This window comes from Sphingomonas sp. J344, assembly GCF_024700005.1.
In the GTDB taxonomy this organism is placed as follows: domain Bacteria; phylum Pseudomonadota; class Alphaproteobacteria; order Sphingomonadales; family Sphingomonadaceae; genus Sphingomonas.
In genome coordinates this window covers 113354-223490 of record NZ_JAJONB010000002.1, presented here as the reverse complement: position 1 = coordinate 223490, position 110137 = coordinate 113354, and the positions used below count along the sequence as shown (strand labels likewise).

The following is a 110137-nucleotide window of genomic DNA, read 5'->3' as shown; positions in this document are numbered from 1 at the left end:
GCCCATAGCGCTGCTGTGAAGGTCTGGCGCTCAGCCTCGGTGTTCAACGCGCAGCCCTGCAAAATGCAGCCAACCGCCCGCCATTGTCCCAGTCAGCGCGGTAGATCGCCTGTCGCGATCGAAGTTGATGGCACGACAGGTCGCCGGCCCTTCCCGCCACCAGCCCGATTGTTCGACCGTATCGATCCTGAGAAACCCGCCTGATCGTCAGCGGACCTTGCGCCGCGCGCGCCAGACTCGCCTCGCTGGCGTGCGGATCGCCTCGCGCGCAACGCCGGCCAGGCTGACAGCGGCCTTTCTCAGGCGCGTCGATGCCAAGCAGTCGCACCCGTTCTCCACCGCAACGCAGGGTATCGCCATCCACGACCCGACAGGGACCGATGGGCACTTGGCCGGCCGCCGCTAACAGAACGGCGCTCAAGATCGAGATCATCACCCTTTCGTCCTAGCGACGCGCCAATCGGGGTCAACGACGGGCCGCATCTATCGCCGGACCCAGACGTTCATCCGGCAAGGAGACCAATCATGATCACCAATCCTGAAGAGACCGAGCGCGGCGATCAGAAAGACACCGAGCTCGTCGAGGCGGAGGAAGATGCCGCGGAGAAGCGCGAGGAAGAGGGCGGCTATCAGTGAACCGTCACGAGCGTCGGGCAGCCGCCGCACGTGACAGGCGCCCGAAAGCGCGGTCTTGCGCCTGCTGTGCCGACTCTCACCACGAAAATGCGGCAGCTTCAGTTCACGAGGGTGTCACCTCGCCGCCCAAGGCAACCGCCCCATCCGCATCGTAGGCATCGCCCCCAATGTCCATCGCCTTGCGGTGGCCGGCCGGGGGCGGGGAGCCGACCCCGCCAAGTGCCGGCAGGTCGAGCAGCACCACATCAGCAAGTGCTGCTATGAACACCGTCGCCCCCCTCGCCGGTAATGACTTCAATCCCGCCTTCGGTCCGCCGGAGTTTGAACCCATCGAACTGACCGGACCATCGTTCAAGCCGCGTCACGTTTTCGTCGGAGAAGAAGCCTGGCGCGCGGCGCGCCATGGCGATCGCCTGCTGCGCCTGCTGGAGCTGTTCCTCACATCGCTGCACGGTCTTCTGAAGTTGGGAGGTGCTGATCGAGTCGGTGCCACTCGTGTGTAGCTTTCGCGCCTCTCCGACGGCTTGGCGCAACGCGATCAGGTGATCCCGGCAGTCGCCGTGTTCGATGAGGACGCTGGCACCCAGCAACGGTCCTATCCGCTGATTTTCGAAGGTGTAGATCGGCGCTTCGTTCTTTCCATTGGCTGGACGAAGCGCTTCCGCCGCGTAATCACGGACGCGAACGGACTCTGTCAGCACGGCCCCGCCAAGCGCGATAGGTTGCAGGCGGAAGAAAATGTCCCCCGCTGACTTCTTCATCTGGCTGCGCGTGATGTCGAGCCGGCGCAACCCATCCGACTGGAGGACTGACGTGATACGCTTCAACAGTTCGTCCTCGGCCGCCAATATGGCAGCAAGCCGCAGGAACAGCCCCTGACGCTGCTTCAGTTCATTGTGCTGGCGACGCGCCGCAGCGAAACTCAGTTCATAATGTTTGGGGCCACAATGGCTGCCGATCATGTAGCGATTGCCGGTTTCGTTCTCGACGACGAAGCCGTTCCAATGTCGGTGGCCTTGGCAATGACAGCACCACAGCGCATCTTCGCTTACGGGACGGTGATACTCCCCAACGATCGATGGCTGCAAATTAGCATCCGGGCGCGAGCGCGACAGCCTTTCCACTGCCATTGGATCCTCAATGTCGAGAACCGCTGAGGCCAGCTCTGCGTCCGTCAAGCGGCGTCCATGTCCCATGGAACATGGTTAGAACACCGCTAAGCCTGCGACAAGACGGGCCGTTTCAGCTGGGCCAGCGGCGCGCATAGACAGTTTGAAGGGCGAGCTTCAGGTTACTCAACGCGCGGCATAGATTGACGCTTACCTCGTCTGCGTCGGCGCCCCAACCCCACAGGTTGAGCTGAATAACTGCGCCCTCGGCCTGCTCCTCGCCGAGGTGTTCGAGATCGAGGAAGAAGTGAGGCCATAGGCACCAACCCCAACATGCATCGCGGAAGGTCGGGTCGATCGCTTTCAACTCAACTTCGAGTTCCTGGCCAAAAGAACCGATGTTCGGCACCGACGTGTTCTGCACGAGATCACGAAAGAAGATCGTGAGCCGTAACATCTGCTCGAGCGGCTTAGGCGAGACCCCTGATTCATTTGCCTTCAACGGGCGGAGGCCGAAGTCATTCGTCTCGAACTGCGCCTCAGAGGAGTTGGCCCAGCGCAGGAACTCCACAATGGCGCTTTCAATCTCCGCTGTTCCCGCATGTTTCAGGTCTTCAAGGGTGGCGCGGATCGCGTCTGGCCTGCTCTTGAAGTCGACATAGCGACCCTCAGGCGTGTGAACTGTCTCAGTCCAGGGATGCATGCGCCCCATGTCTGCGGCAATGGTATGCTGATCGGATCGAAATATGCGAGCATCGTGCGCTTCTACATGGGGCCCCCCGGACGCGGAAGGTCCCGAAGCCGGTGGCTCCATCATCCATATAACCCTGCGGCCCAGGTCGTTGATCTAACTTGATCTGGCACATGATCCGGTGCCGTGATCCCTCAATTCTTCCCACGTTGCATGTGATCATTACTGGAATCGGGTAGTGATTTCGGCCTTGCCAGCCCCCGGATCTAGGTAGACGGTAGCCAGCCGGGGGGGACATCGGAATGAAGGAACTGCTTGGATGCGTCTGGCAGCTTGGCGCATTGGCAACAATGGTCAAGCTCACCTTCCTCGACGGCTACGTCTACACGTGGGTGAACTGGATATGGGCGATCCCGATCAACCTATTCCTGTCGGAGATCTGGCCGATCTATTGGCTGATCCTCCGGCCGATATTCAGCTGATCTCGCCGCGAGAACGGGCAGGGGGAGCGCGCCGATGGTAACTTCGATATTCGACTTCATGGGAGCCCTTGGGGCCAGCATTCTGCTGACCGTGCTCGGTATCGGATTGTTCGGCGCTGTTTACGTGAGCGGGCATTGGGTAGCCGAACGCCAAAATTCACGCGTGATGGGCGTCATGGCTGGCCTAATGGTGTTCGCCCTGCTGATATTGCTGTTAGCACGGCCGCACGACGCGCTGAGGGAAACGTCTTGCATTACTGCCGATGACCGCCAAGCCTGCATCGAGGGCGATGATGAATAGCACCAAGCCAGCGCACCCCCAGCCGCCGTATTTGCGGTTCCTGCGGTCATGATGCTGGTCGCCCTGCTGGAGATGCCATACGGCTATTATCAGCTGCTTCGACTCGTCACAGCGGTAGCCGGCGCGTGGATCGCCTACAGCGCATGGCAGGCTGATCGAATCGGCTGGGCCATCGCGATCGGCATCGTTGCGCTGCTGTTCAACCCCGTGGTGCCCGTGCATTTCGAGCGGGAAACCTGGGCCATCCTCAACGTGATCGCCGCTGCCATCCTGGGTCTCGCTGGCTGGGCGCTGACGAGGGAACCGAAGGCGAGCGAGCGGTGATTAGTCAGCGCTGGTCGTCGCGCCGCCCTTTGGCGATCCCCGCGACAACATCCTGGGCGTTCTCGGGCTGCTGCTCGTCATTCGCGACGGCGTAGAGGTAATCAGCGGTGGCGGCTGCCTGACCTGTCGGCAGACCAAGGAAATAGCCGGGGGTTTCGACTGCCGAGCGGATCCAACGCTCCGACGGTTCCTTGCCCTCAGCCTTGCGGACAGCGTCCTCGCCGATCCGCATCAATCCCTCGAACGACCGGTAGATCGGCGCCGTGCCGAATTCGCTGAACTGACCCGACACCTTCCGCTCGGTGACGCTGGCGACGTCACGAACGCCGGGAATGCCAGCCCACATCCCGAAGAACACCTTCCTGATCGCCCAGGCGGCCCAGCTTTCTTCATCTTGGGGCCAGTCGCCTACAAGTAGCGACGACAGGAGGGGGCCGGCAATCATCACCCACCATGCGGTCATGGCAGCCTTCTGATAGTTGCCCTTCTGGGCGTCCCGGATCATCTCGCGCTGCTGATTGTAGAGCACGCTGAAGAAGCTGTAGAACATGGTGAGGACGCGATAGCCTTCGCTGGCGTTCTGGATCGCCGCCAAGTCCTTGGGCCGCCCCGAACCCTGCGACTTCCGCACGGCCTTATCGGCGAAGGCAGCAGCGTCGGCTTCCGTCATGCCTTCTTCGATCGCCCGCCGATAACCGCCGAGCCATGTCGGCATGGCGACCAGATACACGTCGATCATGCCGATGCCCCAGAACGCCCAAGCACGCACTCGGTCGAGCGGCGAGGAAGATCCCTCCATGTCACGGAAAGCGGCGGCGATGTCGCGATCGAAGTCGTGAGCGCGGCGAGCCAATTCCGGCGAGCGGGCGAATACGAAATCTCGCGCAGCGCCGCCACCGGAGGCCGCTTCCCCCATGCCGCGGGCGAGCCACTTCGCTCCGACCTGATTAGCCGAGTTCGGCAATCCGCCGACCTGCGCCACCATCGTTGTCATGCGGAATCCCAGGCCCACCAGCGTGGCATTGACGCGAAACTTCCGCAGAACCTGATCGAGGGCACGGATCGACGATGTGTCCATGGCTGCCTCGTTCACCTGACCCCGCAGCCAGTGCTTAATCTGGGCGTGGTATTCCGGGCCGAGCTTGCGATCGATCATGGCTCGGACGCGGCGATCGTCCGTGAACTTGAGGACGTCGCGGATCCAGGCACCGTATGCGATGCGGGTCGTCACTCGCCTGACGTGATTGAACAGCACCGGCTCAAGGGCGAGCATGAGCGGGGCCGCATATTCAGTCCGCTCGATCGTGTGCCCCTTTGGCGTGGAAACCGCCCGGCCCATCTGCCCGAGCAACTTGGCGGCATCGTCTTGGTAGTTGTCGGCAGCCCGGCTGGAGCGAGCGGGGTCGTAGACGATGGGGTAATAGGCACCCTCGATCTCGCCGAACGGCGTCTGGACGCGGCGCGGCTCGACCCGCTCGGGCACGACCCCGGTGATAGCGCGCTCTGCCCGCTCGATCTCTGGCCAGAGCGAGCCGATCTGGCGCCAGACAGCCTGCACGAACTGCCAATCTTCGGCGTTGAGCTCGCGGGCCAGCACAGCCTCAACCTTCTCGCGGCTCCATTGCAGGTCCGGCATCTGCCTGAAGGCGAGGCTTTCACCCCGCACCATCTTATCGAAGTTGGAGTCCGTCCCCGTATTCAGGGCTACGGCGAGCAGGTCCGACCGGGAATAGATGCCAGGCAAAATCTCCATGGTCTCCGGGTTGATCTCCACGAATTCGGGCACCGTCACGCGCTCCGCCATGCGGCGCTGCTGCTCGGGTGGCATATCGTTGTAAAGGCGGGCGAGGGGGGCGAGCACGTCCTCGCTTAGCTGCGCCTGGTGGTTGGCGGCTTCGGTCGAGCCCTGCACCAACAGGCGGTTCATCACGCCATTGGGGTCACCGTTGTCGAGATCGTCGGCCAGGAACTCCATCTTGACCATCATCGCACCGAAATCGCGTGCGAACGCCTTGGCACGTCCCAACTTCGTGCGGCGCTCATTGCGGTGGGCGGTGAACTGGCGCTCGGGCAGGGCTTCAGCTGTCGCCAAGAAGTCCTCGACCGTCTCGTCGAAGTCACGCTCTTCCTGCGCAAGGATCAGCTTCTTCTTCACCCGGCCCAGGTGCGCGATCGACGCGATTGTGTCGTCAAGCGCCATCAGGTCATCGACGGTCAGCTTGGTGAAGTTGACGGTGTTGGCATCGCGCAAGCGGGCAGGGACGTGGACTTCCTCGCCAGCAGCTTCTTTGGCCGCCACCCAAGCGCTGAACGACTCGCGCTCGGCAAGCTCACGTGCCGTGCGAGGTCGCATGTCATAGGCTTCGAGCAGATCGTGAATGTGGTCCAGATATTCCTGATCCATCGATGGCTGCGACTTGGCGCTGGCCAACCGGCCGAGACGCTTCACGATGCGGTCGACACTGTCCTTCGCGTCCTTCGCGGCGCGGAACAGCGCATTGCTAAGCATCTGCTGCTGCTTGGCGCGAAACGCCGCCTCGGCATCGCCGGCAAGGATCGCCTTCTCGGCCTCACGCCCGGCTTTCGCTTCGGCGCGCTGGTGGCGGGCGATGGCAGCGCCGGTCGCCTGCTCGCCGATCATCCCTTCGCGAACGGTTCGCTCCGCCCATTCTCGAGCTAACTTCCACGGCGTCGGTGCTTGTCCGACCTTGCGGCCCAACGCGCCGAGTTCGGATGCGATGACGGTTGCCCGGGTGTCATTGTGGATCGCGGCGAGAGCCTCTTCCTCAATCGATCCATCGGTCAGCGCATCCCCATGGCGCTCGCGCATAATGCTGTCTGCTTCAGCATCGACCGCCTCGTTGAAGGCCGACCGCTTGTCGCCAACGGCGCGCAGCTCGTTCTCGCGCTGCTGAAGGCCGATCAACGTGGTGACCAACTCGCGGCCTGAAGCGAACCCGACCTGCTCGGCGAGTATGTCGGGATGGACGCCACCGGTCGTCGCGACCGTCGGGGGCACGCCCTTGGGGATCATCGCCAGCGCGTCTTCGCCGAACTCTTCGACCAGCGCTGTGCGGTCGAGGGCAACGCGGGTGTCGTCGCGGGCTCGAAGGAAGGCAAGCGCGCGGAACTCGGGTCGCTGCGATATGCGGGTCGCGACATCGGCGCGGACGTTGGCGCGCTGCTCTTTCCATTCCTTGGTCCGCGAGCGACGCACGGTTTCCATCGTGCGGTAGAGCAGGGCATCGAATGCATCCGTGCGCGTCTGGGCAGCCGTTCGCGAGTATGCCTCGAACTCCGCGTCGGTCATCCCGGCTTCATCGGCAGTGGTGAACAGGGCCTTCGCCTCCGCATCCTCTGCCGCTGCGGCGATTGCCTCGTCGGTCACGAGCATGCGAGCCATGACATCGCGGACATCATCCGTCAGGGGGCGTTCAGGCGCTGGACGACCTGATAGATCCGCAACAACCAGGCGCGGAAGGACTGGAACGCGCTCGCCAGCGCGGAGGAGGGAGACTTCCCCTCCATGAAGTAGCGCTCCATGCCGCGCGCCCAGAGTTCGTGCGCCTCGGTCGGGATAGGCCCGCCCAGTTCCATTTCATACCCGTTGACAGCAAACCACTCGCGAACTGCCTGCCACTGGGCCTTCAGGTCGTCGGGTGCGTCAGCGCGTTCAGCATCCTCCTTCAGTTCCTCGACCCACAGGTGGCCGGTCTCATGCAGCAGCGTCGACAGGTCACGGCCCTCGAATAGCCGGATGATCCTCTGCCCGTCCGCATATAGCTCTAGGCGACCCCGAGCCTCACCTTGGTCGAGCGCGCGCGTGGCGGTTTCCTGTGCCGCACCCACCACGGCGTCGATTTCCTCGCGAGTGGCGGCGTCTGGATCCACGCCCGATGTATCCAGCAGCGCACGAAGTTCGTCGGCTGCGCGAGCGGTTGCATCCTGCGTTTCACTGGCAGCTGAGCCGGACGCGTCAGCATAGACTGGCGTGCCTCGAAGTTCGCGACTGATCGCGTCCAACAGCTGTGCCGCATCTACCACGTCCGCCGACGCAGCGAGGAAGCCCGCCTCACGCGCGAGCGGTGCAAGTCTCTCCAGCGAGCCGGCCGCAGCATCATCTCGCCGCACCAACTTGCGCCGACCAGGACGCCCGCGATGCCACTTGTCGCCGCCCATGGAAGTGACATCGCCGCCCCGATCGCTGAGGCCGCCCTGCGAGGCGATCCATTCCAGAAGAGAGGGGCCGCTCGGCTTCGACGGGCGCGCGCCCCGACGCATGGCGTTGATGACGAGGTCGAGGTTGTCCGCTTTCCGGTAAGCGGCCAGAGTTTCGGGCAGCTCCTGCCGGATGGTGACGTTCGAACGGCGAAACGCATCCCATGCATCGATACCGAGGCGAGCGGCGCGCGTCGCATAACGCTGCGCCCAAAGTTCAGCATAGGCTTGTGATGCCCGCAGGTTGAAGCCGGCAGTTCGCGCCTGGCTGAGAACCTCATCATAGACTCGCCGCTCGGGCGCAGCTGCGGCGCGCTCGGCTTCGATCTGACCGGCCGCGACGCGACCCTGCTGCTCCATGATCGCGGCATACGCCTCGGCAAAGTCGTTCGCTTCCCGCTCCGACATGCCCCCTGGCGTCAGCCGAACATCAGCCTTTATGGCCTGCCACGTCTCGGTGCCTGCAAGATGGGCGGCGACGCCCGCGAGTGGCAGCACCACGTCCCCTCCGGCCGCGCCAGCCTGCGCCAGCTGCTCGGAAAGATCAGGAGCCCAGGTCCAGTCGGCAGGCTCATACCCGTCTGACTGCATGAGCTCGCGCAGCTTCTCCGCAGGCAGGTAGACATGCTCGATCGGCCCGCCTTCGGTATGCTGCTCGACGAACTGACGGAATGCATCGGGGTCGCGATCGCGCAGCTTGGAAGCCTCGGCCTGAGCGACCGCGGCATCCATGATGTTCGCGCCGGCGATTCCATCGGTGGCCTGTTCGATGTCGCGTTCCACCGGGCGCAGGGCCCTGACGACGGCGCTACCGCCGCCGATGGCACCGGTCTGGATGATCACCGCAACAGCAGTGTCGATCGCCGCCTGCGGCCTGTCGGCGAGATATTGGCTCCAGGTCGCCTTGGGATTGGCGATAGCCGTGTCGACGGCATCTTGCCCCAGCGTCGCAAGCTGCTCGCCGCCCATCTCTTTCAAGGTGAACTCGCCGATAAAGCGGCCAAGTCCCTTCTTGCCGAAGCCGCCGACGAGAGTGCCGAGCGGGATTTTCTCGGTCACGGCTTCGATGCCGCCTTCAAGCACACCACCGAGCAACGCTTCGTCCGAGGTGCCGCCCCGCGTCCGATACTTGCCGTATGCACCCAGGCCGGACTGCCCACCTGCAACAGCGAGGCCGCCCCAGCCGCCTGCGGGAAGAGTCGCCAGTGTGGCCGCTAGGGCAGGGATGGCCTGGCCGGTAGAGACGAGGCCACCGTAAACTGATTGTCCGAACGAGGTGAGGTCGCGCGGCGTCGTCCCGCGAATGACATCCTGGACTTCCTCGTATTCCGCCTGAAATTTCGGAACCAGGTTCTCAAGCCCGAGCATGTCGGACAGATACAGCTTGGCGCCGATCCGCGCCTGCTGGAAGCCACCAATCGTTGCGATACCGATGCCCCGCCACCAGGTTCGTCCGGTCGTCTCGGGGCGGGCCTGCTCGACGGTTTCGCGGCGGCCGAACTCGCGGGCGCGGATGCGCTGAACCCTTTCCGCTATCGGCACATCAGCCGGGCGCCTGAGCTCGACCGGGGCCACATAGCGGGGCTTTAGATTGAGCGCGGCGTCGCCAACGCTATTCGGCCCGATCAGCGTCGAAAGGGTGCCAAGCGCCTCAAGGTCATCCTTCGATGCGGCAGCTCGACGCGGTTCACCGAACCACTCAGACAGGCGAGAATTGCCGATGATGGTCGCCGCGCCCCCGCCGTCCGAAGGCGTCGGCCTCGACAGTGCCGAGGTTTCGTTCAACGACATCGCTCGGCAGCCCGGTCTCTCGCGCGAGTCGGTTCGCACGTGCTGCCTTGTCGGCGTCAGCCTGCCGAACGGCGAAGTAGACGCGCGCCGCGCGGTTACGTGAGTCGGTCTCGAGCGCGCCATCCAGCGGGTCACCGCTTGGGGGCGTGCTCGTCCGGGGCGCAAGATACTGGTCGAGGAGGTCGCGACGGTCGGTCATTGCCAGAACCCCGGCTGACCGCGGTGGTTGAGGTAAATCTGACCGATTTCGTCATCGCTAGGCGTTCGCCCGCGCTGCGTGCGTCGGACCGATGCGATGATCCGCTCGCGCACGCCATTCGGCATCGCCAAACCCATTCGCTGGCCCGGTGCCACGTCGTATCGGCGCGTCTGGACTGGCGTTTCGCCATATAGCCAGCCAGGTCGGTAGGTGGTGACCGATAGGGTGGCGCTGTCGAAGGCGCGCTTGATTTCGTCGTCGGTTGGCTGGCGCTTGCCGCCCGTCACCGCCATTAGATCACGCTGCATCATGCTGAAGATGCGCATCGACGTTTCGCGGTCCTTGGGGGTGCGGGCTTTCCCACCGGTGGTGCCGAGGTCCAGGTTCAAGTCTGGCGCGTGCCGGTTGATGACGCCCCACACTCGGCTGTGGTCCAATGCTTCCGGCGAGTTGGGGTTGGCGCGGGCCTTGGCCTGCAGTGTTGCAAGCGACGCGAACTCGCCCGGCGTCATCCTCCCGCGATACATGCGCAGGTCCGTGCCCTGAAAGCGCTCGGGCTCGTTGATGGCCATGAGGTTCAGCGTAAGCGCCGTGTCGCCATCGGCCCTGACCGGCTCGGGCTGGCTATTTCTGCGAGCCATATCTTCGAGGCTCATCCGATCGTCGGTCGAGAGCCGGGCCCTCAATTTCGAAGGAATCTGCTCGATCGAGGTGAGCCGATTGTCCGGCAGTCGATCGATGATGTCGAGCGCCTCTCGCTTGGCCTGCTCCTCGCCGCGATGGACCAGATCATCCTCTTCCCGGACCATCTGCCGCAGCTTATCCTCTGCTCGCTCAGTGCGTTCGAACGACCAGCCTTCCGCCTTGGCTCGGGCGCGAGTGGCCGCAAGCAGACCATTGAGGTCGCGGCGCTGTGGGCCTTGCCCCTGCTGACCCGTGCCCAGGATCGTGTCTGGATCCACAGGCTTTCCGTTCTTCAGCACTTCCCAATGCAGATGAGGACCGGTCGACCGCCCGGTCATGCCGACAGTGCCAATGATCGTGTCGGGCCCGACCTGCGCGCCATCTCGAACATTCACATCGCCCAGGTGCATGTAGCGCGACACCGTTCCGTCATGATGATCGACGGTCACGATGTTCCCGCCCTTGGGACTGCGGCTCACTTTCGCTGTGCCTGGGGCCGTCGAATAGATCGACGTGCCTTTGGGGGCCGGGATGTCGACACCGTGGTGGCTACCGTAATCTCGGCTCGCCCCATATTTTCCGCCCGCGACCGGTGAGCGGCCTACACCGCGTAGCGGATCGCTGTAGTTGGCGATCGCCCGCGATCCCGGTGCGGCGCTGCCCCAGATGCCGGCCACATCAGTCGCGGTCTCGCGAGCTTCCAGCGGCGCACGCATTCGGTTTCGAAGGGCGTTTTCTTCTTTCCACCCGATCTCGTCCTTGTGCGTGTCCAGATAGCCGATCGCCTTATCGAGCTGGCCACGATCGATGTATCCGTCGACTACACCGGTGTGGATCCCGGTCAGATAGCGGGTGCGCGCTGCAGTATAGTTTTCGGCCGACCAGCCCTTCCGCTTGGCAACCTCGCTCAGTTCGGTCAGGCCGGTCGCGATGAAGGCATGCTGGACGTCGGGATCGTCGGCATTGTTGATGGCCCCATCGCTCTGGATCGTCAGCCGATCTGTCGACGTTTCGTCTCGGGCCTTCTCGGATTCGACGGCGATGTGGCGTGACGCAAGGCTGCGAAAAGCCAGCATACGCTCGTCTGCCGCCTGTCCGAACATCTTCTGGGCCATCGGGCTGAGACCAGACGCGATCTCCTTCCGTCGCTTCTCCATCGCGCTCATGGTGGGTTCGAACGCGTCAGCCGCAGCTTGGCCACGGCGAACGCGCAACCCCGATTCGGGATTGTCGAGCCCTTCACTCAAATCCAGCGCAAGGGTAGACTCGGCTTTCTTCGCTTCGTCCTCGGCACGGTCAACAGCAACGAGCTGGGTCGCCTTGGCGACATCACCGATGCCTTTGCCGAGTTCTTGCAGTCCTTGCGCTATGGCACCCGCGACACCGCCACCGTTATCGGCAGCACGGTAGCGCTGGCTTGGCAGCGGCTGGAGGGCAACCCCACCGCCCTGATAAGTCGGAACGCGCGCCATTACCGGGGTCGTGCCCGGAATTGCGCGTATTGCGTCGCGCCACCCAAGAGGGTGGTTCCAACCCCGAACGCGCCAGCGACTTGCTGCCCCATGGCTTGCTGCCGGTAACCGGCCGCCTGCGCCCTGAAGTTCGCCCCCGACACCGAGAAGCCGCGCGCTTCACGATAGCTGTTCTCGTATATCGTTTCGACGTCCTCGCGCCCCAAGGCAGCCGTGTCTTCCTGAAGGCGCGCGGCACTACCGAAATCGGGATCGATGTTGTTGGCAGCCATCGCCGCGCGCTGCGCACCCTGAACCTGACCGATCTTGCGATACTGGCGTTGCGCCTCGATCTCTCCCCGTTTGAGCGCGTCCTGTGCCGCCTCTTGCTCAAGGGCGTCGTTGCGCTCGGCGATCTGGGATTGATACCTGGAATAGGCCGCGCCCTGCATGGCGGCCACGCCCGTGCCGATCGCAGAAACTGCCGTGGACGCAAGCATCAATGGACCAACGGCTGCGGCAGGAAGGCACATTCGCAAATAACTCGCGTGGTGTTCAGCAGGCCTGAACCGAGCATGTTATCGGTCGCGGAAGAGACAGCCGCACCCCACAATAGGCGCGCGTAAAAGCGCCGAGCGGATGGTGGGTGGAGCGATGCTCCGCATAACTCTGCACCATAATGGCGCTGCTACATCGATTGCTCCCTCAATCCTTCCCACAGCGCGAAGGCGGGCAGGGCTTCGGCTCGGCAATCCGCTTGTCGCGCTGGGCGCCGGCGGGCAGTTTCCACGCGCACGTGGTGAGTCCGGGCAGCTGGCATGGGAGATTGAGGCGTGAAGATGCCGGCGTGGCTGAAAGGCTTGTTTGGTCAGGACGGTGAAGCCCGGAGGGCACCTGGCCGTGACGACGGCATCGGGGCCGACGTGCCGATTCGCACCGCGAACGAGGATCGGCTGCGCCGGGCCGATTTCGCGGGCCGGATCGCCAACGTTCTATCTGAACTGAGTCTCGATGAGGGGCGGGTGTTCGCAATTCGTGGCCCCTGGGGACACGGGAAATCCTCGCTGAAGAACCTCGTCATTGAAAAGCTACGGGCTCGGAACGACGGGGCCGACTGGCTGGAATTCAACCCTTGGCAATGGGGCGATGCCGACGCGATCGCGCGCGCATTGTTCCGGCAGGTCGCTGATAAACTAGGTGGCGGCTACTCTTCGAAGTCCGCAGCGAGAGGGGCCGCGCTCAGGCGATATGGTTCGATCCTCACCGGTAGCGGTGAACCGCTGAAGAAGGCCAGCGGCGGCAGCGCCACCATCTCATCGCTTCTTGCGAATGCCTCGATCGTCACGCTGGCAGCCGCGATCGGCCTGACGCTGCCGACCGTTGCTTTCGTCGCCGCGGCGCTGGCCGGGGCTGCAATTGTCGTTCCCTTGCTTGGCAAGGGTTTGACAGCCCTGGGTCGCGACCGCTGGTCCGAGCCACTCGATCAGATCAGGCGGTCGCTTGAGGACAGCTTGCGCTCGCTGAACAAACCACTCGTCGTCTTCGTGGATGATATTGATCGGCTCGAGCCAGATCAGATCCGACTGCTCTTCCGGCAGATCAAGGTCAACGCGAACCTGCCCAACATCATCTTCGTGCTCCTGTTCCAGCCCGACATTGTCGAGGCAGCGCTCGATCCCGTCGCGAACGGGCAGGGGAGGGACTTCTTGGCCAAGATCGTTCAGGCCAATTTCGACCTGCCAGCTGTTCCAACCGCGACTGTCCACGCAGCCGTGACCCAGGAGCTGTCGCTGTTAGCCGGGGAGCACGCGACGGAAGCGAATGGCTTCGAGCAGGTCAGGTGGGGCAATGTGCTAATCGGCTGTATACAGCCGTATGTTCGGAACCTTCGGGAAGGCCGGCGCTACCTGTCGTCTGTGGCGATCCACCTGCCGCTTCACACCAGCGGCACGACATCCGAGGTGAACATCATCGACTTCTTGGCGCTTGAGGCGCTGCGCGTTTTCGAGCCGGATCTGCATGATGCGCTGTTCCACAATCGCGAGTTGCTGCTCCAAACTTCTCGGTTCGGTCGAGATGGACGCGATGCCGAGCACCGATCACGCGTGGAAAGCCTGCTTTCGATCGTGCCTGTGGCGCGCCGCGAAACAGCGGAAGAAGCAGTGAAGCAACTTTTCCCGACGGTCGAGTGGGCGCTGGGGGGTTCGCATTATGGAGACAGCTGGCACGTCAGATGGATCGCAGAGAAGCGGGTGTGCACCTCAAGGTTCTTCCCCCGCTATTTCGAACTTCAGACACCCGAAGCCGAGATCTCGGAGAGCGAGTTCGTGGACTTCATGGCGGCAAGCGGCAATGCGTCACGGCTTGCTGAGGTCATTGCTAGGATAGAGGGGAGGGGGTTGACCCACTCGCTCGCGGCGCGGCTTGACGAGTCCGTTGAGCGTTTGCCGGTCGACACTGCTGACGTGCTGCTGCCGGCCATGTTCCGGCTTGGCCAAGGGCTGGTTGGATCCCGCCGGTCAGGCGAGCCGTTCAGTTCGCCTTGGGTGTCGGCATGGAGGGCGATTAGCTGGTTCATCCGCCGGCTGGCTCAGGAGAAGCGCGGTCCGCTCGTGTTGGAGGCTTTGCGCGCAACCGGCGCACTGTCAGTCGCTGCGATACTTATCCACCTCAACGATCCCAACGACCGCAAGGAGGATGAGCGCGACACCTTCGAGCCCGATCTGGACCAAGCGACCCTCGACGCGCTTAAGCGGGAATGGCTCGTGCAGATTGAGCAACTCGCACGATCGCCCGACGAGATGTTGGCGCACCCTGACATCGCCTCGCTCATCTATCGCTGGCGCGACTATAGCGGCGGCATGGACGCACCAGGCGGGTGGTTGGCCGAAGTGATCGAGACCGACGCTGGCTTCGGCGGCATAGCTGCCGCGTTTATGACGGTCGGGACATCGCAGGGATGGGGCGATCGGGTCGCCGCTCGATATGAAACCTTCGACAAAGAGAGCATCGACCGACTAATCGGCGTTGATGTCGTCGAGCGCAGGCTAGGTGAGATTGATGCCACCACCCTCGCGCCTGATCGTGCTCACGCCGTCGAGGTGCTGCGCACGCATCTGGAGAAATGGAAAAGCGGGCGCGCTGAGTAGCTCGGCCTGCTGTATGCCCGCCGACTCTATGCGGTCCGGCTAAATGGGCGAAAGTGGACGCCGCCGATGATGGTGATGTTTTCGCCGATATGAAAGCCCCAATGGCGGAGCAATCTGATGGCCGCCCTGTTTTCGCATGCCACTCGGTTTTCAAGCGTCGAACAGGTCGCATGCATCCGGGCCAGAATGCCGGGCCCCAGTTCAACTAGAGCACGGCCGCAGCGGGTAACAACGTCAGTCCCGAGGAACCAGGGGCTGCCGCGCCCCTCGATCATGCTGATGGCAGACAACCCGAACATCGCTTCAGGGCGCCCGTCCAGCTTGGCCGTGACGGCATAGATCGAGCGCCGCCACGACGAACGCAGCGCTTCCTTCGGACTCATGCCGAACGCCTCGCATTCGAGACGATCAGCTGCGCGCATCCTCGTGGCAATGCGCCCGAAGTGGGCAGGGCTGGCGGGCACGAGGTGGATCGCGCTACCAGTCGATAGCCCCGAGAAAATCGCGACGTTCACGCAGAAGTTGCCGAAGCTGACGACGTTCCTCGATCGCCCGCGCCGTCTTCATGCCGTGCTTCAACGCGTTCTGGTTGCCGCGCGGTGCGCCGGGATCCGTCCCGCCGTGCATTCTGCAGCGGCGCCGGCCCTTCACGGCAGGGGATTGGCACGCCGTTCCCCGCCGGGTCTTGGCTAAACATCTGGGGGCCGAAAGCAGCGTCTGCGATCGTTGTTTCGGATTGTTCGGCGACTTTTCCATGTCCGGCACCCCCGGTGTTGACGGTTTCTGCGATGATTGCTTGCCCGCCGCGGTTGTCGACGTGAATGTGCCTCACGACCTGTTCGCCACCGCGCCGCAGCTTCGTCAGCGCCTCGATCTGGGCCGTGTAGGTGCGCAGGAGCTTCACTGCTAAGTTGCCGACGCCGCCTTCTGTGGCCAATCGCAGATCTCCCGCCGCGGTGCGCATGCATTGCATGGCCGCTGCGTGCGTGCTCGCCATCTGCACGAGAAGAGACGCTTCGATTTCATTCTGGGGCTCACCGCCGTCGACGAAAGCCAAGGCGGCGTTGATCGCCTGTTCCGATGGCGCTCTGCCCTGTCCGCGCAAGACACTGGCCAGGTCGCTGATCGAACTCGCGATAAAATCAGTCGACGTGGTGCCGAACGCGGCGGCTTGGGCCAGGTAATAGCCGTCGTCATCATGCGGCGGCTGGATCTGCGCCTGCTCGGGGTTATAGCGCACTTGATACCGCCCGCGCGCCGACGCGACGAACTTCTTGGCGCGGTCGATCCCAGCCTTCTCCAGGCAATTGGCTTCCCGGGACGGCGGCCGGGTAGCGACAGCCTTCCCGCCGCTGCCGGCGCGGGGTTTGCGTGGCTTCGTCATCAGTTGTCCCATCCTGGAATTACGTCTTCGCCGGTTTCGCCTGGCGCGAGGATCATGCCATTCGCCTTCGGTTCCCATTGGTTGGAGTCGCGCGGCGTTCGGTCTAGCGGCCCCAACGCAGGGTTGCCGGCAGTGAAGTGCGAAACCTGCCCAGCATCCCGAGCAGCTCCTGCTACACCCGCACCCCTAAAGGGGGCGGGGTGTAGCGTAGCACTTTCTTGCGACACCGCGACGGTGTGCGACGCTACACCTATTGCAGGTGTAGCAGACACCTGATCTGCCGGCTTTCCGACCACCATGAACTTCTTCATCTGGCGGTTCTGATCGCGTCGTTCTTCGACCCGCAAGGCGTCGTTCGCTTCCCATGTGCCGAGCAGCTTCAGGATCCTGCCGCGATCGTTCTTCACGTCTAGTCCGAGCGCGTCCGCGACGGCGTTGCCGACCCAGTCAGACGCGCTGTGGTGGGCCTTGAACTCGCCGGCTGAAACTGCCGCCTGCACCCGACGCAGGTGATCAACGGTGATGCCCTCGAACGCGTCCGGCGGACACCAACGGGTCACCACACCAACGCTGTCGCCTTCCTGACCGAAAGGGTCTTCGGGGCCGGTCGAGTTCTCGACATCCTGCGAAGCCAACCGAAACCATTGCGCGTCCTCGGCTGGCGCCCGATTGGCCTTATCGTCCTGCACCGTGAAGAGCCGGCGGCGCTCACGATCCTCGGAAATGCCGAACTTCTGCGCCTCTTCTTTGTCCATCCGGTTGAGCACGAGGGTAACGCGGGCGGCAGCGATGAGCGCCACCGCACCGCGGGAAGCCTCAGCGGTCACCTTCTCGCCACCCAGCTTCTTCGTATGATGGACGAGCACAATGGAACAGTTCGCGCGCTTGGCGACGCTAGTCCATGTCTTCACCACCGCGTCGATTGCACCGTTATCGTTTTCACTGACACCATGTGACGACACGAATGGATCGACCACCAGCACATCAATCTTGCGCTCGATCAGCTCGGCAACCAGCGCTTCCACCACGGGCACGGCGATCTGAAAGCCATCCCGGTCCTCGATCGCGATCCGCAGCTCCGAACCCTCCGGCCCGCTGTCGAGAAAGATGCGGTCACCGCATGCGTCCTGCCCGACACGGTGGAACATCGACGCCGCGACCAGCTGCATTTCCAGTTCGTCGAGGCTGTCTTCCAGGTTCCAATACCAGACCCGCTTCGGCCCATCCCATACGGTCTTGCCGAGCATCTCTTGCCGCCCGCTCGCCAACGACAGCAGCATCGACGCCACGAACGACGACTTGCCGACACCCCCGGCGCGACAATTGCCGACACTGTGCTGCGGAGTAACCATCGTCCCCAGACCCAAGGCCGCCGCGGTAAGGTGCGATGATCAGGCCAGCGGAAAGGGGACGCGGTGATCTTCACCGGTTCCGCAGACGGAGAGGCCGCGAACGGTTCGGCGGTTTCGAACCGCGCCTGTAGCGACGGGGCCGTCATTGTCCCGTTCCCAGCAGCTCGGCGTTGAAGTCCTTGTAGCCGGCTGCGGGCCGCATGATCCGCACCTTCCGTCCGGCAGCGGCAAAGGCATGAGCTGCCTTATTCGCCGCGGTCTCGCCAGGCGCGTCGCCATCAGCGCCAATCACGACCGCACGGGTGACGTCCGCCAATTCCATCCGGGGCAGCATCGCAGTCCCGGCGGATACCCAGACGGAACGGCCTAGGGCTTGGGCCAGCGTCAACCCATCCTCGAGCCCTTCGGTAACGACGAGGCTGGCGGCTGGCGGGCCAATCTGGATCGCACCGCCTGCGACGCGGCCCAGCGACAGCTTCACCTCGGGCACGTCGGCCTTACGCCCATCGTTGGTCAGGAATGTGCGCTGGATGCCGGTTAGATCGCCATCGGGCGAGCAGACGGCGGCGACCAGGGCGGGTCGTCTACCCTGTTCCTGCGGATACCGAAGCCGTGCGAACCGCAGCGTGTGCGGCAACGGCATCGTGATCCCGCGCCGGCGCAGATATGCCTCCGCCACCGTCCCTTCGATTGCTGCTGCCTCGCCCCAAATCTGCCGCGCCGCTTTCGACCAGTCGGCTTTCGGCGTAGCGACCACCCGCTGCTGTTCGAGTTCGCGCAATGCACCGCCATCCAGCATGTCGATGGCGCCTTTCAACTTCACGCCATATGCCCGCTGCACGAAGTCCAGCACATCACCCTCGGCACCGCAGCCGAAGCACTGGAACCTGCGGTCGTCGGCATAGATCGTGAAGCTGGGGGGTGCGGTCAGGATGAAAGGGGCAACAGCCCTTTAGTTCACGCCCAGCCCGGATCAGCTTGACGCCAGCTTGGCTTGCGACCCCGGAGACGGGAAATCGCGAGCGAAGGTCGGCGCAGATCCGCGAAAGCTCATCCATTTCGAGTCGTTCTGCCCCGCGCGCCATCATCGCGCATCCCCCTGCGCCGCTGGCAGCGCATGCTCGGGCAGCGTCCAGACGATGGCGCGCTTGCCGTTCGAATTGCGACGGCGCAGCCCGCTGTCGGCGATCAGACGTTTCGACCTGAGTTCCGATGTGCGTGGTTGCACCGACCCCCGATCAATATCGAGGATCGCCGCCAGCTCTTCGGTCGTAGCGCCGCTCCTGCCTGCCGCACGAACGGCATGGAGGACGGTGCGTTGCAGTCGGCCGAGATCAGGCGCGATCGCTTCAGCAGCGAAGACCGATGTGTCGATCCCGCGGTGTCCCGGGCGATCGGGATAGGTCGCCTGGATCATGCTCATGCGACACCGCCCTTCGCGGCATCGTTCATGCCGTAGCGCTCGAGCAAGATGGACAGCCAGTTCGCCTGCTTCTCAGTCAGGGCGTTGGCGTCGAACGCGATGCCGCCGAGAAACTGCCCCTCCTTGGGTCGCAGCGGCGCACCGCTCGTGAGCAGGTTCATCGCGATCGAGCGATGATCAGCAATCGGGTGAGTTGTCATGCCGCATCTCCCGGTTCGGTGGGCTCGGGCGTGACGGTGAAGAAGCCGGTCCCGAACTCAGGAGCGAGGATCCCGGCGCCGTCCCAGATCGGAATGGCACCATGGCGGTGAGACGCAGACAGCGCGACATCGACCGCCTCAGCCGCATCGAACCAGCCAAGACTGTCCCACGGCAGCCGACCCGCTTCTCGACTTGCTCGGGGTCCGGCCAGGGCGACCAGGTATTGCACAGGTGGCATGATCCCGGGGGTGATTTCGACAATCTCGTATGGCGAAGCGCCGGCGACTTTCGGCCGCTCGAACGGGATGATGGTGGCAGTCATGCGGCACCGCCTTCGGCTTCTGCGCCGGCGTCAGTGAAATCGACGGCCTGAATGCCAAGTGCCGCTGCGCGCCAGCGGGCCACGTCCAGTGCGTGCGCATAGTCGTGATAGACACCCGCGAGGACATATTCGCCCGTCTCGTATTCGATGCCCACGACGAACTCGACGGGGTCGCGCTCGACGAGGTTGACCAGCGACACGCGCGCCTTCGGTGCGGCGACCGCTGGCTGGCGTGACTTGCTGCGGATCGGGACAATATCAGCACTCATGCGATCTCTCCCAGCTCAGGCCGCAGCCAGTGGGTCGCAATTATGCGAGGGACTAGTTCGAGATATTGCGCGGGTCGTCCGCTGCCGCTATCTCCGACGTCGCCGTTGTAAAGGATTGCAGAGGGTCGGACTGTGGCGGTCCGGCCCTTTCGCGTCTCTAGGGGCGACGCTGCCCTTGCCGTTGCCATTGTCGCTCACGCCGCTTCGACGAGCTTGCGAACGCTAGCGACCTTGATGAGCCTGCGGCCGCCGACGCGGATGCTGTCGACCTTGCCTTGGCCCATCAGCTTGTAAAGCGTGCCCCTGCTGAGGCCGATGGCCCTCGCCGCATCGTTCACGCTGCACGTGACTGGTTCCATTTTCACCTCCGACACGGCGACCTGTTCGACCGTGTTCGAGGTTGTTCTCGGCAATTCGAGGAGCGGCGGCACACCACATTGGAAGTGCGACTTTCTGACTGCCTATTAGTGGGACCGTGCCTTGCTAAGTCGCCTCTTCAGCCGCTCATATCGGTTGGGAAGGGGGGGGCGGCGAGAGCGCAGTCTTCACCATTGAAAGCGACGGGGAGGGAAGGGCGGCTAGGGCACAAAGGGAGCGGAGGAAGATGATAAAGTCGGGTGCGCCGTCCCCGTCATCGTCCTTCCGAACCACCCGCTCGGCCGTTGCCTTGCGGCCTGTTGCCCCGGTCCACACTGGCGCGCACAGCGAGATGAATTGCCCAAGGCCCGGCAAGCGTTGCCCTGTGCCGGAGCTGGCTGAGTCGTCGTGGCCCAGCATGCGCGCCTGATCTTCCGATGTCCGAGCAATCTCCCACAGCGGAATAGTCCAAGCTCTAAAATTCGCATGTCCGTCCGGATCGAGATCGCCACTCGCGCGATAACTTGCGTCATCGAACACGCTGACGATTGCTCGGTGCGCCTTGGCAAAAGCGAGGAACTTAGGCCGATTGCCGTTCGCGAGCGCTCCACCCGCTGCGCCGCCGAGCTCCCTCAACGCCGCGTCTAATCCGTCAGCATGCCGCGCGATCTCGCCAAGCAGCGCCATCGCACGCGCCGGGGTGATGTCGCGCGTATCCTTGCCTCGTTCATGCTGCTTGCGATAACTTTGCAGCGCGAACGCCACCCAGGGCCAATGCTGCTCCGCGGCCTGTTGGCTGGTGGCGTATGGCGACAGAATAGGTTCGATCACGTCGAAAGGGTACTCGCGACACGCCTCTTCGATCGGATCCTTGAACCATTCGGCGGGCATCTGAGGCCCAATGTCTGCAATCGCGAGTTTCACGCAACAGCCGCCAATTTCGTCACCGCCTGATGACCGGTGACATAGCGAGCCCACGCATCCATCAGCTTTTTCCGCTTTTCGAAGAAGTCAGTGCGACGATACGCGGCTTCGACGCGATCGGGCAGCTTGTGCGCCAGCGCCTTGTCGACGATCTCCTTCCGGAAGTTGGTTTCTTCGGCCGCCCAGTCCGTGAAAGAACTGCGGAACCCATGCACGGTGAAGCCAACGACCTTATCCTCGCGCAGCACCTTGGTCATCGTCATGTCACTGATGGGGCGCTCCTCGCCCCCGGGCTTCTTCAGGGTCGAAGGGAAAATCAGGCCGGCGTCGTGGGTCCTCGCTTCCCAACGGCGGTTGATGATCGCCATCGCGTCAGTCGAAAGCGGCACCACGTGCGGCTGCTTCATCTTCATTCGGCTAGCCGGGATGCTCCAAGTGGCTTTCTCGCGGTCGATCTCAGCCCAGTTCGCAAAGCGCGTTTCGTTCGACCGGACGGCGGTTAGGATTGTGAAGCGCAGGGCATCACGCCCCACCGTCTCAACCGCGCCAGCGAGCTTCGCCATATAGTCGGGCACATCGGCGTAGGGCATCGCTTCGAAATGGTTCTCGACATTCGGTTGCCGCGGCAGTCCCTTGCGGACTGAACGAAGCGACGTCTCATCCGGTCGCCAGCCCTTGATATGGGCAAAGTCCAGCACCACGCCAATCCGCTGTAAAATGCGCTGCGCTGTCTCGGGCATCTCCATCCAGATCGGCGCAATCGCGTCGCGAACCATGATGCTCGTGACGGCGTCGACAGGTTTGTCCCCAATCGCTGGAACGATGTGATTGATCATGCTCGCAAGCCAGGAGTCGATGTGCTTCTGGTTCTTCCAACCCTTCTTCAGCTCCGCATGACAATCTCGCGTCGCCTGCTCGAAGGTCGGGATCGCGACAGGCTTCTTCTTCCGCTCGGCGACAGGGTCTACGCCGGATTTAGCCAGCTTGCGCATCTCTGCAGCCTTGTCCCGCGCATCCGCGAGACCCAGAACACTGGCTGATCCGAGCCCTATGTCACGCCGCTTGCCGTCGACCTGCACGCGCAGCATCCACGATCGCGAGCCGCTCTCCTTAACCAGCAGATACAGGCCATCGCCATCCGCATGACGGCCAGGCTTTGCCGATTTCACCCGCAATGCAGATAGCTTGCCCACGTTTCGATCCCTCACTGGTTCCCACACGATAGCGTGGCTTTGCCTGAACAGCAATGAACAGTGTCGAACAATGTGGCGCGGAAAACTAAGGAAAATCTAGCGAGTCGTGCTCAGCGTCGAACCAGCGTGGACAGATGTTAGATGGCCCTCGGCTCCACCATCCCTTCGAAGAATGAGGCCGGAGCGCGTTGCGCATCCGGCCGTTTCTTTGCCTGTCGCAAAAGGATGCATGCGCTCGCCGTCCCGCATCGGAACAGCCGTTAACGATCCTTTAGGGATGGCCGAAAGTGTAAACGGCGCGTTAACCTCCGGCCATGCGACGCGAACTTATCCTGACCGGCGCCAGCCGCAGCCACCCGTTCCGGGCCAATCTTCCACAGGTGCGGGCCGAAATTCGCCGCCGGGAGGACGAGGGCGATCTCAAGCTCTTTGCGCTGAGCTTCACCGCGTTCTTCGTGTGCATCTACACGTTCATTTTCTGAAGGCCGGGCCCGCGCTCAATCGCAGGCGCGGTGCAGCTTCTGGGCGATCCAGGCCGAGACAATGGCCATGCCCGCCACGAACAACAGCTGATTCGACGGGCCGACGCCCAGCGCGGTGATGCCGATCACCATAAGCGCACCCAGCACCATCCCGAACGCGTTGACGATATTGTTCGCCGCCACGGTGCGCGCGGTCTGATCCTTCGTCACAGTCGTGGTGAGGAATGCGTAGAGCGGCACCACGAACATGCCGCCAGCGATGGCGATTGCCATCAGCGTTGCCAGCACCAGCCATGCCTGAGGCATCGCGATGAAACCGAGCATGTCGTAGAGCTGGCCGGGCGCGGCAGGGATCCAGAATTTCGATTCGAACGAGAAGGCGACGACGAACCCCGCCATCGCAATGACCGAGATCGGCGAGTATTTCGCCGAAATCTCCCCCTTCAGCATCGCGTTGATGATCACCGACCCGATCGCCACGCCGACCGAGAAGGTCGCGATCATCAGGCTCGCCACGCGCTCGTCGGAGGTCAGCACATTCTTCGCCAGCGGGGTGAAGATGACGATCAGTACCGATCCCATCGTCCAGAAGAAGCTGATCGCACAGATCGCCCAGAACAGGCGGGGGATGTGCATCGTGTTTGAGATCAGCCGCCACGACGCGGTGAACGGGTTGAAATTGAGCTTGAGCTTCGCCCCCTGGCGCGGGGCAGCGGGGACCATGCGGCCGGTGAACCAGCCGATGAATGCGACGATCAGCGTCAGCCAGCCCGCAGTCTCGATCGACACCCAGCCGGCGATGACGGTGCCGAGCAGGATCGACAGATAGGTCGCGGCCTCGACCATACCCGTGCCGCCAAGCACCTCGTCCTCCTTCAGATGCTGGGGCAGAATCGCGTATTTGATCGGACCGAAAAAGGTGGAGTGCGTACCGAGCATCAACACCGCGCCCAGCATCATGCCGACCCCGACCATCGGATAGCCGAGCTTGGCGACGATGATGCCGCACCCGCCGAAGATCATGATGCCGATCTCCGCCGTTTTTACGATGCGGATGATCTGCGCCTTGTCATAGGTATCCGCGAGCTGGCCCGATAGCGCGGAAAGCAGGACGAAGGGGAGCAGCGCTACGCCGGTGGCGAGCGCGTTGAACACGAACTCCGTCTCCGGGTCGTTCAGCACCTGATAGGTGGCGAACAACACCATCGCAGTCTTGAACAGATTGTCGTTGAAGGCCCCCAGGAACTGCGTGACGAACAGGGGGAGAAACCGGCGCTCCTTGAGCAGTCCGAGCGCGTTGTTCATATGCGTGGCGGGCCTTCGTCCGTCAAAACTGGCGCTGACATAGCCGGGGCGTGCGGGGCGCGGCAACCGGATATCGCGTGACGATCGGGGGATGATCGCGGCGGCGCACAGTGCTAGGGCAGGAGCTATGCTGACGCTGCCAAACGTCCTGACGCTGTCGCGAATCGTCACCGTACCGCTGCTGGTGTTCTTCCTGTGGTGGCCGGAATGGCAGGCCGGATATGCGCTTGGATTCGCCACCTACTGCCTGATGGGATTCACCGATTATTTCGACGGCTATCTCGCGCGGTCGCGGGGGACGGTGTCGAAGCTGGGCGTGTTCCTCGATCCGATCGCCGACAAGATTATGGTCGCCGCGGTGATCCTGATTCTCTGCGCCAAGGAACTGATCCCCGGCATCCACATGATCGCCGCGCTGATCATCCTGCTGCGCGAGATCGCGGTGTCGGGGCTGCGCGAGTTTCTGGGCGGCATCCAGGTATCGGTGCCGGTGTCGGCGCTCGCGAAGTGGAAGACAGCATTGCAGCTGACGTCGCTGGGCGGGCTGATTCTTGCGGGCGCGCTGCCAGGATGGGCGTGGGTGCATGATACCAGCCTCACGATGCTTTGGGCAGCGGCGGCGCTGACGCTGATCACCGGCTGGGACTATCTGCGCGTCGGCCTCAAGCATATGGATAGTTGATGCGGCTGCTCTATTTCGCCTGGGTCCGCGAGACGATCGGGGTGGGCGAGGAGGACGTGCACCCGCCCGAAGCGGTGCGAACCGTCGCCGATCTGATCGACTGGCTGGGCGGACGCAGCGACAGGCACGCGCAGGCGTTCGCCGACCCGGCACGGCTGCGCGCTGCAGTAGATCAGAAGTTCGTGGCGCTCGACGCCCTGCTGGGATCGCCGCGTGAAGTTGCGATCTTCCCTCCGGTGACTGGCGGATGATCCGCATCTCGGTCGATCTCGCGCCGATCGACGTCGGCGTCGAACTTGCCGGAATTGAAGAGTGCGGGGCTGGAGGGATTGCCAGCTTCATCGGCGTGGTGCGCGGCGAGGATGGCGTCACTTGCCTGGAGCTGGAACATTATCCCGGCATGACCGAAGCCGTGCTGTGCGACCTCGCCGAACAGGCGATGGCGCGCTGGAGGCTGGTGTCGGCAGTGATCGTCCACCGCGTCGGGTCGATGGAGCCGGGCGAGCGGATCGTGCTGGTCGCGACCGCAGCGGCACATCGCGGTGCGGCGCTGGAGGCGTGTGCGTTCCTGATCGACCGACTCAAGACCGAGGCGCCGTTCTGGAAGCGGGAGCGCCGCGGGGAGCATAGCGCATGGGTTGATGCACGAGTCAGTGATGCGGAGACGGCGGCTCGCTGGCTCGACTAGTCGGCGTCGGTTCCAGCCTGGGCCAATACGTCCGCCAGCAACCTGAAATCGCGCTCCCGCGGGCTCGCCCTACGCCACACCAGTGCGATGCGGCGTGACGGATTGTCCGCCTGAAGCGGGCGGGCGGTGATATGGGTGTGGTCGAGGATGCCGGCAGCGATCGCCATCTCGGGCAGCATCGTCACCCCCAAGCCGTTGTCGACCATCTGGACCATCGTGTGCAGCGAGGTGCCGAGCATCGTCGCCTCGGCGCGCAATTCGGGGCGGTTGCACGCGGCGAGAGCATGATCCTTGAGGCAGTGGCCATCCTCGAGCAGCAGCAGCCGTGTCTCGTCGATCTCGCTCGCGGTGACGCTGGCGTGGTCGGGCTCATACTCGCCCTCGGGAAAGGCGACGAACAGCGGGTCGTCGAACAGCGGCGCGGTTTCGACGTCGCCGCAGGCATAGGGCAGGGCGAGGAGCACGCAGTCGGTACGCCCCGTGTGCAGGCTCTCGCACGCCGCGCCGCTCGGCTCCTCGCGCAGGAACAGCTTGAGGTCGGGATAGTCGCGTCGCAGCCTGGGGAGGATGCGGGGGAGCAGAAATGGTGCAATCGTCGGGATGACGCTCATCCGCATCTCGCCCGACAGCGGGCGCCCGGCGGCGCGGGCGAGATCGGCGAGTTCGTCGGCTTCGCGCAGCACGCGCCGCGCCTTGTCGACGATCCGCTCACCCAGCGGCGTGAAGCGGACGACGCGGCGCGTGCGCTCGACCAGCACGACGCCGATCAGCGTCTCCAGCTCGCGCAGGCCGGCGGACAGGGTCGATTGCGTGACGAAACACGCCTCCGCCGCGCGCCCGAAATGGCCATGGTCCTTGAGCGCAACCAGATATTGCAGCTGCTTGAGCGTGGGGAGGTAGGTCTGCGCCATTGATCGATCCAATCGATTGATGGCGACGATATAAGTGGGAAGCGCGATATTACCAAGGTATGGCGGCGGCGCTCCGCGCGATTGGCACCGCCGCCGTTGACCTCAGCGCGCGCCAGCCAGCGCTACCGCGTCCGGACCTGCGGGAAAGCTGAGTTGCCCGGTTTCGTCATGGACCGCGCGCCACACGCCGTCAGCCACATCCGCTTCGGTCGTGAACTGCGCCGGGGTGGCGAAGGCGGTTAGCACCGGCTCGGCGAAGGGCATGTAAGCCGCAGGTATCGCATCCTCGATCCGCGTGCCCGAATTTTGGATGAAGCGCGTGGTCGGACCATAGCCGGGTTGGACCAGCTTGGCGCGGATGCCGAAAGCGGCGAGTTCGTGCGCGAGCGCACCGGTGAACCCCTCGATCGCGGTCTTGCTGGCCGTATAGACCGACACCAGGGGCATCGGGCCCAGCACTGCGCTCGACGTGACATTGACGACCACGCCCGATCGCTGCGCGCGGAAACCGGGGATGACTGCCTGGGTCATTGCCATCACGCCAAAGGTGTTGGTTTCGAAGATTTCGCGCACCTTGTGCATCGCCATCGCTTCAGCCACGCCGATCGCGCCGATGCCGGCATTGTTGACTAGCGCGTCGATCGGCCCGGCAGCTTCGATCGCGGCGGAGATGCTCTCCGGCCGTGTGACGTCGAGTCCGATCACGCGAATGCGCTCGCAACGGGGCAGGATGTCGAGCCGCGGCGTGCGCATCGTCGCAATGACGCGCCAGCCCCGGGCGTGGAAGTGGCGGGCGGTTTCGAGGCCATAGCCCGAGGAACTGCCGGTTATCAGAATAGTCTTCATTGGGGGCTCCATGCGTTGTTCTGCACGGAGGTGATGCCCCGGACGAGGGCGGACGATCTACGATTGAAAATCCAGATTTAGTTTGCGATGGTCCAAAAATGGCCGACCCACTCAGTGAGATTATCGCCCTTCTCAAGCCTCGGGCGGTGTTTTCCAAGCTCATCAGCGGTGCGGGGCGATGGGGCGTGCGCTATGGCGACTATGGCGCGCCCAGCTTTTGCACCGTGATCGACGGGCGCTGCCGTCTGGCGGTTGACGGACAGGATCCGTTGACGATTGAGGCGGGCGATTTCGTGCTGATGCCCGCGACGCCGGGTTTTGTGCTGTCCGGGTTCGAGCCGGTAGTCCCGAACTTCATCGATCCGCATGCGGCACCGTTGCCGGTCGGCGAATTGCGCCACGGCGATTCCGACGCCATGCCCGATGTGCGATTGCTCGGCGGCTATTTCAGTTTCGCGTCGCCCGATACGGGGCTGCTGGTGTCGCTCCTGCCCCAGTTGATCCATGTGCGTGGTGTGAATCGGCTGTCGGCGCTGGTGGCACTGGTGGGGGAAGAAACGCACGATGCGCGGCCCGGGCGTGATCTGGTGCTCGAACGCCTCGTCGAGATCCTGCTGGTCGAAGCGCTGCGGGCGACGCAGGAGGAGGCCCCGCCGGGGCTGTTGCGCGGCCTGGGTGACCGACGGCTAGCGGCGGCGATGCGCGCGATGCATGCCGACCCGGCCCGGGCGTGGACGATGGGCGAGTTGGGGCGCAGTGCCGGAATGTCGCGCTCCGCCTTTTTCAATCATTTCAGCCGAGCGGTCGGGGTGCCGCCGATGGAATATCTACTCGGCTGGCGAATGGCACTCGCGAAGGACCTGTTGCGCGCCGGGCAACTTGCGTTGGCCGAGGTCGCGGAGCGCGTCGGCTATGGCTCGGCCAGCACCTTTAGCACTGCGTTCAGCCGACATGTTGGTCAGCCGCCGGGGCGGTTCGCGCGCGGCGTGGCGGCGTAAGCAACGCGATAACGCCACCCCTGCATTCTACGGGGGTGGCGCTCTGCCGGGTCAGGCGGCGGCCGCGGTCTCGATCTCTTCGGCGGGGAGCCGGATGAGATAATCGAAAGCCGAGAGGCCGGCGGTTGCGCCTGCACCCATCGCGATCACAATTTGCTTGTAGGGGACGGTCGTCACGTCGCCCGCAGCGAAGACGCCCGGTAGGCTCGTCTTGCCGTTTGCGTCAACCTCAATTTCGCCGCGCTGCGACAGAGCGAGCGTGCCCTTGAGCCATTCGGTGTTGGGGACGAGGCCGATCTGGACGAAAATGCCCTCCAGCGCGATTTCATGTTCCGCGCCCGTGGTGCGGTCCTGATAGGTCAGGCCCGTGACCTTCTCCGCGCCGTTGACACGGGTTGTGAGCGCCGAAGTAATCACCTGAACATTGGACAGGCTGGCGAGCTTGCGCTGAAGCACGGCGTCGGCGCGCAGCTGGTCGTCATATTCGATCAGCGTGACGTGGCCGACGATGCCGGCGAGGTCGATCGCTGCCTCGACACCAGAATTGCCGCCGCCGATCACCGCGACCCGCTTGCCCTTGAACAGCGGGCCGTCGCAGTGCGGGCAATAGGCCACGCCCTTGTTGCGATATTCGTCCTCGCCGGGGACGCCCATCTGGCGCCAGCGGGCGCCGGTCGACAGGATGATCGTCTTGGCCTTCAGGCTCGCGCCATTGGCCAGCACCACCTCATGCGAGCCGCCTTCACGCGCCGCCGGAATCAGCTTCTCGGCGCGCTGCAGGTTCATGATGTCGACGCCATTTTCCTTGACGTGACCTTCGAGCTGGGCGGCGAGCTTGGGGCCTTCGGTGTAGGGGACGGAGATGAAATTCTCGATGCCCATCGTGTCGAGCACCTGCCCGCCGAAGCGTTCGGCGGCGATTCCGACGCGCAGCCCCTTGCGCGCGGTGTAGATCGCCGACGCCGCACCGGCAGGGCCGCCGCCGACGATCAGGACGTCGAACGGCTCCTTGGCTGCGAGCTTCTCGGCCGCCTTGGCCTCCGCGCCGCTGTCGAGCTTCGCGACGATCTGCTCCAGCTCCATCCGGCCCGATCCGAACAATTCGCCGTTCAGATAGACGGTGGGGACGGCGAGCACCTGGCGTGCATCGACCTCTTCCTTGAACAGCGCGCCGTCGATCGCGACGTGGCTGATCCGTGGGTTGAGCACCGCCATCAGGTTGAGCGCCTGCACCACGTCGGGGCAGTTCTGGCAGCTGAGCGAGAAATAGGTTTCGAAGTGGAGGTCGCCGTCGAGGCCCTTGACCGTTTCGATCACGTCCTGCGCCGCCTTGGACGGGTGGCCGCCGACCTGAAGCAGGGCCAGCACCAGGCTGGTGAATTCATGCCCCATCGGGATGCCGGCGAAGCGCACGCCGATATCGGTACCCGCGCGGCGGATCATGAAGCTGGGCGTGCGCTTGTCGTCGTTCGTGCGGACCAGCGTGATCTTGCCGGAGAGGTCGGCAATTTCGGCGAGCAGGGTCTCCAGCTCGCGCGACTTGGCATCGTCGCCAAGGCTCGCAACCAGTTCCACCGATTCGCGGATATGGACGAGATAGGCTTCCAGCTGCTGCTTGAGGTGCGCGTCGAGCATGGTGAAACTCCTGTATCTGAAAACGAAACGGCCCGGGGGTGAGGGGAGGCTCACCCCGGGTCGCATAGGGCACCCGACGAGGGGGGGAGGTGGGTGCCCCAGGTTGCGTCAGATCTTGCCGACCAGATCGAGCGACGGGGCGAGGGTGGTTTCGCCTTCTTCCCACTTGGCCGGGCAGACTTCGCCCGGATGCGCCGCGATATACTGAGCCGCCTTGATCTTGCGGAGCAGCTCGGCCGCGTTACGGCCGACGCCTTCGCTGGTGATCTCGACCAGCTGGATCACGCCTTCCGGGTCGATCACGAAGGTGCCGCGGTCCGCCAGACCCTGGCCCTCACGCAGAACGTCGAAGTTCTTCGACAGATTGTGGTTCTGGTCGCCCAGCATGTAATAGTTGATCTTGCCGATCGCGGGCGAGGTGTCGTGCCACGCCTTGTGGCTGAAATGCGTGTCGGTCGACACCGAATAGACCTCGACGCCCATCTTCTGCAGGGTCGGGTAGATGTCAGCGAGATCCTCCAGCTCGGTCGGGCAGACAAAGGTGAAGTCGGCCGGGTAGAAGAAGAACACCGCCCACTTGCCGCGCACGTCGGCGTCGGTGACCTCGACGAACTTGCCTTGCTTGAACGCGGTTGCCGTGAACGGCTTCAGCTCGCTACCGATGAGCGCCATGTTTCTGTTCTCCTGTGGATTGTGCAGTGCAGCTTGTGCGATGCGGCATATAGGGTGCGCCGCAGCACTTCCAAATTGGAAGTGTCGCTGTCCGTGATCGAACAAATCACTCAATCGAGCGGAATTGATCGAAGCTCAAGTGAGCGCGCGATAGACGCTATAGCTGCTCGTCACGGTCAGAACGACGCCGACCAGAATCAGCAGCGTCTTGGTCGGCACGCGCTTGGCCAGGATCGCGCCGAAGGGCGCCGCGATCACGCCGCCAATCAGCAGGCCGATAACCGCTTCGGTGAAGGCGGAAAAGCCGAGATGGAAGATGAAGGTGATCGAGACGGACAGGGTAAGGAAGAACTCGACGCTGTTGACCGTGCCGATCGTGTAGCGCGGCTGCGTCCCCTGGATCAGCAAGTTGCTGGTCACTACGGGCCCCCAGCCGCCGCCGCCCGCCGCGTCAAGAAAGCCCCCGGCAAGTCCCAATGGCTCAACGATCTTCGGTTCGCGATGATGGCGTGTGGGAAAGCTGATGCCGCGCCACAGCAGATACACGCCGATCAGCGCGAGGTAGGCCATCACATAGGGCCTCGTCACAGATGCATCGAGCGTGCTGAGCAGGTAAGCGCCCGTCACTCCACCGATCACACCGGGGATCAACAAACGGAAGAACAGCTTCCAGTTCACATTCTTGTGGATCGCATGGCTGATGCCCGACACGCCGGTCGTGAAGCATTCGGCAAGGTGGACACCGGCGGATGCGGTCGCCGGCGGGACGCCGAGAACGCTGACCAGCAGGGTGCTCGAGATCACCCCGAATGCCATACCCAGCGCGCCATCGACGATCTGCGCGGCGAAGCCGACGGCGATGAACGGGAGCAGGGCCTGGAAGTCGATCCCTTCAAACATTCACGCACCTCTCGCAGTCCATCTGGTCGCCCGGTTTGGCCATGCGGGCCAATTCCCACAAGATACATAGTGTTTAGACGCCTCAAGCCATAAACGTCGCGCGCTGGAAATGGGAGCCGCGACCGCCTAAATATCTGTCCGAAGATAAAGGGGCGTAGCGATGTTCGGCGGTCTGACAGCCTATCTGGATTCGATTCGAGCACGCGACCCCGCGCCGCGTAGCCGTGCCGAAATACTGCTTTACCCGGGCGTCTGGGCGGTATTCTGGCATCGTGTTGCGCATCGCCTGTTCCGCGGCCGGCTGTTCTTCCTGGCGCGGGTGGTGAATCATCTGTCGCGCTGGATGACCGCGATCGACATTCATCCCGGCGCGACGATCGGACGCAACTTCTTCATCGACCACGGCTTCGTCGTGATCGGCGAGACGGCGGAAATCGGCGACGATGTAACCATCTACCAATGTGTTACGCTGGGCGGGACCAGTCCGGACAATGGCGTCGCGGGCAAGCGCCACCCGACATTGTCGGACGGGGTCATCATCGGATCGGGCGCGCAGGTGCTGGGACCGATCACCGTCGGCGCGCGCGCGCGCGTCGGCGCGAACGCTGTGGTGACGAAGGATGTGCCGGAGGGCGCGGTAATGGTCGGCATCCCCGCCAAGCCGACATTGGTCGAGGCGGAGGCGTGGAAGAAGGACTTCGTTCCTTACGGCACACCGTGCAGCGAGCTGTACGATCCGTCGACCCAGAAGCTGGAGATCATGCGTTGCGAGCTGGAGACGCTGCGCAAACGGCTCGACGACCTGCTGGCCGAGCGCGCCACCGAGGGCAAGCCGGAGCAGCGCGACCGGGCGTGAGCGCGAACGTCACCCCATTTCCGTCGCGCGGCACGCCGACCCAAGTCGGGTTCGATCGCGCGGAGCTGGCACGCATCCTTGACCTTTATGGTCGCATGGTCGCGGCTGGACACTGGAAGGACTATGCGATCGACCTGGGCCGTGAGGCAGCGGTGTTCGCCGCCTTTCGCCGCACCGCCGAGCGCCCCGAATTTCGCGTCGAGAAGCGCCCCGCGTTGCGCAACCGGCAAGGCATGTGGGCATTGGTGAATGAGGCCGGCGCGGTGCTCAAGCGCGGGCATGAGCTTGGCCCGGTGCTGGCCCCAGTCGAACGCCGGCTCATGAAGCTGGTCGAGGACTGAGGCTGCGCCTTCAGGCGGTAAACCGCTTGGTGAATCCTTTCACATTGCCCAGTTCTGCCGGGTGCGCATCGACGCGCTCGACTGCGGCCATGTTCGGTCCTTCGCGGCAGCGGTCGACGAACGTGTCGAGCGCGACATCCTCGCCATCCGCCAGAATCTCCACTCGACCGTCCTGAAGGTTACGGACCCATCCTGTTACCCCCAATTGGCGGGCGGTGCGCACCGCCCAGTCGCGATAGCCGACGCGCTGGACGCGTCCCTCGATCAGCAAACGCTGTGCCGTCATTCCTGGTAATCCCCGCTTACACATGCGCCTCCGCTGCGCACGATGAAGTCATAGTCCGGACAAGGCAGTCGCAGACAGTCCTCCCCGGCGCAATCGCAGGGCGGTTCGGCGCGGAATGCCCTTCTCAGGCCGCCGATATCCGCGGTGGGTTCGTGTGCCCTGCCTGACGCCCCCGCGCGCGGCGATCAAGCGCAACGGGCAAATCGCGCTTACGGCGTTCAAACTCGAACGCGCGCGCATGTCGATTCAGCGTCAGGACTTCATCGGAAAGCGTGTCGGCTGCGGCAGAGGCCTGCTCGACCATCGCCGCATTCTGTTGCGTCGCACCGTCGAGCGTCACCATCGCGGACGCGATCTCGCTCACGGCGCGGGATTGCTGTTCGCTGTCCTCGTGCAGGTGGACGAGCAGGCTGTGAACTGCATCAACATCACTGGCGATGGCGATCAGCGACGCGTCCATGCGCTGAACCGCTTCGGCAGCAACCTGCACTTCGCTCCGCGTTTCGGTGATAAGCTCGCGCACGCGCTTCGCCTCTTCCTCGGCGCGCACTGCCAGCGCCGAAACCAGGTCGGCGACGACCGCAAAGCCACGGCCGGCTTCGCCAGCATTACCCGCCTCGACAGCGGCGTTCATCGCAAGAACGCGGGTCTGGAACGCGATCTTGTCGAGCCCTTCGATTACCGATCCGATGTCTTCGGCACGCTGCGACACCCAATCCATCGTCGCAGCCGCATGGTTCGCCGGTCGCGCGCCCTTCGCAGACCGCGCGGGTCGCATCGTCAGCGCGCGCGCGTCTGGCTGGTAGAATCTCTTGCTACTTGCAGCCGAGCGCTGACCTGCTGGAGTGCGGCGTTGGTCTGTTCCAGATTGGCGGCGCTCGCCTCCGTGCGGCGCGCGAGATCCTCGGTCGCCCTGGCAATTTCGGTCGCACCGTTTCCGATCGAGTCCGCACTGGCGTGGACCGCATGGACCATGCCGCGCAGTGCACAAATGGCGGCGTTGAAATTGTCGCGCAGCCCAGCATAGGCAGCGGGGAAATCGGCATCAATCGTCTGGGTCAGGTCGCCGCTCCGCAGGGCCTCCAACCGCTCGCCCAGATGCCGATTGACGATCTGCTGCTCACGCAGCCGACCGGCATCCTCGGCCCGCCGCTCCTGCGCGGCGGAGGCGAAGCGCTCCAGTGCGTGGGCGATGTCGCCCAGTTCATCGCTCCGGTCGGTATGCGGGATGGTAACAGTTGCCCCTTCGGCCATTTCAGAGGTGGTTGTGGACAATTCAGCCATGGGCGTGATGATGCGGCGGATCAGGAACCAGATTGATCCGGCGACGGCACCCAGCAGAGTGAGCGCCAGAAGCGATAGCATGACGACCATCGTCACTTCCATCGTCGCCGCGCTGGACTCAACCTTGGCCTGATGGTCGGTCGCATCGACGACCAGGGCATCGATCGCCGCGCGATGCTGGGCATAGACACCCCGAAGGTCGCGATAAGCCACCTCCATCGCAGGACGATTGCCTGAGCGCGCTGCGGGCAGGAAGCGCGTTTCGAGAATGGTCCAGAATTGCTGTGCCGGTGGATCCGACTTTTCGAGAATGTCGGCCTTGATCCGGTCGGGCAGTGTCGACGATTGCCAATAGGCGCGCCGTTGCTCGTACACGGTGCGAAGCTTTTGCAGTCGCGCGCTGGCCGCAGCGACACTGGTTGGGTCGATCACGATCAGCGACGCCTCAAGATAGGGCTCGATGATATATTCGGGGGGCGGGAGGATATCGGCGATCAAATCCGACATCTGACGCGATTCCAGATGCATTGCGCCGCCCATGCGAACAGCGTTGATCTGCCATCCGATTATGGCACCACCTACGAACAGCAGCACAAGCAAGCCCGCTGCGCCGCGCTTGACCAGCTTTGTAATCGTCATCTCGTTCAACCCCGTCCACCTTCTCTCATGCCTGAACATGGTAGAAGAAGCGGACGAGCGGCGGGCGCGGCGGCGCCCTTTTCCAACACGAATGGTCGTTTTATTTCGTCGACTAAGTATTAGGTTCTAAGGGGATTTCCTTATTGACCTGTAGCTGGCGCGAACCTCACGCGGCCTGGAACTCGCCGTCCTCGTCCATCAGGTGCAGCACCCCGTCGCTGATCGCGAAATAAGCGCCGTGGATCGTCAGCTTGCCCGCCGCCTCGCGGGTGGGGATGAAGGGGAAGGTGCGCAGATTCGCGATCGAGGTGCGGACCGTTTCCAGCTCCATTTCGCGCGAAGCTTCCGGGCCGCTGCCATATTTTGCCTTCACCCGCTCACGCGCTTCATCGAGCAGGCTGACCCATGCGTGGACGAAGCCGCCGTCACCCGGGGGACTGTCCTGGAACATCTCGGTCAGTGCAGCATGCGCGCCGCCGCACATGCCGTGACCCATTACCACGATCTCCTCGACCTCCAGCTTAGTCACCGCAAACTCCAGCGCGGCAGAAACGCCGTGGCGGCCGCCGTCATTCTCGAACGGGGGGACGAGGTTGGCAACGTTGCGTACGACGAAGATTTCGCCTGGCAGCGAGTCGAAAATCTGGGCGGGTTCTACGCGGCTGTCGGAACAGGCGATCACCATCACCTTTGGGCTCTGCCCTTCGGCCAGCTGCGCCCAACGCTCGCGCTGTCGGCGATAGTCGGCGGAACGGAAGCGATGATAGCCATCGACGAGATCGGTGAAGTGAGTCATGCGGCCTCCCAATTTGGGCCTCCATTGGCGCAGGCCGTAAGGGCTGGCAAGCGGGGCGCTGGATCGCTATCTGCGCCGCATGAACGATCCGACTCCCGTCGCGCGCCCGGAGCGCCAGCGCAAGCCTGACTGGATCCGCGTCAAGGCACCGACCTCCGCCGGCTTTGCCGCGACCCGTGCGCTGATGCGCTCGAAAAGCCTGACCACGGTCTGCGAAGAGGCGGCGTGCCCGAATATCGGCGAGTGCTGGAGCAAGAAGCACGCGACGGTGATGATTCTGGGTGACACCTGCACCCGCGCCTGTGCCTTCTGCAACGTCAAGACCGGCATGCCGCGTGCGGTCGATCCGATGGAGCCGAACAACGTCGCCGATGCGGCGGTGCAGATGGGGCTGGAGCATATCGTCATCACCTCGGTCGACCGCGACGACCTGCCCGATGGCGGGGCGAAGCAGTTCGTCAAGGTGATCGAGGCGATCCGCAAGGCGTCGCCGACCACGACGATCGAAATCCTGACGCCGGACTTTCGCAACAAGCATGAGGCAGCGGTCGAGATGATCGTCGCGGCGCGGCCGGACGTCTATAACCACAATCTCGAGACCGTTCCGCGGCTTTATCCGACGATCCGCCCGGGCGCGCGTTACTACGCGTCGATCCGGCTGCTGGAGCAGGTCAAGAAGCTCGATCCGTCGATCTTCACCAAGTCGGGCATCATGCTGGGGCTGGGCGAAGAGCGGCTGGAGGTCCATCAGGTGATGGACGACATGCGCAGCGCGGACATCGATTTCCTGACGATGGGACAGTATCTCCAGCCGACCCCGCGCCACGCCAAGGTGCAGGATTTCATCACCCCCGCGGCGTTCGACGCCTATGCGGCGATCGCGCGGGCCAAGGGGTTCCTGCTGGTCGCATCCTCGCCGCTGACGCGGTCGAGCTATCATGCTGGCGACGATTTCGCGAAAATGAAAGCGGCGCGCGATGCCAAGCTGGCGAAGGCGGTGGTGACCGCCTGATGCCGCGCCATGCCGAGACCCGGCGCCTGCCCTATACGCCGGAGCAGATGTTCGACCTGGTTGCCGATGTCGGGCGCTATGGCGAGTTCCTGCCATGGGTCAGCGCGGTGCGGGTCCGGTCGGACAGCGAGACCGAGATGGTGGCGGATCTGATGGTCGGGTTCAAGAGCCTGCGGGAAACCTTTACCAGCCGGGTCGAGAAGCAGCGCCCGGGACATATCCGGGTCGATTATCTCGAAGGTCCGCTGAAGCATCTGCATAACGACTGGAAATTCCGGCCGGATGGCGAAGGCGGGGTGCTGGTCGACTTCGAGGTGGATTTTGCGTTCAAGAACCGGGTGTTCGAGATGCTGGCGGGGCAGGTATTCGATCGTGCGCTGAGGATGATGATCGGCGCCTTCGAGACGCGCGCCGCCGCGCTTTATGGCGATTCGACTTCGGGCGCAGCGGGCTCTCCCGGCAGCAGCAGTTCGAGCGCGCACAACGCGGCCTGAAGACGCACGCCGCCGCGGCCGATATCGCCGAATTCGCGAGTGTCGGCGACAACCACGTCAGGATCGGCATCCTTCTCGGCCCGGGCAAAGACGACATGGCCTACGGGCTTCTTTTTCGCTCCCGCCGCCGGGACCGGCGATACCGGTGATCGCGACTGCAACATCCGCCCCGCTTTCCTCCAGAGCGCCCTGGGCCATGCTCCAGGCGGTGGCGATCGACACGGCACCGAAGGTTTCAAGGACGTCACCGCTGACCTTCAGTTCCTTGACCTTGGCTTCGTTGGAATAGGTGACGAAACCGGCGACGAGCACTTCGGACGAGCCGGGAATTTCGGTGATCGCCGCGCTGACCAGGCCGCCGGTGCAGCTTTCCGCGACCGCGACGGTGCGGCCGGCAGCGCGGTTGGTGTCGACGACGCGGCGTGCGGCAGCGACAAGATCAGCGGGAAGAATCGTGTCCATCATTTGGGCCGGGCCATAGGGCAAAGCGGCAGCTTTGGCCCGTTTTTTCGACGGTCGGCGTCGAGCTGTGCCATGCCAACGAACACGCCCGCCAGATTCTTCGGGGGCAGGGGTGCGAGATTGGCGACGATCTTGTCGAGCTTCGGGCAATCAGCCGGTTCGATCATCTGTCCGGCGAGCGGCACCATGATCACCTTGATCGCGGGGAGGACGAACATCGACCCGGCGATCGCCTGCATGTCCGGACCGAGCAGCTTGGCGATGCCGCCGCGCGCGGCGGGCAGGGCGGGGGCGACGCCCGACTGAAGGCGGGCGGCGAAGGCGGGGTTGGGGCGGCGGAGGAAAGCGGAGGCGGGGAGGGCGGTGCAGACGCGGCCCATTTCCGCCACCATGTCGGGCAACAGCACCTGAAACAGCGCCTCCGCCTCGCCATCGGTGAGGCAGGGGCGCGGCTGGGCCTGAACGCTGGACGCGGCGAGGCCGGTCCAGAGCAGGGTGGTGGCGGCAAGGCGGCGGATACGCATGAACTTACTCCGTCAGCGGCCGCGACGCGGCGGCATCATCAGGGTGTTGTAGATACGCGGACCGTAGCTGAGCCTGAACCGGGGCACTTTATTCGATCCGATCGGGGATACGGATCGTTGCGATAGCCTGTGCCGCGATCCCCTCGCCGCGACCGGTAAAGCCGAGGCGTTCCGTGGTGGTGGCCTTGAGGCTGACCTTGGCGACGGGCAGGTTCAGGATTTGGGCGATGCGGGCGCGGATCGTGTCACGATGGGGGCCGATCTTGGGGGCTTCACAGATCAGCGTCAGGTCGATGAAGTCGATGATGCCCCCCTGTGCCCGGACGAGGGTTGCAGCGTGGTCGAGGAAGCGGTCGGACGCCGCGCCGCGCCACTGCGGGTCGCTGGGGGAAGTGCATCCCGATATCCCCTGCGCCGATCGTGCCGAGCAAGGCGTCGGTGATCGCGTGGAGCGCGACATCGGCGTCGCTGTGCCCCGCCAGCCCCTTGTCATGCGGGATCAGCATGCCACCGAGCCACAGTTCCTCGCCCGCCTGGAGCCGGTGGACGTCGTACCCCATCGCCGACCGGGAGATCAGGCCGGCGGCATGGCGCGCCTCAGCCGCGGCGAAATCCGCGGGGTGGGTGATCTTTTCGAGCATTGCGTCTCCGGGAACGAGAGCGACGTCATGGCCCGCGCGGCGGAGCATCTGGGCGTCGTCGGTGGCTTCTTCGTCCGTTGGCCAGGCGCGGTGGGCGGCGAGGATGGCGTCGAAGTGGAAGGCTTGCGGCGTCTGGATGCGGTTGAGTCCGGCGCGGGGGACATTGTCGCCGAGGATTTCGGTGCCCCTTGCGAGTGTGTCGGCGACGGGGAGGACGGGGACGGCGCCCGGGTCTTGATCGAGCGCCGCGAGCAGGGCGTCGATCACTGCGGTCGGGATGAAGGGGCGGGCGGCGTCGTGGATCAGGACGCGGGTGACGCCCTGGCCGTCGAGTGCCTCCAGCCCGGCGCGGACCGAGTCGCGGCGCTCGGCCCCGCCTTCGACGAAGCTGACGTTTTCGAGCGATATATCGCGGACGTGGTCGTGCTGTCCTTCGCCGAAGACGATGATGGCTTGGGTTATCATCGGGTGGCAGGATAGTGCGGTAACACTATGTTCAAGCATGGGTTTTCCGCAGAGAATCGCGAACTGTTTGGGAACAGTTCCGCCCGCGCGGATACCTTTTCCGGCGGCGACGATGATGACTGCGGTGGTCATGATGCGACGGTCGCGCGACTGCTGCGCGTCACAGACGCGACGGGTTTGGACGGGTCGGCGACGCTTGTCCGACATTGGCGCGACAGGTGCGCAACCGCGTTGCGCCACGAAGCGACGGCGGCGCGACCGCCGCGTGACGGAAACGCGCCTGCTGTGCCGATTTGCTGGGTGGATCGTGCGGTCTGCATTCGGCCTGCCTAGCGATTGGGGCGCTTGTAGGAAAGCGGGGCAGCGACGGCTTGGCCGGGAACGATCTCCTGCACTGAGGCGTCCTTCATGCAACCCACCAACCAGAGAGGTATGCATGGATTTCCAGTTCAACAGCGACAACCGGATCGACGGCACCGACGCCATGGCTGAACAGAGCGAAGCGCGAGTGCGCGAGCGGCTGGCGCGGTTTGAGGGGCGGCTGACACGCGTCGAGGTGCATGTTCGGGATATCGACGGGACGACCAATGGTGCCGAGGGTGTCGAGGCGGCGATCGAGGCGCGGCCGGCGGGAGGTCAGCCGGTTGCGGTGACCGACCGCGGTGCCAAGCCGGAGGCGGCGATCAATGGCGCGTTGAAGAAACTGGTGATGCGACTGGATAGCGATTTCGGGAAGGCTGATCGGGTTCGCTGAGCAGGTGCGCTTCGGTCAGACAAAGACCTCCGCCCCCCGTAAGTGGGAGGGCTTAAAGAGAGGGGCTCATGCGGTCCCGCTTGCATCCCCGCCCTTGCCCCTGTATCGGCCCGTGCCTAAATTTCAGGCACAGATGACAATGCTCAAACCCATCCAGGTCGGGCCGGTGACGGTCGAGACGCCGGTGATTCTGGCGCCGATGACGGGCGTCACCGATCTGCCGTTCCGACGACTGGTGCGGCGCTATGGGTCGGGGCTGAACGTCACCGAGATGATCGCGAGCCAGGCGGCGATCCGCGAGACGCGGCAATCGGTGCAGAAGGCGGCGTGGGATCCGATCGAGGAGCCGGTGTCGATGCAGCTGGTCGGCTGTACCCCCTATGAGATGGGCGAGGCGGCGAAGCTGAACGAGGATCGCGGGGCGGCGATCATCGACATCAATATGGGCTGTCCGGTGCGCAAGGTGACCAATGGCGATGCCGGATCGGCGCTGATGCGGGTGCCGGATCTTGCCGCCAAGCTGATCGAGGCGTGTGTCAAGGCCGTCAGCGTGCCGGTGACGGTGAAGATGCGCATGGGCTGGTGCCATGATAGCCTGAATGCGCCCGAACTGGCGCGCGTTGCCCAAGAACTGGGCGCGAAGATGGTAACGGTCCACGGCCGCACCCGCAACCAGATGTACAAGGGCAGCGCCGACTGGGCGTTCGTGCGCAAGGTCAAGGACGCGGTGTCGATCCCGGTGATCGTCAATGGCGACATCTGCACGATCGAGGATGCGCGCACCGCGCTGGCGCAATCGGGCGCGGACGGCGTGATGATCGGGCGCGGGGCCTATGGCAAGCCGTGGGTGCTGCGGCAGGTGATGGACGCGCTGTCCGGCGCGGGCGATCGGCCGGACCCGGATATCGACGAACAATATGCCCTGATTGCAGAGCATTACGCGATGATGCTGGATCATTATGGTGAGATGACCGGCGTCAATCTGATGCGCAAGCATATCGGGTGGTACACCAAGGGGCTGCCCGGTTCGGCCGAGTTCCGCAACAAGGTGAACCAGGAACCCAAGGCGGCGACGGTGCTGGGCATGCTCGACGACTTCTACGCGCCGTTCCGCGGCATGCCTGCGCTGGGATCATGGCCGTCACGCGAAGCGGCCTGAGGCCGCCACCGCAGCCGGGCGAGCCCGACCTGGCCGAAATTTTCGGCGGGTTGCCCGTCGCCGCCCTGGTGCTCGACCCGCAGGACCGCGTGGTGCGCGCCAATATGGCGTGCGAGCATCTGCTCAATCACAGCGAGAAGGCGATGCTGGGGCAGCGCCTCGATCGCATCTTCGCACTGCCCGAGGGGTATGGCGGGCGGCGCGACGGGCATGGCTTTGCCGCGTTCGATGTCGAGATCGAGCCGACCCGGTCGCCACGCACCCGCGTCGACTTCGTCGAACAGCCGATTGCCGAGCATCCCGGCTGGCGAATCGTGACGTTGCATCAGGCACCGACATCGCGCCGGCTGTCGGTGGGGGCGGATCGCAGCGCGGGCGCGCGCGCGGCGGTGGGCGCGGCGGCGATGCTGGCGCATGAAATCAAGAACCCGCTGTCGGGGATTCGCGGCGCGGCACAGCTGATGGCGGGGGACGACGATCCCGAGACCCGCGCCGAGCTGACCCAGCTGATTACGACCGAAGTCGATCGCATCGCCGCGCTGATCGACCGGATGCAGGATTTCACCGATACGCGGCCGCCCAAGCTGGCGCCGCACAATATCTATCCGTTGCTCGACCATGCCCGCCGCGTGGCGCTGGCCGGGTTTGCGCGCGGGATGGTGATCGAGGAGCGGTTCGATCCGTCGCTGCCCCCGGTGATGATGGACAAGGACGCGTTCCTTCAGATCGCGATGAATTTGCTGAAGAATGCTGCCGAAGCGCTGCGCGATACGCCCGATCCGAAGATCGTGCTGTCCACCCAATACCGTCATGGCGTCGCGATGCGGCCGGGGCCGGATCAGCCGCGCCGCTGGTTGCCGATCGAATTTTCCGTCACCGACAATGGCCCGGGTGCGCCGGCGGATATCGCGAGCCATTTGTTCGAGCCGTTCGTGTCGGGCAAGCCGGAGGGCAAGGGGCTGGGTCTGCCCCTAGTGGAAAAGCTGGTGCGCGATATGGGCGGGGTGGTCGAATATGCCCGCGCCGGCGATCCGGAAATGACGGTGTTTCGGGTCAACTTGCCGCGGGCGGACGGTTGATGGGGGTGCATCACTTATCCTCCCCCCCGGGGGAGGTGGCAGCCGCGGGCTGACGGAGGGGGAGGACAGCTTCGCGCTATCGCCTCTTGCCGTCGTGCTTCCACCCCCTCCGTCGCGCTGCGCGCGCCACCTCCCCCTGGCGGGGGAGGATTATTTGATGCGCGCTTCCTCTGCGGGCTGGTCGCATGACCCTCGACTGGGTCGATGTCGTCGGCTGGGCGGGCGCGGGGCTGGTGCTGGTCGCCTATGGCCTATTGTCTGCGGGCAAGCTTGCGGCGCGGGGAGTGCCCTATCAGCTGATGAACGTGTTCGGCGCGGTGGGGATGCTGATCAACGGCTATGTGCGCGGGGCACTGCCGTCGGCGGCGCTCAACCTGATCTGGATGGGCATCGGCCTTTACGTATTGGCGAAATATCGGGGGCGGAGTGCATGAGCGTGTCGGCATCGATCCTGATCTGTGACGACGACGCCGCGATCCGCACCGTGGTGACTCAGGCGCTGCGCCGCGCCGGGCATCGCGTGACGGCGGCGGGATCGCTGGGCGAGCTGCGGCGCGAGCTAGCGGCGGCACGGCCCGATGTGCTGGTGACCGACGTGGTGCTGCCCGATGGCAATGGGCTGGATTTCGTCGCGACCTTTACCGGGGAGACGCCCGACGTGCCGGTGATCGTGCTGTCGGCGCAGAATACCCTGTCGACCGCAGTGCGCGCGACCGAGGCGGGGGCGTTCGACTATCTGCCCAAGCCGTTCGACCTGGATGCGCTGACCGCGACGGTGGCGAGCGCGCTGGCGCGGGGGCGGCGGCTGGTAGACGACCTGCCTGCGTCGGAAGAGCAGGCGGTCGCGCTGATCGGGCGGTCGCCGGCGATGCAGGATGTGTATCGCGTGATCGCACGGGTGGTGTCGAACGAGCTGACCGTACTGATCACCGGCGAGAGCGGAACCGGCAAGGAGCTGGTGGCGCAGGCGATCCATGACCTCGGGCCACGGCGGCGCGCGCCGTTCGTCGCGATCAACATGGCGGCGATCCCGCGCGAGCTGATCGAGGCCGAGTTGTTCGGGCATGAAAAGGGCGCGTTCACCGGCGCTGCGGCGCGGGTGGCGGGGAAGTTCGAGCAGGCGAGCGGGGGGACGCTGTTCCTCGACGAGATCGGCGACATGCCAATGGAGGCGCAGACGCGGCTGTTGCGCGTGCTGCAGTCGGGCGAGTTCACCACGGTCGGCGGGGCGCGGGCGATCCGGGCGGACGTGCGCATCGTCGCGGCAACCAACAAGGATCTGATGGGCCAGGTGGTGACCGGGCAGTTCCGCGAGGATCTGTTCTACCGCCTCAACGTCGTCCCGATCGCGCTGCCGGCGTTGCGCGAGCGGCGGCAGGATGTGCGGCTGCTGGCGAGGCATTTCCTGGATCGTGCGGTCGAGGACGGGTTGCCGCGCAAGCATGTCGGCGACGATGCGATCGCGGTGCTCGAGGCGCATGACTGGCCGGGCAATGTCCGCGAGCTGGAGAATTTGATGCGGCGCATGGCCGCGCTGCACCGCGACGAGTGGATCGATGGCGATGCGGTGCGGGCGATGCTGGGCGAGGGGAGTGGCTTCGCCGCGCCGACGCGCGATGCGGGGATCGAGGCGGCGGTGATCGCGCGGCTGACCCGGCTGGCGGCGGAGGAGCCGGCGGTGCTGGAGGACGGCACGCTGTACGACCGTATCATCGGCGAGGTCGAACGCCCGCTGATCGAGGCAATGCTGGCGCGTCACGGGCATAACCAGCTGCGCGCGGCGCGGGCGCTGGGGATCAACCGGAATACGCTGCGCAAGCGGCTGGATACGCTGGGGATCGATGTCGGCGGGCGGATCGACGATCCCGCCTAGCGGCGGATTTGGCCCGATTAGCGACAAGTCGAGCGACAAGTGTGTTTTCATGGCAACAATGTTGTTGTAGCCATGTCACGATGGATGTTGCCGCCAAGCCACAGATTGACGCCGATCTGCGCCGCTGGCGGCTGAGCATTACCCCCTTTGTCGAGCTGCTGGTGCTGGGCATCGCGCTTGCGGTGCTCGTGACCAGCTATTTCGTGGTGAGCGGGAATAGCGGGACGCAGCGGTTGCTGACCCCGCCGCTCGTGGCGCTGCTGCTGGTCGGCAACCTCATTCCGCTGGTGGCGCTGATCGTGCTGGTCGGGCGGCGCGTGGCGATGCGGCGCGCGGCGCGGTCGCCATTGGGCGGGCGGGCGCGGCTGCACGTGCGGCTGGTGGCGATTTTTTCGATCCTGGCGAGTGTGCCGACGATCTTCGTTTCGATCGTCGCGTCGCTGTTGTTCCAGTATAATGTCGAGTTCTGGTTTTCCGACCGGGCGCGCTCGATGCTGGAAAATGCATCGGCAGTTGCAGTGGGCGGGTTCAGCGACCTCCAGCAGCGCGTGGGTGCCAATACAGAGGCAATGGCGATCGATCTCGCAGGCGCACTTGCGGAAGGCGTTCCGATCGATAGCCGGACCTTCTTCAACTATTTCCTGGTCCAGACTACCCAGCGCGAGCTTTCCGAGGCGGCGATCGTTCGGCAGACTCAAACCGGCGAGATTATCGTGCTGGCGATCCTCAATCCCTATGAGCGGTTGCTCGAAGAGCAGATCAACCCGGCAGCGATCAAGCAACTGAACCGTGGCGAGCGGCCAGTCGTGGTGGAGGACGCAGGCGGCCGCATCCGTGCGCTGACCCGCTTCGCAAATGCGAGCGACACCTATCTTTATGCCGCGCGCGTCGTGGACCCGGCCCTGCTGGAACGTAGAACACGGGCTGAATCGGTCGTTGCCGATTACAAGACGCTGACCGAGCGATCACGCGCGCTCCAGCTTCAGTTCAACGTCGCATTGTTGCTGCTCTCGTTGCTCATCGTCAGCGTGGCGGTATGGGTAGCGCTTCAGATTGCCGACCGTCTCGTCCGCCCTGTGGGAGATCTGGTGAAGGCAGCACGCGATGTCGCTGCGGGCGATCTGGCGACGCGGGTGCCAACGCCCAAGGCGGATGACGAGATCGGCACGCTGGCCACCGCGTTCAACCGGATGACCGACAGGTTGCAGGAACAGACCAATGCGCTGGTCGACGCCAATGCCGAATCCGAAAGCCGCCGCGCGCTGATCGAGGCGGTGATGTCGGGGGGTGACGGCGGGGGTGCTGTCGATCGACGACGAGCGCCGCATCCGGCTGATCAACAGTTCCGCCATGGCGTTGCTGCGCCCCGGTGACGCACCGGTGGGCAAGCTGCTCTCCGAGGTGGCGCCCGAGCTGGACGCGGTGCTGGGCGGGGAGACGCGCGAGGATATCGTGCAGCTGACCAGCGGCGGCGAGGCGCGGACGCTGGCGGTGAAGATCACCCGCGACGAGGCGGGGCAAGTTCTGACGTTCGACGACATCACCCAGCAACTGCTCGACCAGCGCCGCGCCGCCTGGTCCGACGTCGCGCGGCGCATTGCGCACGAGATCAAGAACCCGCTCACTCCGATCCAGCTCGCCGCGGAACGGCTCCAGCGCCGCTATGGCAAGAAGATCGAGAGCGATGACGGCACCTTTGCCAAGCTGACCGACACGATCGTGCGGCAGGTCGGCGACCTGCGCCGGATGGTAGACGAATTCTCGTCCTTCGCGCGGATGCCCAAGCCGATCTTCCGCGAGGAATCGGTGATCGACATCGCGCGCCAGACATTGTTCCTGCACGAGGTCGCCAAGCCCGAGATCCGCTTCAAGCTGGAAGCGCCGGCGATGCTGCCGCCGCTAGTCTGCGACCGCCGCCAGCTGGGGCAGGCGCTGACCAATCTGGTCAAGAACGCGGTCGAGGCGGTGGAGGCAGTGGAAACGCGCGAGGAGGGGGAGCAGGGCGAGATCGAGATGACGATCCGCAGCGCCGCCGACGCGCAATTGCTGGTCGAGATCAGCGACAATGGCATCGGTCTGCCCGCCGAGCGCGAGCGGATCGTCGAGCCCTATATGACGACGCGCGCACGCGGCACGGGTCTCGGCCTCGCGATCGTCAAGAAGATCGTCGAGGAGCATTTCGGCACGATGGCGTTCGCCGACCGGCCCGGCGGCGGGACGGTGGTGACATTGTGCTTCGACACCAAGACGCTGGAGCGGCTGGCGGGCACGGGGGGCCGGAAGAGAATGAGCCGGGGGTAGCGGGTATGGCCGCGCTGACCCGGACCAAGGACGGAACCAACTGATGAAACTCGATATCCTGGTCGTCGACGACGAAGCCGACATCCGCGAACTGGTCGCGGGCGTGCTGGAGGACGAGGGGTACGAAACCCGGAGCGCCGCCGACAGTGACGCGGCGCTTGAGGCGATTGCCGAACGACGGCCGAGCCTGGTACTGCTGGATGTATGGCTTCAGGGGTCGCGGCTCGACGGGCTGGACCTGCTCGACGAGATCAAGAAGCGCGATCGGTCGATCCCGGTGCTGGTATTCTCCGGCCATGGGAATCTCGACACTGCGGTCGCCGCGATCCGGCGCGGCGCATCGGACTTTATCGAAAAGCCGTTCGAGGCCGAGCGGCTGATGCTGCTGGTCGAGCGCGCGACCGAGACCGAGCAATTGCGACGCGAGGTGGCGTCGCTGCGCGCATCGGTGGGGCGCGGCACCGACCTGCATGGCACGTCGGGAGCGATCAACACGGTGCGCGCGACACTGAAGCGGGTGGCAGCGACGGGTAGCCGGGTGATGATCACCGGCGGGCCGGGGACGGGCAAGGAAGTTGCAGCTCGCCTGTTGCACGAATGGAGCAACCGCGCCGACGGACCGTTCGTGATCGTCAGCGCGGCGCGGATGACCCCCGAGCGAGTCGAGGAGGAATTGTTTGGCGTCGAGGACGGCAATCTGGTCCATCCCGGATTGCTGGAGCAGGCGCATGGAGGCACGCTGTTCCTGGACGAGATCGCGGACATGCCGATCGCGACGCAGGGCCGCATCCTGCGCGTGCTGACCGAACAGAAGTTCAACCGCGTCGGCGGCCAACGTCAGGTGAAGGTCGATGTCCGCGTCGTCTCCGCGACGGGCCGCGATCTGACGACCGAAATCGCCGAGGGCCGGTTCCGTGAGGACCTGTTCTACCGCCTCAACGTCGTGCCGGTGCAGATTCCGCCACTGACCGAACGGCGTGAGGATATTCCCGCGCTGGTCGAGCATTTCGTGGCGCATTATGCGACTGAGCGGCGCGTGCCGACGCCGGAAATCTCGGGCGAGGCACTGGTCGCGCTGCAAAGCTATGAATGGCCCGGCAACGTTCGCCAGCTGCGTAACGTGGTCGAGGCGACCGTAATTCTAGCTCCGGGCGACCGGATCGGGCGGATCGACATCGACATGCTGCCGACCGAAATTCTCGGCCGCCGCGAGGATGGCGGGATGGGGGCCGCAACGATCATGGGTGCCCCGCTGAAGGAAGCGCGCGAGAGTTTCGAGCGCGAATATCTGCGAATCCAGATCAAGCGGTTTTCGGGCAATATTTCCCGCACCGCGCATTTCATCGGGATGGAGCGGTCGGCGCTTCACCGGAAGCTGAAGCTGCTCGGCATCCATGAGGAGCGCGAGGAGTAGGCACCGATTCCTCTGCTGAGCGTGCTCATGGGAGGAAGGGGCGGGGCGCTACGACGTCAGCTTCATCAGCACGATTCCGCCGACGATCAGCCCGGCGGCGAGCAGGCGGGCGGGGGTGATCGCCTCACCCAGGAACGCGATGCCGACGACGAACGCGCCGACTGCGCCGATGCCGGTCCAGATCGTATAGGCGGTGCCGAGCGGAAGCTGACGCATTGCCGTTGCGAGCAGCGCGAAGCTGGCGATCATCGCGACGATCGTGATCGCGGCGGGGAAGGGGCGGGTGAAGCCGTCCGACAGCTTCATGGCGCTCGCCCAGACGATTTCGAGCAATCCGGCGGCGAGCAACGCAATCCAGGCCATCTGGCCCTCCTTTGCAAGAGAGCCGGGCCGTCCCGGGCTTGAGGCCCGCAGCGTGCGCGGGGGAGGACGTGGCCTCGCTTGGGGGCGATATGGGACGGGCGCAGAGGGGAGGCAAGGGGCACCTCTGGACCTTGGCCAGGCCAGTCCCTACATTGCCGTCAACCGCGCCGCTGGGTGGCGCGCATCCGACGCCGGGAAACGGCGCGATTGCGGGAAAATCCCGCCAAGAACAGCGAGCTGATCATGGCCGACAAGCAGACATCTCTTCAGGACCTGTTCCTCAACGCGCTTCGCAAGTCCAAGACCCCGGTGACCATGTTTCTGGTCAAGGGCGTGAAGCTGCAAGGCATCGTCACCTGGTTCGACAATTTTTCAGTGCTGCTCCGCCGCGACGGCCAGTCGCAGCTGATCTACAAGCACGCGATCTCGACCATCATGCCGTCGGGTGCGGTGGACGTCGCGTCGATCGTGGACGCCATTCCGGACAGCCAGTCCAAAAACCCGGTTTTGCAGGAAATTTTCCTCGGTGCGGTCAAGCGCCAGCAGGAGAATGTCACCATGTTCCTGGTCAATGGCGTGATGCTGCAGGGCGGGATCGCGGCGTTCGACCTGTTCTGCATGCTGTTGCATCGCGATGGAGTGTATCAGCTTGTCTACAAGCACGCGGTGTCGACGATTCAGCCGGCACATCCGCTGGATTTGACGGATCATGGCGAGGACGCCTGAGCCTTTTGAAAGCTGAGCGATGAGTACCGGATTTGACCGCGACCCCGATGAATTCGCACGGGGCGCGCGGGCGATCGTCGTCTATCCTGACCTTGGCGGATCGAGCCGCGATGCCGACGCGCGTCTGGAGGAGACCGCTGGCCTTGCGCTCGCGATCGGCGTCGAGGTGGTCGAGCGCGTCGCGCTGCGCATCCGCGCGGCCAAGCCGGGCACGCTGATCGGATCGGGGCAGGTCGACGCGCTGGCCGCGACGGTGCGCGATCGCGAACTCACCCTGGCGGTGTTCGACGCGGCGCTGACTCCTGTGCAGCAGCGCAATCTGGAGACCGCGCTTGGCTGCAAGGTCATCGACCGCACCGGCCTGATCCTCGAGATCTTTGGCGAGCGTGCGCGCACCGCCGAGGGGCGGTTGCAGGTCGAGCTCGCGCATCTGGACTATCAGGCGGGGCGACTGGTGCGCAGCTGGACCCATCTTGAGCGCCAGCGCGGCGGCTTCGGCTTCCTTGGTGGTCCCGGCGAAACCCAGATCGAGGCTGACCGCCGCCTGATCCGCGACCGCATGGCGCGGTTGAAGCGCGAGCTCGATTCGGTGAGCCGCACGCGCGGGCTGCATCGCGAGCGGCGGCAGCGTGCGCCATGGCCGGTGATCGCGCTGGTCGGCTATACCAATGCCGGAAAATCCACGCTGTTCAATCGCTTGACCGGCGCTGACGTCATGGCGGAAAATCTGCTGTTCGCGACGCTCGATCCGACGTTGCGGCAGATCTCGCTGCCAGGCATCGACAAGGCCATCCTGTCGGACACGGTCGGATTCGTCTCCGAACTGCCGACCCAGCTGGTCGCGGCGTTCAAAGCGACGCTGGAGGAAGTGGTGTCGGCGGACCTGCTGATCCATGTCCGCGACATCGCGCATCCCGACAGCGAGGCGCAGCGCGACGATGTCGAATCGGTGCTCAAGGATATCGGCGTCGCGCCGGAGACGCCGCGGTTCGAGGCGTGGAACAAGCTCGACCTGCTCGACGAGGAGCGGCGCGCGGAGGTGCTGGCAGAGGCGGCCAAGCGCGACGATGTGCTGGCGGTGTCGGCGCTGAGCGAGGAAGGGGTCGATTCGCTGATTGACCGCGTCGCCGCGCGGCTGACGCTGGGGCATCGCCGCTATCGCGTGACGCTGGCTGCCGGAGATGGGGCAGGCGCGGCGTGGCTGCACCAGCATGGCGAGGTAGTCGATCACTGGATCGACGGCGAAACCGCGATCTACGAAGTCCGCATGGCACCCAAGGACCATGAACGGTTCGAGGTCCGCAACGGATGAGTTTACGGCGTGGGGTGTTGCTGGGTTTCGCGGCCATGCTGCTCGTCTCTGCCGGGCCGGCGGCGAACGAGCCGCCGATCGTGCGGGTGCGGCTGGTGACCAGTGCGGGCAGCATCGTCGTGGCGCTCGATGCGAAGCGCGCGCCGCTGACGGTCGCCAACTTCCTGCGCTACGTCGATGACGGGCGGCTGGAAGGCACGCATTTCTATCGCGCGGCGCGGCGCAAGGGCGACCCGAAGCAGGGCTTCGTCCAGGGCGGGATCGGCACCGACGCGCGGCGCATCCTGCCATCTGTGCCGCTGGAGCCGACCAGCAGGACCGGCATCAAGCATCTGAGCGGCACGATTTCCATGGCGCGATCGGTGGATCCCAATTCGGCGCACGGCAATTTTTCGATCATGGTGGGCGACAATCCGACGCTCGACGCGCGGCCGGGCAAGCTCGGCTATGCCGCGTTCGGGCGGGTGATCGGCGGAATGGATGTGGTTCGCAAGATGCTGGCGATGCCGACCGGGGGCGGGCGAGAGGAGATGCGGGGGCAGATGATCGTGGAGCGGGTGCGTATCCAGCGCGCCGAGCGGTTGGACGGAAAGGCCAAGCCGACCGGACGCCCCAAGCCGTGGCTGATTCAGCTGCCCTGGCGCAAGGATTAGAGTCCGGGACGAACCGTCCGTAATTTCACCTAAAGATCGTGCGGCGACTTGCTGCGATGCAGCATCGTTGCCATATTGTCGCAATGGAAACCGAGAAGGGGGCGGAGTCGCCGCCCAACCCAACGCCCATCGTGCTGGAGGGGATCGTCAGGCAGAAATGCATGAACGCGATCTACAATCGCACGCGCATGGTGCTCGCGCCGCACATTCTCTATACACGCGGCGGATTGCTTTACGTGGACGCACAGGTGATTTCGCGCGATTTCGTGATCCCGCGCGAAGAGAAATTCGGAACGTTCAAGGTGGACGGACTCAGGAACCTGGCGCTGACCGAGCGCGATTTCGCAATCAGCCGGTTATTCCTGCCCGAATCCGAGAAATATGCCGGCACCACGTTGATGGTGGTGGAGCCGCAGGCCGCTTCGGCGATCTGACCGACACCCGTTGGACCTGAGCTTGTCGAAGGGGGGTACGCTCAGCGCAACCGGACATTCGGGCCGTTCACTCGGCGGATTTGACCGCGACCCAGAGGTCTTCCTGTTCATCCAGCGACAGGCCGGCGAACGCGTCGCCCGCCTTTGCCTCCATCGCGCGGAAGCGGCGTTCGAACTTGGCGTTGGCGGCGCGCAGGGCGGCTTCGGGATCGATGCCCAGCTTGCGCGACCAGTTGACCATGGCGAATAGCAGGTCGCCGATCTCCTCTGCGCGGTGATCGTCGCTCGTCGCGGTTTCAACCTCGGCCAGTTCCTCGTCGATCTTGGCGCGGGCATCGGCCGGGTCGGTCCAGTCGAAACCGGTCCGCGCGGCGCGCTTTTGCAGCTTTTCGGCGCGGGTGAGGGCGGGGAGGCCGATCGCGACTCCGTCGAGCGTACCGCGCGTCCCCTTGCTCCCCGCTCTTCGGCCTTGATTTGTTCCCAGAGGTGATGGCCACCGCTTTCCGCACCGCGGAAAATGTGCGGGTGGCGACGCTCCATCTTGTCGCAGATGCCCGCGATGACATCGGACAGGTCGAACGCCCCAGCTTCCTGCGCGATGCGGCTGTGAAAGATGACCTGGAGCAGCAGGTCGCCCAGTTCGTCCTTGAGTTCGGTCAGGTCGTTGCGGGCGATGGCGTCGGCGACCTCATAAGCTTCCTCGATCGTGTACGGCGCGATGGTGGCGAAGGTCTGGACCGTGTCCCATTCGCAGCCGGTGACCGGATCGCGCAGGCGCGCCATGATCGCCATCAGCCGCTCGATGCCGGGTGGCGTGATTTCACGGTGATCCGGCGCGGGGGAGACCGCCTGCTCGCTCATGACATAAGTCCGATAATATACATTATGTTAAATTCAAGTCGCGTTGGGTTCGAGGATCAGGACGTTCCCTTCCACCCTCCAGGATTTGAGACGCGAGAGGAAGTTCATCCCCAACACGTCAAGATCGCCGAAGCTGGGCGCGACGAATACCGTGAGGTCTTCGGTGCTGAGCGCACCCACATCAACGCGCTCCGCGCGGGCGCGGCGGGCATCGACCACCCCGTTCGCGGTCGAGACCTGCACCGGCGTCCCGCGCGCATAGTCGATGCCCGCGGCCTGAGCGGTGCTTTCGCTGATCGCGCTGACGGTCGCCCCGCTGTCGATCAGCATGCGGCGTTCGACTCCGTTGATCGTCGCACGTGCCCAGAAATGTCCGTCCGGTGACAGGCGGATGCGGACCGAGCCGGTGCCGGTGACCGGCGCAGGGTCGGTCAGGCCGCTGCTCGCACCGATCGCCTGGAGTTGATCGAGGATGCGGTCCTTGTTGATCACGACAAGCGTGATGACGCCCGCGATCGCTGCCCAACCGATCACCGTCTTGACGATGAAACCGAACTGCATGTTGCGGATGCTGAGCGAGCCCAGCACCAGCGCCAGGAATCCGACCAGCGCGACCAGCTGAATGATCTGGGACTCGGTCAAACGAACAACTCCATGCCGTCATGGCCCGGCTCCACCCCGGCGGGCAGATCGGCCTTCAGAGTCATATAGTCCATCGTCTGGTCCATATGCACAAGGACCGTGTGCCGTACGCGACATTGGCGCGCCCAGGCGAGTGTTTGCGAGAGATGTGGGTGCGTCGGGTGCGGTTCGCGGCGCAGCGCATCGGCAACCCACAGGTCCAGGTCGCTGTAGAGCGTGGCCATTTCGTCAGTAAATATATTGAAATCAGTGGCATATCCAATTATTTTGCCATCATGTTCGAAGCGCAAACCAGCCGAGGTGATGCCGCCATGCGGCTGGTCCACGGTGCGAACGGTGATGTCGCCGATCATCATGCCGTCCCGAAGCGGTTCGATGGTTGCGGTGGGGCGATAGGGCCCTCCCCCTTCGAACACATAGCGGAAACGGTCGCTGAGCCGGTCGAGCGTCTTCCAGTCGGCCAGCCCGCGCACCGGAGCGCCGCGCAAATGCATCAACTGGCGCAAATCGTCGATGCCGTGGCAGTGATCGGCATGGTCGTGCGTCCAGATCACCGCGTCGATATCCGCGACATTTGCGGCAATCAGCTGCTCGCGCAGGTCGGGGCTGGTATCGACAAGAATACGAGTCGCTCCCGCCTCGATCAGGATCGAGGCGCGGGTGCGGCGGTTGCGCGGGTCGGTGGGGTCACAGCTGCCCCAGTCGTTGCCGATGCGCGGAACGCCGGAGGATGTCCCCGATCCGAGGATGCGGACCTTCACGCGGCGGCCAGCGTCTTTGCGAACAGGCGATGGAAGTTGGCGCGGGTCGTCTCGGCCAGTTCCTCCGCATCCATGCCGCGCAGCTGCGCCAGGAAGCGGCAGGTGTCGGCGACGAAGGCCGGCTCGCCGGTCTTGCCGCGATGCGGGACGGGGGCGAGGAACGGGGCGTCAGTCTCGATCAGCAGCCGGTCGAGCGGGAGCCGCGCGGCAGTTGCCTGAAGATCGCGGGCGTTCTTGAACGTCACGATCCCGGATATGGAGATATAAAAGCCCAATTCCAGTGCCTTGTCGGCGAAATCTCCACTGGCTGTGAAGCAGTGGATCACGCCCGGATAGGCCCCCTTCCCCATTTCCTCGGCGAGGATGTTCGCCGTGTCCTCTTCCGCGTCGCGGGTGTGGACGATCAACGGCAGGCCAGTCTCGCGGCTCGCTACGATGTGCGAACGGAAGCTCTTCTGCTGCTGTGCGCGGTCGCTATGGTCGTAATAATAGTCGAGCCCGGTCTCCCCGATGCCGACGACGCGCGGGTGCGCGGCACGGGCGACCAGTTTGGCGGTGTCGATATGCGGATGCTCGTCCGCCTCGTGCGGGTGGATGCCGACCGTGGCCCAGACATCGGCCTCGCGCTCGGCAGTGGCGAGCACCTCATCCCATTCGCGCTCGCGGGTCGCAATGTTGAGCATTGCGACCACACCGCTCTCGCGGGCGCGCGCCAGCACTTCGGGCTGCTGTTCGCCAAGGCCCTTGTAGTTGAGATGGCAATGGCTGTCGGCGAGCTTCATTCCGCAGCTTCCTCTGCCAGCACGAGACGCGGGAACACGCCGGTCGGCGGGTCGAGGCGGAAGCCTGACGCCACGGCGGCATCGTACCAGCCCTTGTCGTCCAGCGCCGCATGGTCGCGCGCATCCTGACCCAGCTGATCGAGGATCTTGCCCGCCGATCCGGGGATCACCGGCACGACGAGGATCGCGAGATCGCGGATCGCGCGCACCAGCGTGCCGAGCACTGCATGCATCCGCTCCGGATCGGTCTTGCGCAGCGCCCAGGGGGCCTGCACGTCGATATACTGGTTGCACGCGAAGACGGCGCGCATCCACGCCTCGAGCCCCTGATTGAGCGCGAGGCTGTCGAACGCGGCGCGGAATTCGCGGCCCGCCTCGTCGATCGTCGCGAGCAGTTCGGCATCGGCGGGGTCGCTACGACCGGCTTCGGGGAGCGCGCCTTCGAGGTTCTTGGCGATGAACGAGAGCGTCCGCTGCGCGAGATTGCCGAAGCTGTTCGCCAGATCGGCGTTGGCGCGGGTCACGATCGCCTCGTCGCTGAAGCTGCCGTCATTGCCGAACGCGACTTCGCGCAGCAGGAAATAGCGCAGCGCATCGACGCCATAGAGCCGCGTCAGCTCCATCGGATCGGCGACATTGCCCGTGGACTTCGACATCTTCTCGCCGCGGTTGAGGATGAAGCCGTGGGCGAAGACCTGTTTCGGAAGCGGGATGTCGGCCGACATCAGGAAGGCGGGCCAGTAGACCGCGTGGAAGCGGGTAATGTCCTTGCCGATCAGGTGCAGATTGGCGGGCCAGTAATGCGCCAGATCACTCTTCGCATCGGGATACCCGGTGCCGGTGAGGTAGTTGGTCAGTGCATCGACCCAGACATACATTACATGTCCCGGCGATCCCGGCACCGGCACGCCCCAGTCGAAGCTGGTGCGCGAAACCGACAGGTCGACCAGACCGCCCTCGACGAACTTCATCACCTCGTTGCGCGAGCGTTCCGGTCGGATGAAGTCGGGCTGCGACGCATAGAGGTCGAGTAAGGGCTGCTGATACTTCGACAGGCGGAAGAACCAGGTTTCCTCGGCGGTCCACTCGACCGGGGTACCCTGCGGCGACAGCTTGACGCCGCCCTCCCCCTCGGTCAGTTCCTTTTCCTCGTAAAAGGCTTCGTCGCGGACCGAATACCAGCCCTCGTAGCGGTCGAGATACAGGTCGTCCTTGGCCTCCATCGCGGCCCAGATCGCCTGGCTGGCAGCATAGTGATCGGGGTCCACCGTGCGGATGAAACGATCATATGAAATGTTCAGATCGTTCGCCATATCGCTGAAATATGCTGACATTTCGTCGGCAAGTTGGCGCGGGGTGAGGTCGCGGGCACGCGCGGTCTGGGCGATCTTCAGGCCATGTTCGTCGGTGCCGGTCTGGAAGCGCACGTCGCGCCCCGCCTGACGCTGGAACCGCGCGATCGCGTCGGCGGCGATCATCTCATAGGCGTGGCCGATATGCGGCTTGCCGTTGGGGTAATGGATCGCGGTGGTGATGTAATAGGGTTCGGACATGGGGGCGCTCTAGAACAATGCGGGCGGCTAGAGAAGTATCACCCTCACCCTTCCCACTCGCTGCGCTCGCGGGATGATCGGGTCGGCCATGCCCCGCATGGCCTGGACAGCGCGGGGCGCTGTCCACCCGATCATTCCCTCTCCCAATGGGAGAGGGAGGGAGGCGCGAAGCGCCGGAAGGGTGAGGGTGACTAGCGCTTCGCCAATCGCGCGAGGATGCCGCCCATTTCGAACACCGTCGCCTGGGCATCGAGCGACTGGGCGAGCGCGACGGGGCCGAGTTGTGACGCGGCTTCATAGACCGCAATCGCCTCGGCCAGCGCGGCACCCTGTCGCCCGCGTGCTTCGGCGAGGGCGAAGGCGGGTACGCGGGCGAGGAATGCTTCGTAGCGTGGCTGCGCGGCTTTGGCACCCAACGTGCGGGCGAGGCGCGCGCGGATGGCGTTGTCCGGGTCGCCGCGCGCTGCAATCGCGGCCATTTCGCTGTCGATCGAGGCAAGGTCGAGCCCGGCGAAGCTGAGCGCCCGACCGGGCGAGCCCTGCCCCGCGCGGACTAGCGCATCGACCTCGGCCGCGCTTGCCTCGGGCATCGCCGCGCGCACGGCCGCCGCGACATCGCTATCGGGCAGCGGGTCGAAGCGCAGCACGCGGCAGCGCGAGCGGATCGTCGGGAGCAGGCGCCCCGGCGAGTGACTGACCAGCAGGAAGATCGTCCCCGCCGGGGGCTCCTCCAGATTCTTGAGCAGTGCGTTGGCAGCGCCCGGGCGTTCGACATCGTCGATCGCGTCGATCACGATAACGCGGCGGCTCGACATGCTCGGTTTGGTCGCGAACATCGGGTTGAGCGCGCGGACCTGGGCGATGGTGATCGACCGCGCGATATTCTCGCCCGGCTTGTCGGCGTCCTTGGGCAGGCGCACCAGCGCGCGATAATCGGGGTGCGCGCCCGACTCGATCAGCTTGCGGGTGGGGTTATCCTCAGGGAGATCGAAGTCCTCCGATGGCGGGACCTGTCCCGCCCCTTCGGCCAGCAGCCGCGCGGCGGCGGCGCGGGCGAAGCTGGCCTTGCCCAGCCCTTCGGCGCCCGCGATCAGCCAGGCATGATGCAACTGCCCGCTCGACATCGCGGCGCGAAACGCGGCCTTTGCCGCGGCATTGGGGCCGGGTGACGTCATGGCAGCAGGTCGGACAGCGCGTCCATCAGTGACGTCGTGACGTCATCCATGCTGCCCGAGGCATCGACCAGCCGCACGCGATCCGGCTCGGCGGCGGCGATACGGCGGAACTGCGCGGCGACCGCCATGTGAAAGTCCGGCCCGCGCGCGCCAAAGCGGTCGGCCGCCCCTCCGTCGCGCTCCAGCGACCGGGCATGGCCCGCCCCATCGGGCAGGTCGAGCACGAGCGTGCGGTCGGGCAACAGCCCCTTCGACCCGAAGCCGTGCAGCGCCAGGATCGCGGAGTCGTCGATATCCTGCGCGCCCTGATAGGCGCGGGTCGAATCGACATAGCGGTCGCACACCACCCAGCTGCCCGCCTCCACCGCCGGGCGGATCAGCTTTTCGACATGATCCGCGCGCGCGGCGGCGAACAGCAGCGTTTCGGTATGCGCGCTCCAGCGGGTGACCGCACCCTGCATCAACAGGCCACGGATCGCCTCCGCCCCCTCGGTCCCGCCGGGTTCGCGGGTGAGCACGACATGCACCCCGCGCGCCTCCAGCGCGGCGGCGAGCCGCTTCGCCTGGGTCGACTTGCCCGCGCCCTCCCCGCCTTCGAGGCTGAGGAAGCGGCCCCTCACGCGCCGAACAGCGACATGAGGCCCGCCCAGATGCGACCGAAGAAGCCGGCTTCACCGACATCGGCGGCGGCGACCAGTGGCAGGCGCTGTTCGGGCAGGCCGGGCGAAGTGACGACCAGGTCGGCGATATGCTGCCCCGCCTTGATCGGTGCCTTGATCGGACCCTGATAGACGACGGTGGCGCGCAGGTCGGGGTTGGCACCCGAGGGGATCGCGATGGCAAGATCGCGCGGGGCGACCAGGCCGACGGTCGAGGAGTCGCCGAGCTGGACCTGTGCTTGCTCGACCGTGCGCCCCTTCGTCACCAGCTTGCGCGACGACCAGGCGCGGAAGCCCCAGTCCATGAACTTGACCGATTCGTCGGCGCGCTGGTTGAAGCTGGTGAGACCCGCGACGACCATCACCAGACGGCGGCCATTCTGTTCCGCGGACCCGGTGAAGCCATAGCCGGCCTCTTCGGTATGGCCGGTCTTCAGGCCATCGGCACCCTGAACCCGGCCGAGCAGCGGATCGCGGTTCGCCTGAGTGATCGGCGCGCCGCCCATGGTGGTACCGAAGGTGAAGCTCGGCTTGGGGTAAAAGCGCTTGTAGAGATCGGGATGGTTGCTGATCGTCGCCTTGGCGAGCTTGGCCAGATCGCGTGCGGTGACCACCGTCCGCCCCTGATCGGGCCAGCCCATCGAGGTGCCGAAGCGGCTGGCGGTGAGGCCGATTTCCTTGGCCTTCTGGTTCATCAGGTTGACGAACGCTTCCTCGGTCCCCGCGATATGTTCTGCCAGCACGACGCACGCATCATTGCCGGACACGACGATGATGCCGTTGAGCAGATTTTCGACGCTGACCTTCTGACCCGGTGACAGGAACATGGTCGAACCCGCTGAAGGACCGTGCCATTTCCGCCACGTTTCCGGGCGGACATCGGCCATATCGCTCAGCTTCAGCTTGCCCTGCTTGATCAGGTCGAACGCGACATAGGCGGTCATCATCTTCGCCATCGACGCAGGAGGCATCGGGCGGTCGGCGTCCTTGGAATAGAGCACCGCGCCCGACGACAGATCCTCAAGATAGGCGACCGGCGCGGCGGTCTCGAACGGCGGCGTCTGCGCGGTGGCGGGCGCGAAGGCGAGCGAGACGGCGGTGGCGGCGAGGAGGAACTTCTTCATGGGTGATGCACGGTCCAGGGCTTGAGGGTCAGGGAATCGAGATGATGCGCGCATCGCCATAGCCGCGCCGCGCGACATCCGCACGCGCGCGTTCGGCGGCGCTGCTGTTGGGATAGGGACCGAGCTGAACGCGATACACGCCACCGCCGGGGCGGACGATGCCGCCCAGCTCATCGGCGAGCGCGCGGGCGCGGGCCGCGCTGGAGAGAGCGGCGACCTGCACGAACAGGCCGCGGGTGGCGGCTTGCGTGGGGCGCGGCGTCGGGCGGGTTGCGGGACGGGTCGGACGCTCGGTGGGCGTCGCCACCGGCTCGCGCGGCGTGTCGCCCAAGCGGCGGCGCAGACCGGCGAGCAGGGCTTGCGGCGCATCGGCGCGCATCGGCGCGGCCTGTCCCGCAGCGAGCAGTGTCGCATCCTGTCCGGTCACGCTGACGCGGCGAACGCGGACCGGCGGGTTGCCGGTGACGCCCAGCTGGCGCGCGGCACCGGCCGACAGGTCGATCAGCCCGCTGCCCTGCCCACGGATCAGGATCAGGATCGTCTTGCCGCTGTCGAGCGCGGTCACTTCGGCGTGGCTGCCCTGCGGCAGGACCGAACTGAGCGCGAACACCCCCTCCCCCTGCGCCGGCATAACCAGCATAGCCGACGCGGTCATAGCGTTCCTCGCCGGGGCGCAGGCGCGAGCTGCCCTGAGGGCCTTGACCGGTGTCGGGGCTGCCCTCCGGGGCGGCATAGCCCGCACCGGGCGCAGCCGGAGCCTCGACCTGCGGCGCGGCGGGTGCCGGCGGCAGCTCCTCCAGATCGTCGCCCCCGCCGAAGCCGCACGCACCAAGCAGGGCGCAGGCGGCGACGACACTAATGTTCGACTTCATCGGCCAGCAGCCCCACCGAAAGCGCATAGAAATTCGAGCAGTTGTAATCGAGGATCACGCGGTAATTGCCGGTGAGCAGATAGGCGGTCTTGCCCGGCCCGTCCGGCTCGAGCAGCGTCGCCTGAACATGATCGGCGGGCCAGCGCCCCGATTGAGGAACCACGCCCAGCGCGCGCCATTCGGCCATTGTCCGCCATTGCGAATGCCGCTCGAACACGCGCGTGCAGCGCGTCGGGACCGTGCGGTTGACAAGTGCCGCGCGGTTGAGGCCCGACGGCACATTGACCGCGACGCCCCAGGGCTGACCAGGACGCCAGCCTGATGCAACGAAGTAGTTGGCGATCGACGCCAGCGTATCCGCCTCGTTCGACCAGATGTTCGCGACGCCATCGCCATCGCCATCGCGCGCCAGACGCAGATAGACCGAGGGGAGGAATTGCGGATAGCCGAATGCCCCCGCCCAGCTGCCCTTGAGCTGCTCACGCGGGACGCCACGGTCGACCATCTTCATCGTCGCGATGAACTCGCCCGCGAACAGCGTGCGTCGGCGGCCTTCATAGGCGAGAGTCGCGAGGCTGCGCGGCAGATCGAAATTGCCGGTGTAGCTGCCATAATTGGTCTCATGCCCGAAGATCGCGACCATGATCGATTCTGGCACCCCGGTCTCACGCTCGACCCGTTCCAGCTTCGCACGGAGGCGACGATAGGTCTCGCGACCGCGATTGATCCGCGCGGCATCGACATGGCGCGCCTTGTACGGCGCGAAATTGGGGATCGGTCCGGTCGAGGTGCCACCCGGCTGGTCGCGATCGAGCTCGACCACGCGCGGATTATAGGTGAGCGACGGCAGCACCGCGTCGAGCGTCCGCGCACTCACCCCTTCGCGCAGCGCCTGTTCGCGCAGCGGGCCATTGATATAGGCCTGAAACCCCGCCTCGTCCTGAGCCACCGCAGGCGCGCCGCCGACGCCGAGCGCCAAGACTGCCGTTCCGACCAAGATGAAGCGCCGTACATGGCCTGTGAAATCCCGCATGGACATTCTCTGCCACAGGGCGCGGCGGGCATGAACCCCCTTGGCGCGGGAATTTGTGGCCTCTTGCGGAAAACGCGCCGAACAGCCTAAGGCGCAAGCCGCGCGGAGAGATGGCCGAGTGGTTTAAGGCAGCGGTCTTGAAAACCGCCGTAGGTGCAAGCCTACCGTGGGTTCGAATCCCACTCTCTCCGCCATTTTTTCCGCCAGTCTAGTCGTCGCTTATATCGAGATAGGGAACGACGTCGTTCTCGGTCGCAAGCCACAAGCCGGCCTGGACGTCCTCCGATTGCTGGCTCGCAATTGCGAGTGCCTCGCTGAGCGGGCCATAGAACAGCGTCTCAGCTGCGGCATCCTGCTCACTCAGGTAATAGAGACGCACACTGGCATCGCCGAAGACGGTGCGCATGCTGGACCCTAGCCCCGCCCGATCAGCCGCATCGCGATACGGTCGGCGACCTCGCTCGCCGGGTCGCCGGTGCGGGCGCTTTCGTCCCACACTTCGTTGAGGCGATCGGGGATTTTCGCGATGCGCGCTTCCACTTCGGCGCGGTCGCCATGGCCGAGATATTCGAGGCCGACATTGATGATGCCACCCGCGTTGATGACGTAATCGGGCGCGTAGAGGATGCCGCGGGCGTGGATGCGTGCGCCGTCGCCTTGCTTTGCCAACTGGTTGTTTGCGCCGCCCGCGACGACCTTGCACTGGAGTGCGGCGATGCTGTCCTCGGTCAGGATCGCGCCGAGGGCATTGGGGCTGAACACCTCTGCCTCGACCGTAGCGATCGCGTCCGCCGCGACGACGTCCGCCCCCAGTTCGGCGGCGAGCGCCCGTGCCTTGTCGGTGTTGACATCGGCCAGCGTCAGCTTGGCGCCATCGGCGGCGAGACGGCGGGCGAGGCCGCCGCCGACGCTGCCCACGCCCTGCACCGCGACATGCACGCCGACCATCGATTCGGCACTCAGCGCGCGCTTCGCCGCCGCCTTGACGCCGAGATAGATGCCGAGCGCGGTGAACGGGCCGGGATCGCCGCCCGCATCCCCGCCCGCAACAGGCAGACCGGAGACATGGCGGGTGCGGGTCGCGATGACCTTCATCCGCTCCTCGGACATGCCGACATCCTCGGCCGTGACGTAGCGACCGCCGAGCGACTCGACCGCTTCACCAAAGGCGATGAGCTGCGCCTCGCTGATCGTCGCACCGGGTTCGGGGGCAAGCACGACGCCCTTCCCGCCACCCAAGGGCAAGCTGGCCATGGCATTCTTGAAGCTCATGCCCCGCGACAGGCGGAGCGCATCGGTGATCGCGGCACTGCCATCGGCATAGTGCCAGAAGCGCACGCCGCCCGCCGCCGGGCCCAGATTGGTCGAGTGGACCGCGATCACCGCGCGCAGGCCGCTGGCCGGGTCGGTGATCAGGTGAACGCCCTCATGGGCGTCGAAATCGGGCAGATCCCACACGGCAGTCATGGCGCTTCCAGTCGGCTAAGAATATTTCGAGCGCGCGTAATATTCTTCCGCATGGCAGAGCGCCAGCCCAAAATGTCAGCCAGGGGAAAATGGGGCGACCGACGGGACTTGAACCCGCAACCCCCGGCATCACAAGCCGGTGCGCTAACCAATTGCGCCACGATCGCCGCGAAGTGGCGCGCTTACCCGCGCGCCCGATCAGCGTCAAGCGCCCGTGGTCACGCCATCAGCAGGTGCGGATGCGCGGACGCGATGGATGGTGCAGCCCCCGCCGCGCGTGCGACGCGAATAGCTGCATCGGCGGTGATCTTTCCCTCTCGCGCCAGTGCGCGCGCCGATCCGGCCAGTGTCGCAGAGCGCATGAATGCATGGCGCGCCAGGATCGCTATATCGCCGCCCTCGGCGAGGAGACGACGCAGACCCGGATCGACCGCAACGGTCTCGAACAGCGTCACCGGACCGGAAAAGCCCGTGCCGTCGCACGCACCGCACCCGGCGGCGCGGTAGATCACCGTGCCCGGGTCGACGCCGAGCAAGGCCGATTCGGAACCCGCAGCCTGAGCCGGATGACGACAGGTTGCGCACAGCCCCGGCTCCGTCCGCACCGCGATCGCGACACGCAGGGCAAAGGCAAGCAGATGCCGCTCCATCCGCGCTGCGCGCAGATGTGCGATGGCCGCCATGACGTTGGGAGCATCGATGCCGAGGACGATACGCACGCCGCGCTGGGCATGGTCAAAGGCGGCGGAGAGCAGCGTGCGATCGTCCCCCCGCGCGGATCAGGATCGCGTCGCAGTCCATGTGTGCGGCGGCATCCAGATCGGCGCGGTCCCCGCTGATCTCGACAATATGCCGCTCGCCCGGAGCATGAACGGAGGCGGCCATGCTCGCGGCCATCGCGGAGGTATCCTCTGCCGCGATCAGGATCACCCCGCCCGGAGCTGCTGTTTCACGCTCGAACGCGGCGCGCATCGATCCGGGCATGCCGAGCTGGGCGAAGCCGCCCCCGCCCGATCCGTGCCTGGCAAGATCGATCACCACCCGGTCACCGCGCCGCGTTGCGTGCGGAAGCGCCTGAGCGGAATCGAGCCAGTCCGGGCTCGCGACCAGACTGTGGACAGGGGCGAGCCCGGACACCGTGCGGACGAGGATGCGGACGCCGTCGCCTTCGCGGATCAGATGGATCGCCGGGATTCCGGCATCGATCGCGGCGTGGACGAGTTGATCGAGCGTGTCGGCGGCGCGCATGTTGCCGCGCTATGGCTTGTCTGTGACATTATGCCTGCGTTTCGGTGACGATTTTAAGTCACCCACGCACTATGGATGCGGTGTTTTTCTTCTGGCAGAAGCGCCGCATGATCGCCGTCTCTTCCGCCGCCGGGTTTCCGATCGAGCCCGTGATCGACCGCCTGACCGCGCGCCCGGGCGTGCAAAGGGTACCGACACCCAAGCTTACCTTGTTCATTCGCAAGGAGTTTATCGATCGCGATTTCTGTACCGAGTTGATGGAGATGATCGATCGCGACCGGCGGCCTTCACTCGTCTCCGACTATAATGGCGACGACGTCTTCCGGACCAGCGAGACGTGCGACCTGCCGGCGGACAGCGTTGCGGCGCAGCGGCTCGACGCGTTGATCTGCAACTTTATCGGCCTCGATCCCGCGCATGGCGAGCCGCTGCAGGGACAGCGCTACGCCGTCGGGCAGGAGTTCAAGGCGCATACCGACTATTTCGAGCCGACCGGCGTCGACTTCGAGAAATTCTGCGCGGTATCGGGGCAGCGGACCTGGACGGTGATGATCTACCTGAATGCTGTCGATGCGGGCGGCGCGACGCGGTTCAAGGCGATCGACAAGCTGGTCCAGCCGGAGCCGGGCAAGCTGCTCGCGTGGAGCAACTTGCGGTCCGATGGTACGCCAAATCCCTCGACGCTTCACCACGCGATGAAGGTGCGCGCGGGGACAAAATACGTCATCACCAAATGGTTTCGCGAGCGGCCCTGGGGGTGAGGCTATTCCAAGCCCCTCCCCTTTAGGAGAGGGGTTGGGGGTGGGGCCTATCCTCTGGGCGGTCGGTCTCGATGAGATTTCACCGCCCCACTCCCAACCCCTCCCCTGAAGGGGAGGGGCTTGAAGGCGCGATCAGAACTTCGCGCTGAGGCTCAGCGAGAATTTCCGGCCGACGTCATAGGTGTTGGTGTCGACGCGGACATCATCCGGGAAGGTCTGATATTCCTGATAGCGCGTCTTGGTCAGATTGCGGCCCTCGAACTTCAGTTCGAACTCCGCGCCCGCAAGCTCAAAGCCCTGACGCGCGACCAGGTCGATGGTCAGGCCCGGCTTTTCGACAATGTCGGGCAGGCGCACACCCTCGACCACCGGACCGCGGTTGGTGACGCGCTCGCTGGCATAGTTGAACAGGACCGTCAGCTGCGACAGCGAAGCGGTGTCCTCGAACCCGATCTGAAAATTGACCAGATGGTCCGACTGACCGACCAGCGGCGCGCCGTCATCGAACAACAATGATGACTGGACCGCCGGGGCACCGAGGATCGGGCTGGGCACCAGCTGGTTGCCCGATTCGATCTGCGACTTGGTGTATGTATAGTTGCCGATCAGCACGAGCCGCTTCGTCGCGAAGAAGTCGCCGCCGAGCGTGTCGAGCGCGATATGCTTCTGCGCCTCGATCTCTCCACCCCACAGCTTGGCGCTGGGTGCGTTCGAGAAGCCGGTCTGGAGCGAGGTCGACCCGCCCGCGACAAATGCAACCGCCTCGATCGGGTTGTCGATCTTTTTGAAGAAGCCGGCCAGCGTGATCCGCTGGTCACGCGCGAAGAACCACTCGTAGCGTGCCTCGGCATTGTAGAGCTGCGAGTCGATCAGCAGCGGGTTGCCCAGGAACTGGCGGCTGCTTTCGAAATCCTGATAGAGCTGCGGCGCGAGCTCGCGAAACTGCGGGCGGGCGATCGTCTTCGAGCCGTGGACGCGCAGCTGCATGTCCGGGGCGAAATTCCAGGTGACCGTAGCTGCAGGGAGCCAATAGTCATTGTCGAGGCTGGTCCCGGCCACTGCCCCGGTTGAAAGCACGCGCTGCTTCGCAGTCTCGTACCGGACACCTACCGATGCGCGCAGCCCGTCGAGCAGCTCCGCCTCGCCCTGTACATAGCCGGCATGGACTTCGAGCGACGCATCATAGGCCGCCGCGCCGGTGCCCGTGGACTCGTTGCGCAGCGTGATGCCATAGGTCTGGAGATTATAGTCCGAGAGCAGATAGTCGGGCCGCTGCTGTGCCACCGTCTGGTTCACCGGGCCGTTGTTCGGACCGACGAAGCGGAAGAAATAGCGATAGGACTGGCGAGTGGTGTCCGAATAGGCATAGCCCGCCGAAAGCGTGATCGGCCGCGCGGCATCGAACTCATAGGCAATATCCGCCGCACCGGTCCACAGATCCTCGTTCAGGTCGCTGAACGCGATCGTCGCCGAGCTGGGCGCGCTGAGCGCGTTGGTATAGTCGGCGACAACCGGATCCCACACATAGCGGAAGGCGCGCTCATATGGAGCCTTGCGCTTGGTATTGGCATAGGCGCCGCGCAGGTCGAGATCGACGGCGCCGAAATCCAGCTCGGCGACGACCTGGCTGGTGAACAGCTGGCGCTCAAACCAGTTGGTGTTCTGGGTCGCGAAGGACGGCACGCCGAACTGACCGGGGATTCGAAATTCTCTTCATCGCCCAGGCCGATGATCGCCTGTTTCAGCGTGTCATGGATATAGACATTCGTGAAGCGGAGCAGATGCTCGCCGCTCTCGACACCAATGCCCAACAGGCCGTTGGCGATGATGCGATTGTCGGTGGTCACCTGATTATAGTCGCTGGCAAGGCCGCCGTCGGCACCGATCGCGACCTGCTGCTTCTGCGCGCGGGTCTGCCAGCTGTTCGACAGACCAGCCGACCCGATCAGTCCAATGCGGAAATTGCCGGTGTCGAACGTCTTGGCAAAGCTGGTGCCGACCGACCAGTTGGCCGGGATGTGGTTGTTCTCGAACACCACCGTCGTCGGCGCGTTCGACAATTGCATCAACTGGGCGGCGTCGGTGACCGACGTGCCGTTTTCGCCTGCCGCACGGATAAAGGCCGGGACGCTGCGCTCGCCATCGTCATAGCCGAAGACGTCATGGCTGCCACCGTCATAGGTATAGCCAAGCTCGCTGGTGGTTGCGGTGTCGAACCCGATCGACCCCTCGATCTCGAAGAATCCGTCGCGCGGCGCGGCGCGGGTGGTGATGTTGATCGCACCGCCACCGAATTCGCCCGGATAATTCGCCGAGTAGCTTTTCTGGACCAGCGCCGACCCCACGATATTGGTCGGGAACAGGTCGAGCGGCACGACGCGGCGCAGCGGCTCAGGGCTGGGCAAAGGCAGGCCGTTGAGCAGCGAGGAGGAGTAGCGATCGCCCAGGCCACGCACAAACACGAAGCCATTACCGACGACGCTGAGGCCCGTCACGCGGGTTAGCGCGCCGGCAATGTCGCCCTCACCCGATCGTGCGATATCCGCACTCGACAGCACGGACACGACCTGCGGGGTCGCCCTGATGACATTGGGGATGTTGCGCCCGATCACCACGATCTCATCACTGGTGTCGCCGGCACCGGGGGCAGAGATCTCGACCTCTTCCTCGGTCGCCTGCGGAGCCTCGGCCTCCTGCGAAGAGGCCTCTGCGGTCGCATCCTGTGCCGCCTGAGCCAGCGCGTGCGGCGCGACGAGTTGCGAGGTCAGAAGCAGCAGACTTCCGAATGCGGTGCTCTTTTTCATCTGTGGACGTCCGTTTTCTGAGGCTGGCGTTCGCAGAGATCCCGCCAAGGAAAGCCGGAACCGGCGGCCCCTTTTCCGCCGGTTCCGGTGATCGGTCACGCGGGGGTCAGGTGACCGGGACGGTGGTGCAGGCGCTGCCCGCCGCGCCGAAATTCGCGCGGTTCGAGTTGCAGGTCCAACCCTGGTACCAGGTGTCGCTCGGCCCGCTGATCGCGCCGATATAGCTGGTGGTGACCAGGAAGGACGTGCCCGCCGGGTTGAGCAGCGCGGCGTTGTAGGCGGTGACGCCGGCAGCGCCGGTGCCGGGCAGATAGCCCGAGGTCAGCGCGTTGGCGGCAGTACCTGCCTTCACATTATTGGTGCCCGCGTCGACCAGCGCTTCCTGCTCCGCGTTCGTCACCGTGACGCTATTCTGCGCGGTTTCGGTGGAGAGCCCGCCGGTGCAGGCGAAGTAGTTGGAACGGAACACGGGGGGACCGGCCTCGTCGAGCGCCGCATTGGCCGCGCGGATCGTCGACTTGCCGCCATTGTCGGTGGTCCCGGCCACCACGTTGAGGCAGGGGCGACCCGATACGAAGATGCCGTTGACGAAGGTGAAGTCGGCACCGCCGCGCAGACGCAGGCCGGCGTTCGTGCCGGTGCTGGTGTGCACAAAGGTGAAGTTCGCGATGCGGCCATTCTGGCGCGGCAGCGCGTCTTCGTTGTTGTTGGAGTCGATCTCCATCACATAATTGTCGGACTGGGTGTTGCTGGGCTTCTGGATCGCGATCGCGAACTGGATGAATCCCTTCCAGCCCACATCCGTGTCGATGCTGTCATCATCGGCACCGGTCACCACGAGGTAACGTGCGTTGTGCGTGCCGCCAAAAATTTCGATGCCGTCGTCCGAGCTGTTGTGGATCTGGACATATTCGATGCGGGTGCCGCTGCCGACGCCGCCGGTGGTGATGCCCTGCAGCTCGTTGTTCGGGCTGATAACCGTCCCCGAGTAGCGCACCTGAACGTAGCGGAGCACGCCAGAATTGTCGCCTGCGGTCGCGCCGCCATACAGCGCATTGCCGGTGCCCTCGACAACGTTCTCGCAGTTCACTGCACCGCCGGTCACGCCGGCGAGGTTGCAGTTCGAGATCGGCGCGCGACCGGCGAGGATGATGCCGCCCCACAGGCCCTGCGATTCGTCGGTGACGCCGCCGGTCAAATTCTGCTGCGCGGTGAAGATGATCGGCTGGCTCGCGGTGCCTTCGGCGTTGATCGTCGAGCCGCGATTGACGACCAGGAAGTCGTTGTCCGCATTTGTCGTGTTGGCATAGACGATCACGCCCGGCTGGATCGTCAGGCTGGCGGCGGTGCCGCCGGTGCCCGCGCCGCCACGGTCGACGCCAACATCGACGCGGCCGTTCATTTCATAGGCCACGCCCGGAAGCTTCTGGAGCGTCACGGCGGTGGTGATGAGCGACGGGATGCGGCATCCACGGAAGCTGCCGACGATGCCGGCATCGGTGGTGCCGGTGGGGCAGCTGGCCGCCGGGGTTCCGGGGGTCGGGGTTGGCGACGGGGTCGGCGACGGGGCGGGCGCAGGAGCCGGTGCCGGGACGACGATCACGCCTTCGCCGGGCGAGGCAACGCTGGATGCACCGTCGCAAGCGGCGAGCGTGGCGCCCGCAACGCTGGTCATCAGGATGAGGCTGATACGCTTGAAGTCGGCCATGAAATTCTCCGTTCCGGTCGATCCCGGTTTGCAGGATGTGGGCGAGCGCCCTGGATCGACTCGGAACAGTCCCCCTGCCGATCACGAGTGTCGCGCTAGGCGGCGTCCGTGACGGTGGGATGGGATTCGGGAGAAACTTCGGTGACGGTGCGATGACGCTTTTGTGAATCGCGTTACAGACGTGTGACGGACGCGCCGGGCGATGCAATCTAGGCATATGATAAATAACGATAGTTCCGACGGTCGTAACATCGTGCCGGAAGCATTGCCGTGACGTCGGGGCCAGACAGGAGTGCGATGGCATTCCGAATGTTGCTGCTACGCAACAGCGTAGGAAGCGCCCAAAGCAAAAGGCCCGCCGGCAGTGCCGACGGGCCTTTGGTTATGGTGGGCGCGGCTGGGATTGAACCAGCGACCCCTGCGGTGTGAACACAGTGCTCTACCACTGAGCTACGCGCCCGATGCCGGATTGCCCCGTTTAGGGTCTCGCCAGCGGCTCCGACGGATCGGAACTCCCCGAACTGGTCCGGGGAGCGGAGCCTCTAAGGTGACGGAGCCAGCTTGTCCAGCCCCGTACCCCCTTTTAGTTGACCGCGTCCTTGAGGCCCTTTCCGGCCTTGAACTTGGGCTGCGACGACGCCTTGATCGTCATCGGTTCGCCGGTGCGCGGGTTGCGACCGGTCGATGCCTTGCGCTTCGAAACCGAGAAGGTTCCGAACCCGACGAGGCGGACTTCGTCGCCCTTCTTGAGCGCCGCGGTGACCGCGTCGAACACGGCCTCAACCGCCTTGCTGGAATCCCCCTTGCTGAGACCCGCGGTGTCGGCAACCGTGGCGATCAGTTCCTGTTTGTTCATGCCCTTTGAACCCCTGCTTTTCTTGATAGGCGTGTACCAGAATGCGTTCGGCGTCGAGACGCCGGTGGAACAGCAAAACGTGTCCGTGCCCCGCTGTAAAGCGGAAAGCGGCGCAATGAACGGGAAAGCGCAGGAAAAAGTAGCTTTACCAGCGCTCAACCATCAATGGCGGAGCGCGTCGGGGGTCGCAGCGGGCGGCTGAACCGCCAGTTCGTCCGCCTCGCTCCATTCGATCGCCGCCAAAGGCTCGGTCAACGCGAGCTTCAGCACCTCCTCGACATGAGCGACGGGAATGATCTTGAGCCCTTCGCGGATATTCGCCGGAATCTCCGCCAGATCCTTTTCATTCTCCTGCGGGATTAGCACCGTTTCGATGCCACCGCGAAGCGCGGCGAGCAGCTTTTCCTTCAGGCCGCCGATCGGCAGCACGCGGCCGCGCAGCGTCACTTCGCCGGTCATCGCGACATCCTTGCGCACGGGCACCCCTGTCAGGGTCGACACGATCGAGGTGACCAGACCGATGCCGGCCGATGGCCCGTCCTTGGGCACCGCCCCTTCGGGCAGATGGACATGGATGTCCTTGCGCGCAAAGATGCTCGGCTTGATCCCATAGCTGGGGCTGCGCGCACGAATGAAGCTGAACGCCGCCTCGACGCTTTCCTTCATCACGTCGCCAATCTTGCCGGTCGTCTTGATCGCGCCCTTGCCGGGCACGGTGACGCTCTCGATCGTCAGCAGCTCACCACCAACCTCGGTCCAGGCAAGCCCGGTGACTGCGCCGATCTGATGTTCTTCCTCGCCGATGCCGAAGCGGAACTTCCGCACGCCGGCGAACTCGTGAAGATTTTCGGGGGTTACGCGGACCCGCTCGACCTTGCCCTCGAGAATGCGGCGCAGCGCCTTGCGCGCGAGCTTGGCAATCTCACGCTCCAGCGTGCGGACACCCGCCTCGCGGGTATAATAACGGATCAGATCGCGCAGCCCGTCCTCGGTCAGTTCGAACTCGTCATCCTTCAGCCCGTGCGCCTCGATCTGCTTCGCCAGCAGATGGCCCTTGGCGATCTCGACCTTCTCGTCCTCGGTATAGCCTTCGAGCCGGATGATCTCCATGCGGTCGAGCAGCGGCTGGGGCAAATTCAACGAGTTGGCGGTGGTCACGAACATGATGTCCGAAAGATCGACGTCGATCTCCAGATAATGGTCGTTGAACTTGCTGTTCTGTTCAGGGTCGAGCACCTCGAGCAGAGCCGAGGCCGGATCGCCGCGGAAATCCTGGCCCAGCTTGTCGATCTCGTCGAGCAGGAACAGCGGATTGCTGGTGCCCGCCTTTTTCAGGTTGGTGACGATCTTGCCCGGCAGCGAGCCGATATAGGTGCGGCGGTGGCCGCAAATCTCGGCCTCGTCGCGCACGCCACCCAGCGACTGACGGATGAATTCACGCCCGGTCGCCTTTGCTATCGACTTCCCAAGGCTGGTCTTGCCGACGCCGGGAGGACCGACGAGGCACAGGATCGGCCCCTTGAGCTTGTTGGTGCGCGCCTGCACCGCGAGATATTCGACGATGCGGTCCTTGACCTTCTCCAGCCCGTAATGGTCCGCGTCGAGCACCGCTTCGGCCTCGACCAGATCCTTCTTCAGCTTGGACTTCTTGCCCCAGGGCAGGCCGAGCAGCACATCGAGATAGTTGCGCACGACGGTCGCCTCGGCGCTCATCGGGGCCATGGTCTTGAGCTTCTTGAGCTCGCCCTGCGCCTTCGCGCGCGCTTCCTTGCTGAGCTTGAGCGTCGCGATTTTCTGGGTCAGCTCGGCGATCTCGTCGCCCTCGCCCTCCTCGCCCTCATTGCCCAACTCGCGCTGGATCGCCTTCAGCTGCTCGTTGAGGTAATATTCGCGCTGGGTCTTCTCCATCTGGCGCTTCACGCGCGAGCGGATCTTCTTCTCGACCTGCAGCACGCCCAGCTCACCCTCCATGAAGGCGAACACCATTTCGAGGCGCTTCTGGGGATCGTCCTCGACCAGCAGGCTCTGCTTGTCGGCGACCTTGACCGCGATATTGCCCGCGACCGCGTCGGCGAGGCGCGAGGCTTCGTCGATCTCGCCCAGCTGGACTGCCGTCTCGGCGGGCAGCTTGCGGTTGAGCTTGGCATAATTCTCGAACTGCTCGACCACCGACCGCATCAGCGCCTGGGTCTCGGTTCCCGCTGCCGGCTTGTCTTCGACCGGCGAAACGGTCGCGGTCAGGTAACCGTCCTTCTCGGCCATCGTCTCCAGTCGACCGCGCTCCTTCCCCGCGACCAGCACGCGCACGGTGCCGTCGGGCAGCTTGAGCAGCTGCATCACCTCGGCCGACACGCCGATATCGTACAGGTCGTCGCGACCGGGATCGTCATTGGCGGGATCAAGCTGGGCGACGAGGAAAATTTCCTTGTCGTCCGCCATCGCGGCCTCAAGCGCGGCGACCGACTTGTCGCGACCGACGAACAGCGGCACGATCATGTGCGGGAACACGACGATGTCGCGCAGCGCCAGGACTGGATAGGAAGACTTCATGGATACTCCGGTGCCGCCATCACGGGGCGGATTCGTCCAACTATATGGGGATCGTGGGCATCGCATCAATGCAGTGTTTGCCGCGCTCGCGCTCAGCGCCTTTCCCGCCCCCGCGCTGGCGCAAAAGGGCGAGCCGCCGATCACCGCGCTGACCGAGCGATCGGGCGGGGAGATCGAGCCCGAGCGGGCGGCGTTGCGGCTGGAGCATGTCGATCTTCAGTTGCGCATCTCGCCTGAGCGAAAATATCTGTCAGGCACGGCCACGCTGCGGTTAACCACCAGCGCGCGCCAGACGCGTCTTCTGATCGACCTCGACAAGAATTTTCACGTTTCCGAGATCCAGATCGATGGTTTGAAGCTCCGCCCTGATAGCTGGCGCAATCCGGAGGGGCGGCTGATCATCGACCTTCCGAGGCCCGTGGCAGCCGGTGGCAGGGTCACAGCCAAGATCGAATATGCGGGTCGCCCCCACGAAGCGGTGAATGCGCCGTGGGATGACGGATTCGTCTGGTCGAGCTGGCAGGGCAAGCCATGGGTCGCCACGACGGCACAGGGCTATGGCTGCGACCTGTTCTGGCCGTGTCTCGATTTCCCGGCAGGCGAGATTCCGGAAATCCGCATCTCGATCGGCGTGAGGAGTGGACTGGCGGCGATCGCCAACGGCAAGCTCGAGACCGCGACGCCTGCGCTCCACGGCTATTCGGAATGGCGGTGGGTCGCGAAGAACATCAATCCCTATCTCGTCGCGATCAACATCGGCCCGTATCGCGAGATCAAGGGCAGCTATGCCAGCAGGTTCGGGAACAAGGTGCCGCTGCATTTCTGGCACCTGGCGGGCAAGGACAAGCAGGCAGCCGGCCTGTTCGCGGAGTTTGCCCCCCACGCTCGACTTCTTCGAGACCATGATTGGCCCCTTCCCCTTCGCGCACGAGAAGCTGGGGGTAGTCGAGACGCCGCATCTCGGCATGGAGCATCAGACGGTCAACGCGTACGGCAATAACTATAAGAAGGACGAGACCGGGTTCGACTGGCTGTTCCACCACGAGCTGGCGCATGAATGGTTCGGCAACCAGATGACCGCCGCCGACTGGGACGATTTCTGGCTGCATGAGGGCTATGGCCAATATATGCAGCCGCTCTACGGTCAGTGGCGCGAGGGTGAAGCGCGCTATGCCGCGATGATGGCGGAGCAGCGCAAGAACATCATCAACCGCCAGCCTTTGGTGTCCGGACGCTCGCGCACCTCGGACGAGGTCTACCAGCTCGAAAAGGGCGGGCCGGGGCAGGATATCTATTATAAGGGCGCGTGGGTGCTCCACACGCTGCGCTATCTGATCGGGGACAAGGCGTTTTTCGATGCGACGACCCGGCTGGTCTATGGCCGCCCGGACCCGAAACCGGGTAATTTCAAGCCGCGCTTTACGACAACTGGCGAGTTTGAGGCGGTGATGAGCGCGGCGGCCGGGCAGGATCTGGAGTGGTTCTACGCGGTCTATCTACGCTCGGCCGCGCTGCCTCATCTCGTCGAAACCCGCGAGGGCGACCGGCTGACGCTCGAATGGAAAACGCCCCGGGGAGTCCCGTTCCCTCTTCCCGTCGATGTTCAGGTCGATGGCGTCGTACGAAAGGTCGCGATGGATGAAGGACGCGCGACGCTTACGGTCCCTGCAGGCGCACATGTCGTAGTCGATCCGATGGCGCGCATCCTGCGCCGCAGTCCCGCGATCGAGGCAATGCAGGCGCGGCCCTAGGCGCTATTCCACCAACGCATGCGCGTCGCCGACACGGAGCTGGTTGCGGCCCGATCGCTTTGCTGCGTAGAGCGCCGCGTCGGCGCGGGCCATGGCAAGCGGCATCGGTTCTCCCTCGATGGCGACCACACCGCCCGAGCAGGTGACGGGTATGCCATCCGGGCGTTCGATCAGTCCGTTGGCCAGCCTGCGCGCCAGGCGGCGGAGCACCGCTGCGGCCTCGCCTTCATCCGTATCGGGGAACAGGACCGCAAATTCCTCGCCGCCCCAGCGCCCGACGCAGTCGGTGCGGCGCACGCCGCGCGCCAAGAATGCGGCGAAGTCCTGGAGAATCTCGTCGCCCGCGTCGTGCCCGAACTGGTCATTGATCGACTTGAACCGGTCGAGGTCGAGCAACGCGATCGACCCGTCGCCCGCCGCCTCGGCACGGACAAGGAACCCGCGACGGTTGAGCAGTCCGGTCAGGGGATCGCGATGCGCCGCCATGTCGAGCGCCGCGATGCGGACCTTGGTCGCCTCGCTCGCGCGGGTCACGCCGATCAACAATTCGGCCAGCATGTCGCCGTCCTTGACCGACTCCAGCGCCTCAGCCTGTTCGCGTTCGAGCGATTGGACCGCCCGCGTCGCCGCGCGCACCGGAGCGAGCAGCGCGTCGATGCCGAGCAGGGTGAACACAGTGCCGATCAACGTCGCGCCGAGCACGATGCCGAGATCCGACCAGTCGGTCTTGTCCCTCACGAACTGCCACCCGGCAAAGCTCAGCAGCGGGATGTGCGTACCGATGAAGCAGATGGCGAACATGCGCAGCCGCAAGCTGGAAGGGAACAGGAAGCGCGTCGCCTGATAGAACCGCAAATAAGCCTCCCGTAGATTCCCGATATCGCGCGGAAGAAATCGTTAGGACGGGTTAAGCAGCGGAAAACGACCATGGTTAAACCTGTGGACGGTTGCGGGCGGGCGATGGGGCGTGTCCCGCAAAGCGAAACGGGCGCCGGTTGCCCGACGCCCGTCCGATTATCTGGCCGTCCCGCGGTCAGGCGGCGTCGCCGGCCTTTTTCTTCTCGGTGGCATAGACGCGGATCGGATCCTTCGATCCGGCGACCACGTCCTTGTCGATCATTACCTCGTCCACCCCGTCCATGCCGGGCAGGTCGAACATGGTGTCGAGCAAGATGCCCTCCAGGATCGAGCGCAGACCGCGCGCGCCGGTCTTGCGTTCGATCGCCTTCTTGGAAATCGAGACCAGCGCATCGTCAGTGAAGGACAGCTTCCTGTTCTCCATCTCAAACAGCTTCTGATACTGTTTCACCAGAGCGTTCTTGGGCTCGGTCAGGATCTTGATCAACGCATCGACGTCGAGATCCTCAAGCGTCGCGACGACGGGCAAGCGGCCGACGAATTCGGGGATCAGGCCAAATTTGAGCAGATCCTCCGGCTCGGTCTGGCGCAGCGTCTCACCGGTGCGGCGTTCTTCCGGCGCGGCGACATAGGCGCCGAAGCCGATCGACTTGCCCTGAAGGCGATCGCCGATGATCTTTTCGAGGCCGCTGAACGCGCCGCCGCAAATGAACAGGATGTTGGTCGTGTCGACCTGCAAGGAACTCCTGCTGCGGGTGCTTGCGCCCGCCCTGCGGCGGAACGCTCGCGGTGGTGCCTTCCATCAGTTTGAGCAGCGCCTGCTGCACGCCCTCGCCCGACACGTCGCGCGTGATCGACGGGTTCTCGGCCTTGCGGCTGATCTTGTCGATCTCGTCGATGTACACGATGCCGCGCTGCGCCCGCTCGACATTGTAGTCCGACGCCTGGAGCAGCTTGAGGATGATGTTCTCGACATCCTCGCCCACATAACCGGCTTCGGTCAGCGTGGTCGCATCGGCCATCGTGAACGGCACGTCGAGAATGCGCGCCAGCGTCTGCGCGAGCAGCGTCTTGCCGCAGCCGGTGGGACCAACGAGCAGGATGTTCGACTTGGCGAGCTCGACATCGGCGCCCTTGGCACCGTGGTTGAGCCGCTTGTAATGGTTGTGCACAGCGACCGACAGGACGCGCTTCGCCTGCTTCTGACCGATGACATAATCGTCCAGCACGTCGCAGATTTCCTGCGGCGTCGGGACGCCACCGTCCTTCTTGCTGACCAGCGCCGACTTGGTTTCTTCGCGAATGATGTCGTTGCACAGTTCGACGCATTCGTCGCAGATGAACACGGTCGGTCCGGCGATCAGCTTGCGCACCTCATGCTGCGACTTGCCGCAGAACGAGCAGTAAAGCGTGCTTTTGGAATCGCCGCCGCTTAGCTTCGTCATTCAGTCTTCCTTTGCGTGCCGGACCGATTACGCAGCCCGGCATCCTACAGCCGGGAAAACGCCCGGCAAATCAAATTCGCCCTATAAACCGGCAAGGGTGAGCGTCAGATTAAGACGCCGCGCCGTCGGTGTCAGTCGGCTGCGGGCGCTTTTCATACACTTCGTCGACCAAACCGAACGCCTTGGCCTCATCGGCTTCAAGGAAGGTGTCGCGATCCATTGCCGATTCGATCCGTTCAAGCGGCTGGCCGGTGTACTTGACGTACAGCGCGTTCATCCGATCCTTGATGCGCTGGATTTCCTTGGCCTGGATCTGGATGTCCGACGCCATGCCCTGCGCCCCGCCCGAGGGCTGGTGGATCATGATGCGTGCGTTGGTCAGCGCGACGCGCAGCCCCGGTTCACCTGCGGCGAGCAGGAAGCTGCCCATCGACGCGGCCTGGCCGATGCACACCGTGCCGACGCGCGGACGGATATACTGCATCGTGTCGTGGATCGCCATGCCGGCGGTCACCACGCCACCCGGGGAGTTGATGTACATCCAGATGTCCTTCTTCGGGTTCTCGGACTCGAGGAAGAGCAGCTGGGCGGTAATCAGCGAGGCCATGTGATCCTCGACACCGCCGGTGATGAACACGATCCGCTCGCGCAACAGGCGCGAGTAGATATCGAAGCTGCGCTCGCCGCGGCTCGACTGTTCGATGACGATCGGAACCAGCGCGTTGGTGACGGGATCGCGCGTAAAACCGTCAGGAGTCATGTTACCGGCAAGAGGATGCATGTGGGATGTTCTCGTCAAATCTGTTTTTGCCCAGGCGACTACATCGGCGCTCGCGCGGCGCGGCGCAAGGGGGAAGAGGGTGAACGGCGGTGCGTCGTCGCGCGGCAACCATTTCTGAACCCTTGTCTGCCAGGGTCGATCCGAACCGGGAGTCGAAAGGGGCGCCGATGCGCCAGAATATGCGAACCATCATCGTCTTTGCCCTGCTCTACGCGGCCTTTGTTGCTGTGGGCCTGGGGCCGCTATTTGCGGCGGGCGGGTTCAACGACGCGACCTTCGGCATCGGGATGGTGATCGCCATTGCGCTGATTCCGGTTACCGCAATCGTCCTGACGATGTTCGCCCATATCCTGCTGCGTGCTCCGGGAAGCGGCGCGCCCCTGCCCGAGGCGGCACGCCGCGCCGTCGACCCCGCGCCGGAACGCGACCATTTCGACTTTGCCTTTGCCGCTTGGAACGGGATCAGATCCGCAGAAGCGGTAGCGCGCCTGTCCCGCCGCCTCCACGCGCTCGAAATCGCCCACCGGTTCGACGATGGGGAGATCAGCGTTGCCGACGGCGACGTACGCTGGAAGGTCGCCCCGGTCGTTGGCGCGCTGCGCATCGCCGGTTGGGTCGAGGCACCGACCCGCGAGACACGCGCGATGATCGAGGCGGCGGTCGAGGAGTTCCTGATCGAAGAGCTTGGAATAAGGCTGGAAAAGCTCGCCGCTTAAAGATTGGCGGGAGCGGGCTGCGCAAGATAGGCGAGCCGCCGCACCTCACGCCTGCCCCGCACCACCGTGTCCAGGATCAGCCCGGCAAAGCTGCTGAGCGCGGCCAGGATCACCAGCCCAGTGACGAGAATTGCGGTCGGGAAGCGCGGCACCAGCCCGGTGTGGAGATAGGTCATCACCAGCGGCGCTGCGAGACCCACCGCCAGCGCCGCAAGCGCCAGTGCGATCCAGCCAAAGAACAGCATCGGCTTTTCGATGCGGTAGAGCGTCAGGATGGTCCGGGCGATGCGAAACCCGTCGCGATAGGTGGACAATTTAGACGCCGAGCCCTCGGGACGGGCGAGATAGCGGGTTTCCACCTCCCCCCACCGGCATCTTGAGTTCGAGCGCGTGGACGCTGATCTCGGTCTCGATCTCGAACCCCGCCGACAGCACCGGGAAGCTTTTCACGAAGCGCCGCGAAAAAACGCGATAGCCCGAGAAAATGTCGGTAAAACTGCGCCCGAACAGGCGCGCGAGCAGGCCGGTCATCGCGCGATTGCCAAGCACATGCCCACGGCGATAGGCGTCGGCGGCTTCGTGCACGCGGGTGCCGACGACCATGTCGAGCCCCTCGTCGCGCATCTTGGCGATCATCGCGGGCGCGGCGGCGGCGTCATAGGTCGCATCGCCATCGGCCATCACATAGATGTCGGCATCGACATCGGCGAACATGCGGCGGACGACATTGCCCTTGCCCTGCATCCGCTCGGTCCGAACGATCGCGCCGGCTTCGCGGGCGATGGCGACGGTGCGGTCGGCGCTGTTGTTATCGAAGACATAGATGGCGGCGGTCGGAAGCGCCGCGCGGAAGCCCGCGACCGTCTGCGCGATCGCGGCTTCCTCGTTATAGCAGGGCAGGATCACTGCGATGCGCGGTTCGGTCACGCCATTCCCCACTACGTCACCCCGGACTTGTTCCGGGGTCCACCGGGAGGCTGAGCGCATCGCAAGAGCCTCAAGCACTCAGTGTGCGGCACCGTGGACCCCGGCACAACCCTTGCGGAATGGGCCGGGGTGACGATGCTACAGGCCTCAGTCCGCCTTCTTCTTCGCGGGAGCCTTCTTCTTCGGCGCTTCGGCCTCGGCGTCATCCGCCTTGGCGGCCTTCTTGGCCGGTGCCTTCTTGGCCGGAGCAGCTTCCTCGGCCGGAGCCTCTTCCGCCTTGGCCTTGCCCTTCTTCGCCGGCTTTACGTCCTCGGCAGCGGCGGGCTCGTCAGACTTCTTCGCCTTGGCCTTCTTGGCGGGCTTGTGATCGTGGTCGTGGTCGTGGTTGCAGTCGGGCCCATGGACGTGCGGCACCGCGCCTTCCTCGCTCTCGATCGCGGCTTCCAGCTCTTCGCGGGTCACGTCGCGTTCGCTGATCTCCGCCTTCTCGAACAGGAAGTCGACGACCTTGTCCTCATAGAGCGGCGCGCGCAGCTGGGCGGCCGCCATCGGCTCCTGCTGAATATACTGGAAGAAGCGCTGCTGGTCTTCCGGGCGGTACTGCTGCGCGGCCTGGGCGATCAGGCGGTTCATTTCCGCCTGAGTCACCTCGACGCCGTTCGCCTGTCCGATTTCGGAGAGGAGCAGACCGAGACGGACGCGACGTTCGGCAATCGCGCGGTAATCGTCCTTTTCCTTCTCGAGATCGGCCTTGGCCGCCTCGGGATCTTCCTCGTGGCTCGCTTCCTGAAGGAGCTGCGCCCAAATCTGCTGGAACTCGGCCTCGACCATCGACGGCGGGACCGGGAAGTCGTGCCCCGCAGCGAGTTGGTCGAGCAGCTTGCGCTTCATATAGGTGCGCGTCAGTCCGCCGGTCTCGTTCTCCATCTGGCCGCGCAGGATACCGCGCAGCTGATCAAGGCTCTCAAGGCCGAGATTCTTGGCCAGATCTTCATCGACCTTCACTTCGCCGGCGGTCTTCACCGCGGTGATCTTGAGGTCAAACGTCGCGGGCTTGCCGGCCAGCGTGTCGACGCCATAATCCTCGGGGAAGGTCACCTCGATCTGCTTTTCGTCGCCAGCCTTCACGCCGACGATCTGGTCTTCGAAGCCCGGGATCAGGCGGCCCGAACCGATTTCGATTGCCATGCCCTCGCCGGTGCCGCCTTCAAACGCGACGCCGTCAACCTTGCCCACGAAGTCCATCGTGACCTGGTCGCCCTGCTTCGCCTTGTAGCTGGCCTTGGCGTCTTCCCACGCCTTCTGCTGGCCGGCGATCTGCATGATCTGCGCGTCGACCGCCTCGTCGCTGACCGGAACGATCAGACGTTCGAGCTTCAGCCCCTCGATCGAGGGAGTCGGAACGTCGGGCAGGACTTCCAGCTCAACCTTTACCTCGGCACCGTCACCGGCCTTGAACTCGCCCTCAAGGCTGACCGACGGCTGCATCGCGGGACGCAGCTTGTGATCGGCGATCAGCTTCTGCACGCCTTCCTGGATGGTCGAGTTGAGCGCGTCCTGGGTCAGCGCCTCGCCATGCATCTTGCGGACCAGGTTGGTCGGCACCTTGCCGGGGCGGAAGCCGGGCATGCGGATCTGCGGGGCCACGCGCTTCACCTCGGCATCGACGCGGCTGTCGATGTCCTTGGCGGTGATCTTCAGGGTGTAGGCGCGCTTGAGGCCTTCGTTCAACGTCTCGACGGTCTGCATTTCTCTCGGGCTTCCTGCTCTGGAAGTGGAATCGATTTAGCGGCATCGCGATCACGCCGGGCGGGATTGGTGCGGGCGAAGGGACTCGAACCCCCACATCTTTCGATACTGGTACCTAAAACCAGCGCGTCTACCAATTCCGCCACGCCCGCATTCTGGGACACCGCAAGTCGGGCGCGTCTATAGCAATGCGGGTGCCGGGGGCAAGGGCGATGCCGTATATGACGAAGAATCACCGAGACCGCCCGTTCGGCGCCCTCTATCCGGGCGTCGAAAGGCCGAGCAGCCAGGCATGCGGCGCGACCGGGTGCGTCAGGATCAGGTCGCGCGGCGCGATCATGACGCCGTCGCGCTCGGGCATCGCGCCCGCTTCGACAATGACCGCAAGCCGCCCGGTCCAGCCCCGGAAACGCAGGCGACCGACGGCCGCCAGGCTCTCCGCCCCTCCCCGCACCGATACGATCAGCCAGTGTGCCGCAACCGCCTCCGGGTCCGCTACCAACGCAACCGGGCTGTCATAGGCACGGACTCGATGTCGCTGTCCCGACAGCAGCAGGTGCAAGTCGCGCCGCGCCGCATCGTCGGGGTCGACGAGCACAATGTCGAGCGCGCCGGCGGCCTTGTCCGCAGGTGCCGAGGATGAGGCGGGTTGGTCCATTGACCGTCAGCATGGCGCGTCGGCGGCGTGCGCGCTGTCCGGAAAAGTCCTTACTCGCGCGCGTGAAGTCCAGCGGCAAAGGCGATGCGCAGGGCTTCGGACAGGCTGCCGACGTCCAGCTTGGTCATCAGGTTGGCACGGTGCACCTCCACGGTGCGGGGCGATATGCCCAGATCATAGGCGATCGTCTTGTTCGGGTTGCCCGCGACCAGCCCGCGCAGCACGTCGCGTTCGCGCGGCGTGAGCGCGGCGATGCGTACCCTGGCCTCCTGCCCCGCTATCTCCGCATCGCCCGCGCGCCCGAGTCGTTCGAACCCGCGGTCGAGCGCGGCCAGCAACAGCGTCTTTTCGAACGGCTTTTCGAGGAAATCGAGCGCGCCTTGCTTCATTGCCGTCACCGCAGTCGCGACATCCCCATGCCCGGTCAGCACGATCACCGGCAGCGCGACGCCGCGCGCGTTGAGTTCGCGCTGCACTTCCAGCCCGTCCATCTCGGGCATTCGAATGTCGAGCAGGATGCAGCCCGGATCGGGATGTCGTGCCTCTTTCAGAAACGCGACCCCCGATGCATAGGCGTGGACCTCATAGCCCGACGTCTTGAGCAGGAAGCTGGCCGAGCGGCGCACCGCATCCTCGTCATCGATCAGGTGGACTAGCCGCTGCTCGCTCATTCATGGGTCTCCGCGCTCGGAATGGTGAACCACAGGACCGTCCCGCCGCCCGAACGCGGGTTGGCATCGATCCGCCCGCCATGCGCCTCAACGATCGTGCGGCAGATCGACAGGCCAAGGCCCAGCCCATCGGGTTTGTTGGTGTTGAATGCGTCGAAGAGTCGCGGGCGAATCGCCGGATCGATACCGGGCCCCGTATCGCTGACCTCGACGCGGATCATGCCATCAGCCTGAAGGCGAGTCGCGATGGTGACATCGCGGACGGGCATATCCCCCAGCGCTTCGACGGCGTTGCGGATGAGGTTGACCAGCACCTGCTGAATCTGGACGCGATCGACCAGCGCCAGCCGCGCATCGGGATCGAGGTCCTTGAGAGCGCGCACCCCTCGCTCGCGCGCACCGGTCATCGCCAGACGAGTCGCCTCCTCGACCATCTGTGGCAATGGCTCGACCCGCTTCTCCACCTCTCCGCGCGCGACGAACTCGCGCAGACGCCGGACGATGGAGCCGGCCCGCAGTGCCTCGGTCGCCGATTCGGACACCGCTTCGCCGAGCAGGTCGGGGTCCAGCGTGCCGCGTGCGATCAAGTCGCGTGCCGCCTCCATGTAGTTGGCGATCGCGGTCAGCGGCTGGTTCAGCTCATGCGCCAGTGTCGATGCCATCGTCCCCATCGCCGAGACACGCGAGACGTGGATCAGTTCGGACTGCAGTTCCTTCATTTGCAGTTCGGCACGCTGGCGTTCTGACAGGTCGCGAATGAAGCCGGTGAAGATGCGGTGCCCGGCGCTCCGTGCTTCCCCAACGGCAAGCTCCATCGGAAACTCGCTGCCGTCGCGCCGTTTTCCCACGACAATGCGACCGATTCCGATGATCCGCCGCTCACCCGTGCGGCAATAATGATCGACATAATCGTCATGTCTCAAACGATCGCCGTCGGGCATCATCATTGCGACATTCTTCCCGACGACCTCCGCCTCGCTATAGCCGAAGAGCCGTTCCGCTGCGGCGCTGAACGAGAGCATCTGCCCGCGCTCGTCGATTACGATCATCGCGTCGGGGACGGTGGCAAGGATCGATCGCAGGTGCAGTTCGCTGCGCGCCACCGCCGCCTCGGCGGCCTTGCGATCGGTGATATCCTCGATCGTTCCACCAAAGCCGAGCAGTGTCCCGCCCTCGTCGCGCAGCGCGGTCAGCCGCGCATCCGCCGCGAACTCGGTCGCATCCTGCCGCCGCCGCCATCCTTCCTCGGAATAGCGGCCATAGGTCGCCGCCCGCGCCAGATCGTCATGCGGCTTTCCGGCCGCAGCGTCGCCCTGTGAATAGAGCATCGCGACGGGCTGACCGACCGCCATTTCCGTTGCATAACCAAGCAGGATCTGCGCGCCCGGGTTCCAGCTGCAGATCATTCCTTCAGGGTCGATCAGGAATTGCGCGCGCTCGAGATCGCTGGCGATGAACCGAGCGGAAAGCTTTTCGACCGTGTCGCCGCCCATCCCGATCCCCTGCCAATCGCCTTGGATTGGCACCCCAGGCACTTGGTGAGCCTACCCATATCGTGGACGCGTGCAAGTTCGGATCGCGCCATTGCGGATCGGGACAGGTGCAATCGTCAGTTCACTGAGCGAGGAAGACGGGATAGGGGCTGTTGCGCAGCAAGTCGTTGGTAACGCCGCCGAACAGCGTTTCGATCAGCCGCGCATGCCCGAATCCGCCCATGACGATGATCGATGGCTCGATGCGCAGCGCCTGAGCCACGATCTGCTGCCCGATCCGGCCCGGCGCGTCTGGGATGTTCATAATCTCCGGTCGTATGCCGTGACGCGACAGATAGCTTGCTGCCAGTTCCGGGGGATGCCGGATATCTCCGCTGGCAATGCTGAGCAGGCGAACCTCGCGCGCCAGGCCCAGGATCGGGACCGCGGCGCGCAGCGCCGCGTCGGCCTCGTCAGATCCGTCCCATGCGACCAGCGCAATGCCCTGTAGCGCGATCCCCCGTGCCGCGCGCGGCACCGCGACAACCGGCCGGTTGAGCCGCAGCATCGCGGCAACCACTGCGTCCATCTCGCCGCCCGGAAAGCCGTCGAACACCGTATTGATAACGACCAGGTCGGTGAGCGCGGTATGGGAGGCCAGGCAGGAGGCGACATCTCCCATGCACTCGGCCCGCGTCCAGGGCACGTCCTCGATCAGCAGCCGCGCCTTGATCCGGGCGCTATTCTCCTCCTGAACCGCCAGTTCCTCGGCGATCTGTGTCGCGAGCAATCCGGGGCCGATGATCGGATCCTCGACAATCGGCGACAGCGCGGTGACGTCGATAGCGATCAGATGCCCGTGCAGCCCACGGACGAGGTCGAGCGCGGCCTGAAGCCGCGACTCCTGGCCGGCGTCGGCATGGATCAATACGGCAACATTTTTCATTGCCCGTCTCCCGAAACTCATCGGAGCGAGGCTATGCGTCGGATCGATGGGTCACTATCGGGAGTGATACGTAGTACGACGTGCGCCGCACCCGCGGGCTATTCGGCGGCCTTGAGCGCGTCCTCATTGTCCGGTTCCATCCCCGTTGCGTGACTGGCTAGCAGGTCCACGGGAGGCACGCTCTCGATCTCGCGCGCGCCAGTCTCGATGTTCAGATCCTTGAGCTTGCGCGCCGAAACGAGCGCGCGGCTTTCCAGCGAGCTGGCAAAAGCGTTGAAATTCTTGACCGCCGTGTTGAGCCCGCTACCCACCGTGCGCAAGTCGCCCAGTGCCTTGGCGAGGCGGTCATAAAGCTCCTTGCCCAGCGCGCCGATCTGCCGTGCTTCCTTGGCCAGCATCTCCTGCCGCCAGACTGCAGCAACCGTGCGCGCGATTGCGATCAGGTTGGTCGGCGTCGCCAGCAGCACGCGCTTCTCGAATGCGAAGTCCCACAGCGTCGGGTCATGCTCCAGCGCGGCCGACAGGAAATGCTCGCCCGGAACGAACATGATGACATAATCGGGGGCCTCGTCGAACTGGGTCCAGTACGCCTTGTTGCCCAGCGCATTGACGTGGGTCTTCATCGAGATGGCGTGCGCGGTCAGCCCTGCCTGCCGCTCATCCTCATCGACCGCGCCGAATGCGTCCTGATAGGCGTTGAGCGACACCTTGGCGTCGATCACCAGCGCCTTGCCGCCCGGTACGCGGACGATAGCGTCAGGGCGCAGCCGCCCCCCTCTTCCTGCGCGACGCTGACCTCGGTCATGAAATCAGTATGTTCGGACAGGCCGCAGGTTTCGAGCACGTTGCGCAGTTGTTGCTCGCCCCAGCGACCGCGCGACTTCGGCGCGTTGCGCAGCGAGTTGACCAGCTTCGCCGCCTCGGTGCTGACCCGCTCCTGCCCGATCCGCATCTGCTCGATCTGGCCCTTCAGCTCCCCCGAACGCATCGCGGCGCTCCGCCTCCACCTTGGCGACGCCCTCTTCGTAGCGCTGGAGCCGTTCGGTCACCGGCTGGAGCAGTGCCTTGAGATTCTGGCCAGCTGCGCTCTCGGACTCCCTGAAACGATCCTCGGCGCGTTTGAGGAAGGCTGCCTGGGTTTCGGCGAGCATCGTCCCGGCCACTTCGCGAAACTGGCCGGTCAGCCGCTCCTCAAGCCCCTCAGCCTTGACCCGCAGTTCGGCCAGTTCGATCCGCGCTGCATCGCGCTGGTCGCGGATCGTGTCGAGCTGCTCGCGCAGCTCCGGGATTTCGCGCGCGCGTTCCTCGGCGGCGGCAAGATCGGTGATCGCGGCCTTGAAATCCGCCTCACGCTGGTCCCGCTCGGCACGCAGAGCGGCAGCGGCACGCCCCCCAACAGCCAGCCGAGCAGCGCCCCTGCCACCAGCGCGACAACCAATCCCACCATGACTTCGATCGACACGCCTATTCCCTTCCGTCGGCAACGGAACGGAACATAGCTCGAACGTGCGCCGGGTTACAGAACTAATCTGAAGCTGAGCTCAGAAGGCGTGGGCCAGCCGGTCCAGCATCGTCCGCGCGGGGCTGACCGGGATGGTTGCTACCTCGTCCTGCGCCGCGTCGAGGCGGGCAATCCGACGGTGCAGGTCGACGCTGGCCGCGATCAGATGCTGTGCGGAGACCGGCATCGCGTCGAACGCGGCGGAGTCGGTGACGGGCGCTTCGCCGAGCCGCCGCGAGGGATGCCGCGCCTCGACCGGGGCGATCTCCCCTGCCGCAACCGCGCGCTGGGTCAACAGCCAGGCAATGCTGTGCATCAGCCGCGTCGTGACCTTGAGCGATTCGCAGGAGAACACCACCCGGTCCATCGCACCCAGAAGGTCGCGTTGCTCGCGCCCGACCTCGTCGAAATAGGCGCGCGCCTCATCAGCCAGCAACATCGACTCGGTGTAGAGCGAGTCGATCAGGGCGCGTTGAACGCGCATGGTTTCCACTTCCCCGGTCATGATCCGAACGCTGACAGAAAGATTTCATTAACGAAATACCATTTTACGCCCCCGCCCTGTTCCAAAACGACGCGGGGGAGCGCTCGCTGAGGCGGTGCTGGCCCGTCCCAGCGCCAGCATCCTATGGTTGGCCGGGTGAGGGAGTGGTCGGTGCCGCCAAACCGACAAACAGCTCAGGCGATGATATCGGGGATCAGCTGATCCTCCAGCATTGCGATCTCGTCCCGCAGGAGCAATTTGCGCTTCTTGAGTCGCGCGACCTGAAGCTGGTCGGGCATCGGCGTCGAGCGCAAGGCTTCGATCGCAACATCGAGGTCGCGATGTTCGACGCGAAGCAGCTCAAGCCGCCGTAAAATCTCGCTTTCGTCCATTCGCTGCGGCACCCCCAGGACTCGACCCGTCGCAGATCGGCGTTGCCCTGTCGATGGGGCGATTCGCAAGGGGCGACAAGTGCCGCGAATCGTGATTTACTCGTCAATCCCCCAACTAGAGCAGGAGGATTGCTTCCATGCAGAACGCGCATCTCTCGGCACTCGAGGCCAAGCACGCGACTCTCGATCGCAAGATCGTCGCCGAGTTGCAAAGGCCCGCGCCCGATCAGATGATCATCGCCGACCTGAAGCGTCGCAAGCTCAAGGTAAAGGAAGAAATCGCGCTCAGTTGACGCGGTTCACCGGGTTGCCCCGCTGCGGCGGGGCGGCCCATCCGCGCCAGTGATCTGGCGCATTGATTTCCCGAAAACCATCCACGCGGACAACGCCCCGCGCGTTGATCGAATTCAACCCCGGTAAAGTTGCGGTTTCGCGAAATGGGGCGTGCCCGGCCCGTGTCCGACCGGCTTGCGCGCCAGCATGGGATCGATCGGCCGGTCAAAGGCAATGCCGATCCTGCCCTCCGCGCTCCACGCGATCCGGCCACGGGTCCAGCCAACGCCGCGAACATTGATTTCCACCGGCGTCCCCGAATCGACGTGATCGGCATATTCGGCCATCAAACCGCCGGCCGACAGGTTCCGCACGCGCACCTGCACCTCGATCTTGTCGAGTCGCAGCGTTGCCGCAAGGAACAGGCTGTCACGCACCTGATTGCGCTGACTCGCCGGATCGTCGCTGAAGCGTCCGCTGAATGGGTCGGAAGAAAACTGGTCCATCTGCCGCTCGTGCCTAACTCGTTACGCGCGGAGTATAGTCCGACAATGGCTATCGAAACCGTTAACCGGCATCGAAATTACCGTCATCACTCCTCGCGGGAGACTTTTTCGTTGCGCTCGTGGCGCTCCTGCGCCTCAACGGTCATCGTCGCGATCGGGCGCGCTTCGAGCCGCGCGAGGCTGATCGGCTCGCCGCTCACCTCGCAATAGCCATATTCGCCCTCTTCGATCCGGCGCAGCGCGGCGTCGATCTTTGAGATCAGCTTGCGCTGGCGGTCGCGGGTGCGCAGTTCGATCGACCAGTCGGTCTCGCTCGATGCGCGGTCGGTCAGATCGGCCTCGCGCAGCGAATCGATCTGAAGCTGGTTGAGCGTCCCCGCCGCCTCGCGGTGGATCGCATCCTTCCAGGCAAGCAGCTTTTCGCGAAAATATTGCTGCTGCCGCGCATTCATGAACGGCTCGTCCGCGGTCGGACGATAGCCGTCAGGCAAATCGTTCGCGGCTACGGGTTTCGCTGGATCGTCGCGGTGTTCGAAAACGGTCGCCATCCCACACTCCACAACGGGATCGGATGGCCTTCGCCGATCTCGATCCCCGTATCCCCGGGGCGCCCTATATCCGGGCAAATTTCGTACCACAAGCTACCGAATCCATAGATTCGTGCGCCAAGCCGTTCTTGCCATGCGGGAAATTACACAGCGCTGAACCGGAGAGGTGCGATCGACGTCACCAATGCCGCAAATTGGTTAAGCTTTCGCGCACGATGGCCGACAGTTCCGTCCCCTAAAGGCACATTAACCATAGATGATGCGAGGCGGTCGCAGATAATTGTCCCCAAGCTGTGGAAAGCGTGGTTAACGACATTGCACTTAATACTTTCTTCTGCACTTCTCGGGCAATTACCCGCTGAACGGGTGCCTAGCGCACCCCTGGGTGACCAGGGACGAGAGAGAAGCAAAATGTCGGTTCGGATGGCCTTGGCAAAACTGTGCGCCTGCGCATGCGGCGGTGCCGTCGTCGGCGGCGGCGCGGTGCATGTCGCCGAAACCCGCGCCGAGCGCGGCTATCAGCAACAGCGTCAATCGGTGAAGCAGGGCGTGGTCCAGCGCCGCGTCGTCAAGCGCCCTCTGCGCAAGCGCGTCGTGCGCCGCACCGTAACTACCACTGCCCAGTGCCAGCCCCAGGTCGTGACCGTGACGTCACAGGGGACGGCGATCCCCCTGCCCCCGCCCACCTATGGCTCAAGCGGTGAGATGCCCGTCGTCGGTGGCGGCGGTGGCGGCGGCGGTGGCGCCGCAGCGGCAGTGACCGGAGGCAGCAGCGGCGGTTTCGTTGGCGGATTCTTCGCTGGCGGATTCTTCGGCGGTTCGGGCGGCAGCAGCGGCAGCGGCGCGTCAGGCAGCGGCGGCATCGTCATTTCCTCGACCAGCAGCACCAGCGGCGGTTCGACATCGACCTCGGGCGGATCGACTTCGACCGGCGGCTCGTCGACTGGCGGTTCGTCCACCTCGACCGGTGGCTCGTCGAGCGGCAGCGTCAGCTCGACTTCCTCGACCGGTGGCTCGTCGACAGGTGGCTCGTCCACGTCGAGCGGCGCGGTCAGCTCGACCTCTTCGGGCGATGTCTCGTCCTCGACCGGCGGATCGTCCTCCTCCACATCGTCGGGCGGATCGTCGGGTGACGTGTCGTCGTCGACCGGTGGTTCGTCGTCGTCGACGTCGTCAGGCGCATCATCCAGCTCGACCTCGTCGGGCGGGTCCTCGTCCTCGACCAGCTCGGCCTCGGGCGGTTCGTCGGGCGACGTGTCGTCTTCGTCGAGCGGCAACGTCTCGTCCTCGGCATCGTCCTCGGGTGACGTGTCCTCGTCCACCTCGGCGTCCTCGTCGGGTGACGTGTCGTCGTCGACCTCGACCTCGGCCAGCTCGTCTGGCGATGTTTCGACCTCGTCGTCCAACTCGTCGGCTTCCTCGACCTCGGCCTCGTCCTCGGGCGACGTGTCGTCCTCGACCTCGAGCGGGTGGAGCACCTCGAGTGGGTGGAGCACCTCGACCAGCAGCTCGACTTCGTCGGGCACGTCGAGCGGCACCAGCAGCTCCTCGGGTGGTCCCGATCCGGTTCCCGCGCCGCCGATGGTGCTGCTGTTCGGCGCGGCCGCAGCGGCGCTGGTGGTGCGCAAGCGGTACCAGAACCGCAAGGCAAAGGACGCCGCGGCGGCCGAATAAGCGCCGCGGCGACCAGCGTCAGTCGGCGTCGATCAGTGCCTGTTCGATCTCCGGGATCGGATGACCGGTCAGCGTCTTGTCGATCTCGCCGGTCAGCCGCTCGCTCACCTCCTTGTGATAATGTTTGCGCAGTTCGCCTAGCGTGCGCGGCGGCGCGACGATGATCAGCGATTCGAAATCGTTGTTGAGCGCGCGCTTCTTCAGCAGTTCCGCCGTCTCCGCCGCGAACCGGTCTTCCTCCAGCTGGTGGAAATCGGTCTCCTCATAGGCGCTGCGCCCCGCCCCCACGCTTGAAAAGGCACGGCCCGGAGCGTCGGTGCGCTGGTCGATATTGTCGGGGTTTTCCTGCACCCGTTTGCGCTCGACCTGAAGGTTGAGGTGAACATTGTCGCCCTCGTTCCTCAGGAACAGCATCTTGCGGCCATCGGCGACCACGACCATCGCATTGTGCGGAACGTGCATGAGTCTCTCCTTGATTGGTTACACAGGGTGAACGCACACCGCGCACACCGGGTTGCCTAGCCCCGCGCGGCTCGCCATAGCCTGCCCCCATGCATGACATTCGCGCGATCCGTGAGAACCCCGAGGCGTTCGACGCCGCCCTTGCCCGCCGTGGGGCCGAGCCGCAGGCTGAAATGCTGGTCGCGCTCGACGAAGCGCGCCGCGCGCTGACCACGCAGCAGCAGGAGGCGCAGACGCGGCGCAACGAGCTGTCGAAACAGGTCGGCCAGGCCAAGGCGGCGAAGGACGAAGACCGGGCCCAGGCGCTGATGGCCGAGGTCGGGCAGCTCAAACAGGTGCTGGAAGACCTCAACCTCGCCCAGAGCGCGGCGGACGAGGCACTGCGCACCGCGCTGGCGGCGATCCCCAATCTGCCCGCTGCGGACGTACCCGACGGGACGAGCGAGGACGATAATCAGTTGGTGCACACGGTTGGCACCCAGCCGGCCTTCGCCTTCACGCCCGGCGAGCATAACGAGTTCGGCCCTGCGCTGGGCCTCGATTTCGACACCGGCGCGATGCTCGGCGGGTCGCGCTTCACGCTGTTGCGCGGCGCGGCGGCGAAACTGCACCGTGCGCTCGGCCAGTTCATGCTCGACACGCTGACCGGCGCGCATGGGTATGAGGAATGCGTGCCGCCGGTACTCGTCCGCGACGAGATCATGTTCGGCACCGGCCAGCTGCCCAAATTCGCCGAGGATTCGTTCCGCACCACCGATGGCCGCTGGCTGATCCCGACGTCCGAAGTCAGCCTGACCAACAGCGTGCGCGAGCAGATTTTGAGCGGCGAGGAACTGCCGCTGCGCCTGACCGCGCTCACTCCCTGCTTCCGCTCGGAGGCAGGTGCTGCAGGTCGCGACACGCGCGGCTTCATCCGCCAGCATCAGTTCGAGAAGGTCGAGATGGTGTCGATCACCACTCCCGATCAGTCGGAGGCGGAGCATGAGCGGATGACCGCCTGCGCCGAGGAGATTCTCAAACGGCTCGGCCTGTCCTTCCGCCGCATGCTGCTGTGCGCGGGTGACATGGGGTTCAGCGCGACGCGGACCTATGACCTCGAAGTCTGGCTGCCCGGGCAGGCGCGCTATCGCGAGATTTCGTCCTGCTCGACATGTGGCGACTTCCAGGCCCGTCGGATGAATGCGCGCTATCGTGGCGCGGACGGAAAGCCGGCCTTCGTCCACACGCTCAACGGCTCGGGCCTCGCGGTCGGCCGCACGCTGGTCGCGGTATTGGAGAATTATCAGCAAGAGGATGGTGCAGTTTCGGTGCCCGACGTGCTCCAGCCCTATCTGCGCGGGGTCAACCGGCTCGAACCCGCCAGTTAGCGTGCCGCCGTATCTGGACCTGACGCATCGTGAATCGCTTGTTATGCTTGAACGGGCAATAGGTTGAACCGGGCGGATCATGCGGGGGATGAGGATCAGGACGGGGTTGATCGCGGCGCTGATGCTGGCGCCGCTGGCAGGTGGCTGTATTCCGCCGGGAGCGACGCCTTCTGCCCGCTCGGCCCCCGCGCCCCGACAGGTCGATCCGACGGCGGCCCCCCGGCGTGAGGACGTCCCCGCCCTCCCCGCGCCTGTCTCGGCGTGGGAGGCGCGGCGGGTGACTGCCGATGCGCGTGTCATTCCCGCGTCGGAATATGTCGTCGTGTCCGGCGACACGCTGCGCAAGATCGCGGACAGGACCGGTGCAGGATCTGAAGCGATCGCGCGTGCGAACAATATTCCCCCGCCCTACACGATTCGCGTCGGCCAGCGGTTGTCGATCCCGGGCGGGCGCTATCATCTGGTCCGCGCAGGTGAGACCGGCATCGCCATCGCCCGCGCCTATGGCGTCGACTGGGGCCGGGTGGTGACCGAGAACGACCTGACCGAACCCTATATCCTGCGTACCGGCATGCGGTTGCTGATCCCCGGCGACCCCCGGACGATGACGCTGGAGGAGCGCGCCGCCGCCTTCCGGCTCGACATCGACGATATCGTCACGGGCGGCCAGCCCGCCATTGCCGAGCGCGCGCGCCCGACCCCGCCGACCGCGTCCTCGGCGCGGGTACTGCCTCCCGACGCCGCAGTCGCCGCACCGACGACAACGCTGCGCGGTGGCTTTGCCTGGCCGGCGCGCGGCACCGTCATCCGTCGATTCGGTCCGATCGCCAGTGGCGAGCGGAGCGACGGGATCAAGATCGCGGTGCCGCTCGACACCCCGATCCTCGCCGCCGCCGACGGCACCGTCGCCTATGTCGGCAGCGAAATCCCCGCACTCGGCGGGCTGGTAATCCTTCAGCATGGCAGCGGCTGGACGAGCGTCTATGGCCATGCCGGGCAGCTGCTCGTCCAGCGCGGCCAGTCGGTGAAGCGTGGCCAGATGATCGCCCTGTCCGGCGACAGCGGAACGAACCGTGCGCAGCTGCATTTCGAGTTGCGCCAGGGACGCACCCCCGTCGATCCGATTCCCAGACTGCCCAGCCGTTGAACCGCCACCGCATCCCGACCCATGCCGCGCTCCGCCGGAAGTCGGGCGTATCACCCTGGGTGTCGATCGCCTGGCGCGTCGCCGCCGTGCTGGGCCTCTATGCCTTCGCGGTCGCCTTCCACTGGTTCGATCGCGAAGGGCTGCGCGACAATTTCGACGATCATATCAGCTTTCTCGACATCATCTATTTCACGATGATTTCGATCACGACGACCGGCTATGGCGACATCGTTCCGATCTCGCCCGGCGCGCGGATGTTCGACGCGCTGGTGGTGACGCCGATCCGCATCTTCGTGATCCTGATCTTCATCGGCACGACCTACCAATTCATCCTCAAACGCACATGGGACAGGTGGCGCATGGCGCAGATCCAGAAAATGCTCACCAACCACATCGTGGTCGCCGGGTTCGGCAAGACCGGCTCTGACGCGGTCAGCGAACTGGTCGCGCGCGGCACCGATCCCGCCTGCATCGTCGTGGTGGACGGGGACGAACACGCGCTCGCCCGTGCCGAAGATGTGGGGTGCAACGTGCTGGTCGGCGACGCGACGCGCGACCAGACGCTGCAGGACGTTCGGGTCGACCGCGCAAAGACGCTGATCGTCGCCACCGGGCGCGACGATACCTCGATCCTCGTCACCCTCACCGCCCGGCACCTGGCGCCAAAGGTGCCGATCTCAATCATCATCAAGGCGGACGACAATGAATTTCCCGCGCGCGCAGCCGGGGCGAATACCGTCATCAACCCGGTCAGCTTCGCCGGGCTGCTGCTCGCCGGATCGGTCGAGGGGACACATGTCGCCGACTATATGCTCGACCTCGCCTCGGTCGACGGGCGGGTGCATTTGTCCGAACGCTGCGTGAAGGCGGTGGAGATCGGCAAGCCGCTATCTGCAATCACCACCGGCCTTGGCGTCCGGATCTACCGCAACGGCGAACCCTATGGCTTCTTCGAGGAACAGGCGAAGGCGCTGAAGGCGGATGACGTGATCGTCGAAATCATTCCCCAGGGCGACTCCGCCCACGGATAGTTGTCGGCTAGGCGACCGAGCGCAGAACTGCTTCACGCTTGACGGTGAAGCTGACGGTCGCGCCCCGGGCGCGGTTCCACGCCTTCAACTCTCCGCCATGTACCTCGATGATGCGGCGGCAGATCGACAGGCCGATGCCAAGTCCATGCTCGGCCTTGGTCGAGATGAAGGGCAGGTTGAACTGCTCCAGCACGCTGTCGGGAAAGCCGGGGCCATCATCCTCGACGCGAATTTCGAACATCTCTTCTGACCGGGCCTCGCACTTGATCCGGATCAAGCGCCGGTCCTCGGGGACGCTCGCCACCGCCTCCTCCGCGTTGCGGATCAGGTTGACCAGTACCTGCTGGATCTGGATTCGATCGATCAGCACCCGCGTTTGCGCATGGCCGCCCGCATAAAGCACGCGCGCGCGCGGCGCTGCATTGCCGCCGCGCGCCAACTCGATCGCGTCGAATATGGTCGCGTCCAGCGTTTCGATGCGCAATTCCGCGCTGCCCTTCGATAAATAGTCTCGGATCCGGCGGATGATCTCGCCCGCGCGCGCGATCTGGCCGCGCACCTGGTGCAGCTGGGCCCCAACCGCTTCGCGCGTACCGTCGCCCCGGATCATCAGCTCCCCGACCGCAAGATAGTTGGAGGCGGCGGTCAGCGGCTGGTTGAGTTCGTGCGCCAGGCCAGCCGCCATCTCGCTGAGCGATGAAACCCGCGCGGAATGGGCGAACTCGTCCCGCATCTGGTCAAACCGGCGCTGCGCCTGTTCCTGGTTGCTGACATGCCGCGCGTACAAGACAAGCAGCGCACCCAGCAACAGGGTCAGTGCCGTCGCCAGACTCAGGAACCACCCTGCACGCCGCGTCGCGGGCGCAAGGATGTCGGCTTCGCCCACGCCCGAGGTCACGAAAATCGGGTAATTGGTCAGCCTCCTGTGGCTGAACAGGCGGCGTCTGCCGTCAAGTGAGCTCGGCCCCCAATATTCCCCGTTGGGCTCGGCCATCTGGCGTTGCATCACCAGGCGCCCGCTCAGGTCCTGCCCCCAGCTGACGACACCGCCCTCGCGCCGCGCCAGGGTCATGCCGCGCAGCGAGATGATCGAAATCAGATCGGCCGGACGATATTCAATGCCGGCGTTGAAATCGACAAAGCGCCGCGCCGGGATCTCAACGGCTACGGCGCCGGCAAAGCTCCGGTCCGGGTTCCGCAGCGCGCGAGCGATCAACAGGACCGTATCGCCAGTCTCGGGCTTGGTCGTCGGGTTGGAGATGGCGCGATCGACAGTCGGCGTTTCCCGAAGCTCTCTGAACACGCGGCGGTCTCGCACGCTCCGCCGAGCGTCCGCGCTGGTGCTAAACCGGATATTTCCATCGGCGTCGGCGAGCTGCGCACCTGACACGATTGCGTCGAAATATGCGGGCAATACGATCGCCGTGTGCCGGTAGTGCCCGGCGACCGCACCTGTGCGCCATAACGTTCGTCGAGATAGGCGGTCGCCAAATCCGCCGCCTCAAGCGTGCGCCGGACATATTGCTCAAAGGCGACGACGCGCCCCCTGTTTTCACGCACAGCCGCTTCAACCGCAGTGCGCCGGTCCTCAACTATCTGCCAGATCACCGTGATCCAGGCGACGACTACGAACAGGACGCCCGAGATAGTCACGAGTCGCGCCGCTGGCTGACCCAGGATCGTCAGATAGATGTTTGGTGTCCGCACCCCGCCACCTGCCCGACTGAATGCGGGCCTTCCCACACGCATGTTACGGGCCGAAAGTCGTAAACACCAGATGGTCGAGATACCCGTCCGGAGACCGCGTTTCGGAGCTGCTCTTTGAGCCGCTCACGCTGAACGATTGAAATCAGGGTGTTATTTGTGAAAGTACAATTGGTCTATAGCATTGGTATGATCACAATTTGAAATTGTCAGCCATCTGGAATGGAAAATAGGTTGACATATTGGTCAATCAAACTGAGTTTGCGGTCAAACAGATGATAAAAATGGGAGGGGTGGATGCGCCGCATGAAGACTCAACGTGCGTCCGGCGTTGGCCGGGACGGTTTTGCGGCGATCCTGCTGGCCGGAACTGCGATGGTGACGCTGGCCAATCCCGCCTTCGCACAGGACGCACCCGTCGCGCCTGCCGCAGAGGATGAGATCATCGTCACCGGCATTCGCAGTTCGCTCGCCACCGCGCTCGCGGAAAAGCGCACTGCCGACAATCTGGTCGAAGTCATCCAGGCCGAGGATATCGGCAAGCTCCCCGACCAGAACCTTGCCGAGGTTCTGGAAAACGTCACCGGTGTCCAGATCACCCGTCAGGCCGGCGTCGGCAACGCTGTCCAGATCCGCGGCACCGACGCCAACCGGACCGAGATCAACGGCGTATCGACCGTCGGGTCCGGCGCGGGCCGGTCGGGAATCAGCTTTGAGGATCTGCCGGCAGCGCTGATCGCTTCGGTCGAGGTCACAAAGGTGCCGACCGCGAAAACGATTGAAGGTTCGGTCGGAGGCACGATCAACCTGCGCACGATGCGTCCGCTGTCGCTGAAGGAACCGTTGATCGCGTTCCGGGGGCAGATGGAGAATAGCGACCTCGCACGGACAACGCTCCCGCGCATTTCCGGCACGATCGGCAGCCGCTGGGACACCGGCATTGGCGAGTTTGGCGTGGTCGTGAGCGGCAGTTTTGCCCGGCAGGACGTCGCCAATTTCGCACCACGGGTCGATCGTGACGCCGTGGTCCTTCCCGGCCAGGGGCCGAGCGCCCAGTCCTTCCCCTTCCTGCGCATCCAGTTCTTCCAGCAGGGTCTCGACAATTACGAATATGAAACCTGGAACGGGACCGGCGCGCTCGAATGGAAGCCCGCCGACAATCTCAGGCTGTATTTCGACGCGACCGTGAACAACCAGCAGCGCGCCCAGGAAAGCCATCGGATACAGATTTCCGGCACCGCCACCCAGTCGGTGGTGGATGCGACCAACAATACGGCGTTCGAAACGGTGAAGTGGGGCACGCTCGACGGACCCAATGGTCCGATCGATCTGGGCACCGTCCAGGCCACCGTCGCGGGTACGATCGGGATTGGCGGATCGACCGGAACGGTCATCGATTCCAACATGCGCATGTCGAGTGACACCGGCGCGCGGATCACGCGCAGCCGTGTGTTCGATTTGGGCTCGGAATGGGTCGTGGGGGACCTGACGGTTCGCGCCGAAGGCTCGCTGTCGACGTCAAAGTCGGAATTCCCCAACTTCTCGACCACGCTCGACTTCATCAACCCGCGCGGCCCGCAACCTGTGATCGGGCGCAGCATCGATAACGGCGTCCCCCTCGCCTTCGACCTGCGCAACGGCACGCTGCAATTTGGACTCGACCAGGCCAGCCCGTTCGCGCCCAGTGCCGCCGAACTGCTGAACCCCGCCAATTATCAGCTTCAGCAGGTGGCGCAGGGCGCGAGTACCACCGACAATCAGGAGCGCGCCGCGCGGCTCGACCTGTCCTATGACTTTTCGGACGTCATGCCGTTCATCAGCTCGATCGACGCGGGCTATCGCTGGAACCGCACCTCTGCGGTCAACAGCGAGTTTTCGAACAATGTCAGCCTGACCAACACGACCAGCGCGTGGAACCGGCCGAGAGGCAATCTGTTCGCCGACATCCTGATCCCGGGACCGGACAACTTCAATGCGGCGGACGGACGCACGCTCTATTTCCCTGACTTCCTGCTGATCGACGGGGGGCTGGCGTTCCGCAATCCGGTGTCGGTCCTGAACACGCTCAACAGCGCGATCGCCGCCAGCAACGCAGCGCGCACCCAGGGGCCAGCGGTCGCCTCGCTCGCCACGCCGACCGAGAGTTTCGCGGGCTTTTTCAGCATCCGCGAAACGACCAGCGCCGCCTATTTCCAGGCAAATTTCGACGGTGAGGTCGGCGGCGCGCGCGTGCGCGGCAATGCCGGTGTACGTTGGCTGCATACGGGTCTCGACTCGACCGGAAATAACATCGCGAATGGGGTGGTGACCGGACAGACGGTCACCAGCAGCAGCTATGAGTTCTGGCTGCCGCGGTTCAGCCTGGTGGTCGAACCGGCGGACAAGGTGCTGATCCGCGGCGGCGTCGCCCGCGACATCCGCCGTCCGAATTTCGATACGCTCTCGACCTCCTATTCCTTCGGTACTGGCGCGAATACGCCGGTCGCGGTGGGCAACCCGGCGCTGGTCCCCGAGGCGGTCTGGTCGTTCGACCTGTCGGGCGAATATTATTTCGCGCCCTCCAGCCTGATCAGCATCGGCTTCTTCCACAAGTCGCGCACCAATTTGTTCGCGCAGCGGCAGGAAGATCCGGCACCGAACCTCGATCTGAGTGGCAACCTCAACATCGACATCACCCCGCCGTGCGAACAGGGCGGAATCTACAACCCGGTTGCCAACCGCAACATCAACAACCCGGTCCAGGGCGTCGGGATCTGCGTGCCGTTGCTTTCGACATTCAACGTCGGCGGGACGACGACACAGACCGGCATCGAAATCGCGTTCCAGCACGATCTGTCCGCATGGGAAGACACGCTGGGCTTCGCGTCCGGTTTCGGGTTCATCGGCAACTTCACCTATCAGAAGACCGGTGGAACGGCCCGCGAATATCGCACCGCGGATGGCCCGCGCACCGTCTTCACCCTGCTCGGCAAGCCAAATTCGCAGGATCTGATCACGCTCACCAACCTGTCGAAATTCGCGTACAACGCGACACTGTTCTACGACAAATACGGGCTCAACGCGCGGATGCGATACACGTGGCGGTCGAGCTATGTGTCGAACGATCCGTTCTTCTTCGGCCTTCCGCGCATCAACGGCGCGCGCGGCCAGCTCAATGCAAGCATCAACTACGACATCACCGACAGGATCAATGTCGGGGTCGAGGGGATCAACCTGCTGCGCGAGGATCAGAACCAGTATTGCGTCAACGACAAGGCGCTGCTCTGCTTCCAGGGGCTGACCGACCGACGCATCACTGCGGGGCTCAGCATTCGCTTCTAGACACCGCACTCAGGCATCGCCCCGACGAGGGGGCGATGCCTAGCGCCGCTGCGCCAGCACCCACGCCGTTGTAACCTTGAACTTGAATATCGGCGAATATTCCCGGGTCTCACGCTGGGCTGCCGCATCGAAATCGCGATAGCTGGCAAGGCGTTCGAGCAGCAGCTTTCCGGCGTCGGTCAGGAAAGGGTAGGCACGCGGTGCCTGACCGTTCAACAACAGGCTCGTTCCGGCATACATCTGGAAGTCGATCAGGATCTTGTCGCTCCCCGCACCACTGCTTTTGGCAAGTGCCACCAGCTGTTCGATCGCAGGGATCGCGCGTTCGAACCGGCGAACATCCTGTTTGAGCGTCAGTGTGATCTGCCCCATCAGCAACTTGATCCGGACCGATGCGGGATTTGCGGGGTTATTAGCGGCGGCCTTGATGCGCTCGAGATAGGGTTCGGCCTCCGCGACGCGCCCGGCATCGATCAGCGCGATGCCGACGTCAGCGCTCGCCATGTCGGTGACCGGAGATTGCGCGCCGAATTGCTTCTCCGCCGCCGCCAATGCGGCGCGGGCGGCAGCGACCGGGTCGGCTGCCGGCCCCTTTGCCCAGTCGATGCGCGAACGGACCTGCGCATCCGGCTTGGCGAGCCGGTCGATCCGTGCCGCAATCACGCGCGCCTCGTCCTCGCGGTCCAGCTTGCGCAATGTGTTGGCCAGACTTGCCATGGCGTCGATCGCCAGTTCACTCGTTTCGCCTTCCGCACGCTCGAACAATGCCAGCGCCCTGCGGAAGGCTGGCTCCGCTTCCCGGACCCGGTCCAACGAAAAATAGGCCATGCCGATGCAGTCGTGCACACGACCGGACAGCTGCAGATCCGCAGGCGTCGTGTCCGGTAATTTGCCGACAAGCGGGTTTAGCAGATCGATCGCTGCCTGCCCCTGCCCAAGATTCCACTGGACGACGCACAGCCCGATTGCCGCGATTACAGCCGTTCGCCCGGTCGGTCCTTGCAGTTTTCGGGCGAGCGCAAGCCGCCGCTCGGCCACGGGCAGATACTTCTCCAGGTTCGCCAGCCGGTCGTAGTAACTAGTAACAGCGCCTAACATCGCCAGCGCGTCGGTGCTGTCGCGTCCGACATTGGTGTCGATATAGGCTTGCGCCGACAGGATCATCGGCTCGGTCTTGGCGTTCCCAGCCGTAGCCACCAGCACCGCAATCGCCAATGCGATGTCGGCGCAGGCGGCACCCTGCGGATTGGCCGATCGGCAATTGTCGAACGCCGGCACAAAGAGGTCCGCCGCCTTGCCATATTCGCCCTTGTTGAAGGCCGCGATCCCCTCGGGCGGCACCGGCACGCGCGCACCTTGTGCGGCGGCTGGCGTCACCGTCAGCGCGATCCCCGCGCCCGCCACCAGTCCTGCAGTCCGCCACAATGCGACCATTGGCCTGTATCCATCTGCGCGAGGCCGCCGCCCCCTAGGTTGGAAAAGACACGCACTTACAACGTCGTGACAGCTTGAACGCGGGTTCTGGCGACCGCAACTGACAAGTTCGGGCCAGCGCGCGGCAGTGCTATCCGTCCCGCCCCTATCTTTTTCCCAAAATCGCCTATGTCGCGGCCCGATCATGGCAACGCGACTCCCCGAAGCCCCCAAGGTGGGCATGGTGTCGCTCGGCTGTCCCAAGAATCTGGTCGACTCCGAGCGTATCCTGACCAAACTCCGTTCCGATGGCTATGCCATGTCCGCCGACTATGCCGGCGCGGATGTGGTGCTGGTCAACACCTGCGGCTTTCTGGACAGCGCCAAGGAAGAGTCGCTCGAAGCGATCGGCGAAGCGATTGCGGAGAATGGCCGCGTCATCGTCACCGGCTGCATGGGCAAGGAAGCCGAGGTCATCCGCGCTCGCTTTCCCAATGTGTTAGCCGTGACTGGTGCGCATCAATATGAGGAAGTCGTCGGCGCTGTCCACGACGCCGCACCGATGCCGCCCAACGCCTTCCTCAACCTGGTGCCGGATGCGGGGCTCAAGCTGACCCCGCGCCATTACAGCTATCTGAAGATCAGCGAGGGGTGCAACCACCGCTGCTCCTTCTGCATCATTCCGGCGCTGCGCGGCGATCTGGTCAGCCGCCGCCCCGACGCGATCCTGCGCGAGGCGGAGAAGCTGGTCGAGGCGGGCACGCAGGAACTGCTGGTCATCAGCCAGGACACCTCCGCCTATGGCGTCGATATCCGCAAGGAGCCGCGGATGTGGAAGGGCACGGAGGTCGTGCCCCACATGACCGACCTCGCCCGCGAACTCGGCAAGATCGCGCCGTGGGTGCGGCTCCATTACGTCTACCCCTACCCGCATGTCGATCAGGTCATCCCGCTGATGGCCGAGGGACTGATCCTTCCCTATCTCGACATCCCCTTCCAGCACGCCGCGCCGTCGGTGTTGCGCACGATGCGCCGCCCGGCGAACGAGGCGAAGGTGCTGGAGCGGCTGCGCAACTGGCGCAGCATCGCGCCAGACATCACGATCCGGTCGACCTTCGTCGTCGGCTTCCCGGGCGAGACCGAGGAAGACTTCCAGTATCTGCTCGACTGGCTCGACGAGGCGCAGCTTGACCGTGTCGGCGCGTTCCGGTTCGAACCCGTCGAGGGTGCCGCCGCCAACGACCTGCCCGGCGCGGTGCCGGATGAAGTCAAGGAAGAGCGCTACGCCCGGATCATGGAAAAGACCGCCGCGATCAGTGCAGCCAAGCTTCAGGCGAAGATTGGTCGCACGCTCGAGGTCATTATCGACGAGGTCGATGGCGAGGGCGCCAACGCCCGGTCGCAGGCCGATGCGCCGGAGATCGACGGCACCGTGTTCCTGCGCGACGCCGGGCATCTGAAGCAGGGCGACATCGTCCAGGTCGAGATCGAGGACGCTGACGAGCACGACCTCTACGGCGCACCGCTGGCCTGATCCTCAGCCATCTCCATCTCAACTACGGCGACCAGCGCGCCTTCGAGCGCGGCAAGCGCAGCCGGGTTTGTCGGGTGCGTCCCCGTGGCGAAATGCGGTGCTGCCATCCGATAGATCGCCTCGGCCAGTGCACGCGGCGAATGGCACACCGCATCGAACTCGACCGTGCCGTCGGACCCGTTGAGGTGGTTTACCTCCTGCACCAGCACATGGCAGCCATGAAGGGTGCGCGCGGTCATGCGCGTTCCTCCGATTCCCCGTGTCTGTACCCGCTCGAACGTCACCCGCGTCAGGCCCGGTTCGGCGTGGCACATGAACGTGAAGCTGGGCGCGCCCGCGAGCATCGCGAGCGCCCCGCGTAGCATGTCACCCATCGCATCGGTCAGGTACCCGCCCCCAAAACTCGCCAACCTCGTCGCCGACGCGCACTTTGACGCCGTACCAACCGAAGCCGTCAATTTCATACCGGAACGCGATGTCGCCGGTTGTGATACCCGAGTCCCAGTCTTCAATGCGGTCGGATGTTTCCGGTAACGTAACCGAAACCGGCTGGGGCGCGCCCGGCCCGCTGCGGTCGAACAGTTCCAGAAAGCGCGGTCGCCAGCCGCACCGCGCCGCCTCTACCCGTGCCAGCGTCATGCGCGCGCCCGAAACGGCCTCATCCAACGCCTCCTGCCACAGGCCAAAGGTGAAGTTATGCTCCACCCGCCCCCAGATCAGCCAGACGTGGAGCCGCATCCATCCTGACTTCGACCGGGACAGGGTAATGCGGAGCGATCCGCCCGGCGAGGCGAGCACTGCCTCGTCGGTCGATCCTGCCGCAAACCCCTCCAGCGCCAGGACGAACGGCTTAAGGTCGGCCTGCTGGATCAACGGCCCCTTGAACACCAGGATGTCGATGCTGCTTTCGCGCACCTCGGCTGCGATATCGAGCCAGGTCGCCCGCCCGCTCGCGCCAATCCACAGCGACAACCAGCCCAGCTTGATGTCGGGTGGCAATGCCTTACGCCGCTCCGTCGCCGTCTCGATCTGCGCCACTTGTTGCTCCCGTCTTTCGCTTGAACTGCCCTGATCCCGCCCTAGGGTCCAAGCCATGATGTTCCGAAGCCTCGCGCTCGCAGCGCTCCCCGCCACCTGGCTTGCGCTGACCGGAGCGCAGGCCGAAAGCGGTATCCGGGGCGAAGTGGTCGATCCTCTGACGCTTTCGGACGATGATTTCGCCCGTCATCGGGATCCCGCAACCTGGCGCGGCCTTTCCGTGACCCGTATCGAATTTCGCGAAGAAAGAGGTGCTTGGCGGCTCTTTCGCATCGCGAATGTGAATAAACCACGTGGTCCGCTCTGGTTCGTCCCGCATGACAACGAGAATGCCGGGTTCGAAGCGGGGCTGGCTGGCGTGCGGGCCTATGGCGGGGTGATGATCGTCGTGGATTCTGGCATTGCCGAGGATGGTCGCCGCCGCAACGCCGCGGTCGATCGAGGCGGGCCGATCGATCCCAATCGTAATTTCCGCGATGGAACGCCGCTTTACGCCAACACGATCCTCGCCGACGTTCGGCGCGGGGCGCTGCCGATCATCGCGCTCCACACCAACTCGCCCGGATTCGATACCCGCAACTCCCGCTGTAACCAGTCCGATCCGCCGGGGCGCGGCGAGGTGTCGATCCGCTTTTGCGACGACGTCATGCAGCCACATCCTTCGCAAGGGCGTGCCTGGCCGTTCGACGATGACGACAGCCTCGCCTATGTCGCCTATCGCTCGGGGCGCTCGCCTTATTCCGCGTGGTGCGGCAAGGCGCTGGCGCTGGCCGACTTCAACGTGGTGTTCGAGCGGGTGAGCATCAGCGACGGGTCGCTGTCCAACTACGCCTTGTTGCGCGGACTGCCCTATGTGAATTTCGAGACGCAGGAACGGGGGCTTGAGCCCGCGCGGCTCGCCGAGAGCCGCAACCGGCTGGTCGCGATGATCGACCGGGCGATGGAGCGCTGCACTGCCCCCTCGACAAGGCTGGCGCGCTAGTTGCCGTCGGTGGGCGCGCAGCTTAGATCATCCGCGATGACCGACCTGTCCACCCTGCTCCAGCCCGATCGCGGCCAGCCCGCGCGCACCATCCATGTCGTCCACCCCGACCAATGGCAGGACTGGCTGAAGGGTCAGCCGCCGCGCGTCCGCACCGCGATCGCCGCGCACAAGCTGACCGGCAAAGCCGGCAACCGCGCGGTCCTGCCCGCCGACAAGGACGATGACTGGTCGATGCTGCTGGTCTGCGACGAGGCGGAGACTTCGCCCTTCCGCATCGCCTCGCTCGGCGAACAATTGCCCGAAGGCACCTATCGCCTCGCGACCGGCGAGCCCGGAGCGGGGATGCTCGGCTGGGTGCTGGCCCAATATCGCTTCGACCGGTACCGCAAGGACGAGACCGCGCAGGGTGCGCGCGTGCTGCTGACCGGCGAACCAGGGCGGATCGAGGAAATCCTCCGCCTCGCCACCGCTACGTTCAAAGTCCGCGATCTGGTCAACACTCCGGCGTCCGACATGGGACCGGCGGAGCTGGAGGCGGAGATCGCGGCGCTTGCCAAGGCCAACAGCGCGACGCTGACGGTCACGCGCGGCGATGCGCTCGAACAGGGCTATCCGATGATCCACGCGGTCGGGATGGCGGCGGCGCGCGGGCGCGAACCGCGGCTGATCGAGCTGGAATGGGGCGATCCCAAGCACCCCCGGCTCGCGCTGGTCGGCAAGGGTGTGTGCTTCGACACCGGCGGGCTCGACATCAAGCCGAGCGCGGGCATGCGGCTGATGAAGAAGGACATGGGCGGCGCGGCGCATGCGATTGCGCTCGCCGGGCTGGTGATGGCGCAGCGCCTGCCGGTGCGGCTCCACCTGCTCGTTGCGGCGGTCGAGAATTCGGTCGCGGGCAACGCCTTCCGGCCGGGCGACGTCCTCAAGACGCGCAAGGGGCTGACGGTAGAGAACACCAATACCGATGCGGAAGGACGTCTGATCCTGGGCGATACGCTGACCAGGGCGGTCGAGGTCAGGCCCGGCCTGATCCTCGACTTCGCGACCCTGACGGGGGCCGCGCGGGTGGCACTCGGGCCAGACCTCCCCGCCCTGTTCGCCAATGACGATGCGCTGGCGGGCGCGATGCTCGACGCAGGGGACAGTGTGAAAGATCCCCTGTGGCGATTACCCTTGTGGGATGGCTATGACGAGATGCTGAAGTCGGACATCGCCGACATGGTCAACTCTCCCGACGGACCTTTCGCCGGCCCGATCACCGCCGCCCTCTTCCTCCGCCGCTTCGTGCCGAAGGACATCGCCTGGGCGCATCTCGACCTGTTCGCCTGGCGCCCGGCCGCCAAGCCGGGCCGTCCCAAGGGCGGTGACGCGATGGGGCTGCGCGCGACCTGGGCGATGCTCAAGGCGCGCTACGCCGACAAGTCGTAACCGGCGCAACCGGCTCGACTTCCCGACAGCGCGGCGGCAAGGTGCGGCGATGACGAACACGCGCAACGGCGGCCGCATCCTGGTCGACAACCTCGTGGCCCAGGGCTGCGACCGCATCTTCCACGTTCCGGGCGAAAGCTTCCTTGCGGTGCTCGACGCGCAGCACGACGTTCCGCAGGTCGATCTGGTCACCTGTCGACAAGAGGGCGGCGCCGCGTTCATGGCCTGCGCCGACGGGGCGATGACGGGCAAGCCCGGGATCTGCTTCGTGACGCGCGGGCCCGGCGCGACCAATGCCAGCATCGGCGTCCATGTCGCGATGCAGGATTCGATCCCGATGATCCTGTTCATCGGCGATGTCGACCGATCGATGCGTGACCGCGAAGGGTTTCAGGAGGTCGATTTCCCGGCCTTTTTCGGCCCCCCTCACCAAATGGGCGACGCGGATCGAGGATGCCGCGCGGATCCCCGAATATGTTGCGCGCGCGTGGAATGTCGCGGTCAGCGGGCGACCCGGTCCGGTCGTGGTCGCATTGCCCGAAGACATGCTGCTCGACGTGGTCGATACACGCGACCGCCCGCGGCTGACGCGCCACAGCGCGGGTCTTGCCCCCGAGGACTTCACCGACGTCCTCGACCTGCTCCGCACCGCCGAGCGCCCGGTGGCGATCGTCGGCGGCGCAGGATGGGACGTTGCGACCGGCGCGGCGTTCGATGCGTTCGCGCGCAGCTGGGGCATTCCGGTCGCGGGGGCGTTCCGGCGACAGGATTCAATCCCCAACAGCTCGCCGGCATGGGCCGGCAATCTCGGCTATGGCCCGAACCCCAGGCTCGTCGCGCGGATCAAGGCGGCCGACCTGCTGCTCGTCGTCGGCGCGCGACTCGGTGAAGCGACGACGGATGGCTATACGGTGATAACCCCGGACCATCCCGGCCAGACGCTGATCCATGTCCATCCCGATGCGGGCGAGCTCAACCGCGTCTATCGCGCCGATCTGGGCATCGCCGCACCGGTGTTTGAATTCGCAGCGATGCTCGCCGCCGCCGATGCTCCGGAAACGCCCCGCCCTGCCGGTGCCGAAGCCCATGCCGAATGGCAGGACTGGTCAAACCCCAAGCCGCGCGACGGCGTCACGCTCGACCTCGGCCAGTGCGTCGCCGCGATGCGTGAGCGGATCGACGCGGATCACGCGATCATCTGCAACGGCGCGGGCAATTTCTCGGGCTGGTGGCACCGCTATTGGCGCTACGGCGCACAGCCGTCACAGCTCGCTCCGACCGCCGGCGCAATGGGCTATGGCACGCCCGCCGCCGTCGCCGCCGCGCTGCGCCGCAAGGACAAGTTTGCAGTCGCGCTTGCCGGGGACGGCGACTTCCTGATGAACGGACAGGAGCTGGCGACTGCGGTCCAGCATGGTGCCGACATGCTCGTGCTGGTGATCGACAATGGCGCATACGGCACGATCCGCATGCATCAGGAGCGCGAATTCCCCGCGCGCCTGTCGGGCACCACGCTGCACAACCCCGATTTCGCCGCGCTCGCCCGCGCCTATGGCTGCTGGTCTGAAACGGTCGAGCGGACCGACGACTTCGCCCCTGCGCTCGACCGCGCGCTCGCCGAACGCGGCGTCCGCCTGCTGCACCTCAAGACCGATGTCGAGTTCATCACCCCCGCAACGACGATCGCGGCGATAAGGGGCTGATCAGTCCGTCGCGCGGCGGCGCGGTGCGCCAAGCGCTGCGTTCACCGCGTCGAGCGCCCAGCGCTCGCACAGCCCTACTGCACGGGCAAAGGCCTTTACGAAGCCCTTGATGTAGATCACGCCCGGAATCTCGTCGAACCGCTCTGCCTCGATCGCGGCGAGGTAACGGATCGGCACGCGGGTCATTTCCGCGACCTGCTCGATCGTCATCGCACAGCGCCGGCGCGCTTCGGCAAGTGCGCACCCCACGCTGCCGCGCGGTTCGATGCGCCAGTCACCCCTGGCGAAAGGTAATATCGGCTGTTCGATCATCGCGTTCATCGGCGTCAAGCCCCCCGGTTGGCTGACAATGCCGGGACTCGTCCCGGCCCGGAACAATGTAATGACTCGAATCACGTCGCGAGTCGATCCGATTCGCCCATGAAAAAGGGCCGTTTCCCGCAGAAAACGGCCCTAATTCGGGTTAAGCACGATTTCGGGACGATCAGATATCGTCGCCGAGCGCACCTTTCACCTTGCCGGCGAATTGCTGCGCCTTGCCCTTCCCTTCCTGCTGCGCGCCCTCGGCGCGCGTTTCGGGATCGTTGCTCTGCTGCTTCGCCTTGCCGATCCCTTCGTTGACGTTGCCTTTGATCTTGTCGACGAGTTCGCCCATGATGGTCTCCATTGGTCCGGGGTTGGGGTTTCCCGATCAACCGCCGGGTCGCGTGAGAGTTCCGAAATTTCGGCCATTTCCCGGAGGTTCGGACGATGCCGCAGCGGATTGCCGAGCTTTACCAGCGCCACGCATCGGCGTTCGACGCGGCGCGTCGGAGTAGTTTCCCCGAGCGCACTTGGCTCGAGCGCTTCGAACGCATGCTCCCCCGCGGTGCCGAATTGCTCGACCTCGGCTGTGGTGGCGGAGAGCCGATCGCGCGCTTCCTGATCGACCACGGCCATCACCTGACCGGTGTCGACACCTCGACGACGCTGATCAACCTCGCCCGAACTCGCTTCCCGCGCCACAAATGGGTTGAGGCGGACATGATGCGCTTCGGCGGCGACAGCGGCGCCTATGACGGCATCCTCGCCTGGTGCAGCCTGTTCCATCTGGAGGTGGATCAGCAGGAAAAGCTGATCCGGCGGATGAGTATCTGGCTGCGCAAGGGCGGCGTCGCGCTGTTCAACACCGGCCCCGCCAGCGGTACCGCGATGGGCGAGTTCGAAGGCGAGGAACTCTTCCACGCGAGCCTCGCTCCCGCCGAGTACAATGCGATCTTCGCCGAATGCGGGCTGGCGGTGATCAATCATGTGATGGAGGACGCCAGTTGCGGCGGCTTCACGGTGTGGCTGGTGGGGAAGGCATGATGCGGCTTATCGGATGGTTGGTCGGCGTATTGTTGCTCGTTTTCATTGGCTGGATCGGCGGCCCAGCCGCAATGGCGAGCTATCGCGTTGGCACTGCAGCGGACGCAAAGGTGGCTCGCGAAGTCGTTGCCGAAGAACTCTTCGAGGCGCACCAGCGCGCCATCGTGGATGGTTATCGTTTGAATCTCACGGTCGATTCCACCCGCTATAACGAGCCGATCCGGGCATGCGGATACGATCCCGAAAATCTGTTGTACGAGGAGAATGTTCCATTCAGGGTATCGACAGATTGGGGCTTTGAAGTCCTGCAGTTTCGGGCGGGACAAGCCTTTGCGAGCATCGCACGCGAGGAACGAGTGACACATCTCGCCGCTCAGCATTCCCCTGCGACGATGGCGGCGCTGGCCCAATGCCTGAACAGCCCGATAGCGCCCCTGTGTCGCGGTCAGGTCGGTCGGATGATGGCCGCGGCGGACACCGCAGTCGCTAAGGAAGTGCGGGAGACACAGGCATTCGCCAAAGAGCAGGATCAGGCGATCCTGTGCACCTTCCTCGACGGCGCAGCGGCCCGGCGCGGCATCGCCAAGACCACCACCGCGCCGAAACCCGCCCCCTAGATCAACCCCGCCAACGGGCTCGACGGATCGGCATAGCGCCGCTGCCCCATCCGCCCGCTGCGATAGGCCAGTCGCCCGCTTTCGACCGCAAGGCGCATCGCGCGCGCCATCAGAACCGGGTCCTTCGCCTCGGCGATCGCGGTGTTCATCAGCACGCCGTCACAACCCAGCTCCATCGCCACCGCCGCGTCGCTCGCGGTGCCGACCCCGGCATCGACCAGCACCGGTACCTTCGCGCCCTCGACGATCAGGCGGATCGTCACGCGGTTCTGGATGCCAAGACCCGACCCGATCGGCGCGCCTAGCGGCATGATCGCCACCGCGCCCGCATCCTCCAGCCGCTTCGCCGCGATCGGATCGTCCACGCAATAGACCATCGGGAGGAAGCCCTCCTTGGCGAGGATCTCGGTCGCGCGCAGCGTTTCGTGCATGTCGGGGTAGAGCGTCTTCGCCTCGCCCAGCACCTCCAGCTTGACCAGGTCCCATCCCCCCGCCTCACGCGCCAGCCGCAGCGTGCGGATCGCGCTCTCGGCATCGAAACAACCGGCGGTGTTGGGGAGGTAGGTGATCTTCTTCGGGTCGATGAAATCGGTCAGCATCGGCGCATTGGGATCGCTGACATTGACCCGGCGCACCGCGACTGTGACGATCTCCGCCCCCGAAGCCTCGACTGCCGCCGCATTCTGCGCGAAATCCCTGTACTTGCCGGTCCCGACGATCAGCCGCGAATTGAACGTCCGCCCTGCGACCGTCCAGCTGTCATCATGATCGCCGCCACCGACAAAATGGACGATCTCCAGCTCGTCGCCATCCTCGACCATCACTTGCGCCAGTGTCGATCGCGGAACGACCTCCAGGTTGCGCTCCACCGCGACTTTCTCCGGCACCAGGCCCAGCTCGCTGGCGAGATCGGCGAGGGACAGCCCCGCCACGACGCGGCGATGCTCGCCATTGACGATGATCGTGATGGTGCCGTCGGCGTGCATGATTGCTCCTGACCGGTTGAACTCGTGGCGCGCATATAGGAAGCTTTGCGGGCGGCCAACACCGTCGCGAAGATATGGAAGGACCGGCATGCCGCTCTCCCGTCGCCGCTTCGTCGAAGGTGCCGCCGCACTCGCCGCCACAGCGCCGCTGCCGGCCATCGCGCAGACCCCAGCAGCGCCCGACCCCCGCTTGCTCCTCGCGATCCGCGACCATCTCGGCTATTCGGTCGGCTTCCGCCGCAAGTTCGGCACGGGGATCTATGCCGCGCCCGGACGTACGGTTCCGCAAAGCCAGCTATTGATGACCCTGCAGTCGATCCGGCACCGGCTCGCCCAATTCACCGGTGGTCCGGCAACATGCGCGCTGATTCACTGGCGCGCACCCGATGGGCGGCTGCA

110 protein-coding genes, 4 tRNA genes and 10 pseudogenes (2 of these 124 cut by a window edge) are annotated in these 110137 nt (G+C 64.8%); 42 read left to right on the top strand and 82 right to left on the bottom strand.

From position 1 onward, the window contains the following. From LRS12_RS17225 to LRS12_RS17205, 5 genes are all read right to left on the bottom strand, one after another. Nucleotides 1-47 carry the start of a hypothetical protein gene (locus tag LRS12_RS17225; RefSeq protein WP_257845742.1) on the bottom strand. 139 nt of this gene lie to the left of the window's left edge, so 47 of the gene's 186 nt are visible here — the first part of the coding sequence; the start codon lies at nucleotides 45-47; the stop codon falls past the left edge of the window. Beyond that, entirely contained in the window at nucleotides 44-433 is a 390-nt protein-coding gene (locus tag LRS12_RS17220) for a thermonuclease family protein (RefSeq protein ID WP_257845741.1), read from the bottom strand. Before LRS12_RS17220 ends, LRS12_RS17225 begins: the two co-directional genes overlap by 4 nt. 306 nt (nucleotides 434-739) lie before the next feature. Next, entirely contained in the window at nucleotides 740-904 is a 165-nt protein-coding gene (locus LRS12_RS17215; protein ID WP_257845740.1) for a hypothetical protein, read from the bottom strand. Then, the gene (locus tag LRS12_RS17210) at nucleotides 882-1814 is read right to left on the bottom strand and encodes a hypothetical protein (RefSeq protein WP_257845739.1); all 933 of its coding nucleotides are present in this window, start codon (nucleotides 1812-1814) and stop codon (nucleotides 882-884) included. Before LRS12_RS17210 ends, LRS12_RS17215 begins: the two co-directional genes overlap by 23 nt. A gap of 64 nt (nucleotides 1815-1878) precedes the next feature. Next, nucleotides 1879-2448: a hypothetical protein gene (locus LRS12_RS17205; protein ID WP_257845738.1), complete on the bottom strand. Its 570-nt coding sequence runs from the start codon at nucleotides 2446-2448 to the stop codon at nucleotides 1879-1881. 290 nt (nucleotides 2449-2738) lie between these two features. On the opposite strand from LRS12_RS17205, the gene LRS12_RS17200 reads away from it, so the two are divergent. The 3 genes and pseudogenes from LRS12_RS17200 to LRS12_RS17190 form a co-directional block, all read left to right on the top strand. Further along, nucleotides 2739-2918, top strand: coding sequence for a hypothetical protein (locus LRS12_RS17200; RefSeq protein WP_257845737.1), 180 nt, complete (start codon nucleotides 2739-2741; stop codon nucleotides 2916-2918). 34 nt (nucleotides 2919-2952) lie between these two features. Further along, nucleotides 2953-3219, top strand: coding sequence for a hypothetical protein (locus LRS12_RS17195; RefSeq protein WP_257845736.1), 267 nt, complete (start codon nucleotides 2953-2955; stop codon nucleotides 3217-3219). 42 nt (nucleotides 3220-3261) lie between these two features. Further along, a pseudogene (locus LRS12_RS17190) lies at nucleotides 3262-3543 on the top strand (DUF6804 family protein); the annotation flags it as partial. Between the two features lie 4 nt (nucleotides 3544-3547). Here LRS12_RS17190 and LRS12_RS17185 read toward each other — a convergent pair. From LRS12_RS17185 to LRS12_RS17165, 5 genes are read right to left on the bottom strand one after another with little or no spacing between them, the layout of a single operon-like run. Continuing rightward, nucleotides 3548-6937 carry a hypothetical protein gene (locus LRS12_RS17185; protein WP_257845734.1) on the bottom strand — a complete coding sequence of 1130 codons (3390 nt, stop codon included), beginning with the start codon at nucleotides 6935-6937 and terminating at the stop codon, nucleotides 3548-3550. A 29-nt stretch (nucleotides 6938-6966) separates the two neighbouring features. After that, nucleotides 6967-9546, bottom strand: coding sequence for a hypothetical protein (locus LRS12_RS17180; RefSeq protein ID WP_257845733.1), 2580 nt, complete (start codon nucleotides 9544-9546; stop codon nucleotides 6967-6969). Beyond that, entirely contained in the window at nucleotides 9461-9751 is a 291-nt protein-coding gene (locus LRS12_RS17175; RefSeq protein WP_257845732.1) for a hypothetical protein, read from the bottom strand. Before LRS12_RS17175 ends, LRS12_RS17180 begins: the two co-directional genes overlap by 86 nt. After that, nucleotides 9748-11907 (bottom strand): M23 family metallopeptidase, encoded by a 2160-nt coding sequence (locus LRS12_RS17170; protein WP_257845731.1) that lies wholly within the window; start codon nucleotides 11905-11907, stop codon nucleotides 9748-9750. The genes LRS12_RS17175 and LRS12_RS17170 overlap by 4 nt, the downstream gene beginning before the upstream one ends. Further along, nucleotides 11907-12347: a hypothetical protein gene (locus LRS12_RS17165; RefSeq protein WP_257845730.1), complete on the bottom strand. Its 441-nt coding sequence runs from the start codon at nucleotides 12345-12347 to the stop codon at nucleotides 11907-11909. Before LRS12_RS17165 ends, LRS12_RS17170 begins: the two co-directional genes overlap by 1 nt. Nucleotides 12348-12725: 378 nt before the next feature. Between LRS12_RS17165 and LRS12_RS17160 the strand changes: the two genes are divergently transcribed. Then, on the top strand, nucleotides 12726-15035 hold the full coding sequence (locus tag LRS12_RS17160; RefSeq protein WP_257846173.1) for a KAP family NTPase: 2310 nt from the start codon (nucleotides 12726-12728) through the stop codon (nucleotides 15033-15035). Nucleotides 15036-15061: 26 nt separating this feature from the next. Here LRS12_RS17160 and LRS12_RS17155 read toward each other — a convergent pair whose 3' ends face one another. From LRS12_RS17155 to LRS12_RS17095, 13 genes and pseudogenes are all read right to left on the bottom strand, one after another. Beyond that, complete coding sequence (locus tag LRS12_RS17155) at nucleotides 15062-15457, bottom strand: hypothetical protein (RefSeq protein WP_257845729.1); 396 nt, start codon at nucleotides 15455-15457, stop codon at nucleotides 15062-15064. Between the two features lie 55 nt (nucleotides 15458-15512). Beyond that, nucleotides 15513-15791 (bottom strand): HGGxSTG domain-containing protein, encoded by a 279-nt coding sequence (locus LRS12_RS20445; protein WP_374581452.1) that lies wholly within the window; start codon nucleotides 15789-15791, stop codon nucleotides 15513-15515. A 627-nt stretch (nucleotides 15792-16418) separates the two neighbouring features. After that, nucleotides 16419-17771: a helicase RepA family protein gene (locus LRS12_RS17145; RefSeq protein ID WP_257845727.1), complete on the bottom strand. Its 1353-nt coding sequence runs from the start codon at nucleotides 17769-17771 to the stop codon at nucleotides 16419-16421. A gap of 142 nt (nucleotides 17772-17913) precedes the next feature. Beyond that, a complete protein-coding gene (locus LRS12_RS17140; protein WP_257845726.1) occupies nucleotides 17914-18594 on the bottom strand; it encodes a toprim domain-containing protein in 681 nt (226 codons plus the stop codon). Nucleotides 18595-18624: 30 nt separating this feature from the next. After that, nucleotides 18625-18678 (bottom strand): annotated as a pseudogene (locus LRS12_RS17135) (hypothetical protein); the annotation flags it as partial. Between the two features lie 82 nt (nucleotides 18679-18760). Next, nucleotides 18761-18829: pseudogene (locus LRS12_RS17130) on the bottom strand (hypothetical protein); the annotation flags it as partial. A gap of 26 nt (nucleotides 18830-18855) precedes the next feature. After that, nucleotides 18856-19194 carry a hypothetical protein gene (locus LRS12_RS17125; protein WP_257845725.1) on the bottom strand — a complete coding sequence of 113 codons (339 nt, stop codon included), beginning with the start codon at nucleotides 19192-19194 and terminating at the stop codon, nucleotides 18856-18858. Continuing rightward, the gene (locus tag LRS12_RS17120; protein ID WP_257845724.1) at nucleotides 19191-19355 is read right to left on the bottom strand and encodes a hypothetical protein; all 165 of its coding nucleotides are present in this window, start codon (nucleotides 19353-19355) and stop codon (nucleotides 19191-19193) included. Before LRS12_RS17120 ends, LRS12_RS17125 begins: the two co-directional genes overlap by 4 nt. Nucleotides 19356-19390: 35 nt before the next feature. Further along, nucleotides 19391-19717, bottom strand: a complete 327-nt coding sequence (locus LRS12_RS17115; protein ID WP_257845723.1) for a hypothetical protein — start codon at nucleotides 19715-19717, stop codon at nucleotides 19391-19393. Continuing rightward, nucleotides 19714-19986 carry a hypothetical protein gene (locus LRS12_RS17110; protein WP_257845722.1) on the bottom strand — a complete coding sequence of 91 codons (273 nt, stop codon included), beginning with the start codon at nucleotides 19984-19986 and terminating at the stop codon, nucleotides 19714-19716. The genes LRS12_RS17115 and LRS12_RS17110 overlap by 4 nt, the downstream gene beginning before the upstream one ends. Nucleotides 19987-20180: 194 nt before the next feature. After that, entirely contained in the window at nucleotides 20181-20417 is a 237-nt protein-coding gene (locus tag LRS12_RS17105) for a helix-turn-helix domain-containing protein (protein ID WP_257845721.1), read from the bottom strand. Nucleotides 20418-20490: 73 nt separating this feature from the next. Then, on the bottom strand, nucleotides 20491-21234 hold the full coding sequence (locus LRS12_RS17100) for a hypothetical protein (protein WP_257845720.1): 744 nt from the start codon (nucleotides 21232-21234) through the stop codon (nucleotides 20491-20493). 29 nt (nucleotides 21235-21263) lie between these two features. Beyond that, nucleotides 21264-22460, bottom strand: a complete 1197-nt coding sequence (locus LRS12_RS17095; RefSeq protein WP_257845719.1) for a site-specific integrase — start codon at nucleotides 22458-22460, stop codon at nucleotides 21264-21266. Nucleotides 22461-22774: 314 nt separating this feature from the next. On the opposite strand from LRS12_RS17095, the gene LRS12_RS17090 reads away from it, so the two are divergent. Further along, nucleotides 22775-22942 carry a hypothetical protein gene (locus LRS12_RS17090; protein ID WP_257845718.1) on the top strand — a complete coding sequence of 56 codons (168 nt, stop codon included), beginning with the start codon at nucleotides 22775-22777 and terminating at the stop codon, nucleotides 22940-22942. A 15-nt stretch (nucleotides 22943-22957) separates the two neighbouring features. On the opposite strand, the gene LRS12_RS17085 is transcribed toward LRS12_RS17090, so the two are convergent. Beyond that, nucleotides 22958-24247, bottom strand: a complete 1290-nt coding sequence (locus LRS12_RS17085) for an MFS transporter (RefSeq protein ID WP_257845717.1) — start codon at nucleotides 24245-24247, stop codon at nucleotides 22958-22960. A gap of 127 nt (nucleotides 24248-24374) precedes the next feature. Between LRS12_RS17085 and pgsA the strand changes: the two genes are divergently transcribed. The 3 genes from pgsA to LRS12_RS17070 are packed head-to-tail and all read left to right on the top strand — an operon-like array spanning nucleotide 24375 to nucleotide 25617. Next, nucleotides 24375-24929 (top strand): CDP-diacylglycerol--glycerol-3-phosphate 3-phosphatidyltransferase, encoded by a 555-nt coding sequence (pgsA, locus tag LRS12_RS17080; RefSeq protein ID WP_257845716.1) that lies wholly within the window; start codon nucleotides 24375-24377, stop codon nucleotides 24927-24929. Continuing rightward, nucleotides 24929-25180 (top strand): molybdopterin converting factor subunit 1, encoded by a 252-nt coding sequence (gene moaD, locus LRS12_RS17075; protein WP_257845715.1) that lies wholly within the window; start codon nucleotides 24929-24931, stop codon nucleotides 25178-25180. Before pgsA ends, moaD begins: the two co-directional genes overlap by 1 nt. Further along, nucleotides 25177-25617 (top strand): molybdenum cofactor biosynthesis protein MoaE, encoded by a 441-nt coding sequence (locus tag LRS12_RS17070; protein WP_257845714.1) that lies wholly within the window; start codon nucleotides 25177-25179, stop codon nucleotides 25615-25617. Before moaD ends, LRS12_RS17070 begins: the two co-directional genes overlap by 4 nt. Here LRS12_RS17070 and LRS12_RS17065 read toward each other — a convergent pair. After that, nucleotides 25614-26528 carry a hydrogen peroxide-inducible genes activator gene (locus LRS12_RS17065; protein WP_257845713.1) on the bottom strand — a complete coding sequence of 305 codons (915 nt, stop codon included), beginning with the start codon at nucleotides 26526-26528 and terminating at the stop codon, nucleotides 25614-25616. The genes LRS12_RS17070 and LRS12_RS17065 overlap by 4 nt on opposite strands. Nucleotides 26529-26630: 102 nt before the next feature. After that, on the bottom strand, nucleotides 26631-27374 hold the full coding sequence (locus LRS12_RS17060) for an SDR family oxidoreductase (protein ID WP_257845712.1): 744 nt from the start codon (nucleotides 27372-27374) through the stop codon (nucleotides 26631-26633). Nucleotides 27375-27472: 98 nt separating this feature from the next. Between LRS12_RS17060 and LRS12_RS17055 the strand changes: the two genes are divergently transcribed. Beyond that, nucleotides 27473-28372: an AraC family transcriptional regulator gene (locus tag LRS12_RS17055; RefSeq protein ID WP_257845711.1), complete on the top strand. Its 900-nt coding sequence runs from the start codon at nucleotides 27473-27475 to the stop codon at nucleotides 28370-28372. 51 nt (nucleotides 28373-28423) lie between these two features. Here LRS12_RS17055 and ahpF read toward each other — a convergent pair whose 3' ends face one another. The 3 genes from ahpF to LRS12_RS17040 form a co-directional block, all read right to left on the bottom strand. Further along, nucleotides 28424-30007, bottom strand: coding sequence for an alkyl hydroperoxide reductase subunit F (ahpF, locus tag LRS12_RS17050; RefSeq protein ID WP_257845710.1), 1584 nt, complete (start codon nucleotides 30005-30007; stop codon nucleotides 28424-28426). 108 nt (nucleotides 30008-30115) lie between these two features. Then, nucleotides 30116-30679 (bottom strand): alkyl hydroperoxide reductase subunit C, encoded by a 564-nt coding sequence (ahpC, locus tag LRS12_RS17045; protein ID WP_257845709.1) that lies wholly within the window; start codon nucleotides 30677-30679, stop codon nucleotides 30116-30118. A gap of 135 nt (nucleotides 30680-30814) precedes the next feature. Continuing rightward, complete coding sequence (locus tag LRS12_RS17040) at nucleotides 30815-31579, bottom strand: sulfite exporter TauE/SafE family protein (protein WP_257845708.1); 765 nt, start codon at nucleotides 31577-31579, stop codon at nucleotides 30815-30817. A gap of 160 nt (nucleotides 31580-31739) precedes the next feature. Between LRS12_RS17040 and epsC the strand changes: the two genes are divergently transcribed. After that, nucleotides 31740-32435, top strand: coding sequence for a serine O-acetyltransferase EpsC (gene epsC / locus LRS12_RS17035; RefSeq protein WP_257845707.1), 696 nt, complete (start codon nucleotides 31740-31742; stop codon nucleotides 32433-32435). Further along, nucleotides 32432-32776, top strand: coding sequence for a DUF2794 domain-containing protein (locus LRS12_RS17030; protein WP_257845706.1), 345 nt, complete (start codon nucleotides 32432-32434; stop codon nucleotides 32774-32776). The genes epsC and LRS12_RS17030 overlap by 4 nt, the downstream gene beginning before the upstream one ends. 10 nt (nucleotides 32777-32786) lie before the next feature. Here LRS12_RS17030 and LRS12_RS17025 read toward each other — a convergent pair whose 3' ends face one another. From LRS12_RS17025 to LRS12_RS17010, 4 genes are all read right to left on the bottom strand, one after another. After that, nucleotides 32787-33062: an acylphosphatase gene (locus LRS12_RS17025; protein WP_257845705.1), complete on the bottom strand. Its 276-nt coding sequence runs from the start codon at nucleotides 33060-33062 to the stop codon at nucleotides 32787-32789. Nucleotides 33063-33186: 124 nt separating this feature from the next. Continuing rightward, nucleotides 33187-33840, bottom strand: coding sequence for a methyl-accepting chemotaxis protein (locus tag LRS12_RS17020; protein ID WP_257845704.1), 654 nt, complete (start codon nucleotides 33838-33840; stop codon nucleotides 33187-33189). Between the two features lie 2 nt (nucleotides 33841-33842). After that, a complete protein-coding gene (locus LRS12_RS17015; RefSeq protein WP_257846172.1) occupies nucleotides 33843-34985 on the bottom strand; it encodes a HAMP domain-containing protein in 1143 nt (380 codons plus the stop codon). 166 nt (nucleotides 34986-35151) lie between these two features. Continuing rightward, a complete protein-coding gene (locus LRS12_RS17010) occupies nucleotides 35152-35781 on the bottom strand; it encodes a carbonic anhydrase (RefSeq protein WP_257845703.1) in 630 nt (209 codons plus the stop codon). A 79-nt stretch (nucleotides 35782-35860) separates the two neighbouring features. On the opposite strand from LRS12_RS17010, the gene lipA reads away from it, so the two are divergent. Both lipA and LRS12_RS17000 read left to right on the top strand, forming a co-directional pair. Continuing rightward, on the top strand, nucleotides 35861-36793 hold the full coding sequence (gene lipA, locus LRS12_RS17005; RefSeq protein ID WP_257845702.1) for a lipoyl synthase: 933 nt from the start codon (nucleotides 35861-35863) through the stop codon (nucleotides 36791-36793). Next, nucleotides 36793-37287: a type II toxin-antitoxin system RatA family toxin gene (locus LRS12_RS17000; RefSeq protein ID WP_257845701.1), complete on the top strand. Its 495-nt coding sequence runs from the start codon at nucleotides 36793-36795 to the stop codon at nucleotides 37285-37287. The genes lipA and LRS12_RS17000 overlap by 1 nt, the downstream gene beginning before the upstream one ends. Here LRS12_RS17000 and LRS12_RS16995 read toward each other — a convergent pair. From LRS12_RS16995 to LRS12_RS16985, 3 genes and pseudogenes are all read right to left on the bottom strand, one after another. Then, nucleotides 37215-37752: pseudogene (locus LRS12_RS16995) on the bottom strand (CinA family protein). The gene LRS12_RS17000 and the pseudogene LRS12_RS16995 sit on opposite strands and share 73 nt — an antisense overlap. Next, nucleotides 37749-38273, bottom strand: a complete 525-nt coding sequence (locus LRS12_RS16990; protein WP_257845700.1) for a hypothetical protein — start codon at nucleotides 38271-38273, stop codon at nucleotides 37749-37751. Before LRS12_RS16990 ends, LRS12_RS16995 begins: the two are co-directional and overlap by 4 nt. Before the next feature lie 88 nt (nucleotides 38274-38361). Further along, nucleotides 38362-39586: pseudogene (locus LRS12_RS16985) on the bottom strand (bifunctional 2-C-methyl-D-erythritol 4-phosphate cytidylyltransferase/2-C-methyl-D-erythritol 2,4-cyclodiphosphate synthase). Between the two features lie 229 nt (nucleotides 39587-39815). On the opposite strand from LRS12_RS16985, the gene LRS12_RS16980 reads away from it, so the two are divergent. From LRS12_RS16980 to LRS12_RS16945, 8 genes are all read left to right on the top strand, one after another. Then, nucleotides 39816-40133: an HPF/RaiA family ribosome-associated protein gene (locus tag LRS12_RS16980; protein WP_257845699.1), complete on the top strand. Its 318-nt coding sequence runs from the start codon at nucleotides 39816-39818 to the stop codon at nucleotides 40131-40133. 133 nt (nucleotides 40134-40266) lie between these two features. Beyond that, nucleotides 40267-41292 carry a tRNA dihydrouridine synthase DusB gene (gene dusB, locus LRS12_RS16975; RefSeq protein ID WP_257846171.1) on the top strand — a complete coding sequence of 342 codons (1026 nt, stop codon included), beginning with the start codon at nucleotides 40267-40269 and terminating at the stop codon, nucleotides 41290-41292. After that, entirely contained in the window at nucleotides 41268-42371 is a 1104-nt protein-coding gene (locus LRS12_RS16970) for a nitrogen regulation protein NR(II) (RefSeq protein WP_257845698.1), read from the top strand. The genes dusB and LRS12_RS16970 overlap by 25 nt, the downstream gene beginning before the upstream one ends. 185 nt (nucleotides 42372-42556) lie before the next feature. Then, nucleotides 42557-42805: a hypothetical protein gene (locus LRS12_RS16965; RefSeq protein ID WP_257845697.1), complete on the top strand. Its 249-nt coding sequence runs from the start codon at nucleotides 42557-42559 to the stop codon at nucleotides 42803-42805. After that, nucleotides 42802-44244 carry a nitrogen regulation protein NR(I) gene (ntrC, locus tag LRS12_RS16960; RefSeq protein WP_257845696.1) on the top strand — a complete coding sequence of 481 codons (1443 nt, stop codon included), beginning with the start codon at nucleotides 42802-42804 and terminating at the stop codon, nucleotides 44242-44244. The genes LRS12_RS16965 and ntrC overlap by 4 nt, the downstream gene beginning before the upstream one ends. A gap of 80 nt (nucleotides 44245-44324) precedes the next feature. Continuing rightward, on the top strand, nucleotides 44325-45617 hold the full coding sequence (locus LRS12_RS16955; RefSeq protein WP_257845695.1) for a HAMP domain-containing protein: 1293 nt from the start codon (nucleotides 44325-44327) through the stop codon (nucleotides 45615-45617). Next, nucleotides 45532-46545, top strand: coding sequence for a PAS domain-containing sensor histidine kinase (locus tag LRS12_RS16950; protein ID WP_257845694.1), 1014 nt, complete (start codon nucleotides 45532-45534; stop codon nucleotides 46543-46545). The genes LRS12_RS16955 and LRS12_RS16950 overlap by 86 nt, the downstream gene beginning before the upstream one ends. A gap of 43 nt (nucleotides 46546-46588) precedes the next feature. Further along, a complete protein-coding gene (locus tag LRS12_RS16945) occupies nucleotides 46589-47959 on the top strand; it encodes a sigma-54 dependent transcriptional regulator (protein WP_257845693.1) in 1371 nt (456 codons plus the stop codon). A gap of 48 nt (nucleotides 47960-48007) precedes the next feature. Here LRS12_RS16945 and LRS12_RS16940 read toward each other — a convergent pair whose 3' ends face one another. Next, nucleotides 48008-48322 (bottom strand): multidrug efflux SMR transporter, encoded by a 315-nt coding sequence (locus LRS12_RS16940; RefSeq protein ID WP_257845692.1) that lies wholly within the window; start codon nucleotides 48320-48322, stop codon nucleotides 48008-48010. 207 nt (nucleotides 48323-48529) lie between these two features. Between LRS12_RS16940 and hfq the strand changes: the two genes are divergently transcribed. The 4 genes from hfq (at nucleotide 48530) to LRS12_RS16920 (ending at nucleotide 51447) form a co-directional block, all read left to right on the top strand. Then, on the top strand, nucleotides 48530-49048 hold the full coding sequence (hfq, locus tag LRS12_RS16935; protein WP_257846170.1) for an RNA chaperone Hfq: 519 nt from the start codon (nucleotides 48530-48532) through the stop codon (nucleotides 49046-49048). Between the two features lie 19 nt (nucleotides 49049-49067). Continuing rightward, nucleotides 49068-50360: a GTPase HflX gene (gene hflX / locus LRS12_RS16930; RefSeq protein WP_257845691.1), complete on the top strand. Its 1293-nt coding sequence runs from the start codon at nucleotides 49068-49070 to the stop codon at nucleotides 50358-50360. Continuing rightward, nucleotides 50357-51013, top strand: coding sequence for a peptidylprolyl isomerase (locus LRS12_RS16925; protein ID WP_374581434.1), 657 nt, complete (start codon nucleotides 50357-50359; stop codon nucleotides 51011-51013). The genes hflX and LRS12_RS16925 overlap by 4 nt, the downstream gene beginning before the upstream one ends. Nucleotides 51014-51096: 83 nt before the next feature. Beyond that, nucleotides 51097-51447: a hypothetical protein gene (locus LRS12_RS16920; RefSeq protein WP_257845690.1), complete on the top strand. Its 351-nt coding sequence runs from the start codon at nucleotides 51097-51099 to the stop codon at nucleotides 51445-51447. A 67-nt stretch (nucleotides 51448-51514) separates the two neighbouring features. Here LRS12_RS16920 and mazG read toward each other — a convergent pair. The 10 genes and pseudogenes from mazG to LRS12_RS16870 form a co-directional block, all read right to left on the bottom strand. Further along, nucleotides 51515-52230 (bottom strand): annotated as a pseudogene (gene mazG, locus LRS12_RS16915) (nucleoside triphosphate pyrophosphohydrolase). 111 nt (nucleotides 52231-52341) lie between these two features. Beyond that, nucleotides 52342-52950: a TIGR02281 family clan AA aspartic protease gene (locus tag LRS12_RS16910; protein ID WP_257845689.1), complete on the bottom strand. Its 609-nt coding sequence runs from the start codon at nucleotides 52948-52950 to the stop codon at nucleotides 52342-52344. Then, nucleotides 52947-53711 (bottom strand): MBL fold metallo-hydrolase, encoded by a 765-nt coding sequence (locus tag LRS12_RS16905; RefSeq protein ID WP_257845688.1) that lies wholly within the window; start codon nucleotides 53709-53711, stop codon nucleotides 52947-52949. Before LRS12_RS16905 ends, LRS12_RS16910 begins: the two co-directional genes overlap by 4 nt. Beyond that, entirely contained in the window at nucleotides 53708-54493 is a 786-nt protein-coding gene (locus LRS12_RS16900; RefSeq protein ID WP_257845687.1) for a TatD family hydrolase, read from the bottom strand. The genes LRS12_RS16905 and LRS12_RS16900 overlap by 4 nt, the downstream gene beginning before the upstream one ends. Further along, nucleotides 54490-56046 (bottom strand): methionine--tRNA ligase, encoded by a 1557-nt coding sequence (gene metG / locus LRS12_RS16895; RefSeq protein WP_257845686.1) that lies wholly within the window; start codon nucleotides 56044-56046, stop codon nucleotides 54490-54492. The genes LRS12_RS16900 and metG overlap by 4 nt, the downstream gene beginning before the upstream one ends. Nucleotides 56047-56237: 191 nt before the next feature. Beyond that, the gene (locus LRS12_RS16890) at nucleotides 56238-57221 is read right to left on the bottom strand and encodes an AAA family ATPase (protein WP_257845685.1); all 984 of its coding nucleotides are present in this window, start codon (nucleotides 57219-57221) and stop codon (nucleotides 56238-56240) included. Continuing rightward, nucleotides 57218-57841: a dTMP kinase gene (tmk, locus tag LRS12_RS16885; protein ID WP_257845684.1), complete on the bottom strand. Its 624-nt coding sequence runs from the start codon at nucleotides 57839-57841 to the stop codon at nucleotides 57218-57220. The genes LRS12_RS16890 and tmk overlap by 4 nt, the downstream gene beginning before the upstream one ends. Next, complete coding sequence (locus LRS12_RS16880; protein WP_257845683.1) at nucleotides 57838-59004, bottom strand: D-alanyl-D-alanine carboxypeptidase family protein; 1167 nt, start codon at nucleotides 59002-59004, stop codon at nucleotides 57838-57840. The genes tmk and LRS12_RS16880 overlap by 4 nt, the downstream gene beginning before the upstream one ends. A gap of 28 nt (nucleotides 59005-59032) precedes the next feature. Then, nucleotides 59033-59659: an SPOR domain-containing protein gene (locus LRS12_RS16875; protein ID WP_257845682.1), complete on the bottom strand. Its 627-nt coding sequence runs from the start codon at nucleotides 59657-59659 to the stop codon at nucleotides 59033-59035. Between the two features lie 200 nt (nucleotides 59660-59859). Then, on the bottom strand, nucleotides 59860-60909 hold the full coding sequence (locus tag LRS12_RS16870) for a lytic transglycosylase domain-containing protein (protein WP_257845681.1): 1050 nt from the start codon (nucleotides 60907-60909) through the stop codon (nucleotides 59860-59862). A gap of 104 nt (nucleotides 60910-61013) precedes the next feature. Between LRS12_RS16870 and LRS12_RS16865 the strand changes: the two genes are divergently transcribed. Further along, nucleotides 61014-61103 (top strand) — tRNA-Ser (locus LRS12_RS16865). A 14-nt stretch (nucleotides 61104-61117) separates the two neighbouring features. Here the strand turns inward: LRS12_RS16865 and LRS12_RS16860 are convergent. The 5 genes from LRS12_RS16860 to LRS12_RS16840 form a co-directional block, all read right to left on the bottom strand. Further along, a complete protein-coding gene (locus LRS12_RS16860) occupies nucleotides 61118-61315 on the bottom strand; it encodes a hypothetical protein (RefSeq protein ID WP_257845680.1) in 198 nt (65 codons plus the stop codon). 8 nt (nucleotides 61316-61323) lie between these two features. Continuing rightward, complete coding sequence (locus tag LRS12_RS16855; protein WP_257845679.1) at nucleotides 61324-62376, bottom strand: amino acid dehydrogenase; 1053 nt, start codon at nucleotides 62374-62376, stop codon at nucleotides 61324-61326. Between the two features lie 90 nt (nucleotides 62377-62466). Then, nucleotides 62467-62543 (bottom strand) — tRNA-His (locus tag LRS12_RS16850). A 51-nt stretch (nucleotides 62544-62594) separates the two neighbouring features. After that, complete coding sequence (locus tag LRS12_RS16845; RefSeq protein ID WP_257845678.1) at nucleotides 62595-63095, bottom strand: hypothetical protein; 501 nt, start codon at nucleotides 63093-63095, stop codon at nucleotides 62595-62597. 16 nt (nucleotides 63096-63111) lie between these two features. Beyond that, nucleotides 63112-63624: a hypothetical protein gene (locus LRS12_RS16840; RefSeq protein WP_257845677.1), complete on the bottom strand. Its 513-nt coding sequence runs from the start codon at nucleotides 63622-63624 to the stop codon at nucleotides 63112-63114. Nucleotides 63625-63695: 71 nt separating this feature from the next. Between LRS12_RS16840 and LRS12_RS16835 the strand changes: the two genes are divergently transcribed. Then, a complete protein-coding gene (locus tag LRS12_RS16835) occupies nucleotides 63696-64385 on the top strand; it encodes a prolyl hydroxylase family protein (protein ID WP_374581426.1) in 690 nt (229 codons plus the stop codon). A gap of 132 nt (nucleotides 64386-64517) precedes the next feature. Here LRS12_RS16835 and LRS12_RS20135 read toward each other — a convergent pair whose 3' ends face one another. From LRS12_RS20135 to lon, 6 genes are all read right to left on the bottom strand, one after another. Continuing rightward, nucleotides 64518-65909 (bottom strand): TonB-dependent receptor domain-containing protein, encoded by a 1392-nt coding sequence (locus LRS12_RS20135; protein WP_308223067.1) that lies wholly within the window; start codon nucleotides 65907-65909, stop codon nucleotides 64518-64520. Further along, nucleotides 65831-67189, bottom strand: a complete 1359-nt coding sequence (locus tag LRS12_RS20130) for a TonB-dependent receptor plug domain-containing protein (protein WP_308223051.1) — start codon at nucleotides 67187-67189, stop codon at nucleotides 65831-65833. The genes LRS12_RS20135 and LRS12_RS20130 overlap by 79 nt, the downstream gene beginning before the upstream one ends. Nucleotides 67190-67295: 106 nt before the next feature. Next, nucleotides 67296-68897: a hypothetical protein gene (locus LRS12_RS16825; RefSeq protein ID WP_257845676.1), complete on the bottom strand. Its 1602-nt coding sequence runs from the start codon at nucleotides 68895-68897 to the stop codon at nucleotides 67296-67298. A 385-nt stretch (nucleotides 68898-69282) separates the two neighbouring features. Further along, nucleotides 69283-69357 (bottom strand) — tRNA-Val (locus LRS12_RS16820). Nucleotides 69358-69480: 123 nt separating this feature from the next. Beyond that, nucleotides 69481-69753: an HU family DNA-binding protein gene (locus tag LRS12_RS16815; RefSeq protein WP_257845675.1), complete on the bottom strand. Its 273-nt coding sequence runs from the start codon at nucleotides 69751-69753 to the stop codon at nucleotides 69481-69483. Nucleotides 69754-69915: 162 nt separating this feature from the next. Further along, entirely contained in the window at nucleotides 69916-72303 is a 2388-nt protein-coding gene (gene lon, locus LRS12_RS16810; RefSeq protein ID WP_257845674.1) for an endopeptidase La, read from the bottom strand. On the opposite strand from lon, the gene LRS12_RS20125 reads away from it, so the two are divergent. Beyond that, entirely contained in the window at nucleotides 72302-73303 is a 1002-nt protein-coding gene (locus tag LRS12_RS20125) for a hypothetical protein (protein ID WP_308223050.1), read from the top strand. The genes lon and LRS12_RS20125 overlap by 2 nt on opposite strands. Next, on the top strand, nucleotides 73206-74054 hold the full coding sequence (locus tag LRS12_RS20120) for a M1 family aminopeptidase (protein WP_308223049.1): 849 nt from the start codon (nucleotides 73206-73208) through the stop codon (nucleotides 74052-74054). Before LRS12_RS20125 ends, LRS12_RS20120 begins: the two co-directional genes overlap by 98 nt. A 3-nt stretch (nucleotides 74055-74057) precedes the next feature. Here LRS12_RS20120 and LRS12_RS16800 read toward each other — a convergent pair whose 3' ends face one another. The 3 genes and pseudogenes from LRS12_RS16800 to LRS12_RS16790 all read right to left on the bottom strand — a co-directional run bounded on the left by LRS12_RS16800 (nucleotide 74058) and on the right by LRS12_RS16790 (nucleotide 77117). Continuing rightward, the gene (locus tag LRS12_RS16800; RefSeq protein ID WP_257845673.1) at nucleotides 74058-74909 is read right to left on the bottom strand and encodes a diguanylate cyclase; all 852 of its coding nucleotides are present in this window, start codon (nucleotides 74907-74909) and stop codon (nucleotides 74058-74060) included. Between the two features lie 178 nt (nucleotides 74910-75087). Continuing rightward, nucleotides 75088-76357 (bottom strand): annotated as a pseudogene (clpX, locus tag LRS12_RS16795) (ATP-dependent Clp protease ATP-binding subunit ClpX). Between the two features lie 109 nt (nucleotides 76358-76466). After that, nucleotides 76467-77117 carry an ATP-dependent Clp protease proteolytic subunit gene (locus LRS12_RS16790; RefSeq protein ID WP_257845672.1) on the bottom strand — a complete coding sequence of 217 codons (651 nt, stop codon included), beginning with the start codon at nucleotides 77115-77117 and terminating at the stop codon, nucleotides 76467-76469. 188 nt (nucleotides 77118-77305) lie between these two features. Here LRS12_RS16790 and LRS12_RS16785 point away from each other — a divergent pair, with 188 nt between their 5' ends. Continuing rightward, a complete protein-coding gene (locus tag LRS12_RS16785) occupies nucleotides 77306-77854 on the top strand; it encodes a hypothetical protein (RefSeq protein ID WP_257845671.1) in 549 nt (182 codons plus the stop codon). Here the strand turns inward: LRS12_RS16785 and LRS12_RS16780 are convergent. The 10 genes and pseudogenes from LRS12_RS16780 to LRS12_RS16735 all read right to left on the bottom strand — a co-directional run bounded on the left by LRS12_RS16780 (nucleotide 77851) and on the right by LRS12_RS16735 (nucleotide 86654). Then, nucleotides 77851-78841 (bottom strand): annotated as a pseudogene (locus LRS12_RS16780) (glycosyltransferase family 2 protein). The gene LRS12_RS16785 and the pseudogene LRS12_RS16780 sit on opposite strands and share 4 nt — an antisense overlap. Nucleotides 78842-78928: 87 nt before the next feature. Continuing rightward, a complete protein-coding gene (tig, locus tag LRS12_RS16775; RefSeq protein ID WP_257845670.1) occupies nucleotides 78929-80530 on the bottom strand; it encodes a trigger factor in 1602 nt (533 codons plus the stop codon). A 67-nt stretch (nucleotides 80531-80597) separates the two neighbouring features. After that, a tRNA-Leu gene (locus LRS12_RS16770) sits at nucleotides 80598-80682 on the bottom strand. A 107-nt stretch (nucleotides 80683-80789) separates the two neighbouring features. Continuing rightward, nucleotides 80790-81188: a hypothetical protein gene (locus LRS12_RS16765; protein WP_257845669.1), complete on the bottom strand. Its 399-nt coding sequence runs from the start codon at nucleotides 81186-81188 to the stop codon at nucleotides 80790-80792. Nucleotides 81189-81238: 50 nt separating this feature from the next. Next, nucleotides 81239-81859 (bottom strand): response regulator transcription factor, encoded by a 621-nt coding sequence (locus LRS12_RS16760; protein WP_257845668.1) that lies wholly within the window; start codon nucleotides 81857-81859, stop codon nucleotides 81239-81241. Then, nucleotides 81856-83352, bottom strand: coding sequence for a PAS domain S-box protein (locus LRS12_RS16755; RefSeq protein WP_257845667.1), 1497 nt, complete (start codon nucleotides 83350-83352; stop codon nucleotides 81856-81858). The genes LRS12_RS16760 and LRS12_RS16755 overlap by 4 nt, the downstream gene beginning before the upstream one ends. A 121-nt stretch (nucleotides 83353-83473) precedes the next feature. Further along, on the bottom strand, nucleotides 83474-84277 hold the full coding sequence (locus tag LRS12_RS16750) for a universal stress protein (protein ID WP_257845666.1): 804 nt from the start codon (nucleotides 84275-84277) through the stop codon (nucleotides 83474-83476). Nucleotides 84278-84375: 98 nt separating this feature from the next. Continuing rightward, nucleotides 84376-85724: pseudogene (rmuC, locus tag LRS12_RS16745) on the bottom strand (DNA recombination protein RmuC). 94 nt (nucleotides 85725-85818) lie between these two features. After that, the gene (locus LRS12_RS16740; RefSeq protein ID WP_257845665.1) at nucleotides 85819-86283 is read right to left on the bottom strand and encodes a DUF1465 family protein; all 465 of its coding nucleotides are present in this window, start codon (nucleotides 86281-86283) and stop codon (nucleotides 85819-85821) included. A gap of 173 nt (nucleotides 86284-86456) precedes the next feature. Then, complete coding sequence (locus tag LRS12_RS16735; RefSeq protein ID WP_257845664.1) at nucleotides 86457-86654, bottom strand: YdcH family protein; 198 nt, start codon at nucleotides 86652-86654, stop codon at nucleotides 86457-86459. 137 nt (nucleotides 86655-86791) lie between these two features. Between LRS12_RS16735 and LRS12_RS16730 the strand changes: the two genes are divergently transcribed. Then, the gene (locus tag LRS12_RS16730; protein WP_257845663.1) at nucleotides 86792-86947 is read left to right on the top strand and encodes a YdcH family protein; all 156 of its coding nucleotides are present in this window, start codon (nucleotides 86792-86794) and stop codon (nucleotides 86945-86947) included. A 114-nt stretch (nucleotides 86948-87061) separates the two neighbouring features. On the opposite strand, the gene LRS12_RS16725 is transcribed toward LRS12_RS16730, so the two are convergent. The 4 genes from LRS12_RS16725 to LRS12_RS16710 all read right to left on the bottom strand — a co-directional run bounded on the left by LRS12_RS16725 (nucleotide 87062) and on the right by LRS12_RS16710 (nucleotide 90117). Further along, nucleotides 87062-87433: a PilZ domain-containing protein gene (locus LRS12_RS16725; RefSeq protein ID WP_257845662.1), complete on the bottom strand. Its 372-nt coding sequence runs from the start codon at nucleotides 87431-87433 to the stop codon at nucleotides 87062-87064. Nucleotides 87434-87519: 86 nt separating this feature from the next. Continuing rightward, nucleotides 87520-87981, bottom strand: coding sequence for an RNA polymerase-binding protein DksA (gene dksA, locus LRS12_RS16720; RefSeq protein WP_257845661.1), 462 nt, complete (start codon nucleotides 87979-87981; stop codon nucleotides 87520-87522). Between the two features lie 686 nt (nucleotides 87982-88667). Further along, on the bottom strand, nucleotides 88668-89609 hold the full coding sequence (locus tag LRS12_RS16715) for a hypothetical protein (protein ID WP_257845660.1): 942 nt from the start codon (nucleotides 89607-89609) through the stop codon (nucleotides 88668-88670). Nucleotides 89610-89673: 64 nt separating this feature from the next. Beyond that, a complete protein-coding gene (locus LRS12_RS16710) occupies nucleotides 89674-90117 on the bottom strand; it encodes a host attachment family protein (protein WP_257845659.1) in 444 nt (147 codons plus the stop codon). An 89-nt stretch (nucleotides 90118-90206) separates the two neighbouring features. Here LRS12_RS16710 and serS point away from each other — a divergent pair, with 89 nt between their 5' ends. From serS to LRS12_RS16695, 3 genes are all read left to right on the top strand, one after another. Next, nucleotides 90207-91484: a serine--tRNA ligase gene (gene serS / locus LRS12_RS16705; protein ID WP_257845658.1), complete on the top strand. Its 1278-nt coding sequence runs from the start codon at nucleotides 90207-90209 to the stop codon at nucleotides 91482-91484. Between the two features lie 88 nt (nucleotides 91485-91572). Further along, nucleotides 91573-92631: a M23 family metallopeptidase gene (locus tag LRS12_RS16700; protein ID WP_257845657.1), complete on the top strand. Its 1059-nt coding sequence runs from the start codon at nucleotides 91573-91575 to the stop codon at nucleotides 92629-92631. Then, the gene (locus LRS12_RS16695) at nucleotides 92628-93662 is read left to right on the top strand and encodes a TrkA family potassium uptake protein (RefSeq protein ID WP_257845656.1); all 1035 of its coding nucleotides are present in this window, start codon (nucleotides 92628-92630) and stop codon (nucleotides 93660-93662) included. Before LRS12_RS16700 ends, LRS12_RS16695 begins: the two co-directional genes overlap by 4 nt. A 7-nt stretch (nucleotides 93663-93669) precedes the next feature. Here LRS12_RS16695 and LRS12_RS16690 read toward each other — a convergent pair whose 3' ends face one another. Continuing rightward, nucleotides 93670-94965, bottom strand: coding sequence for an ATP-binding protein (locus LRS12_RS16690; RefSeq protein ID WP_257845655.1), 1296 nt, complete (start codon nucleotides 94963-94965; stop codon nucleotides 93670-93672). Between the two features lie 707 nt (nucleotides 94966-95672). Here LRS12_RS16690 and LRS12_RS16685 point away from each other — a divergent pair. After that, on the top strand, nucleotides 95673-98687 hold the full coding sequence (locus LRS12_RS16685) for a TonB-dependent receptor (protein ID WP_257845654.1): 3015 nt from the start codon (nucleotides 95673-95675) through the stop codon (nucleotides 98685-98687). Nucleotides 98688-98726: 39 nt separating this feature from the next. Here the strand turns inward: LRS12_RS16685 and LRS12_RS16680 are convergent, their stop codons facing one another. Continuing rightward, nucleotides 98727-100121: a tetratricopeptide repeat protein gene (locus LRS12_RS16680; RefSeq protein WP_257845653.1), complete on the bottom strand. Its 1395-nt coding sequence runs from the start codon at nucleotides 100119-100121 to the stop codon at nucleotides 98727-98729. Nucleotides 100122-100305: 184 nt separating this feature from the next. Here LRS12_RS16680 and rimO point away from each other — a divergent pair, with 184 nt between their 5' ends. After that, complete coding sequence (rimO, locus tag LRS12_RS16675; protein WP_257845652.1) at nucleotides 100306-101634, top strand: 30S ribosomal protein S12 methylthiotransferase RimO; 1329 nt, start codon at nucleotides 100306-100308, stop codon at nucleotides 101632-101634. Here rimO and LRS12_RS16670 read toward each other — a convergent pair. Continuing rightward, nucleotides 101613-102008, bottom strand: a complete 396-nt coding sequence (locus LRS12_RS16670) for a hypothetical protein (RefSeq protein ID WP_257845651.1) — start codon at nucleotides 102006-102008, stop codon at nucleotides 101613-101615. The genes rimO and LRS12_RS16670 overlap by 22 nt on opposite strands. Further along, nucleotides 102001-102672, bottom strand: coding sequence for a hypothetical protein (locus LRS12_RS16665; RefSeq protein WP_257845650.1), 672 nt, complete (start codon nucleotides 102670-102672; stop codon nucleotides 102001-102003). Before LRS12_RS16665 ends, LRS12_RS16670 begins: the two co-directional genes overlap by 8 nt. A gap of 55 nt (nucleotides 102673-102727) precedes the next feature. Between LRS12_RS16665 and LRS12_RS16660 the strand changes: the two genes are divergently transcribed. The 3 genes and pseudogenes from LRS12_RS16660 to LRS12_RS16650 all read left to right on the top strand — a co-directional run bounded on the left by LRS12_RS16660 (nucleotide 102728) and on the right by LRS12_RS16650 (nucleotide 106788). Beyond that, nucleotides 102728-103654: a hypothetical protein gene (locus LRS12_RS16660; protein WP_257845649.1), complete on the top strand. Its 927-nt coding sequence runs from the start codon at nucleotides 102728-102730 to the stop codon at nucleotides 103652-103654. Between the two features lie 36 nt (nucleotides 103655-103690). Next, nucleotides 103691-105085 carry a M17 family metallopeptidase gene (locus tag LRS12_RS16655; protein WP_257845648.1) on the top strand — a complete coding sequence of 465 codons (1395 nt, stop codon included), beginning with the start codon at nucleotides 103691-103693 and terminating at the stop codon, nucleotides 105083-105085. 49 nt (nucleotides 105086-105134) lie between these two features. Further along, a pseudogene (locus LRS12_RS16650) lies at nucleotides 105135-106788 on the top strand (thiamine pyrophosphate-binding protein). Here the strand turns inward: LRS12_RS16650 and LRS12_RS16645 are convergent. Further along, nucleotides 106789-107109: a RodZ family helix-turn-helix domain-containing protein gene (locus tag LRS12_RS16645; protein ID WP_257845647.1), complete on the bottom strand. Its 321-nt coding sequence runs from the start codon at nucleotides 107107-107109 to the stop codon at nucleotides 106789-106791. It abuts the pseudogene before it with no gap. A 163-nt stretch (nucleotides 107110-107272) separates the two neighbouring features. Beyond that, complete coding sequence (locus LRS12_RS16640; RefSeq protein WP_257845646.1) at nucleotides 107273-107443, bottom strand: CsbD family protein; 171 nt, start codon at nucleotides 107441-107443, stop codon at nucleotides 107273-107275. 95 nt (nucleotides 107444-107538) lie between these two features. Here LRS12_RS16640 and LRS12_RS16635 point away from each other — a divergent pair, with 95 nt between their 5' ends. Further along, complete coding sequence (locus LRS12_RS16635) at nucleotides 107539-108135, top strand: class I SAM-dependent methyltransferase (protein ID WP_257845645.1); 597 nt, start codon at nucleotides 107539-107541, stop codon at nucleotides 108133-108135. A 71-nt stretch (nucleotides 108136-108206) separates the two neighbouring features. Beyond that, a complete protein-coding gene (locus tag LRS12_RS16630; RefSeq protein ID WP_257845644.1) occupies nucleotides 108207-108752 on the top strand; it encodes a hypothetical protein in 546 nt (181 codons plus the stop codon). Here the strand turns inward: LRS12_RS16630 and thiS are convergent. Then, nucleotides 108749-109738, bottom strand: coding sequence for a sulfur carrier protein ThiS (thiS, locus tag LRS12_RS16625; RefSeq protein WP_308223048.1), 990 nt, complete (start codon nucleotides 109736-109738; stop codon nucleotides 108749-108751). The two genes, LRS12_RS16630 and thiS, sit on opposite strands and share 4 nt — an antisense overlap. Nucleotides 109739-109826: 88 nt before the next feature. On the opposite strand from thiS, the gene LRS12_RS16615 reads away from it, so the two are divergent. Next, nucleotides 109827-110137 carry the 5' end (the start) of a CHAT domain-containing protein gene (locus tag LRS12_RS16615; protein WP_257845643.1) on the top strand. 1045 nt of this gene lie beyond the right edge of the window, so only the first 311 of its 1356 coding nucleotides appear in the window; its start codon is at nucleotides 109827-109829; its stop codon lies beyond the right edge, outside the window.

Bases quoted from the DNA above. Each gene is read 5' to 3' on its own strand.
- LRS12_RS17220 (WP_257845741.1), bottom strand. From the start codon at position 433: ATGATCTCGATCTTGAGCGCCGTTCTGTTAGCGGCGGCCGGCCAAGTG.
- LRS12_RS17205 (WP_257845738.1), bottom strand. From the start codon at position 2,448: ATGCATCCCTGGACTGAGACAGTTCACACGCCTGAGGGTCGCTATGTC.
- LRS12_RS17200 (WP_257845737.1), top strand. From the start codon at position 2,739: ATGAAGGAACTGCTTGGATGCGTCTGGCAGCTTGGCGCATTGGCAACA.
- LRS12_RS17195 (WP_257845736.1), top strand. From the start codon at position 2,953: ATGGTAACTTCGATATTCGACTTCATGGGAGCCCTTGGGGCCAGCATT.
- LRS12_RS17185 (WP_257845734.1), bottom strand. From the start codon at position 6,937: ATGCTCGTGACCGACGAGGCAATCGCCGCAGCGGCAGAGGATGCGGAG.
- LRS12_RS17175 (WP_257845732.1), bottom strand. From the start codon at position 9,751: ATGACCGACCGTCGCGACCTCCTCGACCAGTATCTTGCGCCCCGGACG.
- LRS12_RS17170 (WP_257845731.1), bottom strand. From the start codon at position 11,907: ATGGCGCGCGTTCCGACTTATCAGGGCGGTGGGGTTGCCCTCCAGCCG.
- LRS12_RS17160 (WP_257846173.1), top strand. From the start codon at position 12,726: ATGCCGGCGTGGCTGAAAGGCTTGTTTGGTCAGGACGGTGAAGCCCGG.
- LRS12_RS17155 (WP_257845729.1), bottom strand. From the start codon at position 15,457: ATGCGCGCAGCTGATCGTCTCGAATGCGAGGCGTTCGGCATGAGTCCG.
- LRS12_RS20445 (WP_374581452.1), bottom strand. From the start codon at position 15,791: ATGGAAAAGTCGCCGAACAATCCGAAACAACGATCGCAGACGCTGCTT.
- LRS12_RS17145 (WP_257845727.1), bottom strand. From the start codon at position 17,771: ATGGTTACTCCGCAGCACAGTGTCGGCAATTGTCGCGCCGGGGGTGTC.
- LRS12_RS17125 (WP_257845725.1), bottom strand. From the start codon at position 19,194: ATGAGCATGATCCAGGCGACCTATCCCGATCGCCCGGGACACCGCGGG.
- LRS12_RS17120 (WP_257845724.1), bottom strand. From the start codon at position 19,355: ATGAACCTGCTCACGAGCGGTGCGCCGCTGCGACCCAAGGAGGGGCAG.
- LRS12_RS17115 (WP_257845723.1), bottom strand. From the start codon at position 19,717: ATGACTGCCACCATCATCCCGTTCGAGCGGCCGAAAGTCGCCGGCGCT.
- LRS12_RS17110 (WP_257845722.1), bottom strand. From the start codon at position 19,986: ATGAGTGCTGATATTGTCCCGATCCGCAGCAAGTCACGCCAGCCAGCG.
- LRS12_RS17100 (WP_257845720.1), bottom strand. From the start codon at position 21,234: ATGCCCGCCGAATGGTTCAAGGATCCGATCGAAGAGGCGTGTCGCGAG.
- LRS12_RS17090 (WP_257845718.1), top strand. From the start codon at position 22,775: ATGCGACGCGAACTTATCCTGACCGGCGCCAGCCGCAGCCACCCGTTC.
- LRS12_RS17085 (WP_257845717.1), bottom strand. From the start codon at position 24,247: ATGAACAACGCGCTCGGACTGCTCAAGGAGCGCCGGTTTCTCCCCCTG.
- pgsA (WP_257845716.1), top strand. From the start codon at position 24,375: ATGCTGACGCTGCCAAACGTCCTGACGCTGTCGCGAATCGTCACCGTA.
- moaD (WP_257845715.1), top strand. From the start codon at position 24,929: ATGCGGCTGCTCTATTTCGCCTGGGTCCGCGAGACGATCGGGGTGGGC.
- LRS12_RS17070 (WP_257845714.1), top strand. From the start codon at position 25,177: ATGATCCGCATCTCGGTCGATCTCGCGCCGATCGACGTCGGCGTCGAA.
- LRS12_RS17065 (WP_257845713.1), bottom strand. From the start codon at position 26,528: ATGGCGCAGACCTACCTCCCCACGCTCAAGCAGCTGCAATATCTGGTT.
- LRS12_RS17060 (WP_257845712.1), bottom strand. From the start codon at position 27,374: ATGAAGACTATTCTGATAACCGGCAGTTCCTCGGGCTATGGCCTCGAA.
- LRS12_RS17055 (WP_257845711.1), top strand. From the start codon at position 27,473: ATGGCCGACCCACTCAGTGAGATTATCGCCCTTCTCAAGCCTCGGGCG.
- ahpF (WP_257845710.1), bottom strand. From the start codon at position 30,007: ATGCTCGACGCGCACCTCAAGCAGCAGCTGGAAGCCTATCTCGTCCAT.
- ahpC (WP_257845709.1), bottom strand. From the start codon at position 30,679: ATGGCGCTCATCGGTAGCGAGCTGAAGCCGTTCACGGCAACCGCGTTC.
- LRS12_RS17040 (WP_257845708.1), bottom strand. From the start codon at position 31,579: ATGTTTGAAGGGATCGACTTCCAGGCCCTGCTCCCGTTCATCGCCGTC.
- epsC (WP_257845707.1), top strand. From the start codon at position 31,740: ATGTTCGGCGGTCTGACAGCCTATCTGGATTCGATTCGAGCACGCGAC.
- LRS12_RS17025 (WP_257845705.1), bottom strand. From the start codon at position 33,062: ATGACGGCACAGCGTTTGCTGATCGAGGGACGCGTCCAGCGCGTCGGC.
- LRS12_RS17020 (WP_257845704.1), bottom strand. From the start codon at position 33,840: ATGCGACCCGCGCGGTCTGCGAAGGGCGCGCGACCGGCGAACCATGCG.
- LRS12_RS17015 (WP_257846172.1), bottom strand. From the start codon at position 34,985: ATGACGATTACAAAGCTGGTCAAGCGCGGCGCAGCGGGCTTGCTTGTG.
- LRS12_RS17010 (WP_257845703.1), bottom strand. From the start codon at position 35,781: ATGACTCACTTCACCGATCTCGTCGATGGCTATCATCGCTTCCGTTCC.
- lipA (WP_257845702.1), top strand. From the start codon at position 35,861: ATGAACGATCCGACTCCCGTCGCGCGCCCGGAGCGCCAGCGCAAGCCT.
- LRS12_RS17000 (WP_257845701.1), top strand. From the start codon at position 36,793: ATGCCGCGCCATGCCGAGACCCGGCGCCTGCCCTATACGCCGGAGCAG.
- LRS12_RS16990 (WP_257845700.1), bottom strand. From the start codon at position 38,273: ATGCGTATCCGCCGCCTTGCCGCCACCACCCTGCTCTGGACCGGCCTC.
- LRS12_RS16980 (WP_257845699.1), top strand. From the start codon at position 39,816: ATGGATTTCCAGTTCAACAGCGACAACCGGATCGACGGCACCGACGCC.
- dusB (WP_257846171.1), top strand. From the start codon at position 40,267: ATGACAATGCTCAAACCCATCCAGGTCGGGCCGGTGACGGTCGAGACG.
- LRS12_RS16970 (WP_257845698.1), top strand. From the start codon at position 41,268: ATGGCCGTCACGCGAAGCGGCCTGAGGCCGCCACCGCAGCCGGGCGAG.
- LRS12_RS16965 (WP_257845697.1), top strand. From the start codon at position 42,557: ATGACCCTCGACTGGGTCGATGTCGTCGGCTGGGCGGGCGCGGGGCTG.
- ntrC (WP_257845696.1), top strand. From the start codon at position 42,802: ATGAGCGTGTCGGCATCGATCCTGATCTGTGACGACGACGCCGCGATC.
- LRS12_RS16955 (WP_257845695.1), top strand. From the start codon at position 44,325: ATGGATGTTGCCGCCAAGCCACAGATTGACGCCGATCTGCGCCGCTGG.
- LRS12_RS16945 (WP_257845693.1), top strand. From the start codon at position 46,589: ATGAAACTCGATATCCTGGTCGTCGACGACGAAGCCGACATCCGCGAA.
- LRS12_RS16940 (WP_257845692.1), bottom strand. From the start codon at position 48,322: ATGGCCTGGATTGCGTTGCTCGCCGCCGGATTGCTCGAAATCGTCTGG.
- hflX (WP_257845691.1), top strand. From the start codon at position 49,068: ATGAGTACCGGATTTGACCGCGACCCCGATGAATTCGCACGGGGCGCG.
- LRS12_RS16925 (WP_374581434.1), top strand. From the start codon at position 50,357: ATGAGTTTACGGCGTGGGGTGTTGCTGGGTTTCGCGGCCATGCTGCTC.
- LRS12_RS16920 (WP_257845690.1), top strand. From the start codon at position 51,097: ATGGAAACCGAGAAGGGGGCGGAGTCGCCGCCCAACCCAACGCCCATC.
- LRS12_RS16900 (WP_257845687.1), bottom strand. From the start codon at position 54,493: ATGAAGCTCGCCGACAGCCATTGCCATCTCAACTACAAGGGCCTTGGC.
- metG (WP_257845686.1), bottom strand. From the start codon at position 56,046: ATGTCCGAACCCTATTACATCACCACCGCGATCCATTACCCCAACGGC.
- LRS12_RS16890 (WP_257845685.1), bottom strand. From the start codon at position 57,221: ATGACGTCACCCGGCCCCAATGCCGCGGCAAAGGCCGCGTTTCGCGCC.
- LRS12_RS16880 (WP_257845683.1), bottom strand. From the start codon at position 59,004: ATGAAGAAGTTCCTCCTCGCCGCCACCGCCGTCTCGCTCGCCTTCGCG.
- LRS12_RS16875 (WP_257845682.1), bottom strand. From the start codon at position 59,659: ATGACCGCGTCGGCTATGCTGGTTATGCCGGCGCAGGGGGAGGGGGTG.
- LRS12_RS16870 (WP_257845681.1), bottom strand. From the start codon at position 60,909: ATGCGGGATTTCACAGGCCATGTACGGCGCTTCATCTTGGTCGGAACG.
- LRS12_RS16860 (WP_257845680.1), bottom strand. From the start codon at position 61,315: ATGCGCACCGTCTTCGGCGATGCCAGTGTGCGTCTCTATTACCTGAGT.
- LRS12_RS16855 (WP_257845679.1), bottom strand. From the start codon at position 62,376: ATGACTGCCGTGTGGGATCTGCCCGATTTCGACGCCCATGAGGGCGTT.
- LRS12_RS16840 (WP_257845677.1), bottom strand. From the start codon at position 63,624: ATGCGCGCCGCCGACACGCTCGATCAACTCGTCCACGCCGCGATCGAT.
- LRS12_RS16835 (WP_374581426.1), top strand. From the start codon at position 63,696: ATGGATGCGGTGTTTTTCTTCTGGCAGAAGCGCCGCATGATCGCCGTC.
- LRS12_RS20130 (WP_308223051.1), bottom strand. From the start codon at position 67,189: ATGAAAAAGAGCACCGCATTCGGAAGTCTGCTGCTTCTGACCTCGCAA.
- LRS12_RS16825 (WP_257845676.1), bottom strand. From the start codon at position 68,897: ATGGCCGACTTCAAGCGTATCAGCCTCATCCTGATGACCAGCGTTGCG.
- LRS12_RS16815 (WP_257845675.1), bottom strand. From the start codon at position 69,753: ATGAACAAACAGGAACTGATCGCCACGGTTGCCGACACCGCGGGTCTC.
- LRS12_RS20125 (WP_308223050.1), top strand. From the start codon at position 72,302: ATGGATACTCCGGTGCCGCCATCACGGGGCGGATTCGTCCAACTATAT.
- lon (WP_257845674.1), bottom strand. From the start codon at position 72,303: ATGAAGTCTTCCTATCCAGTCCTGGCGCTGCGCGACATCGTCGTGTTC.
- LRS12_RS20120 (WP_308223049.1), top strand. From the start codon at position 73,206: ATGATTGGCCCCTTCCCCTTCGCGCACGAGAAGCTGGGGGTAGTCGAG.
- LRS12_RS16790 (WP_257845672.1), bottom strand. From the start codon at position 77,117: ATGACTCCTGACGGTTTTACGCGCGATCCCGTCACCAACGCGCTGGTT.
- LRS12_RS16785 (WP_257845671.1), top strand. From the start codon at position 77,306: ATGCGCCAGAATATGCGAACCATCATCGTCTTTGCCCTGCTCTACGCG.
- tig (WP_257845670.1), bottom strand. From the start codon at position 80,530: ATGCAGACCGTCGAGACGTTGAACGAAGGCCTCAAGCGCGCCTACACC.
- LRS12_RS16765 (WP_257845669.1), bottom strand. From the start codon at position 81,188: ATGGACCAACCCGCCTCATCCTCGGCACCTGCGGACAAGGCCGCCGGC.
- LRS12_RS16760 (WP_257845668.1), bottom strand. From the start codon at position 81,859: ATGAGCGAGCAGCGGCTAGTCCACCTGATCGATGACGAGGATGCGGTG.
- LRS12_RS16755 (WP_257845667.1), bottom strand. From the start codon at position 83,352: ATGGGCGGCGACACGGTCGAAAAGCTTTCCGCTCGGTTCATCGCCAGC.
- LRS12_RS16750 (WP_257845666.1), bottom strand. From the start codon at position 84,277: ATGAAAAATGTTGCCGTATTGATCCATGCCGACGCCGGCCAGGAGTCG.
- LRS12_RS16740 (WP_257845665.1), bottom strand. From the start codon at position 86,283: ATGACCGGGGAAGTGGAAACCATGCGCGTTCAACGCGCCCTGATCGAC.
- LRS12_RS16735 (WP_257845664.1), bottom strand. From the start codon at position 86,654: ATGGACGAAAGCGAGATTTTACGGCGGCTTGAGCTGCTTCGCGTCGAA.
- LRS12_RS16730 (WP_257845663.1), top strand. From the start codon at position 86,792: ATGCAGAACGCGCATCTCTCGGCACTCGAGGCCAAGCACGCGACTCTC.
- LRS12_RS16725 (WP_257845662.1), bottom strand. From the start codon at position 87,433: ATGGACCAGTTTTCTTCCGACCCATTCAGCGGACGCTTCAGCGACGAT.
- dksA (WP_257845661.1), bottom strand. From the start codon at position 87,981: ATGGCGACCGTTTTCGAACACCGCGACGATCCAGCGAAACCCGTAGCC.
- LRS12_RS16710 (WP_257845659.1), bottom strand. From the start codon at position 90,117: ATGCACGTTCCGCACAATGCGATGGTCGTGGTCGCCGATGGCCGCAAG.
- serS (WP_257845658.1), top strand. From the start codon at position 90,207: ATGCATGACATTCGCGCGATCCGTGAGAACCCCGAGGCGTTCGACGCC.
- LRS12_RS16700 (WP_257845657.1), top strand. From the start codon at position 91,573: ATGAGGATCAGGACGGGGTTGATCGCGGCGCTGATGCTGGCGCCGCTG.
- LRS12_RS16685 (WP_257845654.1), top strand. From the start codon at position 95,673: ATGAAGACTCAACGTGCGTCCGGCGTTGGCCGGGACGGTTTTGCGGCG.
- LRS12_RS16680 (WP_257845653.1), bottom strand. From the start codon at position 100,121: ATGGTCGCATTGTGGCGGACTGCAGGACTGGTGGCGGGCGCGGGGATC.
- rimO (WP_257845652.1), top strand. From the start codon at position 100,306: ATGGCAACGCGACTCCCCGAAGCCCCCAAGGTGGGCATGGTGTCGCTC.
- LRS12_RS16670 (WP_257845651.1), bottom strand. From the start codon at position 102,008: ATGGGTGACATGCTACGCGGGGCGCTCGCGATGCTCGCGGGCGCGCCC.
- LRS12_RS16660 (WP_257845649.1), top strand. From the start codon at position 102,728: ATGATGTTCCGAAGCCTCGCGCTCGCAGCGCTCCCCGCCACCTGGCTT.
- LRS12_RS16655 (WP_257845648.1), top strand. From the start codon at position 103,691: ATGACCGACCTGTCCACCCTGCTCCAGCCCGATCGCGGCCAGCCCGCG.
- LRS12_RS16645 (WP_257845647.1), bottom strand. From the start codon at position 107,109: ATGAACGCGATGATCGAACAGCCGATATTACCTTTCGCCAGGGGTGAC.
- LRS12_RS16640 (WP_257845646.1), bottom strand. From the start codon at position 107,443: ATGGGCGAACTCGTCGACAAGATCAAAGGCAACGTCAACGAAGGGATC.
- LRS12_RS16635 (WP_257845645.1), top strand. From the start codon at position 107,539: ATGCCGCAGCGGATTGCCGAGCTTTACCAGCGCCACGCATCGGCGTTC.
- LRS12_RS16630 (WP_257845644.1), top strand. From the start codon at position 108,207: ATGGCGAGCTATCGCGTTGGCACTGCAGCGGACGCAAAGGTGGCTCGC.
- thiS (WP_308223048.1), bottom strand. From the start codon at position 109,738: ATGCACGCCGACGGCACCATCACGATCATCGTCAATGGCGAGCATCGC.